The following is a 105,119-nucleotide window of genomic DNA, read 5'->3' on the forward strand; positions in this document are numbered from 1 at the left end:
GGCAGGTCGTCGCCATCGACCCGGCGGAACTGGACGCCATCCTCGAAGCGGATTCGCGCCCCGCCTGACGGCGCGTCCTCGCGGCTGCCGTCACGACCGGTCACCCCGTACGAAGTGATGCGCCCGCCGCATTCTCGCCGGACACACCGGAGCGTGTTACGATTGCGACGGATCCTCCGTTCGGAGTGGATCCCTCGGGGAGCGCGCGTCGCATGTCGAACGACCAGCCGGCTCCGCCCTCCGATCCCGCGACACCACCGACCGAGCCGCGCGACGACCTCACCGTGGTCGGCATCGGCGCCTCCGCGGGCGGGCTCGAGGCGTGTCGGCGGATGCTGGCCTGCCTGCCGGCGGATCACAGCATGGCGATGGTGCTGGTGCAGCACCTCGACCCCCACCACGAGAGCCTGATGGCGGATCTCCTCGCCGGTCACACCACGATGACCGTCGCCGCCGCGCGCGACGGCGAACCGCTCCGCCCCGACCACCTCCATCTCATTCCGCCCGGCACCGAGCTGACGATCGACGGCGGCGTGCTCCGCGTCTCCCGCCCGGCCGCCCGTCACGGCGCGCGGCTGCCCTTCGACGCCTTCCTCGCCTCGCTGGCGCGCTCCTGCGGGGAACGGGCGATCGCCGTCGTCCTGTCGGGGTCCGGCGCCGACGGCAGCGGCAGTCTGAAGGCGGTGAAGGACGCCGGCGGCTTCGTCGTCGTCCAGGACCCCGGCGAGGCCGGTTTCGACGGCATGCCGCGCAGCGCCATCGCCACCGGCACGGTCGACAGGGTCCTGCCGGTCGAGGAGATCGGACCGGCCCTGATCGCCCATTGTCGCGCGGCGGCGGAGCGCGGCGGCGTCGAGGCGGTCCCGTCGGGTTCGCCCGATCGCCTCGCCGACATCGTCGAACTCCTGCGGACGCGGACGCCGCACGACTTCCGCCTCTACAAGCCCGGCACACTGCGACGCCGGATCGAGCGGCGGGTGGCGGCGACCGGCTCGGCCGACGTCGACGCCTATCTCGCGACCCTGCGCGGCGATCCGCAGGAACTGAGCGTGCTCGCCGCCGACCTGCTGATCAACGTCACCGAGTTCTTCCGCGACGCCGAGGTGTTCGAGCGTCTGGCGACGACGATCGTGCCCGATCTGGTGCGCGACCGCTCGCCCGATCACCCGATCCGCGTCTGGGTGCCGGGATGCAGCACCGGCGAGGAGGCCTATTCCCTCGCCATGCTGTTCCTCGAGGCGATCGAGGCCTCCAAGCGTACCATCCGCCTCCAGATCTTCGCATCGGACGTCGATGCCGACGCGGTGGCGGCGGCGCGCGAAGGGCTCTATCCGACGACCGCCGCGGCCAACCTCTCCGCCGAGCGCCTCGCCCGGTTCTTCACCCGGGAGGAGCACGGCTTCCGCGTCTCGCCCGATCTGCGCGGCGTCGTGGTCTTCACCGTGCAGGACGTGCTCGCCGATCCGCCGTTCTCCCGGCTCGATCTGGTGTCCTGCCGCAACCTGCTGATCTATCTGGGAAGCGAGGCGCAGCAGAAGGTCCTGGCGCTGTTCCACTTCGCCCTGCGCGAGGGCGGCCTGCTGCTGCTCGGCAACGCCGAGACCGCCGGCGACGACGACCGCTTCGAGGCGCTGCCCAAGCCCGGGCGTCTCTTCCGCCGGATCGGCCCCGGCCGCTCGGCGGACTTCGGTCCGGTGCCGGGTGGCGCCGGCATCGCTCCGGCGCTCCGCCGCCATTCGGAGCGGACGCCGAAGCGCCAGTCGTCGCTCGCCGATCTCTGCCGTCGTCTGGTGATCGAAACCCACGCGCCCGCGGCGGTGTTGATCGACCGCGCCTACGAATGCCTCTTCACGCTCGGGCCGATCGACCGTCACCTGCGCCTGGCGCCGGGCTCACCGAGCCACGACCTCCTCGCGCTGGTGGCGGATCCCCTGCGCATCAAGCTGCGCTCGGCGATCCGGCGCGCCGCCGAGGAGGACGCCCGCGTCGTCGTCGACGGCGGAGTCTTCCAGCGCGACGGCGAGGACGTGGCCTTCACGATCGACGTCCGGCCGGTGCACGAGCCGGACGAGACGATGTTCCTCGTCTGCTTCGTCGACGTTCCGGGGCCGCCCCGGCACGACGACCGACCGGTCGATGCCGACGGCGACCCACGCGTCGCCGAGCGCGAGCTCGACGCCACGCGGCGGGAACTGCAGGGGGCGATCGCCAGCCTGGAGATCTCGCTCGAAGAGCAGAAGGTGGTCAACGAGGAGGCGCTCTCGGCCAACGAGGAGTTCCAGTCGACCAACGAGGAGCTGTTGACCTCGAAGGAGGAGCTCCAGTCGCTCAACGAGGAACTGACCGCCCTCAACGGCCAGCTCCAGGAGACGCTGGAGCGCCATCGCACCACCTCGAACGATCTGCAGAACGTCCTCAACTCGACCGACGTCGCGACCCTGTTCCTCGACACAAACCTCGACATCCGCTTCTTCACGCCGGCGATCCGGTTGCTCTTCAGCATCATCGCCAGCGACGTCGGACGGCCGCTCGCCGATCTGCGCTTCCTCGCCACGGACGAGGCCCTGCTCGCCGACGCCCGCGCCGTGATGCGCGACGCGACGCCGATCGAACGCGAGATCGCGGCGCCGAACGATCTCTGGTTCATCCGCCGGGTGCTGCCCTACCGGACGCTCGACGACCGCATCGCCGGTGTGGTCATCACCTTCGTCGACGTCACCGAACGGCGGCGTACGGCGGAGGCGCTCGACGCCGCCAAGCGCCGTGCCGAACAGGCCAGTCTGGCCAAGTCGCGTTTCCTCGCCGCCGCCAACCACGACCTGCGCCAACCGTTGCAGACGCTCTGCCTGTTGCAGGGCCTGCTCGCCGAGGCGGTCACCGGCGCGCGCGCCGAGCGGCTGGTCGGTCGGCTCGAGGATGCGCTCGGCGCCATGACCGGCATGATCGACACGCTGCTCGACATGAACCAGATCGAGGCGGGGACGGTCCACGTCAGGGTCGACGACGTGGCGCTCGGCGACGTCTTCGCCCGCATGAGCGGCGAATTCGCCTATGCGGCCGAGACCAGGGGCCTGACGTTTCGGGCCTTCCCGTCGACGCGGACGGTGCGCACGGACCGGCGGCTGCTCGAGCAGATGCTCCGCAATCTCCTGGCCAACGCGTTGAAGTACACGCAGCACGGCAAGGTGCTGCTCGGCTGCCGACGGCGCGGCACGACCGTGCGCATCGAGGTCTGGGACACCGGCATCGGCATTCCCGCCGACGAACTCCGGACGATCTTCGACGAGTATCATCAGATCGACAACGCCGGACGTGACCGCACCCGGGGCCTCGGCCTCGGCCTGTCGATCGTCCAGCGGCTCGGCGATCTGCTCGGCCATCGCATCCACGTCCGATCGCGCCCGGGGCGCGGATCGGTCTTCACGATCGACGTGCCGCCGACGACGAACGGGACCTCGCGTCGGCCGGACCTCGCCGCCGACACGGCCCCGCCGCGCGCGGCGGAGACCGAGGGCGGACGGCGGATCGGATCGATCCTGCTGGTCGAGGACGAGCCGGAGGTGCGTGATCTGCTGGAGCTGGTGCTCGAGCGCGAAGGTCATTTCGTCATCGCCGCGACCGACGGCGTCGCCGCCCTGGAGATGGTGGTCCAGGGGACATCGCGGCCCGATCTGGTGCTCGCCGACCTCAATCTGCCGGGCGGCATCGACGGGCTCGAGGTCGTGACGCGGTTGCGCGAGGCGGTCCGCCACGCCGTGCCGGCGATCATCCTGACCGGAGACATCTCGCCGGACACGCTGCGCGAGATCACCGACCGGGGCTGCGTGCACATCGACAAGCCGGTGACGACCGCGGCCCTGCTCGACGTCGTCGACCGTCTGCTGTCGCAGCCGTCGAGACCGGGCGAACGCGCGCCGAAGGTCGGCCCGGCGCCACCGCCCGTGCCGACGGTTCAGGTCTGGCTGGTCGACGACGACGCGGCTGTCCGTGAGACGATGGGGGCGACGCTGGAGTCGGAAGGGCTGTCGGTCGAGACCTGCGACAGCGGCGAGGCCTTTCTCGCGGCCTACCGGTCGAGCGGCGACGCCTGTCTGCTGATCGACGCCTCGCTGCCGGGCATGAGCGGTCTCGAGCTGCTGCGCCGGCTCGACGCCGAGGGGCTCTCGCTGCCGTCGATCATGATCACCGGCCATGGCGACGTCGCCAAGGCGGTCGAGGCGATGAAACTGGGCGTGGTCGACTTCCTGGAGAAGCCGGTCGGCCGTGCCGAACTGCTGGCCTGCGTCCGGCGGGCGCTGGACCATGCGCGCGACGACGAGATGCATGCGGCTCTACGCACGGCGGCAGGACGCCGCGTCGCCGACCTGACGCCGCGCCAGATCCAGATCATGGAGATGGTCCTCGCCGGGCATCCGAGCAAGAACATCGCCGTCGATCTCGGCATCAGCCAGCGGACGGTCGAGAACCATCGCGCCGCGATCATGCGGAAGACCGGAGCGACGTCGCTGCCCGCCCTCGTGCGCCTGATCGCCGAGATCGACGACTGACGATCTCGGTTCGGTCTCGAAGCGGGTCATTCCAGAATGTCGACGACGCGCCGTGTGGTCGGATCGACCAGGACGGGCTTGTGATCGACGATCGTGTAGCGGAAGGCGCGAACCCCGTATTCCGCCGGGACGTCGTGATAGGTCACGCCCCGGTCCGGCAGGATCGTCCCGATCCGCAGCTTTCGGCCGTAGGCGAAGGAGACCGGGTGGCGGCGGACGACGTATTCGCGAAACCGTGGCCGCTGGTCGGCGCCGAACAGCCCGTCGGCGAAGCTGCCGTCCCCGGCCGCCACGGCGATCGGAACGGCGAGCATCGTGACCAGTGAGGCGGCGAGGATCCACGTCTGCATGGCCTTCTCCCGTCGTCGCGTTCGAGACGCGATCCGGATCCACGGCCCCGCGTGGACGGAACGACGGACCGCAGCATGACCGACGCTCCGACCCGTCGGCAGCTTCGGAATCTACCCATTCACCGCAGCTCGTGGATCGCCCGGCCGGTCGTCTCGAAGGCGGTGATGTCGGCGAAGGTGGTCTCGGCGATCGCCCGCAGGGCCTCGACGGTGAAGAAGCCCTGGTGGCCGGTGATCAGGACGTTCGGCAGGGTCTGGAGCCGGGCGAAGACGTCGTCGCGGATGACCTGGTCGGAGAGATCCTCGAAGAACAGGTCGGCCTCCTCCTCGTAGACGTCGAGCCCGAGGTGGCCGATCGTGCCCTCCTTCAGTGCGTCGATCACCGCGCGGGTGTCGATCAGGCCGCCGCGGCTGGTGTTGATCAGCATCATCCCCCGCTTCAGGCTGCCGATCGCGGTCGCGTCGATCATGTGCCGCGTCTGCGGCGTCAGCGGACAGTGCAGGCTGACGACGTCGGCGATCGTCAGCAGATCCGGCAGGTCCATGTAGATGACGCCCGCGGCGACGCAGTCGGGATCGGGCGTCGGGTCGAAGGCGACGACGCGACAGCCGAAACTCGCCATGATCCGCGCCACCCCGCGTCCGATCCGCCCGGTCCCGACCACGCCGACGGTGCGGCCGTGCAGATTGAAGCCGAGCAGCCCCTCGAGCGCGAAGTTGCCCTCGCGGACACGGGCATAGGCACGGTGGATGTGGCGGTCGAGCGCCAGGATCAGCGCCACCGTGTGCTCGCTCACCGCCTCCGGCGAATAGGCCGGCACCCGGGTGACCGCCACGCCGTGGCGCGCGGCGGCGGCGAGATCGACGTTGTTGAAACCGGCAGACCGCAGGGCGACGAGGCGGACGTCGAGGCTCGCGAGGGTCGCCAGCACCGCCTCGTCGATCCGGTCGTTGACGAAGGCCGAGACGGCGCCGGCCCCGCGCGCCAGAACGGCGGTCTCGGGTGAGAGGTGCGCCTCGAGGAAGACGAGCCGGTGTGACCCCGCGGCGGCGGCGAGAAACTGCCGGTCGTAGGACTTGGTGCTGAAGATGGTGACGTTCACGGCGAGCCCTCCGGCGGTGCCGCCTCGCCGATCGACCACCGATCGCGGAGGACGAGCGGACGGATCGCGGGCGCCCGAGTCTGGGCCCGCGAGCCCGGCTCGGGAAGGTCGGAATATACTCGGACGCCGCGCGCCCTCCGGGCACACTCCGGAAGCGGTCGGACCCGACCGACGGTCGATCACCGGGATGTTCGCCGTCGCGGCGAAGGTGGCGGTGGCAACGGCGTCGCCGACGACGTCGTGGGACCGGGTCGACGCGGCCGTCGGCGTCTCGAGTACATTCCGAGGCTGACGCCGGCGTCCGATCGATGGTCTCTGATGGGTCGTGCCCTCGACGGGCGGCGCGAAGCTCTCCCCCGACTCTCGCCCCGTTCGACCGCCGAGGGTTCGACCCGGACCTCGAGGTCCCGCCGTCGGACCGCCCACCTCCCCCCTGGGCGATCGTCCGGCGGCCCCTCGTCCCGTCGGCCCCGGCCGCCCGACCTTCGAGGCGAAGGTGCCCGGCCCCGGCCCCGCGACGTTTCACCCGTTCGTTCGGCAAGTCATCGCATGCGTCGCCGACGAAGAACCGTTTCGGCCGACGACCGAAAGCAACGCTCGAGGAGGAGTGCCATGGACACCCGACTGCGTATCTCCGTGCTCGTCTACATGATGGTGCAGGCCGTCCTGTTCGGCGCCGCGGCCATCCTGATCCTGGCCACGCCGTTGACCAGCCACGCGATGAGCCTGTTCCCGTGGTTCATCGGCGTCAGCGCGGTGGTCTCCCTGCCGCTGTCGTGGATGATCGCGCCGCACCTGCGTGCGCGGTTCGAGAAGCGTGCGGCTCTCCTGCCCGAGGCCTGACCGCGCGTGCGGCGTCCCCGGCCCCCGCCGCCGCCCTCACGGCGTCGGGACCGGGGCGCCGCGATGGCGGGGCGGCAGTGAGTTCGAACGAAAGCGCCGTGCGGTCGGATCGGACCGCACGGCGTTCGTCTATCCGGTGGGCCGCCGAGGATCGGAGGAGGCATCCGACCCTCGGCGTTCGATCGACCGTCGCGGCGACGATCGACCGATGTCTCGTCCGTGTCAGTCGCGGTAGCGGCAGACGCGATGACCGACGGCGCGGCTGTAGTAGCAGTAGCGGCCGGCATGATGCGGCCGCGTCGCGTCGGCGATGACGGCGCCGGCGGCGGCACCGGCGACACCGCCGATCAGAGCGCCACCGACGCTGTTGGAGGCGGCACCGCCGATGATCGCTCCACCGACACCGCCGATGCCGGCACCCTCCGCCATGCGGGTGTCACGGGCGTTGGCGCAGGCGGCGAGACCGAAGGCGACGACGGTCAGGACGGCGAAGGTCTTCAGGGAGGTCTTCATGGGGAAATCCTCTTCGGGATCGGAGTGGCGCGACGACCGGAACGGTCGTCGCGACCGGGACGTCAATCGGGCTGGCCGGGCGTGCGGAGCAGTTCGGGCGCGCCGCCCGTCGCAGGGCGGGGCCGATCCTGCGGGCGTGCGGTGTCCTTCGAGGCCGGCCCGGGCATCGTGCCACCGTCCCGTGGCATCAGTGCGGCCGGTCCCCGGTTCGGGCGCGTGGCGTCGTCGGGACGCCGCGCGGCGGGCGGCTCGCGCATCGGCGAGGCCTGCTTCGGCGGACGCTCGACCGGCGCGGTCGCCGCCGGCGGCGGGCCGCCTCCGGTGATGTCCGGCGGCGGTCCCGGCTTGTGCGGCGGCTGTGCCGGGTTGACGATGGGACCGCGATCACCGCGGGGACCACCGCGCCAGCGGTGGTCGTTCACCCAGGGGCGCGAGCCGTAGTGTGCGCCCCAGTAGTCGCCGATCCCGAAGGTCAGGACCGAGAGACCGAACATGGCGCCGTCGCTCGACAGGCGCGCGCGCCGTCCGGACTGGACGAAGTCGATGCGGTTGCCGGGGAACCAGCCGCGTTCGCCGTCGGCCGACACGTCGCACCAGGTGGCGCGACGCAGACAGCCGAAGATCTCGAGGCTCTCGCCGGAGGCGACGCGGGCGACGCGCGGGTAGTCGGTGCCCGGCCCGGCGCGCAGGGACGACGACGAGCGGGCGAAGCCCTCGGCGGCCAGAGCGGCACCGGGGACGACGAGGAGGGTCAGGACCAGTCCGAGGGCGGACGTCGTGGAGCGGGTCGACATGGGATCTCTCTTTCCACGGGTCGAGCGACCCGTTCGGGTGTGGCGCCGTCGTTCATCCGGTGGTGGCGCCGCGATGCGGGACGTTGTGCGATTCCGCGAACCAGAGCTGGCGGTCTGCTTCGCGCGAGATCTCGGTGAAGATGTCGGCGGTGTCGGCGTCGCCGAAGCCTTCGGCCTGATCGATCGCCCGACGGGCCGACTGGCCGAAGGCGGCCAGACCGCTCGCCACGGCGAAGAGGTGTTTCGTGGTGTCGGCGAGGCCGAGGTCGTAGGGAACGAGGAAGGAGCCGACGGTCGCCACCTGGATGGTGCCGTGGGCGGTGCCGCCCAACCCTCCGGCGCGCTCGGCGAGGACGTCGGACCAGGCCGCGACGGTCTCGGCCATGCGGTCGAACAGCTCGTGAATGGCGATGAAGCCGGGACCGCGCACGTTCCAATGCGCCTGCTTCAGCTGTGCCTGGAGATCGATCGAGGCGGCCAGGTGCAGGTTGAGCAGTTCGATCGAGCGGGCGCGAATGTCGGCGTGGAGGGTGTTGTGGGTCGTCGACAGGGGAAATTCCGTCTGCTCGCGATCGGCACGGCCGGTGTCGGCCTTGGCGGGTGCCGGGGCGAGCGACGGGGCGACGGCAGCGATCGAACGCGGCTTGGGCGAGGTGGGCGACGAGGTCATGTTGGTCTCACTTCCTGGTTGAGCCGACGATCGCGCCGCCGACGACGGCGGCGATCAGCATCGGGATCTTGTGGGCGACGACGAGACGACTGACCTCGCCGAGCAGGGCGTCGTCGGTCGAGGGCGGCGACCGGGACGGGGACGGATCGCGAAGGAGACGGCGGATCAGCAGCGCCTGCATCAGTCCGACGATGGCGAGACCGGCGGTGACGACCAGCGGTGCGCCGACCGGACCGACCAGCGGGTGCAGCCAGATCCAAGCCGCCGCGGTCGCGCAGCCGAGCGCCGCGAGAGCGGAGGCCGCCGCGAGAAGCCCCAGCCCGGCGACCGCGACGAAGCGTGTCGGAGAGCGGGCTTCGGGGCAGACCGACCCCGCCGATCGGGTCGCCGAGAGGACCCGCACGGCGAGGCCGAGCCATGTCGGAAGTCCGGTCACCGCAGCAACAGCCGGCCGCCGATCAGGCCGACCCCGACGGCGACGGCGAGGGCGGCGAGCGGATGCTCCTCGATCGCCTTGCCGAGCGCATCGGCAGCCCGCGCGCTCTCGGTCCCGACTTCGTCGGCGATACGGCGCGCGCCGTCGTCGAGCGAGGCGGCGGCGCGGCCGACGCTGTCGCCGACGCGGTCCTTCGAGTGATCGAGGAGACCGGCGAAGTCGCGTTTCAGCGCGGCGAGGTCCTCGCGCAGGCTGGCGATGTCGGGATCGGTGGCAGTGTTCATGGAGGAATCCTCCGGCCGGCAGCGCGGCGGCGGCACTCCCGAACCTGTCGACGCCACCCCGTTCGGGGGGCACGTCGGCGCGGGAGGCTCCGAACGACGAAGGGGCCGAGAGCGATCCTAGACAGACCGCCCCCGCGTCGAGCAGGGACGGAATCTACTCGAGCGAGCGCCCGCCGACCGCGCACGCCGTCCCGACGGTTCGTCGCCGGCCGCTCACGCGACGCCGCGTCGGTGCGGTTTCGGGACGCTCGAGTAGTTTCCGAGGCTGCCCGCGCGCCTGCACCCCTCCTAGGCTCGATCTCGTCCCCCCGTGTCGCTGCCCGAACGATGGCTCCCGAAAGCGCGGCGCCCTCCCGGTCGCATCCGGGATCGTCGGTGGTGCCTCGACTTCACGGACGGCGATCGAACGGTCGCCCGGTGGGGGTGGAAGGAACATCGATGAAATCGCCCATCCGGCATCTGGCCGCCGAACACCACGATCAGGCCGCGTCGCACCATCACGCCGCCGCCCATCACCATCACCAGGCCTCGCACTTCTACGACCTCGGCGACCCGGCATCCGCCGATCGCCACGCGACGGCGGCCCTGGAACACAGCGACCTCGCGCGGCGCTTCGCCGTCACCGCCCACGGCCACATCCCCGGCCGACCCGACGAGGCGTCGGGAGCTTGACGGTCGTCGACCGCACGAGCCCGTCCGCCGGATCGTCCGCCTCCGGCGCGGCTTTCGATCGCGGACGGCACCCCCGCCGGTTCCGCGAAACCTCGAGACACAGGAGAGAGACCATGAACAAGGACCGTATCGTCGGTTCCGCCAAGCAGGTGAAGGGTGCCGTCGAAGAGACGGCCGGCAAGCTCCTCGGCGACGCCAAGCTCGTCGCCGACGGCAAGGCCGCCAAGGTCGAGGGCAAGGTCCAGAACCTCGTCGGCAGCACCCGCGACGCTCTGAAGAAGTGACCGCACCGTCGTCGTTCCCTCGGGGCGGAAGCGCTCCGAGGGAACGACGCGCCATTCCTCGAAGGGAGACCATCATGAGCCTCGGTACGATCCTCCTCGTCATCCTGATCCTGTTCCTGGTCGGCGCCCTGCCGACGTGGTCGCACAGCGCCAACTGGGGCTACGGCCCGAGCGGCGGCGTCGGACTGGTCCTGGTCATCGTCGTCGTGCTGCTGCTGCTCGGCCGGCTGTGACGCCATGGCTCGCGACCGCGTCAGGGGTCATCTGGGCACCGTCGTCGCCGTCGGTCTCGGCCTCGCCGGCTGTGCCGGCCATGCCGAAGGCGGGCTGGCGCCGACCGCGCTGCGAGCGGACGACACGTCGCGCGTCGACATGCTGGCCGTGACCACCCGCGCCCCGACCGGGCAGGTCGATGCGCCCTTCGACGGCGACCGCGGCACGTCGGTCCGGATCGACCGCCTCGTCGTGTCGATTCCGCCGGAGGCGAAACGGACCGTCGGTACGGTGCAGTGGCCCTCCGGCCGGCCGGCCGACCCGGCGCTCGGCTTCGCCGTGCTGCGCTCCGACCCGGTCGAGCCGCAGGCGGTGAAGTCCTGGTTCCACCGATCCGGCCGGCATCGCGTGCTGATCTTCGTCCACGGCTTCGACACGCGCCACGACGAAGCGGTGTTCCGCTTCGCCCAGCTCGTCCACGACAGCGGCACCGCGTTCCTGCCGGTCCTGTTCTCGTGGGCCTCGCGCGGCTCGGCCTGGGCCTACGACTACGACAAGGACAGCGCCACCGTGTCGCGCGATGCGCTCGAAGGGTTGCTGCGCACCGCCGTCGCCGATCCCGGCGTCACCGACGTCACGGTGCTCGCCCATTCCATGGGGAGCTGGCCGGCCGTCGAGGCGCTGCGGCAGATGGCGATCCGCGACGGCGGCGTCTCGGCGAAGATCGGCAACGTGATCCTCGCCTCGCCCGATCTCGACGTCGACGTCTTCCGCGCCCAGCTCGATCGGATCGGCGGCCATCCGCGCTTCACGCTCTTCGTCTCGCGCGACGACCACGCGCTCGAACTGGCGACGTTCGTCGCCGGCAGCGGCGCGCGCCTCGGGGCGATCGACCCGACCACCCCCGCCAACCGCGCGCTGCTGGAGAAGCGGGGCGTCGACGTCATCGATCTGACCGCCCTCGACGGCGGCGGTGCGCTCAACCACGGCAAGTTCGCCAAGAGCCCCGGCGTGGTGCGTCTGCTCGGCGAACGCTTTCTCGCCGGCCAACCGGTCTCGGATGCGCGGGTCGGTCTGGGCGACCGGCTCGGCGCGGTCCTGGTCGGCACGGTCGGTTCGGTGACCACGCTCGTCACGGCCCCCGTCGCCGCGGTCGCGGCGGGCCGTCCCTGAGACGACGCGAGGTCGGTGCCGCGCGTGCCCGACGATCGAGGAGAAGAACGAGATGTCCAGAGACAACGACGAAGCCGAATTCGAGGTGGTCGAGACCACGCTCGAACTGGCCAGGAAGGCGATCAGACGGACGCTGCGCGGCATGCGTTCGGGCGAGCACCGCAAGGCGTTCCGGGCCGTCAAGGCCGAGCGCCGGAAGGAGGCGGTCGACCGTGCGATTGCCATCGGCGTCCAGATCCGTACGCTGCGGGCGGAGCTCGACGTGATCTTCGAAGTCGATGCCGCGACGAAGAAGTCCTGACGGCGGGCCCGCCTTCCTTCACCCATCGAACGAGAGGACTGCCATCATGACCATCTCCATCGGACACCTCCAGCCGGTCGTCTCGCTGATCGCCGGCGTCCTGATCCTGGTGATGCCGCGACTGCTCAACTACATCGTCGCCGGCTTCCTGATCGTCTCGGGCCTTCTCGGCCTCGGCCTGTTCAAGTGACGCGACCTCGGCGCGGGAACGGTGGACCACGCCCGCGACGTCTTTCGCCACGACGCGTCGCCTTCCGGGCGATGGGCGAGGGCCTCGACGCCCGTCGGACGCCGCCGCGTAGAACCGCGCGGCGCCCGTCTCGGCTCGAGTACTTTCCGATCCTGCCGAGAGCGCGGACCGGTCTCTAGGGTCGGAGCGAAGGGCGGCGCGACGTGCCGGACGTCCTCATGGGCGGTCGCGGCGCGGCGCGCGGTCCGTCGCCGTCGGCGGGACAGCCTCGCGGCGGCGCGACGAGCGCGCACCGAGGAGAAGCACCATGAAGATCACCGACACCGTCATCGCCGTCTTCGCCGACCACAATGCCGCCGAGGCCGCGATCCACAGGCTGAGCCAGGGCGGCTTCGAAATGAAGAAGCTCAGCCTCATCGGCCGGGGCTTCCACACCGAGGAAAAGGTCGTCGGCTTCTACAACACCGGCGACCGCGTCCGCTTCTGGGGCACGCGCGGCGCCTTCTGGGGCGCGCTCTGGGGCCTGTTCTTCGGTGGACTGTTCCTGACCGTTCCGTTGGTCGGTCACGTGATCGTCCTCGGCTATCTCGCCGCCGTGTCGGTCTCGGTGCTCGAGAACGCCGTCGTGGTCGGCGGACTGAGCGCGCTGGGCGCGGCGCTCTACGGACTAGGCATCCCCAAGGACAGCGTGATCCGCTACGAGGGCGCGGTGAAGGCCGACGGCTTCCTGGTGTCGGCGCACGGGACGGCCGACGAGATCGCGCGCGCCCGCGCCATCCTCGACCAGACCAGCCCGGCGAGCATCGACGTCCACACGCACGCGAAACCGGTCGCGGCGGTACCGGACGGCGCGACGGGCCGTCCCGCCGTCGCCTGAGCGCCGGATCCGGGCCGGCTCGCCATGGGTGCCGTCGACCGTCCTGCCCCCGGCGGGGCGGTCGAACACCCGTCGAGAAAGGGGGCGACATGTTGATCCGATACGGCTGGGAGATGACCTTCGTCTGCGCCGCGCCGACCCCGATGGTCTGCCTGCTGGACCTCCACCGCAGCATCCTGCCCGCGATCCGAACCGAGATACCGTTCACCTCCGAACCGCCGATCCGATCGCGGCTCTATTTCGACCTCTTCGGCAATCGCTGCCGTCGTTTCGTGGCTCCCGCGGGGCGCCTGCGGATCTCCGCCGGCGGCGTGATCGAGGACGACGGGCAGGCGGACCCGGTCGCGCCCTTCGCCGAAGAGGTGCCGGTCGCCGACCTTCCCGACGCCTGTCTGATCCATCTGGTCGGCAGTCGCTACTGCGAGACCGACCTCCTGAGCCAGATCGCCTGGGATCTGTTCGGTGGCGTGAGTCCGGGCTGGGGCCGAGTGCAGGCGATCTGCGACTTCGTTCACGATCGCATCGCCTTCGACTACGCCAGCGCCCGGCCGACCCGCACCGCCTTCGAGGCGTTCCACGAGCGCGTCGGCGTCTGCCGCGACTACGCCCATCTGGCGATCACGCTGTGTCGCTGCATGAACATCCCGGCGCGCTACGTGAACGGCCATCTCGGTGACGTCGGCGTGCCGCCGAGCCCGGATCCGATGGACTTCAGCGCCTGGATCGAGGTCTGGCTGGGAGGCCGCTGGTACACGTTCGACCCCCCGCAACAACCGTCCCCGGATCGGGCGTCTGCCGATCGCCCGCGGTCGCGACGCCGCCGACATTCCCCTCGTCAACTCCTTCGGCCCGCACGTGCTGGAGGCGTTCCGGGTATGGTGCGACGAGGTCGACGCCGGCGGTGCGGTCGTTCCGTGGGAGGCGGCACGGTGGTGAGCGCCGGAGGAGACCCTCCGGCGCCGCGAGGCGTGCCCGGTGGCGTTCGGCCGAAGCCGCGACGCTCACTTGGCCTTGAGGACCTGGCCACGGATCTCGCCGCTCGAGTTGGCGGCGGTGTGGAGGTTCAGATAGAGCTGCCCCTTCATCAGGTCCGCCGCCTGCGCGTCGGTCAGTGTCGCCTTGCCCGAGAAGGGGCTCGCGGCGGCGTCGACCGTCACTTCGACGCCGGCGTTCTTGCCGGCTTCGGCGGGGCCGTGGAAGTGCGAGGAGGTCACCGCGCCGCTCAGATCGGCATAGGTGCCCTTCCAGGTCAGGACCTTGGTCTTGTCGTCGTAGGTGATGTCGGCGCTGCCGGTGCCCTTGGTCGTCACCTGGGGAACCTCTTCGGTTCCCGACAGGGTGGCCTTGAAGGTGGTCGTCTCGGCCAGCGCCGGCAGAGCGAAGACGGCGCCGGAGATCAGCAGCGTGGCGAGCAGGGTGCGGTCGAAGGTCTTCATGGGAGTTCCTTTCCGGAACTGGGGCCCGGGGCGGGGAGGCTTCACCGCCGGACGGGAGACGTGAAGCCCTCCCTCGTCGCCGAAGGCCGTCGAAGGAGGGGGAAAGTCGCGGCCCGATCGAGCGGATCGATGGCCGAGGCACGTCCGCCTGTCTCGTCGGTCGAAGCCGACCCGGCGGCGCGGACGCCGAGAGCGCCCTTCACGAGCGGCGCATCGACCGTCATGGGACACGGCGAGCCGGCTCGGCACCAGACTCGGAATGTACCCACGCCCACAGAGACCCCGAACCGGACCCGTGGACCGGTGCGACGACGGCGGCCGGGTTGCCGAAGGCCTGTAATCCTCGTGGCCTGCGCGAGGCGGCTCGGAGCGGGAACGGGAGTGTCCAACCGACGTCGACGTCCGACACCTGCTGGTCTCTGTTTAATTGACGAATGAACAGAAGGTCTCGCTCGAAGAGCTCCGGCGGACGATCTCGAGCTTCGAACCCCGCGACGGCCTGAGGACGGATCGCTCCGAGTACGGCGCTTCCGGCCCCGCCTCAGCGCAGGGCGCGGCGCAGGATCTTGCCGATGTTGGTCTTCGGCAGTTCGGTGCGGAACTCGACGACGCGCGGCACCTTGTAGGCCGCGAGGTTGCGGCGGCAGTGCTCGACCACGCTCTCGGCGTCGAGCGCCGGGTCCTTCTTGACCACGACCACCTTGACCTTCTCGCCGGAATGCTCGTCGGGAACGGAGATCGCCCCGGCCTCGAGGATGCCGGGATGTTCGGCCAGAACGTCTTCGATCTCGGTCGGGAAGACGTTGAAGCCCGAGACGTTGATCATGTCCTTCTTGCGGTCGACGATGTAGTAGTAGCCGGCCGCGTCGACCCGGGCGATGTCGCCGGTCTTGAGGAAGCCGTCGTGCGTCATCGCCGCGCGGGTCTCCTCCGGATTGTTCCAGTAGCCGCGCATCACCTGCGGCCCGCGCACGCAGAGCTCGCCCGGCTCGCCCATCGGCACGTCGCGGCCGTCCTCGTCGCGGATCACCACTTCGGTGTTGGGGAAGGGCAGGCCGATCGAGCCGTTGAACTCGCGCGCGTCGAGCGGGTTCATGGTGACGCAGGGCGACGCCTCGGTCATGCCGTAGGCCTCGATCAGCGGACGGCCGGTGACCGCCTTCCACTTCGCCGCCACCGCGCTCTGCACCGCCATGCCGCCGCCGAGCGAGATCCTCAGCGCCGAGAAGTCGATCTCCGAGAACTTCGGGTGGTGCAGCAGCGCGTTGAACAGCGTGTTGACGCCGGTCACCGTGGTGAAGCGATACTTGCGCAGGGTCTTCACCAGTCCCGAGATGTCGCGCGGATTGGTGACGAGAACATTGGTCGCGCCGATCTTGAGGAACGTCAGGCAATTCGCCGTCAGCGCGAAGATGTGATAGAGCGGCAGCGCGGTGAGGATGGTCTCCCTGGTGTCGCGCAACACCGGCTCCAGCCACGCATGACCCTGCAACATGTTGGCCATGACGTTGCCGTGGGTGAGCATCGCGCCCTTGGGGCTGCCCGTCGTGCCGCCGGTATATTGCAGGAAGGCGAGATCGTCGCGTTCGAGCGGCGGCATCTCGTGCGCACGGCGGGCGCCGTGGGCGAGGGCGCGGGCGAAGGGAACGTGGCCGGGGATGTCCCACGGCCGCACCATCTTCTTGACCCGCTTCACCATGAAGTTGGCGAGCGCCCCCTTGGCGGCGCCGAGGAGATCGCCGACCCGGGTGACGACGACGGTCTTCACCCCCGTCCGCCCGACCACTTCGGCGACGACATGGGCGAAGTTTTCCAGCACCACCACGACTTCGGCGCCGGAATCGGCCAGCTGATGCTCGAGCTCGCGCGCCGAATAGAGCGGATTGCAGTTGACCACGATGCAGCCGGCCCGGAGCGTGCCGAAGAGGGCGACGGGATACTGCAGCAGGTTCGGCATCATCAGCGCCACCCGCGTGCCCTTCGGCAGACCGAGATGGCCCTGGAGGAAGGCGGCGAAGTCGCGCGCCTTGGCGCCGAGGTCGTCGTAGGTCAGGCTGCGGCCCATGTTGACGTAGGCGACGCGCTCGCGGAAGGCGGCGACGGAACGCTCGAACATCTCCGGGATCGACGAAAAGACCTCGACGTCGATCAGCGTCGGGACGGCATGGCTGGAGGCGACGCTCTGGGCGCTCTGCATCGGTGCGGCTTCTCTCTGGCGATCTTCGGGTCGCGGTTCCGGTCGTCCGGTGGGCGAGCGATATAAAGGGATCGCACACCCCTCGGCAATTCGGCCCACTCCGGATGTCCCCACCCGGCGGGGTGCGGCCTTTCGCCTTGACAGGCCCGCGCTCCCGCGTGATGACGGGCAAACTTTCCCAGCCTCGAGAGATCCATGATGACCCGCGACGAAGTCCTCGACGTGTTCAAGTCCTGCGGCGCGCTGCTGACCGGCCACTTCATCCTGTCGTCGGGTCTGCGCTCGCCGGTCTTCATCCAGAAGGCCCGCGTCTTCCAGTATCCCGAGAAGACCGAGATCGTCTGCAAGGCGCTCGCCGAAAAGATCCGCGCCGCCGGCATCGACCGGCTCGACGCCGTCGTCGGCCCGGCGATGGGCGGCATCATTCCGGCCTACGAGACCGCCCGTCACCTCGGCGTGCCCGCCGTGTGGACCGAGCGCGAGGGCGGCGAGATGCGGCTGCGCCGCTTCGAACTGAAGCCCGGCGCCCGCGTCGTCATCATCGAGGACATCGTGACGACCGGCCTGTCGTCGCGCGAGACCGTTGCGGCGCTGACCGCCATCGGCGCCGAGGTGGTGGCGGTGGCCTGCCTGATCGACCGGTCCGCCGGCAAGGCCGACTGCGGCGTGCCGCTGGTGGCGCTGGCCGAATACGAGGTGCCGGCCTACCCCGCCGACGCCCTGCCGCCGGAGCTGGCCGCGCTCCCCGCCGTGAAGCCCGGCAGCCGCAACATCTGAGGCGGGCGGGCGCGGCTCCGCGCCTTGATTTCGGCCGGAAAGAATGGTCGAATCCGGCCATGACCCGGGACGAAGCGCTCGCCATCTTGGTGAAACATCGCGCCGAACTGATGCAGCGGGGCGTCCTCCACGCCGCGCTCTTCGGCTCGACCGCGCGTGGCGAGGCGACCGCCGACAGCGACGTCGACATCCTCGTCGATCTCGATCCCGCGGCGCCGATCGGTGTCTGGGAGTTCGTCGGCCTGCAGCACTTCGTCGGCGAGCTTTTTCCGACCCGTGTCGATGTGGTGCATCGGGAGGGGTTGCGCCCGCGCCCGCGCCTGTCGATCGAGCGGGATCTGGTCCATGCTTTCTGAGCGCAGCCTCGCCGCCCTCGAAGACATGCTCGACAATATCTGTCTGGCGCAGGAGTTCACGAGCAACGTGTCGTTGGACGCGCTCGCGGCGGACAGGCGGACTTTCTATGCCGTCGTCCGCTGCCTCGAGATCATCTCCGAAGCGGCACGAAGGCTCGATGTCGAGGTGGTGGAGCGCCACCCGGAGATTCCGTGGCGCGATCTGCGTGGTGCCGGCAACGTCTATCGCCATGACTATGGCAACGTGTCGCCGCGCACGGTTCTGCGAACCGCTCGGGAAGCTCTGCCGATTCTTCGGGCCGCGGTCGAAGCCGAGTTGGCCGCCTCATCGGGGCAGGCCTGAGCGACGCCGTCTTGTTCCCGACGTCGCGCGGTCCTATGTGTCGGTACCCGCGGGTTCCGATCGGCGGTGGTGAATCAGAGCCGGGAGCCGTCGATGTCGCAGTCCGCATCCTCCGCCACCCTCCGTCTCGGGGTGAACATCGATCACGTCGCCACCATCCGCAACGCGCGCGGCGGGCTCCTGCCCGATCCGGTGCGCGCCGCGCATCTGGCCGCCGCCGCCGGGGCCGACGGCATCACCGCGCACCTGCGCGAGGATCGTCGCCACATCCGTGACAGCGACATCGAGCGGCTGATGGCCGAGATCGCCCTGCCGCTCAATCTCGAGATGGCGGCGACCGACGAGATGGTCGAGATCGCCCTGCGCCACGGGCCGCACGCCGCCTGCATCGTTCCAGAACGCCGCGCCGAGCGCACCACCGAGGGCGGCCTCGACGCCGCCGGCGGTCGCGCGCATCTGGCGCCGATGATCGCTCGCCTGCGCGATCGCGGCGTCCGCGTCTCGCTCTTCGTCGAGCCCGATCCGCGCCAGCTCGAGGCGGCGGTCGAGATGGGCGCACCGGTGGTCGAACTCCACACCGGCAAGTACTGCGACCTGCTCGACGAGGGCCGCGCGGCCGAAGCCGAGACGGAACGGGCGCGCCTCGCCGCCGCCGCCGCCTTCGGCGCGAAGGCCGGCCTCGAGGTCCACGCCGGTCACGGCCTGACCTATGCCAATGTCGCCCCGGTCGCCGCCATGCCGGAGATCCGCGAACTCAACATCGGCCACTTCCTGATCGGCGAGGCGATCTTCGTCGGCCTCGAGACCTCGGTGCGCGAGATGCGCCGGCTGATGGACGCCGCAAGAGCCTGAGGAGGGCCGGATGATCCTCGGCATCGGTTCGGACCTGATCGACATCCGCCGCATCGAACATTCGCTCGAGCGCTTCGGCGAGCGCTTCACCAACCGCTGCTTCACCGAGGTCGAACGGCGCAAGTCGGACGGCCGCAAGAACCGCGCGGCGAGCTACGCCAAGCGCTTCGCCGCCAAGGAGGCCTGCGCCAAGGCGCTCGGCACCGGCATCGCGCAGGGCGTGTCCTGGACCGAGATGGGCGTGGTCAACGAACCCTCGGGCCGGCCCACCATGAACCTCTCGGGCCGCGCATCGGAACGGCTCGCGGCCATGACGCCGCCCGGATTCGTCGCGAGGATCGACCTCACCATCACCGACGACCACCCGTTGGCCCAGGCCTTCGTGGTGATCTCGGCCTCGCCGGGCGACTGGCCGACCGCCGGTGCGGGCGGTGGTCCGGGCGGACGAACGACCGGTTGATTCATTTGCGTGCCGGCCCCCGGCGCGCTATCACGCCTTCGGCGCGGAAAGACGAGAGAGATGAGCGTGACCGACAAGCCGGCGGCGGAGAATTCCTGGGGCGAAACCGTGAAGGTGGTGGTGCAGGCACTTCTGCTGGCGCTGGTCGTCCGCACGCTGCTGTTCCAGCCCTTCAACATCCCCTCGGGATCGATGAAGTCGACGCTGCTGGTCGGCGACTATCTCTTCGTCTCCAAGTACAGCTACGGCTATTCGCGCTTCTCGCTGCCCTGGCCGCTCGACGGACTGAACTTCTCCGGCCGCATCTGGGGCTCCGAGCCCAAGCGCGGCGACGTCGTCGTCTTCAAGCTGCCCAAGGACAACGCCACCGACTACATCAAGCGGGTGATCGGCCTGCCCGGCGACCGTATCCAGGTGAAGCAGGGCCTGCTCCACATCAACGGCGAGCCGGTGAAGGTCGAGGCGGCCGAGCCCTTCGTCGAGAACGACTTCTACGGCGTCAAGATCAAGACCCGCGCCTATCTGGAGACGCTGCCCGGCGGCGTCACCCACACCATCCTCAAGCGCGAGGACGGCGGTTTCCAGAACAACACGCCCGAATACGTCGTGCCCTCCGGCCACTATTTCATGATGGGCGACAACCGCGACAACTCCCAGGACAGCCGCTTCCTCGACGCGGTCGGCTACGTGCCCTACGAGAACCTGATCGGCAAGGCCCGCATCGTGTTCTTCTCGATCGACGAGGGCGCGCAGGCCTGGCAGGTCTGGACCTGGCCGTGGGAGGTCCGTTGGAAGCGCCTCTTCGGACTGCTGTGATGAAGACGCACGTCTCTCTGGAGGCGGTGGAGGAGAAGATCGGCCACCGCTTCGCCGATCGCGATCTCCTCGTCCGGGCCCTGACCCACACCAGCGCCGTGCAGATCGCCGGCGACAGCTATCAGCGTCTCGAGTTTCTCGGTGATCGCGTGCTGGCGCTGACGGTGGCCGGGATGGTCTATGCGAGCTTCCCCGACGCGGAGGAGGGCGAACTCGCCCGCCGCCTCAACGCGCTGGTCAAGCGCGAAACCTGCGCCGACGTCGCCCGCGACCTCGGTCTCGGCGCGGCGATCCGGCTCGGCTCGGGCGAGGCCCAGTCGGGCGGACGCACCAAGGCGGCGATCCTCGCCGACGTGATGGAGGCGGTGATCGCCGCGATCCATCTCGACGCGGGCTTCGACGTCTCCCGTGCCTTCGTCGAGAAGCACTGGAGCGAGCGGATGAAGGCGGCGCGCGGCCCCTTGCGCGACGCCAAGACGACGTTGCAGGAATGGCTGCAGGGCCGCGGCCTCTCGGCGCCGGTCTACCGACAGGTCTCCCGTACGGGACCCGACCACGATCCTCGCTTCGAGATCGCCGTCGACATCACCGGCCCGGTCGAGGGCCTGATCGGCACCGGCCGGTCCAAGCGAGAAGCCGAACAGAACGCCGCCGCCCGCGTGCTGGTGCGCGAGGGATTGTGGAAGGACGAAAGCGATGACCGAGCCTGATGCGACCGTACCGGTCGCCGCCACCCGCGCCGGCTTCGTCGCACTGATCGGCGCGCCCAACGCCGGCAAGTCGACGTTGTTGAACTCCCTCGTCGGCTCCAAGGTGTCGATCGTCACCCACAAGGTGCAGACGACGCGCGCGCTGGTGCGCGGCATCGCCATCGAGGGGCCGAGCCAGGTCATCTTCGTCGACACGCCCGGCATCTTCCGGCCGCGCCGCCGGCTCGACCGGGCGATGGTCACGACCGCCTGGGGCGGCGCCGCCGACGCCGATCTGGTGTGCTGTCTGATCGACGCCAAGAAGGGCCTCGACGAGGCCGCCGAGGCGGTGATCGAGCGCCTCGCCGGCATGAACCACCGCAAGGTGCTGATCCTCAACAAGGTCGATCTGGTCCGTCGCGAGGCGCTGCTGGCGCTGACCGCCGCGCTCAACGAACGCATCCCCTTCGAGCGCACCTTCATGGTCTCGGCGCTGACCGGCGACCACGTCGCCGACGTGCTCGCCTGGCTCGCCGGCGAGATGCCGGAGGGGCCGTGGCTCTATCCGGAGGATCAGATCTCCGATCTGCCGATGCGCCAACTCGCCTCCGAGATCACCCGCGAGAAGCTGTTCCTGCGCGTCCACGACGAACTGCCCTACGAGTCCACGGTCGAGACCGAACTCTGGAAGGAGCAGAAGGACGGTTCCGTCCGCGTCGAGCAGACGATCTTCGTCACTCGCGAGAGCCAGAAGCGCATCGTCATCGGCAACAAGGGCGAGACGATCAAGGCCGTCTCCATGGCGGCACGCAAGGACATCGAGGACGCGGCGGAACAGAAGATCCACCTCTTCCTCTTCGTCAAGGTGCGCGAGAACTGGTCCGACGACCCCGAGCGCTATCGCCAGATGGGCCTGGAACTGCCGAAGGAGTGACGGGCTCCCGGCCGGGGACGACGGCTGTTCCGGCTTCGCCCGGCAGCATCGAGAGGGCAGGGCGCCCATGGAGTGGAGCGACGTCGGACGGGTTCTGGGGACGCGGCGGCTGGGCGAGGCGGATGCGCTCGTCGAGCTGATGACCCGCGACCACGGCCGCCATCTCGGCGTCGTCAAGGGCGGCCGCTCGCGGCGCCACGCGCCCCACCTCCAGATCGGCAACCGTCTCGACGTCGTCTGGCGCGCCCGCCTCGACGAGCACCTCGGCCATTTCGCGGTGGAATCGACGGATGCCCGCGCCGCCGGGCTGATGGCCGATCCGCTGGCGCTCAACGCCGTCCAGACGCTCGCCGCCCACCTGCGCCTGCTGCCCGAGCGCGACCCCCATCCCGAGCTCTTCGAGCATTTCGAGGTGATCCTCGATCACTTCGACCGGCCGCGGCTCGCCGCCGAACTGGTGGTGCGTTTCGAACTGGCGATCGTCGAGGCGCTCGGCTTCGGCCTCGATCTCTCCGAATGCGCGCTGACCGGGGAGGGGGCCGACGTCGCCGATCTCGCCTGGGTCAGCCCCAGGACGGGGCGTGCCGCCGGGCGCATCGCCGGCGCCCGCTGGGCCGATCGGCTGCTGCCGCTGCCGGGCTTCCTCGCCGTCGCCGATGCCGACGATCCGGCGACCTGGGGGCAGGTGGCGACGCCCGAGCTGCGCGCCGCCTTCGAACTCGCCCGCCACTTCCTCGCCCGCCACGTCTGGGAGACGCGCGGTATCACCCCGCCCGCCACCCGCGACGGCTTCCTCGTGGCGCTGTGGCGTGCCCTCGGGGACTGATCACGGGTTCAGCGCTGTTCGCGTCGCACGAAGGCCTCGACGGCGCCGGCGATCGCCAGCCGGCGCACCTTGGGCGCCTCGCCCGGCACCTGCCATTCGAGATCGCCCTCCCGGCGCACCAGCGGCACCAGGTCCCACAGCGGCGAGCGGCCCTCGTCGGTCCGCGGTGCGGCGAGGAGCTCGTCCTGACGGCGCAGCAGATTGTCGAAGTCGTCGGCCGGGATCGCCGGGCTGAAGAGATAGCCCTGGTATTCGTGGCAGTTGCGCGCCTCGAGCCAGGCCAGCTGCTCCTCGGTCTCGACGCCCTCCGCGACGATCTGCATGTCGAGCAGGCGGCACATGCCGATGATCAGCTCGGCCAGCGCCGGCCGCGTCTCCAGCGTGGCGACGAAGGAGCGGTCGATCTTCAGCGTGTCGATCGGGTGGCGCTGCAGCGTCGCGAGGTTGGAATAGCCGGTGCCGAAGTCGTCGATGGCGATCGACAGGCCGAGTGCCGCGAGCGCGTCGAGATTGGCGGCCGAGGTGCGGCAGTCGCCGATCAGCAGCGACTCGGTGATCTCGAGCTGCAGCCGTTTGGCCGAACAGTCGGCCTCGCGCAGCACCTCCTCGACCATGCGCGGCAGGGCCGGATCGCGGAACTGGCGGACCGAGAGATTGACCGAGACGGTGAGATCGTGGCCGGCATCCGCCCAGGCCCGCTGCTGCAACGCCGCCTCGCGCAGCACGCAGGCGCCGATCTTGTCGATCAGCCCGGTCCGCTCGGCGACGGGAATGAAGGCGCCCGGCATCACCAGCCCCTGGGTCGGATGATGCCAGCGCAGCAGCGCCTCGGCGCCGGCGATGCGGCCGGTGGCGATCGACACCCGCGGCTGCCACCACACTTCGAACTCGCCGTGATCGAGCGCCCGCCGAAGCTGCGTCTCGTAGTGCAGCAGATGCTCGACGTCGACCATCATCGACGGATCGAAGACCGCCCAGCGCCCGGCGCCGTGTTCCTTGGCGGCATACATGGCGACGTCGGCATGGCGCACCAGCGTGTCGACGTCGGCGCCGTCGCGCGGATGGACGGCGATGCCGATCGAGGCCGAGACCGCGAGTTCCCGCGACCCGACCCGCATCGGACGTTCGAGGGCGACGAGGATGCGGTCGGCCGTCTCGCCCGCCACCGTCTCGTTGCCGCCGAGATCGAGACCGACGAGGAACTCGTCGCCGCCGAACCGCGCCACGAAGCCGCGGGTGCCGACGGCGTCGATCAGCCGTTCCGCCGCCAGGACCAGGATGCCGTCGCCGGTCGAATGGCCGAGCGAATCGTTGATCGTCTTGAAGCGGTCGAGATCGACGAAGAGCACGGCGAGCGAGTCGGGACGTCCCTCGGCGGTGACGATCCGACGGGAGAGTTCGTCGCGCAGGCCCGAGCGGTTGGGCAGGCCGGTCAGCGTGTCGTGTTCGGCGAGATAGCGGATGCGGATCTCGGCGGTCTTGTGGGCGGTGACGTCGGTCTCGGTGACGAGCAGGGCGGGCGCACCGTCGACCGCGTCGTGGCAGATCCGGGCCGAGATCTCGTGCCAGCGGGTGCCGGCTGCGGTCGCGACCCTGGCCACGATCACGCCGTGGCCGTGCGTGGCGACGTCGCTCGTCAGCGCGGCATGGTCGGCCGGGTCGACGAACCGTTCGGCGAAGCGGCTCTCGGTGCTCGCCCGCGCCTGTCGTGCGGCGGGATTGCGATAGAGCGGCAGGCCGCTCGGATCGTGCAGCGAGATCATCACCGGCGTGTGCAGCAGCGCTTCGGCCGAACGGATGCGCTCCGGCGTCTCGGAGAGTTCCGCCCGCCCCTCGCACAGCATCGCCATGCGGCCGTCGGCGAGGCGGATGCCGGAGAAGACGACGCGCAGCGTCGTCGGCCGTCCGCCGGGATAGAGCGTCCAGGTTTCCGACTGGCGTCCGGCGCCGCGCAGGAAGTCGTCGCGGAACTGCAGCAGGCGCGCCTCGATCGACGGCGTCATGTCGGCGCGCAGATCGCGTGCCGCCAGCGCCGCGCAACTCGCCGCCCGCCACAGCTGCAGACCGGCGGCGTTGGCCCAGATCACCCGCGCCCCGTCGAAGTCGTAGATCCACAGCGGCGTCCCGAGATCATCCATCGACGGGGCCGCGATCGGATCGGCGATCGGGACCGGGGCGGAAACGGGATCCATCATGCCTCGCGTGCGAATCTCTGTTTCGTCGAGCATGCCTACGAAGTCGCGTCGCGCCAATCGGCATCACGCCGTACGACGTCGGTCGAAGACGAAAAGGGCGCCCGAAGGCGCCCTCGATGTGCGAAATGGGGGTCGAAAGTACGAAAGTGGTGTCAGGGTACGCCCATGCCGACGAGGATCAGCGCCATGATCTGCGGCGACAGGATCCGGAGGCCCATCACCAGCGGATAGACCGTGGCATAGGCGAGCGACTGCGCCTCCGAATTCCGCGCCATGGCGTTGGCGAAGGCGAGCGCCGGCGGATCGGTCATCGAGCCGGAGAGCAGGCCGCACAGCGTCAGATAGTCGACCTTCAGGATCGCCTTGGCGACGAAGCCGACGATCAGCAGCGGCACCAGTGTGATCACCGCGCCCCAGCCGACCCAGGCGAAGCCGTCGCCGTGGATCAGCGTGTCGAGGAAGTTCGCCCCCGACTTGAAGCCGACGACGGCGAGGAACAGCACGATGCCGAGCTCGCGCAGCGCGTGGTTGGCGATCGGCGGCATGAACCACACGAGATGGCCGACGTGGCCGATGCGCGACAGGATGATCGCCGCGAGCAGCGGGCCGCCGGCCATGCCGAGCTTCACCGGCACGCTCGACAGCGTGCCGAAGGACAGGTCGATCGAGCCGAGCGCGATGCCCAGCGCGATGCCGATGAACATCGGGATCGGGTCGAATTCCTTCAGCCGCTGCTCGGAATTGCCGACGAAGCCGGCGACCTTCTCGAGGTCCTCGCGCCGGCCGATGACGTTGAGGATGTCGCCGAACTCGAGCCGGAGCGCCGGCGGGGCGACCAGCTCGACGCCGGTGCGCACGACGCGCGAGATGCGCACGTCGAAACGGCCTTCGAGGTTCAGTGCGGCAATCGAATGGCCGAGCACGTGGTCGGAGGTGACGACGATGCGCTCCCAGGTCAGTTCGGTGCCCTTGGTGGTGAGCGGCGTGTCGTGGACCTCGCCGATCGCTTGCGCCACCGCGCCGAGCTTCTCGCGCGGGCCGACGAGATGGAGCACGTCGCCGATCTCGACCCAGGTCGTGTCGTGCGGCACCCGGAGATGGCCGCCGCGCAGCAGCCGCGAGGCGACGACCGCACCGCTCTCGAGCCCGGGCAGCTGCACCAGCGTGTGGCCGGCGAGATCGGGCTTGGTGACGACGACGTCGAGCGTCTCGATCTCGGCGACCTCCTCCTTGCGCCGCGCGTCGAACTCGGCCGCGGCGCGGTCGGGGTCGATGCGGAAGACGGCGCGCACCGTCACCATGGTGATCAGGATGCCGACGATGCCGAAGGGATAGGCCACCGCATAGCCGAGCCCGAGCATGCCGACGTCCTTGGTCGACATGCCCATTTCCGCCAGCACCTGCTGGCCGGCGCCGAGCGACGGCGTGTTGGTGACGGCGCCCGACATGATGCCGAGGATCGCCGGCAGCGGCACGCCGCCGACGACGTGGATCACCGAGGCGGTGGCGGCACCGAGCACGACGATCGAGGCGGCGATCAGGTTGAGCTTGAGGCCCGACTTCTTCAGCGCGGTGAAGAAGCCCGGACCGACCTGGATGCCGATCGTGTAGACGAACAGGATCAGGCCGAATTCGCGGACGAAATCCAGCACTTCCGCCTCGAGATGGAGGCCGAAGCGCTTGAACACGTCGCCGACCACGAGGCCGGCGAAGAGCACGCCGCCGATGCCGAGACCGGCCCCGCGGAAGTTCAGTCGTCCGATGAAGAGACCGGCGGTGCCGATGATGGACAACGCCAGGACCGCCTTGGCGACGGCCGGCATCGCGGCGACGAACTCGAAGACCATTGCTCTGCCCCCCTCGACCGGCGGGCGGCGATTCGAGGCCCGCTCGATCGACATTCTACCCGCTGGTTATCGACGTTCGTCTCTCATCCTTCCAGTGGGGAGGCTGCCATCGGTGTTCGTGCGGAGCGCCCGGCCGTGCGAAATGGGGAAAATCGAGAACGAGGCTTGCCCCTTCACCTCCCTTCGGGCTAGCTCCTCCCATGGGAAAGCGCGTGATTCCGCCCTCGGGCGATGGCGACGATGACGGACCGGGACCGGGCGGCGAGGTGCTGCCGGTCAACCTGCGCGAGGCGCTCGAAGAGCGCTACCTCGCCTATGCGCTGTCGACCATCATGCACCGGGCGCTGCCCGACGTGCGCGACGGCCTGAAGCCGGTCCATCGCCGCCTGCTCTTCGCCATGCGCGAGCTGCGGCTCGACCCGTCCTCCGCCTTCAAGAAATGCGCCCGCGTCGTCGGCGACGTGATCGGCAAGTATCATCCGCACGGCGACCAGGCGGTCTACGACGCCATGGTGCGTCTGGCGCAGGACTTCGCCCAGCGCTATCCGCTGGTCGACGGCCAGGGCAACTTCGGCAACATCGACGGCGACAACCCGGCGGCCATGCGCTACACGGAAGCGCGCCTGACCGACGTCGCGGTGCTGATCCTCGAGGGCCTCGACGAGGACGCCGTCGACTTCCGCCCCAACTACGACGGATCGGAAGAAGAGCCCGCGGTCCTGCCCGGCGCCTTCCCCAATCTGCTGGCCAACGGCTCGAACGGCATCGCCGTCGGCATGGCGACCTCGATCCCGCCGCACAACGCCTTCGAGATCTGTCAGGCCGCGCTCAAGCTGATCGAGAACCCCGAGACCGGCGTGCGCGAACTGGTCGACGTGGTCCAGGGTCCCGACTTCCCGACCGGCGGCATCATCGTCGAATCGAAGTCCTCGATTCTCGAGAGCTATCGCACCGGCCGCGGCGGTTTCCGCGTCCGTGCCCGCTGGGAGGTCGAGGATCAGGGCCGCGGCACCTGGCAGGTGGTGGTCACCGAGATCCCCTATCAGGTCGCCAAGAGCCGCCTGATCGAGAAGCTCGCCGACCTCATCAACGAGAAGAAGGTGCCGCTGCTCGAGGACGTGCGCGACGAGAGCACCGAGGACGTCCGCATCGTCCTGGTGCCCAAGAGCCGCAACGTCGACCCCGAGCTGCTGATGGAGAGCCTCTTCAAGCTCACCGAGCTCGAGAGCCGCATCTCGCTCAACATGAACGTGCTGTCGCAGGGCACGATCCCCAACGTGCTCGGGCTGAAGGACGTGCTCGTCCAGTGGCTCGACCACCAGAAGGACGTGCTGGTCCGCCGCTCGTCGCATCGCCTCGCCCAGATCGAGAAGCGGCTGGAGATCCTCGGCGGTCTGCTCGTCGCCTACCTGAACCTCGACGAGGTCATCCACATCATCCGCACCGAGGACGAGCCCAAGCAGGTCATGATGGAGCGCTTCTCCATCAACGACGTGCAGGCCCAGGCGATCCTCGACATGCGCCTGAAGAACCTGCGCAAGCTCGAGGAATTCGAGATCCGCAAGGAGCACGAGGCGCTGACCAAGGAAGCCGAGCAGATCCGCGCGCTGCTCGCCTCCGACGACAAGCAGTGGAAGATCGTGGCGATGGGCATCCGCCGCATCGCCGCCAAATACGGCCCCGAGACCGCGCTCGGCAAGCGCCGCACCACCTTCGCCGACGCCCCCGAGCACGACACCGCGGCGGTAGAGATGGCGATGATCGAGCGCGAGCCGATCACCGTCGTCGTCTCCGAGAAGGGCTGGGTGCGCACCCTCAAGGGCCACATCGACGACCTCACGCGGCTCGAGTTCAAGCAGGGCGACAAGCTGCGCATCGCCTTCAAGGCCGAGACCACCGACAAGCTGATCGTCTTCTCGACCGGCGGCCGCTTCTTCACGCTCGACGCCTCGAAACTGCCCGGCGGCCGCGGCCACGGCGAGCCGATCCGCCTGCAGTGCGACATGGACCAGGATCAGGACGTGCTCGACGTCTTCGTCCACGTCCCCGGCCGCAAGCTGCTGATGGCCTCGAAGTCCGGCCGCGGCTTCGTCATCGCCGAGAGCGAGGTCATGGCCCAGACCCGCAAGGGCAAGCAGATCCTCAACGTCGCCGCCGGCGACGAGGCGCGTCTCTGCGTCGAGGTGGCCGAGGCCGCGACCCACGTCGCCGTCATCGGCGACAATCGCAAGCTGCTCGTCTTCCCGCTCCAGCAGGTGCCGGAGATGACGCGCGGCTCGGGCGTCCGCCTGCAGAAGTACAAGGACGGCGGCATCGCCAGCCTCAAGTGCTTCGCCGGCGGCGAGGGTCTCACCTGGACCGACAGCGCCGGCCGGCAGTACGTGCGGTCCTTGACCGAGCTCGCCGACTGGATCGGCAACCGCGGCGACGCCGGTCGCCTGCCGCCGCCCGGCTTCCCCAAGACCAACCGCTTCGACAACGCCTGATCGACCGGTCGAACGCGCGTTTCGTCTCGCCCGCGTCCAGAAGAGTTCTCGTTTCCGAAAAAGAACGAGGATGGTGACGCGACGTCTGGTGGTCACAAGACGTTGCGATAAGATGGCGCGTCGCCGGACGTCGGTCGGGTGGATCGCCGACGACGCGACGGAGTTTCGAAACGACGCCGTGAACGGCGCATCGAACAGGGGTATGAGCACATGTCTTATCTGCGCAAGGGCGTTTCCGGCGAGCCGGTGAAGATCCTCCAGGCCAAGCTCGGCGTCACCGCCGACGGCGAATTCGGTCCCGGTACCGAGAAGGCGCTGAAGGAGTTCCAGGCCGCCAAGGGCCTCGCCGCCGACGGCATCGCCGGTCCCGACACGTTCCTCGCCATCGGCTTGGCCGAACTCGTCCTGCTCGGACCGGGCGCCAAGGGCGAGGCGGTGAAGAAGCTGCAGACCGCCCTCGGCATCGGCGCCGACGGCAAGTTCGGCCCCGGCACCAAGGCGGCCGTCGTCGCCTTCCAGGAGAAGAACGGCCTCGACGCCGACGGCTTCGCCGGCCCGGCGACGCTCGCCAAGATCTCGGCCTTCGCCGGCGTGGTGACCACGGCCGCCGTCGCCGCCTCGGAGGCCCCGGCCGGCTCGACCCCGACCGGCGAGGCCGCCGGCCCGGACGGCGAACCGGCGCCGTCCAAGTCGGTCTGGTCGACGGTCAAGGGCTGGTTCTCCTGATCGGGAGACCGTCCGTTCCGACCTTTCGCATCGGGAGCCGCCTTCGGGCGGCTCCTTGCGTTTTCGCCGCGGATTCCCTGACATTTCTCGGCGCCCGTGGGGCTCGCGTCATGGAGGTGGAAAACACCCTTCGGTAGCGATGCACGTGTTCTGCGCGGGCTTGCGCCGCCTTCGACCTATGGCTAATCTTTCGACGGCTTCGGGGGCTCGCCCGATGCCGACGCTCGGGGTGGGGGCGTCGATTGCCGAGTACGGACGCGACCGGTGAATTCCGGGCGTGGGGGGCTGGTCCGATGGCGACGATCGAGATTCTTTCCGGCGACTTCGAACGCGAGACGACGCGGATCCGTTATTCGGATGCGGGTCGGGCCTTCCTGCGCCTGCGCTCCGCCGACGGCCAGGTCGAGGACCTGTTCCTCGAGAGCGAAGTGGTCGGTGCGGCCGAGGCCGGCGACGGCGGCCGCGACGCGGCTCGTGCCGGCGAGCGCGACAAGCGCCTCTTCGTGGTGCTGCTGCGCGGTGGCCGCAAGTTCGTCGCCCGCGGCGACGTCGATGCGATGATCCAGTTCGAATGCGCCGCGGTTCCCGCCGATCTCCGGCGCGAATACGCCGCCCGCCTCCAGCCCGTCCCGCCGCGTCGCCGCCCCGGAGTCGCCGACTGGTTCCGCGACGGTCTGATCGGCCGCTTCCTGCCCGGCGGCAGCCGCTGAAGGCGTTCGGCCGTTCCCGCGTCGGATGCCGTGCGCGATGCTTCGAGACGCGGACCTCTGGTCCGCTCCTCAGCATGAGGCGTTTTTCATTTTCGAGACAAGCACATACGCCTCATGCTGAGGAGCGGGTCGCAGACCCGCGTCTCGGCATTGCGCACCGAAGTCGCCACGCACCGGCTCGCCCGGCGCCTCACCGCTCCGGCGGCGCCTCGTGGCGTTCCCAGCCGTCGGGGCCGAGGTGTTCCTGCGGCAGGTAGCGGCGCTTGTAGTCCATCTTGCGCGAGCCATCGACCCAGTAGCCGAGATAGACCCACGGCAGACCGCGCTTCGCCGCCCGCTTGACGTGGTCGAGGATCATGAAGGTGCCGAGCCCGCGCGCCTCGAGCGCCGGGTCGTAGAACGAGTAGACCATCGACAGCCCGTCGGCGAGCACGTCGGTCAGCGCCACGGCGACGAGCGGTCCCTGACCGCGTCCGGTGATCGCCGTGTCCGGTCCGTGGCGGCGGTACTCGACCACCATCGTGTCGACGTGGGTGTCCTCGATCATCATCGAGAAGTCGATCACCGTCATGTCGACCATGCCGCCGTCGGCGTGGCGGGCGTCGAGATAGTCGCGGAAGAGGGCATACTGCTCGGACGAGGGCAGCGCCCCCTGTTCCGAGCCGATCAGGTCGGCATTGGTCTTGAGCGCCCGGCGGAAGCCGCGGGTCCACAGGAACTTCTCGACGTCGATGCGCACCGAGACGCAGGCCCGGCAGCCGTCGCAGGCCGGGCGATAGGCGATGTTCTGCGAGCGGCGGAAGCCACCCTGCGTCAGCACGTCGTTGAGCCCGGGAGCACGCAGGCCGACGAGGTGGGTGAAGACCTTGCGTTCCAACCGGTCGGGCAGATAGGGGCAGGGCGCCGGCGCCGTCAGATAGAACTGCGGTGCATCGAGCGGATGCTGCGTCATCTCGCCTCCCGGTTCGAACCGCGGGGAAGCCCCGCGATGCCCTGCCTGTCGGGGCGCGCCGACGATCGCCCGCGCGTCCCACGCCTCGAACCCGTCGAGGCCGTCCCCGTGAAACGATAGCGCGCCGACCCGCCGCCGAGAAGAGGGCGGATGCCCGTTCGCCGTGCAATCGGCGGCGGCGGGAGAGGTGGCCTCAGCGGCCGGTGAAGTAGAGCACGCGGGCGTCCATCACCAGCACGCCGATCACCAGATCCTGGATCAGCTGGCGGCGTTCGGTGAAGAGGCCGACGAGATGGACGAGCGGCGTCAGCGTGACCGAGAGCGCGTAGAAGATCACCACGTGCATCAGCGCCGTCAGCGTGTCGGGGCGGCGGCCGTCGGCGTGGCGCATGGCGAGACCCATGGCGCGCATGCCGGGCGTGGCGCTGGTCGGCCCGCCGAGCGAGGAGATCGTGTAGAGCACGCCGACCACCGGAAAGATCGCCGGGTAGAGCAGCCAGGCGAGCCCGAAGGTCGCGAGCCCGAGGAAGGCGACGACGATCCAGGCGAGGCCGGTGAGCAGGCAGATCGCGAAGAGATCGAACAGATAGGCGATCGCGCGACGACGCAGGACGTCCTGGAACAGATCGGGCTCGAGCGCCGGATCGAACAGGTGGCGGATGTTGACTTCGCGGATCGGCTGCATGGCTCGGGCCTCGTTCGGGCGACGTCGCCGAAGATGGGGGGTGTCGCGGCCCGCCACAAGGGGCGTGCGAAAATCCTCATGGCTACCCACCCGTCCTGCGATTGACCCGTGCGGATATGCTCACTAACGCTTGGGGGCGAGACAGACGCCGGCGTTCGAAGGCAGCCCCCGAGAGGCGCCACCGCCGGCGCGCGGGAGAAACGCCATGGACTTCGCCTTTTCCGAGGAAACCCGCGCCTTCCGCGACATGGCCGCGGCCTTCGCCCGTGCCGAGTTCGCGCCCCATGCGCGGGAGTGGGACGAAGGCTCGATCTTTCCGATCGAGACGCTGCGCGCCGCCGCGGCCCTCGGCCTCGGCGCCATCTACGTCGGCGACGACGTCGGCGGCTCCGGCCTCGGCCGGCTCGACGCCGCGGTGATCTTCGAGGAACTGTCGCGCGGCTGCACCTCCACCTCGGCCTTCCTGTCGATCCACAACATGGCCGCCTGGATGATCGACAAGTGGGGCAGCGCCGAGAACCGCGAGAAGTGGCTCCCCCGTCTCGCCACGATGGAGCTCGTCGCCAGCTACTGCCTGACCGAGCCCAACGCCGGATCGGATGCCGCCAGCCTGACGACCAGGGCGGTACGCGACGGCGACACCTACGTGCTCGACGGCTCCAAGGCCTTCATCTCCGGCGGCTCGGTCTCCGATCTCTACGTCGTCATGGCCCGCACCGGCGGTCCCGGGCCCAAGGGCATCTCGGCGATCGTCGTCGAGAAGGGCACGCCCGGCCTCTCCTTCGGCGCGCAGGAGAAGAAGATGGGCTGGAAGAGCCAGCCGACGTCGGCCGTGATCTTCGAGAACTGTCGCGTGCCGGTTTCGAACCGCATCGGCGCCGAGGGCGAGGGCTTCGCCATCGCCATGGCCGGGCTCGACGGCGGCCGCCTCAACATCGCCGCCTGCTCGCTCGGCGCCGCGGCCGAGTGCCTCGACCGGTCGGTCGCCTACGTCAAGGAGCGCCGCCAGTTCGGTAAGCCGCTCTCCGACTTCCAGGCCCTGCGCTTCCGCCTCGCCGACATGGCGACGGAGCTCGAGGCCGCCCGTCTGATGCTCCATCGCGCCGCCTGGATGCTCGACGGCAAGGACCCGAAGAAAGCCGATCCGGCGGTGACCAACGCCTGCGCCATGGCCAAGCGTTTCGCCACCGACACCGGCTGGAAGATCGTCGACGAAGCCTTGCAGCTCCACGGCGGCTACGGCTATCTCGCCGACTACGAGATCGAGCGCTTCGCGCGCGACACCCGCGTCCACCGCATCCTCGAGGGCACCAACGAGGTCATGCGCCTGATCGTCTCCCGCATGCTGATCGACGAGTGAGGAACGCCCCCGCGATGTCCGACCATTCCATCGACGACGTCCGTTTCGAGCTCCGCGGCCGCGCCGGCGTGATCCTGCTCGATCGTCCCAAGGCGCTCAACGCCCTCACCCTGCCGATGGTGACGGCGATCGCCGCCCAGCTCGACGACTGGGCGGGGGATGCGCGCGTCGCCCACGTCGTCCTCGCCTCGACCTCGGAGAAGGCCTTCTGCGCCGGCGGCGACATCCGCCGCATCCACGACATGGGCCGCGCCGGCGAGAAGGGGCTGACCGACTTCTTCCGCGACGAATATCGCCTGAACCGGCAGATCCATCGCTACCCCAAGCCCTTCACCTCGCTGATCGACGGCATCTGCATGGGCGGCGGCGTCGGGCTCTCGGCCCATGCGCCCTTCCGCGTCGGCTCGGAGAAGACGCTCTTCGCCATGCCGGAAGTGTCGATCGGCTTCTTTCCGGACGTCGGCGGCACGCACATGCTCTCCCGCTTTCCGGGTGGCACCGGCGCCTATCTCGCCATGTCGGGCGCGCGGATCAAATGGGCCGACTGCCGCCATGTCGGCTTCCTCTCCCACACCGTGCCGACCGCGCGCTTCGCCGAGCTGACCGAGGCGCTCTCGGCCGCCGATCATCCGCAGGCGGTGCTCGACGCCTTCGACACCGACCCCGGCGAGGCGCCGCTCGGCCCGCTGCGCGCCGACATCGACCGGCTCTTCGCCGGCGACGACGCGAAGGCGATTCTCGCGGGGCTTTCCGCCGAGACCGGCGCGAACGCCGCCTGGGCGCGGGAGACCGCGGCGCTGATTTCCGCGAAATCCCCGACCTCGGTGGCGATCGCCTTGCACCAGGTGCGGATCGGCGGTTCTCTCTCCTTCGAAGAGTGCATGCGCATCGAATATCGCATCGTCTCGCACATCCTCGAAGGCCACGACTTCTACGAGGGCGTGCGGTCGGTGCTGATCGATCGCGACAACGCGGCCGCGTGGGCTCCGGCGACCCTCGCCGATCTCGACGCGGCCACGATCGCGGCGCATTTCGAAACCGTACCGGCCGACGGCGATCTCGTCTTCGGTCCGTGAAGGCAATGCGGACGGCGATCTCGTCCGTCCGTGAAGGAGAGGCAGGCATGGCCCGGATCGAGACGACGGCGGCATCGGCATCGACCCGCGCCTGGGTGGAGGACCGCCCGGCGGTGCGCTGGCGCTTCGTGCTGACGGCCTATCTCCGCGTCGTCTCGGTCTGCCACCTCCTGTGGGCGTTGTGGGAATGGGCGGCGCTGATCGGCATCGTCCCGCCGATCGGCGGCACCACGACCCGCGCGATCCTGCCACGTCAGGGCGCCGCCTTCTTCTTCGCCGGGGTCGATCCGATCGCCGCGGTCGGCCTGTGGCTGGGCTCGACCTGGGGCACCGCGACCTGGCTGGTGGCGACCTTCGCGCGGATCATCATCCACACCGCCTATGCCGGCATCTTCGACTGGGATCTGCCGTGGACGATGCTGCAGCTCGGCACGATCGCCGTCTATCTCCTGCTCTTCTTCCTGTCGGAACGCGCCGACCGCGAGGAAGGGCTGCGCCGTCGCCGCCGCCCCGAGTGAGCCGGCCCGGCATCCGTATCGATCGGCGCCGCCTCGACGCGGCGCGAGACAAGACGCGCCCAAGGCGCCAAGGGAGGAAGTCATGGCGAAGATCGTCTTCATCGGCCTCGGCAACATGGGTCTGCCGATGGCCACCAATCTCGTCCGCGCCGGTCACGAGGTGACGGGTCTCGACCTCTCGGGCGACCAGCTCGCCCGGCTCGTCGAGGCCGGCGGCAAGGCGGGCGAGTCGCTCGCCGGTGCCGTCGCCGAGGCCGAGGTGGTGGTGTCGATGCTGCCGGAGGGCCGCCACGTCGAGGCCGTCTACGGCGAGGAGGAGGGCGTCTTCGCCCATGCCCGTGCCGGATGCCTCTTCATCGACAGCTCGACCATCCACGTCGAGAGCGCCCGCAAGGTCGCCGGCCTCGCCGTCGCCCGCGGTTTCGACATGGTCGATGCGCCGGTGTCGGGCGGCGTCGGCGGTGCCGCGGCCGGAACCCTGACCTTCATGGTCGGCGGTTCGGTGGGCGCCTTCGCCCGCGCCGAGCCGATCCTGAAGGCGATGGGCAAGACCATCGTCCATGCCGGCGACGCGGGTGCCGGTCAGGCCGCCAAGATCTGCAACAACATGGTGCTCGGCATCTCGATGGTGGCGGTCTGCGAAGCCTTCGCGCTCGCCGAGAAGCTCGGCCTCGAGGCGCAGAAACTGTTCGACATCGCCTCCACCTCGTCGGGTCAGTGCTGGTCGCTGACCAGCTACTGCCCGGTGCCCGGCCCGGTGCCGGCGAGCCCCGCCAACCGCGGCTATGCCCCCGGCTTCGCCGCGGCGATGATGCTCAAGGACCTGAAGCTCGCCCAGGACGTCGCCTCCGCCGCCGGTCAGGCGACGCCGCTCGGCGCCGAGGCGGCGCAGCTCTATCGGCTGTACGTCGACCAGGGCAACGCCGGCCGCGACTTCTCCGGCATCGTGGAATTTCTGCGCGGCACCCGGTGAATGGACCAATGGGCGGCGAATAAGCCGGATTGCCCGGGTTAACAGCGGGCTCCGATCGTGCTACCGGCCATGCGGCGGAAACAAAAACGGCGCGCCCGAATCTCGATTCGCGGCGCGCCTCTCCGCATCCGTTGTGCCGAAGAGGTTGTCGATGTCGTCCTCCAAGACCGAAATCACCGGGCGCGGTGTCGTCTCCTCCCTCGGTTCCTCGATCGAGGCCTTCGAGAAGGCCCTGCTTTCGGGCGGCTCGGGCATCGGCGACATCACCGACATGTTGCCCGGGCTGAAGTTCACCAAGGGCGCGCCGGTGCGCGACTTCGACCCTTCGGAGCACTTCGAGGACAAGGTCCAGGGCCACATCGACCGCTACACCCAGATGGCCGCGGTCGCGGCGCGTCAGGCGTGGAAGGAAGCCGGGCTCGACGTCGATCCGCCGCAGCCCCATCGCGTGGGCGTCGTGATCGGCACCGCCAACACCGGCATCGACGCGACCGCGCGCGCCTTCCGCAAGATCTTCATCGACGGCGGCAAGCCCTCGCCCTTCACCATCCCGCAGATCATGGGTTCGGCGCCCGCCTCGCGCATCGCCCGTGAGCTCTGCGCCAAGGGCCCGGTCTTCGGCGTCACCTCGGCCTGCGCCTCGGCCGGTCATGCGATGATCGTCGGCGAGGGCCTGATCCGCGCCGGCATCATCGACGTGGCGATCGTCGGCGGCACCGACAGCTGCTTCGAGATCGGCCTGCTGCGCGCCTGGGAGGCGCTGCGCGTCGTCTCCGCCGACACCTGCCGTCCCTTCTCGCTCGGCCGCAAGGGCCTGATCATGGGCGAGGGCGCCGGCGTCATCGTCATCGAGCGCGCCGGCCGCGCTTCCGCCCGCAAGAAGCCGGTGCTCGGCCGCTGGCTCGGCTCCGGCATGTCGTCGGATGCCGGCGATCTCGTCGCCCCCGATCCGGAAGGCATGAAGGCGGCGATCCGCGCCGGCCTCGCCGATGCCGGCGTCGACGCCGCCCAGGTCGGCTGGATCAACGCCCACGGCACCGGCACCCAGTTCAACGACAAGTGCGAGGCTGCCGCCTGCCTCGACGTCTTCGGCTCGGCCTGCCCGCCGATCTCGGCGACCAAGTCGCAGGTCGGCCACGCCATGGGCGCCGCCGGCGCGATCGAGACGATCGCCACCCTCGCCGCGCTGAACCACGGCATCCTGCCGCCGACGCTGAACTTCGTCGAGCCCGACCCGGAATGCCCGGTCGATGCCGTCACCGAGGGCCCGCGTGCCGCCAAGATCGACGTGGCGATCAAGAACTCCTTCGCCTTCGGCGGCCTCAACCTGTCGATCGTCCTCGGCAAGGGCGAGATCTGACGTCTCGCCACGCTCGCCTCGATCGGCTAGACCTTTCGGCTCTCCTCAGCCGAAGGCCGCGCCGATGAATCCCCCGGACACTTTCCGCCTGCCGACCCTCGACGACGTGCGCGATGCCGCGCGGCTGATCGCCGGGCAGGTCATGCGCACGCCCTTCCTGCCGGCGCCGCGCCTGTCGCGGCTGACCGGCGCCGAGGTCTGGGTCAAGTACGAGAACCTGCAGGTCACCAACGCCTTCAAGGAACGCGGCGCGCTGACCAAGCTGCTGTCGCTGACGCCCGAGGAGCGCGCCGCCGGCGTCATCGCCATGTCGGCCGGCAACCACGCCCAGGCGGTCGCCTATCACGCGACCCGGCTCGGCATCCCCTCGACCATCGTCATGCCCGAGACGACGCCGCACGTGAAGGTGACGGCGACGCGGGCCTTCGGCGCCCATGTCGTGCTCTCCGGCGAGACCGTCGCCGAGGCCGAGATCGAGGCGGCGAGGCTGGCGACACGCGACGGTCTGACCTTCGTCCACCCCTACGACGACTTCGACGTCATCCGCGGCCAGGGCACCATCGCGCTCGAGATGCTGGAGGATCTGCCGAGCCTCGACGCGATCGTCGTGCCGGTCGGGGGCGGCGGCATGCTCGGCGGCATCGCGGTCGCCGCCAAGGCGCTGTCGCCGCGCATCGAGTTGATCGGGGTGGAGACCCGCTCCTATCCCTCGATGTGGGCCGAGCTGCGCGACCTGCCGATCCATGCCGGCGGCACGACGCTCGCCGAAGGCATCGCCGTCAAGCGCGCCGGCCGCCTGACGCTGGAGATCGCGAGGCGGCTCCTCGACGACCTGCTGCTGGTCGACGAGATGGACGTCGAGCGCGCCGTGAACCTCTATCTGACCCAGCAGAAGACCATGGCCGAGGGCGCCGCCGGCGCCGGTCTCGCGGCCCTTCTGGTCTCGCCGGATCGCTTCCGCGGCCGCAGGGTCGGGCTGATCCTGTCGGGCGGCAACATCGACCCGCGCATCCTGTCCTCGATCATGGTGCGCGAGCTCGCCCGCGAGGAGAAGATCGTCGCGATCCGCATGATCATCCCCGATCGCCCGGGCGTCCTCGGCGAGATCACCACCGTGCTCGGCCGCATGGGCGGCAACGTGCTCGAGGTCGAGCATCACCGCACCATGCTCAAGGTCCCGGCCAAGGGCGCCACCCTCGACGTCGTCTTCGAGGTCCGCGACGGGGCGCACGCCCAGGAGATCATCGCCGCGCTGGAAGCCCTCGACTACGAGGTCGAACGGCTCGGCGCCGATCTGCGCGGCGGGTGAGGGGGCGGTTCGTTCGCTTGCCGTCCGAACGCACGCCATCCGCGCCCATCCGGATGACCCTCGCTGTCTCGCATGTTAGAAGGCCTCTCGAAAGACGAGCTGGGCCAGGTCCACGACGCCCCCTCGTCCGTGCGGGCAGGTGAGGCCCTCGGGGATTTCGACGATGAGCGAGAAGCATCTGGAAGCCGGCCGCGCCGCGGCGGACATGGGGTCCATCCTTTCCGGCCGGCGCATGCGCCGCAATCGGCGCACCGACTGGTCGCGCCGCCTCGTCCGCGAGAACGCGCTCTCCGTCGACGACCTGATCTGGCCGCTCTTCGTGCTGGAAGGCGAGGGGCTGCGCCGGCCGGTCGCCTCGATGCCGCGGGTCGAGCGCCTGTCGGTCGATCTCCTGGTGCGCGAGGCGGAACGCGCCGCCAAGCTCGGCATCCCGGCGCTCGCGCTCTTCCCCTATACCGACCCCGACCTGCGCGACGAGGACGGCACCGAGGCGCTGAACCCGGAAAACCTGATCTGCCGCGCCTGCCGCGCCATCAAGAAGGAAGTGCCGGAGATCGGCCTCGTCACCGACGTGGCGCTCGATCCCTACACCTCCCACGGCCACGACGGCCTGATGGAAGGCGACGAGATCGTCAACGACCGCACCGTCGCCCGGCTCGTCGCCCAGTCGCTGGTCCAGGCCGAGGCCGGCTCCGACGTCATCGCGCCCTCCGACATGATGGACGGCCGCATCGGCGCCATCCGCCGCGGCCTCGACGCCTCGGGCTTCGACAACGTGCAGATCATGGCCTATTCGGCCAAGTACGCCTCCGCCTTCTACGGCCCCTTCCGCGACGCGGTCGGCACCAACAAGACGCTGCGCGGCGACAAGCGCACCTATCAGATGGACCCGGCCAACACCGAGGAAGCCATCCGCGAGACCGCCCTCGACATCGAAGAGGGCGCCGACATGGTCATGGTCAAGCCCGGCATGCCCTATCTCGACATCGTCCGCCGCCTGAAGGACACCTTCGGCGTGCCGACCTTCGCCTATCAGGTGTCGGGCGAATACGCGATGATCGAGGCGGCGGCCGGCAACGGCTGGCTCGACCACGACCGGGCGATGCTCGAGAGCCTGCTCGCCTTCAAGCGCGCCGGCGCCGACGGCATCCTCACCTATTTCGCGCCCTTCGTGGCCGAGATCCTGAAGGCCGGCCGTTGAGCTTCGCGCCGCCCGCTCGGTTCGTCCGTGCCGTGCAGCGCTTCCTGCTTCCCATTGCGGTGCTCGTGTCGGCGTTCGTCCTCGCCGCCTGCGAGCGCATCGCGCCGCTCGAACGCGACGCCTGCATCGCGGTGGTGCCGGCGCTCGAGCCACCCGGCACCGCGATCCGCATCACCGCCGTCTCGCGCCCGCAAGGCGCGCCGGCGGCCGTCGCCGTCGACTACGTCCGACGCCGTTCCGTCGAAGGGCTGGCGTCGCCGCTGCCCGAGACCGGCCCCCACCGCATCGCCTGCCACTTCCGCACCGATCAGGCCTCCGCCGGCCTTTCGGTTCTCGACGGCGTGCGCAGCGAGGCGGGGGATCTCGCGCCCGCCCGCCTCGTCTTCCTGCGCCGCTTCTGGTTGGCCGAGGCCGATGCCCGCGCGAGCGGCATGGGGCAGGTGACGATCACGCCCGGTGCGCTCGGTCGTGGTCTCGTCACGCTCGACGCGGAAGGCGGTCTCCGCCTGCAACAGGTCCTCGACGCGCTCGCCCCGGCGGCGCTCTACGCCCTGATGGGCCTCGCCTTCGCTCTCGTCTGGGGTGTCGTCGGCCGCATCGTCTTCTTCCTCGGCGAACTCGCCATGCTCGGCGCCTTCGTCGTGCCGACCGTCGCCGTCGCGATCGGGGAGGGGGCGTGGAACACCGCGATCGTCGCCGTCGCCGCCGCCTGCGGCGCCGCGGCCCTCGCCGTCGCTCTGTGGGGCGGGGCGATCGGCCATGCCGTCTTTTCCCGCGTCGCCTTCCGCGCCTCGCGGCCGGTGGTGATCGTCGGCGTCGGTCTGGCGATCGCGCTGCAGGAATTCGTCGCCCGCACCCACGGCGTACGCGACCTCTGGGTGCCGCCGCCGGCCGGTGCGCCGCTGCTCGTCGCCGACGGACCCTTCGAGGTGCTGGCGACGCCGATGCGCCTCGTCCTCGTCGCCGCCGCCTTCGCCGCCATTGCCGCCGTGCTCGTCGTCTTCCCCCGCACCGCCTTCGGCCGCGCCTGGCGGGCGGTCGGCGACGATCCGGTGATGGCGCGCCTCCTCGGCGTCGATCCCGCCCGCGTGCTGGTGGCGACGATGGCGCTCGCGGGTGCGCTCTGTGGGCTGGCCGGTGCGGTCCACACGCTCGCCTGGGGCGGCATCTCCTTCCACATGGGCACGGCGCTCGGCGTCAAGGCGGCGATCGCCGCGCTGATCGGCGGCCTCGTCTCGCTGCCCGGTGCGGCGCTCGGCGGCGTCGCGCTCGGACTGGTCGAAGCCGGCTGGACCGCCTTCCGCGGCGCCGACTGGCGCGACGCCGTCGTCTTCGCCCTGCTGGTGGTCGGCCTCGTCGTCGGCGCCTCCGGCCGCGAGCGGCTGGGCTGACGTCCTTTCCGCTTCGTCGACGAAGATGCTTTCCGAAACCTTCGAGTCTTCGGTTGAGAGAATCTGAATCGAATACTGTCTTCGCGATTCAGAAGATATTCATCAAAGCAATCGGATCCAGGGTTTTACCAAAACTTCATGATGCAATTTAAGGCGATTTTAGATGGACCCCGCTACATTCGCTCCATGAAAGGGCCAATAGAGCCCCAAGTATAGGCGAGCTGAGTGAGGCGTAGTTCAATGAACACTGTGAAGAAGGCGGCGGTTGCCATTCCCCGCACCGAGGAACAGGAAGCGATCCGGCCCCTCTACCTCGAAGCCCTGACCCTGGTCGAGCGTCTGCATCGTCGTCTCCTCGACGTCATCAAGGACGAGTTCGACCGCGTCGGCCGCGACGACGTCAACGCCGTTCAGGCCCTGCTGCTGTTCAACATCGGCGGCGCCGAACTGACCGCCGGCGAGCTGCGCACCCGCGGCTACTACCTCGGCTCCAACGTCTCCTACAATCTCAAGAAGCTGGTCGAGGGCGGCTACGTTCGCCACGAGCGCTCCCGCGTCGACCGTCGTTCGGTGCGCGTGTCGCTGACCGACAAGGGCCGCGAGATCGCCGAGATCGTCGATCGCCTCTACGACCGTCAGCTGCGTTCGATCGAACAGGTCGGCGGCATCGGCCAGTCGGAATTCGTGTCGATCAACAAGTCTCTCCAGCGCCTGGAACGGTTCTGGACCGACCAGATCCTCTATCGCCTCTGAGGAAGCCGGCTTCTTCTACGCGAGACACCCGAAGAAACGAAGAGGCCCGGACATCCGTCCGGGCCTTTCGCGTTCGCCCGGCGATCATGTGTCGCGGGCGGCTGCTCTGCGCTTGCCTTCCGGCGCGGCTCGGGCTCTGGTTGCGGTACCCGTTCACCAGCCGAGCCTCCGTCTTGCAGCCCTCCGTCCGCGCCCCCCTCGTCCTGCCCCACGAAATCCTGACCGGCCTCCTGGTGACGCTGGTCGGCTACGCCTCCTCCGGCGCGATCGTCATTCGCGGCCTCGCCAACGTCGGGGCGAGCGAGGGCGAGATCGTCTCGGCCATGGTCGGCATCGCGCTGGCGCTCGCGGGCCTCGCGGTCGGCCTCTCGGTGTGGACGCGGATGCCGATCTCGATCGCGTGGTCGACCCCCGGCATGGTGCTGCTGGCGACGGTCGGTGTCGGCGCCGGCGGATTTCCCTCGGCCGTCGGCGCCTTCGTCACGACCGGGCTGCTGATCGCCGCCTCCGGCATGTTCGAGCCGCTCGGCCGTCTCGTCGCCGCCATCCCGAAGCCGGTCGCCAACGCCATGCTCGCCGGCGTGCTGCTCAAGTTCTGCGTCGCCCCCTTCGTCGGGCTCGCCAAGATGCCGCTCGAGATCGGCGCCATCGTCGTCACCTGGGTGGTGTTGATGCGCTTCGTCCGGCTGTGGGCGGCGGCGGCCGCGGCGGCGGTCGCATTGGCGCTGATGGCCTTCGGCGGCCAGGGCGCCTTCGACGGCCTCGCCTTCGCCTGGCCGCAGCCGGTGCTGATCGCTCCGGTCTTCGACCTCGAGACGACGATCTCGATCGCCCTGCCGCTGTTCCTGGTGACGATGGCGTCGCAGAACATCCCCGGCTACGCGGTGATCGGCGCCTTCGGCTACCACCCGCCCTTCCGCCCGCTCCTGATCGCGACCGGCTTCGTCTCGGCGCTGCTGGCGCCGCTCGGCATGCCGGTGGTCAATCTGGCGGCGCTGACCGCGGCGCTCGCCGCCGGCGAAGAGGCCGGTCCCGACCGTTCGCGCCGCTGGATCGTCGCCTCGATCGGCGGCATCGGCCACGGCCTCCTCGGCATCGTCGCGGTGGTCGCCGTGGCGTTGGTGATGCGCTCCTCGCCGCAGCTGATCGAGGCCGCCGCCGGCCTCGCGCTGGTCGGCGCCTTCGGCGGCGCCACCAAGGCGGCGCTCGACGTCGAGGAGGATCGAATCCCCGCGCTCGTCACCTTCCTGGTCGCGGCGTCGGGCCTGTCGTTCCACGGCGTCGGGTCGGCCTTCTGGGCGCTGGTCGCCGGCCTCGCGGTTCACATCCTCGCGAAGTGGAAACCGGCCGGAAAGGCGTGACCGGCCCTTGCCGCGCGGATTTGCTGCAACACTTCTCCGTCGTGCGATCCCGGCGGCGTGCCGGGGCTGGCCGGCGACATGTTTCGGCCATATTGGAATGGGTAACCAACACCTTGGAAACAGTGGTCCGCCGCATTCCCGGTCGTGTCCGTCGCTGGCGCGACGAGCCGGGCGAGCCGGGCGGACGCCGATGTCGACCTCTCCCTGCGAGAGGCATGCGTGACGATCCCGGCCGAGGCCTTCGATCGATGCGTTCGTCGTCGGGACAGCGATCATGGAGAACCAAGCGGTGCATCGCCCCAACGCCACTTCTGCCGGCCGTCTCTCGCGCCGTGCGCTGCTTGCCGGTCTCGCCGGCTGGACCGTCGCGCCGGTCGCCTTCGCCCAGGCCGGGGAAACGCCGCTCGAGGCGCTGACGCGCTCGCAGGCCGTGCGCGAATGGCAGCAGAAGTTCGATGCCGGCAACAATGCCGCGCAGGCCGAACGCATCAAGTCCGAGACGCCGCTGCTCTCGCCCGAGACGGTCGCCGCCATCGAGGCCGCCATCCCGCAGCTCCAGGCCCAGCAGGCCCGCGGCGGTTGGCCCAAGATCAAGTCGTCGATGCGCCTCAAGGTCGGTTCGCGCTCCGAAGCGGTGCCGCGTCTGCGTGAGCGTCTGGTCGCTTCCGGCGACATGTCGCCGGAGCAGGCCCGCATGGGCTATCACGACACGTTCGACAGTTACGTCGACAGCGCCGTACGCCACTTCCAGGTGCGCCACGGTCTGCGTCCCGACGGCGTCGTCGACGACACCGTGATCGAGGTGATGAACGTTCCGATCGAGACCCGCATCTCGCAGCTCGAGATGAACCTCGTCCGCATCCGTTCGATGTCGGGCTTCCTCGGCGAACGCTACATCTTCATGAACATCCCGGGCGCCGAGCTCGAGATGGTCGAGCAGGGCCGGGTGATCGAGCGTCACAACGCGGTGGTCGGCAAGATCGACCGCCAGACCCCGGTGCTGACCTCGCAGGTCCGCGAGATCAACTTCCACCCCTACTGGCACGTGCCGGTCTCGATCATCAAGAAGGACCTGATCCCGAAGATGCAGACCGAGCCGGACTATCTGGCGAAGAACCACATCCGGATCTTCGACGGTCGCGGCCAGGAGGTTCCCCCGCAGGCGGTCGACTGGAACTCGGCTCAGGCGCTGCAGTACCAGTTCCGTCAGGATCCGGGCGGCGACAACGCCATGTCGACGGTGAAGGTGACCTTCCCGAACAAGGACGACGTGTACATGCACGACACGCCGTTCAAGGATCTGTTCGGCGACAACAACCGCTTCTACTCGTCGGGCTGCATGCGCATCCAGAACATCCAGGGTCTGGTGACCTGGCTGCTGCGCGACACCGCCGGCTGGACGCCGGAGGCGGTCGCCGACGCGCTCGCCAACGGCCAGCGCCTCGACGCCAAGCTGAAGACGCCGGTGCCGGTCTACATCAACTACATCACCGCCTGGGCGACCACCGAGGGCGCCATCCACTTCCGCGACGACATCTACAACAAGGATGGCGTCGGCATGCTGGTGGCGCAGGAGTGAGCCCCCGTCCCGGCGCGGTCCGCGCCGGGACGTGTGACGCTCCCGTGGAGCGTCGCGAACGATGGAAGCCCCGCGCCCGACGAGCGCGCGGGGTGCGGTTCGGGCGCGAGAGCCCGGCGGCATCGGGCCGCCGCTCGTCGGTCGCCTGTGGGCGCCGTGCCGCCACGTGTCGCCCGTCCCGCCTCGCCTCCGTACGGGTCGATCCCGCCCCCCGACACCGCCGCGAGCGGCCTGCGTTCGACGCGGGGCGGCCGGCGCCGATCCGAGACCGAGCGGCACGCTTTGCCCGCGTATGAGCATCTCCCGCTCGTCCCGGAAATTTCACATGATCCCGCCACTTTCCGGAACGCGCGGTCGAGGGCAGGAATGCCGACGACAACGACGGCGAAAGGGGATCCCATGGCCGAAACTTCGACGGAGCTCGAAACGCTCCTCATGCAACGCAGTCTGACCGACGCGGCCCTCGCGGCGGCGGCCGACCAGGCAGCCGACTACCGCATTCTGCCCGACGCGATCGTCCTCAAGATCGGTGGCCAGAGCGTGATCGATCGCGGCGCCGCCGCGGTGCTGCCGCTGGTCGACGAGATCGCCGCCGCGCGCAAGACGCACAAGATGCTGATCGGCACCGGCGCCGGCACCCGCGCCCGTCACCTCTATTCGGTGGCGGCGGGTCTCAACCTGCCGGCCGGCCTGCTGGCGCAGCTCGCCTCCGCCGTCTCCGAGCAGAACGCCTCGATCCTCGGCCAGCTGCTGGCGCGGTACGGCATCTCGTCGATCGACGGTTCCGGCCTGTCGTCGGTGCCGCTCTACCTCGAGCGGGTCAACGCCGTGATCTTCCCCGGCATGCCGCCCTACAAGCTGTGGATCCGCCCGTCGACCGACGGCGTCATCCCGCCCTATCGCACCGACGCGGGCTGCTACCTCGTCGCCGAGCAGTTCGGCGCCAAGTCGATGATCTTCGTGAAGGACGAGGACGGTCTCTTCACCGCCAATCCGAAGACCGACAAGAAGGCCACCTTCATTCCGAAGATCTCGGTCGACGAGATGAAGGAGCGCGGCCTGCAGGATTCCATCCTCGAATTCCCGGTGCTCGATCTCCTGAAGTCGGCCCGCCACGTCCGCGAGGTCCAGGTGATCAACGGCCTCGTTCCCGGCAACCTGACGCGCGCGCTCGCCGGCGAGCACGTCGGCACCATCATCACCGCGAACTGAGGGCAACGCCATGACCGACAACGCCATCAAGCACGTCGCCTCCGCGCTCGCCCGCCAGACCCTTCAGGACCGTACACTGACCCGTCCGGTCGCCGGCGTCCGGCCGATCCGCCTCCTGCCCTGGCTGCAGGTGGTCAAGATCGGCGGCCGTTCGATCATGGACCGCGGCGCCGAGGCGATCCTGCCGATCGTCGCCGAGATCCGCGCCCTGCTGCCCGAACATCGCCTGCTGATCCTGACCGGCGCCGGCATCCGTGCCCGCCACGTCTTCGGCGTCGGCCTCGATCTCGGCCTGCCGGTCGGTTCGCTCGCCCCGCTGGCGGCCTCCGAAGCCGGGCAGAACGGCCACATCCTGGCCGCCATGCTGTCCTCCGAGGGCGTCTCCTACGTCGAGCATCCGACGATCGCCAACCAGCTCTCGCTCTACCTCCAGGCGGCGCGCGCGGTGGTCGGTTCGGCCTTCCCGCCCTACCACCACCATGAGTTCCCCGGTTCGCGCATCCCGCCGCACCGCGGTGACACCGGCGCCTTCCTGGTGGCCGATGCGCTCGGCGCCGCCGGCCTGACGATCGTCGAGGACGTCGACGGCGTCTACACCGCCGACCCGAACGGTCCCGACGCCGCCTCGGCGAAGCTGATCGGCGAGACCGGTGCCGCCGAACTGGCGAAGACCACCGGCACGCTGCCGGTCGATCGCGCCCTGCTCGACGTGATGGCCAATGCCCGCAACCTGACCAAGGTCCAGGTGGTCAACGGCCTGGTGCCGGGCCGCCTGACCGCGGCACTGCGCGGCGAGCACGTCGGCACGATCATCCGCGCCTGAGGCGGACCGACACGACGATCCGGGCGGCGCCGACGCGTCGCCCGGTCCTCCCCGCCGCCGGGCGGGTCTTCATCCGTTGAAACGGACGCGGCCGAGACAGGAGAGGTCGTAGCCGCCGAGCGCGCGGGCCTTGTCGGCGAATTCCGCCGTGCCGCAGAAGCGCCAGAAGGTCTGGAACGGCTCCTCGAACCACGACCGCCGCGCCACCACGATGTCGAACCGCTCCTCGATCAGCGGCACGAAGCGCAGTCCGTGGGCGCGCGCCGCCGCCTCGATGCCGAGGCCGACGTCGGCCCGGCCCTGCGCCAGCGCCTCGGCGAGGTCGCTCTCCGACCGCTCGCAGCCGTCGACGAAATGCAGGTCGGCCGGCACCATCTTCTCGCGCGCGAGAAGGCGGGTCAGCACCATCTGGCTGCCGGCTTCCGGCTGGCGCGCCTGGAAGCGCAGGCCGCGCGCCTCGGCGAGCGACCGCGGCTGGCGGATCGTGTCGGGTGCCAGCAACAGGCCGCGCCGCCGCTTGACCCATTCGATCAGAACCCAGGGCGCGCCGGCGAAGGTCTCGCGCGCCGCCTCGACGTTCCAGTCGCCGTCGGCCTGCGGCAGGTGCAGGCCCGCCGCCATACATTCGCCGCGCCGCGCCCGCGCCAGACCGTCGAGCGCGCCGTCGAGGAAGGCGGCGATGCCCGAGCGCGACCGCCGCAGCGCCCATTCCAGCAGCGGATCGTGCCCGCCCGCCATCACCGCCGGCAGCTCGGCGCGATCGCTCGGCGCCTTCGCGGGAACTTCGGGCCCCGCCTGCGTCGCGGCGATCCAGGCGGTGACCTCGGCTTCCGGGAACAGGAGTTTGCCCGTCACCTTGCGAAACGGAATGGCGCCGGTCGCGACCAGATCGTAGACCTTGCGCTCCTTGACGCGGAGCAGCGCGGCGACTTCGCGGGTGGTGAGATATTCGGGCATGGCGTCCGGAAATTTTGCAGGTCGGCGGAGAATGCGGGCCGGCCGATCCGCCCGCAAGGGGGATCCGCAATTTCCCCCCGTCGAGGACGGGCGCCGCCGCGCATCGCGCCCGCGACACGTCGCCCCGCCCGGTTGACCGGCGGGCCCCCGCGCCCCATCTGCCCTTCGATTGGTTCGATCGCGGGAGGGCACCATGTCCACGACGATCTTCCTCGGCCGGCTCATCGGCCTCTACATCGTGATCGTCTCGCTGGCGATGGTCCTGAACCGCCGGCAGATGCTCGCCGTCTTCGCCGAAATGACGGCGAGCCGCCCCTGGATGCTGTTTTCCGGCATGGTGGCGAGCGTCGCCGGCCTCGCCATCGTCCTCGGCCATCAGGTCTGGCACGGCGGGCCGCTCGCGATCCTCGTCACGCTCGCCGGCTGGACGGCGCTCGCCAAGGGGGTGACGCTGCTCGTCCTGCCCGCCGATCGCGTCGGATCGCTGATGACGACCATGGGCATCGAACGGCACTTCCATCTGTGGATGGGCGGAACGCTGCTCTTCGGCGTCGTTCTCACGGCGCTCGCCTTCGCCGCCTGACGGAGAGGGGCGAGCCCCGGAGCGATGCATTATTGTGATGGCTCCGTCGAATTTCGTCACTGCGACACGCGAGGGGGAGATTCGCCGCGCGTTTCGTGGTATCGCCCGCGCGACCGAGGCCGGTGACGCCGGCGAAGAAACGACGAGGTGCCCATGACCCAGTCCGCCAACACGCTCTTCCCCGGCTTCTTCTCCAAGGGCCTCGCCGAAAGCGACCCTGCGCTCTTCAAGTCGATCGAGGACGAGCTCGCCCGCCAGCAGGACGAGATCGAGCTGATCGCTTCGGAAAACATCGTCTCCCGCGCCGTTCTCGAGGCGCAGGGCTCGGTGATGACCAACAAGTACGCCGAAGGCTACCCGGGCAAGCGCTACTACGGCGGCTGCGAATGGGTCGACGTCGCCGAGACGCTGGCGATCGAGCGCGCCAAGCAGCTCTTCGGCGCCGAATACGCCAACGTCCAGCCCCACTCGGGCGCCCAGGCGAATCAGGCGGTGTTCTTCACCTTCCTCCAGCCCGGCGACGCCTTCATGGGCCTCGACCTCGCCTGCGGCGGCCATCTCACCCACGGCTCGCCGGTCAACCAGTCGGGCAAGTGGTTCCGTCCGGTGCCCTACAAGGTGCGCCCGGACACCCACCTGATCGACATGGACGAGGTCCGCACCCTCGCCCGCGCCGAGAAGCCGAAGCTGATCATCGCCGGCGGCTCGGGCTATCCGCGCCGCATCGACTTCAAGGCCTTCCGCGAGATCGCCGACGAAGTGGGCGCGATCTTCATGGTCGACATGGCGCATTTCGCCGGTCTCGTGGCGGGCGGCGCCCACCCGAACCCGCTCGACCATGCCCATGTGGTGACCACCACCACCCACAAGACGCTGCGCGGTCCGCGCGGCGGCATGATCCTCTCGCGCGATCTCGACATCGGCAAGAAGATCAACTCGGCCGTCTTCCCGGGCCTCCAGGGCGGCCCGCTGATGCACGTCATCGCCGCCAAGGCGGTCGCCTTCGGCGAGGCGCTGCGTCCCGAGTTCAAGACCTACGCCGCCCAGGTGGTGAAGAACGCCCAGGCCATGGCCGGCGCGCTGCTCGAGCAGGGTCTCGACCTCGTCTCCGGCGGCACCGACACGCACCTGATCCTGGTCGACCTGCGCCCGAAGAAGGCGACCGGCAACGTCACCGAGAAGGCGCTGAAGCGCGCCCACATCACCTGCAACAAGAACGGCATTCCCTTCGACCCGGAGAAGCCGATGGTGACCTCGGGCGTCCGCGTCGGCTCGCCGGCCGGCACGACCCGCGGCTTCGGCGAGGCCGAGTTCCGCGAGATCGGCCTGATGATCGGCGAAGTGGTCAACGGCATCATGCGCAACGGCCCCGACGGCGACGGCCAGATCGAAGCCCGCATCAAGGAACAGGCGACGGCGCTCTGCCGCCGCTTCCCGATCTACGGGTGAAGCCGGCGGGCGTCGGTCTCAGCGGCCGATGCGACGAGATGAGACGAGACGAGACAGAAGAGGCCGGGAGGGATCCCGGCCTTTTTATTTGTTCAGGTTGAACGGCACGGTGTCCTAATACGACCCTAAGCGGACGCTCATAAAACGCCGACATGGTTGCGAGATCGGACCTGCGGTGAACATCTTCTGTCGGAGGTCGAGGCGAACTCATTGCATGGTGTCAGCGTTTGCCGCTACAACTAAGCGATGCAGTTAATGACGCAGGTCAACGAGCATCGACTGGGCTCGTCGGGCGGTAGTTTACGGGCTTTACTCCTCTGGTTGATTCGAAGGGCTTTTCCATGCGCCTACTCAAAATACATATCACTCGGTTCCGTCGGTTTGCCAATTTGACCATTCAGAATATCCCAACAAGTGCCAAGGTAGTCGTGCTTGCAGGTCCGAATGGTTCCGGCAAATCAGCGCTCTTTGACGCTCTGCTTCTGAAATACCGCTTGGACAATGGATATGGTTGGCATAACGACCCCAGGTATTACGATCGTCAACAGGAGCCGATCGAGGGCCTCGGCGCTAGGATCTCCGTCACCACTGACGCCGGGAACGGCTTTACCCGGGGCAATCTGTACGTTCGGAGTGCGTACAGGCACGACCACGAATTCTCGATCGCTTCCCTTTCACGGCAAGGAGCCATCCTCGACAGCGTGAAATTGAATCGACTGATCGAGCCTGATGCCACGGTCAGCGCCAACTATCAGCGCCTTGCCTCTCAAGCGATGGAAGACGTATTCGTCAACGAGGCGGCCGGGACGACCATGGGCGACTACCGCGAGAAGCTGATCGGTGAGGTCCGATCGCCGTTGAAGCGGTTGTTTCCCGAGCTGACCCTCGTCGGTATTGGCAATCCTCTCGACCAGGGTACCTTCCAGTTCGACAAGGGTACCTCGAAGGGCTTTGACTATAAAAACCTTTCCGGCGGTGAGAAGGCAGCTTTCGACTTACTCCTGGATTTCGTGGTCAAGCGACGCAGTTATGCGGATGCGATCTACTGCATTGATGAACCGGAAACTCATATGAACACGAGGCTGCAGGCGGCGCTCCTTGGTGAACTTGTCGGTCTACTTCCCGAAAGATCGCAGCTTTGGATAGCATCGCACTCGATCGGCATGATGCGGAAGTCGCGCGAAATGTATGATGCTGACCCGACATCGGTGGCCTTCCTTGATTTCAGCGGCCACGATTTCGATCAAGCGATTACTCTCTCGCCAAGCAAGCCTACCCGTGTCTTCTGGGAGGGAGTGATGCATGTCGCCCTCGACGATCTCGCCGCACTGGTGGCACCAAAGCAAGTGGTCATCTGCGAAGGCAATCCGATGGGCGCAGTGCCAGGAAAGAACACCGAGCACGACGCTCGGATATACGAAGCGATCTTCGGCGATGAGATGCCTGACACGACCTTCATTTCGGCCGGTAATTCGAAGGAAGTACAGAACGATTTTATAGGACTGGCGACTGTGCTACCGAAACTTGCCTCGGGCATGAAAATCATCCGCCTAATCGACCTGGACGACAATTCTCAGACTGACGTTATCGCCTATAAAAGCAAGGGCATACACGTTCTGAGCCTCCGGCATCTGGAGGCCTACCTCTATGACGACGAGGTGTTAGTCGCCCTCTGCGAATCGGTGGGGAAGCCCGAGAAGGCGCCCGACCTGATCGCCGCCAAGGCTACTGCGATTGCCACTGTGGTGAGCCAGGGGCATCCCGCGGACGACATTAAGAAAGCGGCGGGCACCATCTATGTCGAGGCTAAGAAGATGCTATCGCTCACGCAGGTGGGCAACGATGCCCCGGCATTCGCGCGGAATACGCTGTCGAAGCTGATTAAACCCGGCATGGCTATCTATAACCGGCTGCGCATGGACGTGTTCGGGACCTGATCAGACCCAAGCCCTTCCTTCTGCTCGCCTTTTAAATTCAAGGCTGTTCGGAACCAAGTTCGTCAAGGAAAAAGCAGGAGGTCTCCGGTCTAGGCGATGCTTGGAGTTCACGTCGTTTCCTAGAACAGATGCGATGGTTGGCGGTGGGTAATGGATGTTGGGTAAGTGTACTTGGTCCATTTGGCCTCAGTGGTCGTGGCTTTACCCTCGGGATCTGCGGTCCGATCTAAATCAGCACCGAACGCCCACTTACGGCGCGGTTTAGACCTCCCCTCCCCCCTCACTCCCCCCGCACGATCCTCCCCCCCGCCGGCGCCGCGACCACCGTTGCCGCGCCGGCGATGTACTTCTCCAGCGCCTCGACGTCGAACATGCCCGTCACCGTGTCGCGGCCCTTGCGGAGCGTGGTGAAGCCGTCGCCGCCGTCGGCGAGGAAGGCGTTGACCGTCACGCGGTAGGTCTTCTTCGCCTCGATCGGCTTTCCCCCGAGCTTCATCGTCGCCGGGTCGACGCGGGCACCGATCGGCTTCGAGGCACTCCACGCATAGGTGAAGCCCTTCGACACCTGCAGCACCCGGGACTTCGGCTGGTCGCGCCACTGCTGTTCCAGCACGTCGTGCAGCTCGGCGCCGGAGAGCGTCATCGTCACCAGCTGGTTGCCGAAGGGCTGGACGGCGAAGACGTCGCCGTAGGTGACGGTGCCGTCCTCGGTCTTCTTGACGAGATCGGTGCGGATGCCGCCGGCGTTGGTCAGCGCGATCTCGGCGCGCGCGCCCTCCGCCTCGCGGGTGGCGGCGAGCTGGGCGTCGGCGATCAGGCTGCCGAGCGCGAATTCGCCCGAGGGCGTGTCCTCCTTGCGCAGGGTCTCGGCGATGCGGCCGACGGGGCGGGCGATCAGGGGGCCCGCCACCTTCTCGTAGGCCGAGACCAGCGCCGTCTGTTCGGCGTCGGGGGCGATCGCGTCGGTGCGCACCACGAGGTTGGCGGCGCGCGTCTCGACGATCTTCCTGGTCGTGCGGTCGATCGTCACGCCGATTTCGGTCACCATCGAGCCGAACTTGTCGCCGGAGGTGACGAGCCGCCCGTCGATGTCGCAGACATAGGCCTTGTGGGTGTGGCCCGAGACCACCAGCCGCACCGCCGGATCGAGCTTCTCGACGATGTCGACGATCGGCCCGGAAATGCCGGGGCAGTCGTTGCGCCCGCCGGTCGGGAAGCCGCCCTCGTGGATCAGCACGACGATCGCCTCGACGCCCTGCTCGCGCAGCTTCGGCACCAGCGCGTTGACCGTCTCGGCCTCGTCGCGGAACTCGACCCCGGCGATGCCCGAGGGCGAGACCAGCTGCGGCACGCCCTTCAAGGCGAGGCCGATGAAGCCGACCGGCACGCCCTCGAAGGTCTTGATCGCGTAAGGAGGAAGAATCGGCTCGCCGGTCTTCCTGTCGATCGTCGAGGCGGCGAGATAGCGGTATTTCGCGCCCATGAAGGGATGGAGCGCCAGGCACGCCTTGTCGGAGGAGCAGCCGCCGTTCTGCTTGCGTAAGAGCTCGACGACGCCCTTGTCGAACTCGTGATTGCCGACGGCGGAGAGCTCGAGCCCCATCAGCGACAGCGATTCGATCGTCGGCTCGTCGGCGAAGAGGGCGGAGAGCAGCGGCGAGGCGCCGACCAGATCGCCGGCGGCGACGAAGATCGTGTTCTTCGACTTCGCCCGTTTCTCCTTGACCAGCGTCGCCATCGCCTCGACGCCGCCGACCGGCACCTCGATGATCTTCGTCGGGTCCGCCGGGTCCTCGATCTTCAGCCTGCCGGGCGACTTGAGATTGCCGTGCAGATCGTTGATGGCGAGGATCGTCAGCGCGATCGGCCCGGTCTCCTCGGCGCGGACGGGGAGGGCGGCGACCATCAGGCCGCAGAGGCCGGCGAGGAGAGACATACGGCGAGACGTCATGGTTTCTTCCGGCTTGGGGACGGCGAGGTCGGGGGCGGCGGGCCTCCGGCGGCGAGGATCGTCTCCCGATCGTGTCCGGTCAATCCACCGCGGGGAGGTGCGCGCGCCGCCCCCCTCGCCACCGCCCCCGAAGGTCGTGTAGAAACGTCGGCGACGAACGGAGTGCTTCGGCACGGGGAGTGGACGATGCGGTGCCCCTATTGCGGCAATGAAGACACCCAGGTGAAGGACAGCCGCCCGACGGAAGACGGCGCGGCGATCCGTCGCCGGCGCATCTGCTCGGCCTGCGGCGGGCGGTTCACCACCTTCGAACGGGTGCAGCTGCGCGAACTGACGGTGCTCAAGCGCTCCGGCCGCCGCGTGCCCTTCGATCGCGACAAGCTGATGCGCTCGGTCCAGGTCGCCTGCCGCAAGCGCCCGGTCGATCCCGACCGCATCGAGCGCATGGTCAGCGGCATCGTCCGTCAGCTCGAGAGCCTCGGCGAACCCGAGGTCAATTCCGAGCAGATCGGCGAGCTGATCATGGAGGGCCTGAAGGGGCTCGACGACGTCGCCTACGTCCGCTTCGCCTCGGTCTATCGCAACTTCCGCGAGGCCAAGGACTTCGAGGATCTGCTCGGCGAACTCTCCGGCGTCGAGAGCCCGATCCGGTGAGCCGTCCCGCCGGTCCCTCCGCCGCGACGGACCTCGATCGGCGCATGATGGGGGCGGCCATCCGGCTCGCCCGCCGCAATCTCGGCCTGACCGGGCCCAATCCGTCGGTCGGTGCGATCTGCGTCGTCGAGACGGCCGAAGGCGTTCGGGTCGTCGGCCGCGGCGTCACCGCGCCCGGCGGCCGGCCCCATGCCGAGCCGCAAGCGCTGGCAGAGGCCGGCGATCGCGCGCGCGGGGCGACGCTCTACGTCACGCTCGAGCCCTGTTCCCACCACGGCAAGACGCCCCCTTGCGCCGACGCCATCGTCGCCGCCGGCATCGCCCGCGTGGTGGTCGCCCGCGACGACCCCGATCCGCGCGTCGCCGGCCGTGGTTACGAGAAGCTGCGCGAGGCCGGCATCACCGTGGTGCGCGGCGTCGAGGCGGCCGCCGCCTACGACGGATTGTCCGGCTTCCTCTCGCGGGTGACGCGGGCGCGGCCGGAGGTGCTGTTGAAGCTCGCGGTCTCCGCCGACGGCATGATCGGCAGGCCGGGCGTGCCGAATTTTCCGATCACCGGACCGGCTGCGCGGGCGCGAGCCCAGCTGATGCGGGCGGAGGCCGACGCCATCGCCGTCGGCATCGGCACCGCGGCGCTCGACGATCCGGAACTGACGGTGCGGCTCGAGGGCATGGAGCATCGCTCGCCGATGCGCGTCGTCTTCGATCGCGACGCACGGCTCTCTTCCGAGAGCCGGCTGGTGCGTTCGGCCGGGACCGTGCCGGTGCGCGTGGTGGCCGACGTCGCCCGCGCGGGCGTCCCCGATCGTCTCGGGGCTCTCGGCGCGACGGGCGTCGAGGTTTCCTCGCGTCCCGACGGTCGCCTCGATCTCGCGGCATCGTTGGAATCGCTCGCCGCGAGCGGCATCAACACGCTGATGGTCGAGGGCGGCGCGGCGCTCGCCGAGAGCTTCCTCGCCGGCGGCTTCGTCGACCGCATCGCGCTCTTCCGCTCGTCGGTGATCGTCGGTGCCGACGGCGTTCCCGCCCCGCCGTCGCTGGCGGGCGCACTCGCGCCGGACGGCGGTTTCCGCCGCGTCGGCCGCGAGGCCTGGGGCGACGACATGCTCGAAATTTGGGACGGCCGCGGCGAAGCGTAGCCTTGACCTCGCCGGTCTCCGCCCTTTCAGTGCGCTCGACCCATTCGAGGAGATCTCCATGTTCACTGGTATCGTCACCGCCGTCGGCGAGATCGTCGCGCTCGAGGAGCGCGCGGAAGTCGGCGTCCGCCTGACCGTCGCATCCCCCTACGATCCCGCGACCATCGACATGGGCGCCTCGATCGCCCACATGGGCTGCTGCCTGACCGTGGTCGACATGGGCCGCCTGCCCGACGGCCGCGCCTTCCACGTCGTCGAGGCGAGCCCGGAGACGCTGCGCTGCACGACGATGGGCGAATGGAAGGTCGGCTCGAAGGTCAACCTCGAGCGCTCGCTCAAGCTCGGCGACGAGATGGGCGGCCATCTGGTCACCGGCCACGTCGACGCGATCGCCACGATCGAAGCCCGTGTGGAAGAGGGCGACATGGCGGTCTTCACCTTCCGCGTGCCCCATGCCTTCGCCCGCTTCGTCGCGCCCAAGGGCTCGGTGGCGCTCGACGGCACGTCGCTGACCGTCAACGACGTCACCGGCGACACGTTCACGGTGCAGATCATCCCGCACACGCTTGCCGTCACCACCTGGGGCGAGAAGAAGGCCGGCGACCGGATCGACTTCGAGATCGACCTGATGGCCCGCTACGTCGCCCGCCTGCGCGAGGCCGAACAGGCCGGGTGATCGCGACGTCGGACTTCCATCGTTCGACTTCACCCCGAGGTGCCCGGCAAAGCCGGGCCTCGAAGGGCGAAGCCGGTGGCAGGGCTTTTGCGGCACGGCGTCCATACCCCCGCTCATGGTGAGGTGGCCGACCGATGGTCGGCCACCTCACCATGAAGCCGAGAGGAGGCCCGGAAGCCGAGAGGAGGCTCGGGAGTCCCTCCTTCCGACCTTCTCATGCCTGCGTCCCGCGCCGAAACGCTGGACATTCGGCCCGCCATCGATCATTGATCCCGGCTCGAGACAGGAAATCCGAATGGATTTCCTGTTCCGTCCGCCGAAAACCCCGGCCTTCGGCCACGGGGTTTTCGCGGGTTCGTTTCCGGCATCGCGCAGCGATCGGCCGGAAACCGTTCGAGACCAGCCGGGATTTCCCATGTCCACCCAACGCCATCATGCCCCCTTCGATGCCGCCGCGGTCGCCGGATCGACCGTGTTGATCGTCGAAGGCGGTTTCGACGCCGAACTCGCCGCGGCGCTGCGCGCCGGCGCCGTCGCCGTCCTCGACGCGGCGAAGGTCGCCCACGACGTCGTCACCGTTCCGGGCGCGCTCGAGATCCCGACCGCCATCGCCTTCGCGCTCGCCTCCGAGGAGAAGCGCGGCCGCCGTTACGACGGCTACGTCGCGCTCGGCTGCGTCGTGCGCGGCGCCACCGGCCACTACGACGTGGTGGCGGGCGAATCCAACCGCGCGCTGATGGACCTCGCCGTCGAGAAGAAGCTGGCGCTGGGCAACGGCATCCTCACCGTCGAGAACGACGAGCAGGCGTGGGAACGCGCCGATGCCACCCGTCTCGACAAGGGCGGCTCGGCCGCAGCCGCCGCCCTCGCGATGATCGCGCTCTCGCGCAAGTTCGGACTGTGACCCGCATGACCACCGACCGCACCCCTCGCGAGGTCCGTCCCGCCAACAAGCGCGGCGCCGCCCGCCTTGCCGCCGTCCAGGCGCTCTATCAGATGGAGATCGGCGGCGGCGAGATCGCCGACGTCATCGCCGAGTTCGAGACCTTCCGCCTCGGTCAGGAGATCGACGGCGAGGAGTATCGCGAGGCCGACGCGGTCTTCTTCCGCGACATCGTCACCGGCGTCGTCGCCGACCAGAAGGTGATCGACCCCAAGGTCCACCAGACGCTCGTCGAGGACTGGCCGCTGAAGCGCATCGACGTCACGCTGCGCGAGATCCTGCGCGCCGGCCTGTGGGAGCTGATGCGCCGCCGCGACGTGCCGGCCAAGGTGGCGATCTCGGAATATGTCGACGTCGCCCGCGCCTTCTTCGACGGCGACGAGCCCAAGATCGCCAACGCGGTCCTCGACAAGCTCGCCCGCACCTACCGCCCGGACGACTTCGCCGCCTGAGGCCTCAACCGCCCCAGGTCAGCGTCAGCCCCGCGTCGCCCGGATAGCCGCCGGGGAACTCGAGGATGCGCGCCGTCAGGCCGAATCCGGCCGGCTTCAGCTCGTCGCGCCAGCGCTCGAAGACGTCGGCCGCCGGCCCGCGCAGCGACTGCGGCCAGTTCGGGTCGGGCGCGTTGATCATCCGCCCGCCGTCGGAACACAGCGCCGCCGGGAAGCGGATCAGCAGGAAGTCCTTCTCGCCGCGTTCGGCCGCGCCCAGCGCCCGGTCCTTGAGATCCTTCCACGCCCGCTCGTCGAGCCGCTCGCCGGCGAGCCTTTCCACCATCGCCTGCCGCGCCTGTTCCATCGCGTGCTTCTCGCGTTCGCGCGCCTCCCGCTTGGCGTCCTCGTGCGCCTCGACGAGGCGGCGGAAGGCCGACGCGGTGAAGCCCGGGTCGACCGGCTCCGCCGGCGCGGCGGGCGCCTCGGGGACGGTGGCGGAAGCGGCTTGCGGCTCCATCGGCGCGCGGGCGGGGCGGGGGTCCGGCCGGATCATCAGCGCGCGGGCGAGATCGGCGCGGCTGACGACGCCGACCAGCCGTTCGCCTTCGACCACGAAGACGCGACGCACCTTGCGCACCGCCAGCACGCCGGCGACCGTGGCGAGGTCGGCATCGGCCGCGACCGTGACGATCGGCGCCGTCATCACCTCGTCGGCGGTCCGCGCCGAGGGCTCGACGGCCTCGAGATATTCCGCCGAGAGCGACTGCCCCTGGGCGAGCTGCGCCAGCCAGCGCTCGCGGCGGCGGACGCGCTCGGGCGCGTGCTGGCCGATCAGGTCCCATTCGGAGACGACGCCGAGCGGCCGTCCCGCCTCGTCGACCACCGGCACGGCGCTGACCCGGGCGGTGAGCAGTGCCTTGGCGACGGCGGCGAGCGGGTCCTTCGGCTTCACGGTGACGAGCGTCCTGGTCATGATGTCGCGGGCGGTCATGGCATCCCTCGGCGCTGCGAGCCGGTCGGCGACCGGCGGGAAGACCCACAATGTAGTGCGTGCGGGGCGCCGCGGCATCGAAACGAATGCGTAGGCCGCACGCCGCCGTCGGCCGCTCCGGGCTCGACCCTGCCGCGCCGCTGGGCTATGCGGGAGAACCTCGCTCATCAGGAGCCGTCCGTGACCCGTCCCGGCGAAGACGACATCGTCGCGCGCTACTTCCGACCGCTCGCCACCGATCCCGGTGCGCTCGGTCTCGTCGACGACTGCGCCGCGCTCACCCCGCCGCCGGGCTGCGATCTGGTGCTGAAGTCCGACGCGGTGGCGAGCGGCGTCCACTTCTTCCCCGACGATCCGTGGGATCTGGTGGCGAAGAAGGCGCTGCGGGTGAACGTCTCCGACCTCGCCGCCAAGGGCGCCCGGCCGATCGGTTGGATGCTGACGCTGGCGCTGCCGACCGACTGGCGCGAGGAGGATCTCGCGGCGCTGTCGCGCGGCTTCGCCGAGGATCAGGCGACCTTCGGCCTGTCGCTCTTCGGCGGCGACACGATTCGCTCGCCCGACGGGCTCGTGCTGTCGATCACCGTCTTCGGCGCCGTGCCGACCGGCCGCATGGTGCGCCGCGCCGCGGCCCGCGTCGGCGACGTCGTCTGCGTCTCCGGCACGCTCGGCGATTCGGCCCTCGGCCTCCTCGCCCGGCTCGATCCGGCCCGCGCCGAGAGCTGGGGCCTCGACGCCGACGAACGCGCCCACATCGCCCGCCGCTACCTGCTGCCCGAACCGCGCCTGGCGCTGGCGCCGCTGCTGCGCGATCACGATGCCGCGGCGATGGACGTCTCCGACGGGCTCGGCCTCGATCTGGGCCGCATGATTCGCGGCTCCGGCGTCGCCGCCCGGCTCGATCTCGACCGCCTGCCGCTGTCGGCGGCCGCCCGCAGGGCCGTCGCCGCGGATGCGAGCCTGCGCGGCCGGATCGCCACCGGCGGCGACGACTACGAGATCCTCGCTGCGGTACCCGAGGACCGCTTCGCGGGTTTCGCGGCGGCGGCCGAGACGGTCGGCGTGGCGGTGGCGGCGATAGGCCGCATCGAGGAGGGGCCGCGGGGCCGCCTCGCGGTCTTCGACGGCGGCCTTCCCGTGACGCTCGCGGGCGACGGATACCGCCATTTCTGATCGTTTTCGAAAGCACTTGCGCTTCGCCCCGTCGCATCTTGCGAAATGGCCGAAACCGCGCGGCCGACACGCGTTTTTCCCTATGTGGGAAGGGCTCGCGACGCCTTGACGCCCCCTCGCTTGCCGTTAGGCTGTGACGCCCGATGAAGGGGGGCTGCGTGGGGGCGGGCCACCTTCTTCATTTCAACCATCGTCCCTGAGCGGTGCCCGGATCGGAAGCGGCGTGAGACCGCGAACCGGCCCCGCGACATGCACGGGAGGCGTCATGTCAATTCTTCTGGTCATTCTCTGCGGCTTCGTCTCACTCGCCTACGGCGTATGGGCGATCCGGTCCGTCATGGCGTCCGATGCCGGATCGGCGCGTATGCAGGAGATCGCGGGTGCGGTCGCCGAAGGCGCGCAGGCCTATCTGAAGCGCCAGTACACGGCCATCGGTGTCGTCGGCGTCGTCATCTTCATCCTGCTCGGCTTCCTGCTCGGCAAGGCTGTGGCGATCGGCTTCGTGATCGGTGCCGTGCTGTCCGGCCTCGCCGGCTTCATCGGCATGAACGTCTCGGTCCGTGCCAACGTCCGCACTGCGCAGGCGTCCACCGTGTCGCTCGCCGCCGGCCTCGACATCGCCTTCAAGGCGGGCGCGGTCACCGGCATGCTGGTGGCCGGCCTCGCGCTGCTCGGCGTCGCGGTCTACTACGGCATCCTCACCAAGATCGCCGGCTATGCCCCGAACGATCGCGTGGTGATCGACGCGCTCGTCGCCCTCGGCTTCGGCGCTTCGCTGATCTCGATCTTCGCCCGTCTCGGCGGCGGCATCTTCACCAAGGGCGCCGACGTCGGCGCCGACCTCGTCGGCAAGGTCGAGGCCGGTATCCCCGAGGACGATCCGCGCAACCCGGCCACCATCGCCGACAACGTCGGCGACAACGTCGGCGACTGCGCCGGCATGGCCGCCGACCTGTTCGAGACCTATGCGGTGACCGTGGTCGCCACCATGGTTCTCGCGGCGATCTTCTTCGCCTCGGCCCCGACGCTCGCGGCCACGATGCTCTACCCGCTGATGATCTGCGCGGTCTGCATCGTCACCTCGATCATCGGCACCTTCTTCGTCAAGCTCGGCGCCAACAACTCGATCATGGGCGCCCTCTACAAGGGCCTCATCGTCACCGGCGTCCTGTCGATCGGCGGTCTGGCGATCGCCAACACCCTGACCGTCGGTTGGGGCGAGATCGGCGTCGTCGACGGCCAGAAGATCATCGGCACCAACCTCTTCGCGTCGGGCATCGTCGGCCTCGTCGTCACCGGCCTGATCGTCTGGATCACCGAGTACTACACCGGCACCGGCAAGCGTCCGGTCGTCTCGATCGCCCAGGCGTCGGTCACCGGTCACGGCACCAACGTCATCCAGGGCCTCGCCGTCTCGCTCGAATCGACCGCCCTTCCGGCGCTCGTCATCGTCGGCGGCATCGTCTCGACCTACCAGCTCGCCGGCCTCTACGGCACCGCGATCGCGGTCACGACCATGCTCGGCCTCGCCGGCATGATCGTCGCCCTCGACGCTTTCGGCCCGGTGACCGACAACGCCGGCGGCATCGCCGAGATGGCGGGTCTGCCCAAGGAGGTCCGCCAGACCACCGACGCGCTCGACGCCGTCGGCAACACGACGAAGGCCGTCACCAAGGGCTACGCGATCGGTTCGGCCGGTCTCGGCGCGCTGGTGCTCTTCGCCGCCTACACCAACGACATCCAGCACTTCATCGCGACGGGCGCCCCCTACTTCAAGGGCGTGGAAAAGGTCACCTTCGACCTCTCCAACCCCTACGTGGTGGCCGGCCTGATCTTCGGTGGCCTGATCCCGTATCTCTTCGGCGGCATCGCCATGACCGCCGTCGGCCGCGCCGCCGGCTCGGTCGTCGAGGAGGTTCGTCGTCAGTTCCGCGAGAAGCCCGGCATCATGCAGGGCACCGATCGTCCGGACTACGGCCGCGCGGTCGACATGCTGACCAAGGCCGCCATCCGCGAGATGATCATCCCCTCGCTGCTGCCGGTCCTCGCCCCGATCGTCGCCTACTTCGGCGTGCTCGCCGTGTCCGGCTCCAAGGCCTCGGCCTTCGCCGCGCTCGGCGCCTCGCTCCTCGGCGTCATCGTCAACGGCATCTTCGTCGCGGTCTCCATGACCTCCGGCGGCGGCGCCTGGGACAACGCCAAGAAGTCCTTCGAAGACGGCTTCGTCGACAAGGACGGCGTGAAGCACCTGAAGGGTTCGGACGCCCACAAGGCCTCCGTCACCGGCGACACCGTCGGCGACCCCTACAAGGACACCGCCGGCCCGGCCGTGAACCCGGCCATCAAGATCACCAACATCGTGGCTCTGCTGCTGCTGGCGATCCTGGCCCATTGAGGCGGCGTTCCGGACGGGGTCTCCCCGTCCGGCGCATCTTCCGACTTCGAGAGACCCGCGCGGCACCCCCGCGCGGGTCTCTCCGCGTTCGGGGCGGCACGAACGAAGACCGCCGCCCCGAGGGGCGGCGGCGAAAGACTTCGGAAGCGCGGAATGCCGATCGATCAGTTGCCGCCGGCCAGCGGGTTCGACGGCGTCGCCTTGAGCATCTGCGACAGGAGGCCGTAGTCGGAGCCCGTCGTCTTGGTCTTGCGGCCGATGAAGTCGAACACCTTGCCGTCCTGCAGACCGTAGTTGCCGATCTCGCGGACGCGGCCCTTGTCGTCGAAATAGACGACCAGCACCTTCTGCTCGACCACCGACTGGTTGAGGAAGGCCACCTGGCGCTGCGTCTTCTGCGAGATGTAGTAGAAGGCCTCGCCGCCGACGGTGGCGGTGGTGGAGGGCGAACCCAGCACCAGGAGCACCTGCTCGCGGCTCTGGCCGACCTGCACCTGCTCCAGCGCGTTGTCGGGCGCGACGTAGCCGTGCTGGTAGGACTCGGCACAGCCCGCCAGCGGCAGGGCGACGGGTCCGGCGACGGCGAACGAGAGGGCGGCGGCGCGGAGGACGGCGGACGGACGCGACGGACGACGATGCATTTCCAACCTCCCGATGGGGTGCGGCGGCGGGGATGCCGGGCGGGGCGTCGATGCCGTATCCCCGCGATCGCTTGGCATCTTCCCTAACCTGCGCTAGGTCGAATGACAACGCCCGCGGGGGCCGGCCCGGCCCCTTCGCGACGAGACGCGAGATCGCGACCCATGTTCTTCGGCCTGTTCGGCCCGACCTTCGCCGAAACCACGCACGCCCTCTACGGGTCGATCGTGGCCGAAGCGCGGCGTCCGGCCTTCTACATCGACCACGCGGTGCCCGACACCACGACCGGTCGCTTCGACATGATGGTGCTGGTCACCGCGCTGGTGCTGCGCCGCCTGCGCGACGAGCCCAAGCCCGCCCCCGGCACACGCGTGCGCCGCGGCGCGAAGGCGACCGACCCGCACGAGCTCGGCCACCAGTTGCTCGACCTGTTCTTCACCGAGATGGATCGCGCGCTGCGCGAGACCGGCGTCGGCGACGTCTCGGTGGGCAAGCGCATCAAGAAGCTCGCCGCCGCCTACAACGGCCGCGCGATCGCCTATGATGCGGCGCTCGATGCCGGCGACGACGAGGCGCTCGCCGCCGCACTCGCCCGCAATCTGCTCGCCGGCCTCGACGACCGCTCAGCCGCTCCGGCGCTCGCCGTTTGGGTGCGCGCGGCGGCGGACGTGCTTTCGACCCTTCCCGTCGGCGACGTGCTCGCCGGCCGCATTCCCTGGCCCGCTGCGGCCGCCGCTTCTCCGAGGATCACGCCATGACCGCTCCCGCGCCGACGTCGCCGATCGTCCGCACCCTCGCCGCCCTCGACGTGCCGCCGGCCGGCACCCACGTCGCGATCACCGCCAACGCCGACCTGCGCGCCGCGCTCGCCGCCGCCGCCGAGATCCCGTCGGTCGAGAGCTTCTCGGTCGAGTTCGAGATCAAGCCCTGGGGCCGCGACGGTTTCGCGCTCACCGGCCGGGTGAAGGCCGAAGTGACGCAGGCCTGCGTGGTGACGCTCGAGCCGGTCCCCGGCCGTGTCGACGAGTCCATCTCCATCAAGCTCGTGCCGCCGGAGGGCTTCGCCCGCTGGGAGGAGAAGCAGGACGCGGAAGGGGCGATCGACATCGATCTCTCGGCGGAAGTCCCCGAGATCTTCGAGAACGGCACGATCGACCTCGGCGCCCTGGCGCTCGAACATTTCCTCGTCGGCCTCGATCCCTATCCGCGTAAGGAAGGCGCGGTTTTCGATGCCGATGCGGCGGGCGTCGGCGACGGCAGGGCGGAACTCTCGCCCTTCGCCGCACTGGCGCGCCGGGATAAGGAGTGATAGGGGAACGCTCCGAAGTTCTCCACGCGTCCGACCGTCGCTTGCCGCGTCGGTGAAAACGGATATTGTGCCGCCTCCGTCGGGTCGGTCCGACGCCTGTGATTTTCGAGATGTCGAAACAGATCACGATCTCCCTCGATGCGATGGGCGGCGACGCCGGCCCTGACATGGTGATTCCGGGGGCGGCGATCGCGCTCAGGCGGCGTCCCGAACTGCGCTTCCTGCTGCACGGCGACGAAGCCCGCCTGAAGGCTCTGCTCGAGGCTCATCCCCAACTCGCCGCCGCCGCCCGCATCGTCCACTCCGACGTCGTGGTGCGCATGGACGACAAGCCGAGCCAGGCGCTGCGCGCCGGCCGCTGGAAGTCGTCGATGTGGAAGGCGATCGAGTCGGTGAAGACCGGCGAGGCCACCGTCTGCGTCTCGGCCGGCAACACCGGCGCCCTGATGGCGATGGCCAAGTTCTGCCTGCGCACGATGGCCGGGATCGAACGCCCGGCCATCGCCGCGATCTGGCCGACGCTGACCGGCGAGACCATCGTTCTCGACGTCGGTGCCACCATCGGCGCCGATGCCCAGCAGCTCGTCGACTTCTCGGTGATGGGCGCCGCCATGGCGCGTGCCGTCCTCCACGTCGAGCGCCCGACCGTCGGACTCCTCAACGTCGGCGTCGAGGAGGTCAAGGGCAACGAAGAGGTCAAGATGGCCGGCCGCCTGCTCAAGGAAGCCGACATTCCCGAACTCTCCTACGCCGGTTTCGTCGAGGGCGACGACATCGGCCGCGGCAAGGTCCACGTCGTGGTGACGGAGGGCTTCGCCGGCAACATCGCGCTGAAGACCGCCGAGGGCACCGCCCGCCAGTTCGCGCAGTATCTGCGCGAGGGCATGAACCGCTCGTGGCTGAACAAGATCGGTTTCGCCATCGCGCGCTCCGCCTTCGACCGGCTGAAGGAGAAGATGGATCCGCGCAAGGTCAACGGCGGCGTCTTCCTCGGCCTCAACGGCGTGATCATCAAGAGCCACGGCGGTGCCGACCCGGAGGGTTTCGCCTCCGCCGTCGCGCTCGCCTACGACATGGCGGCAGCCGATCTGACCAACCGGATCGTCGAGGGCCTCGCCCATTACCACCGTGTCGGCGTGGTCTCCGCCGTCACGGGCGACACGCGAGGTGACCAGTGAGCATTCTGCGATCCGTCGTCCGCGGCATCGGCTCGTATCTGCCCTCGGAAGTCGTCACCAATGCCGATCTGGCCAAGATCGTCGACACCTCCGACGAGTGGATCGTCGATCGCTCCGGCATCCGCGAGCGCCGTCGTGCCGCCGAGGGCGAGTTCACCTCGCATCTGGCGACCCACGCCGCCCGCGCCGCGCTCGAAGACGCCGGCCTGGGGCCCGATGACATCGACCTCGTCGTCGTCGCCACCGCGACGCCCGACCACACCTTCCCGGCGACCGCCACCCAGGTCCAGGCGGCGCTGGGCATCACCCACGGCTTCGCCTACGACCTCCAGGCGGTCTGCTCCGGCTTCGTCTACGCGCTGTCCACCGCCGACGCCCAGATCAAGGCCGGCCTCGCCCGCCGCGCGCTGGTGATCGGCGCCGAGACCTTCTCGCGCATCCTCGACTGGACCGACCGCACCACCTGCGTGCTGTTCGGCGACGGCGCCGGCGCGGTGGTGCTCGAGGGCCAGTGGTCGGCCGGCACCAACGACGACCACGGCCTGCTCGCCGCACATCTGCGCGCCGACGGCCGCCACTGCGAGAAGCTCTACGTCGACGGTGGCCCGTCGACCACCGGCACCGCCGGCCACCTCCGCATGGAGGGCAAGGAGGTCTTCAAGCACGCCGTCGTCAATCTGGCGGAAGTGACCGAGGAACTCTTCGATCGCACCGGCCTGACCTCGGCCGACGTCGCCTGGTTCGTGCCGCATCAGGCCAACCGTCGCATCATCGACGCCACCGGCAAGAAGCTCGGCATCGACCCCGCCAAGGTCGTCGTCACCGTCGACCGCCACGGCAACACCTCGGCCGCCTCGATCCCGCTGGCGCTCGACGTCGCGGTCAAGGACGGACGCGTCAAGCGCGGCGATCTGATCGTGCTCGAGGCGATGGGCGGCGGCTTCACCTGGGGCGCGGCGCTGCTGCGCTGGTGAGATGTCGGAGTGCTCGCCGAACGTGCCGATTGCGGCGCGTTGGCCTGTTGACCCACCGGCGGTGAGGTCATAACGTATTGGCGTCACCGCGCATTTCGACCAGGGGCGGTCGGCGAGGGGCGCCGGCGAACGCGGCGCGTCCAGGAGGGAACCGGGCCATGACGGGCAAGACGATCACGCGTGCCGATCTCTGCGAGGCTGTCTACCAGAAGGTCGGTCTCTCGCGCACCGAGTCCGCCGATCTCGTCGAAATGGTCCTGGGCGAGATTTCCGATTGCCTCGTCGAGGGCGAGTCGGTGAAACTCTCCTCGTTCGGCACTTTCCTGGTCCGCTCCAAGGGCGAGCGTATCGGTCGCAATCCCAAGACCGGCGAGGAAGTGCCGATTTCGCCCCGGCGCGTGATGGTCTTCAAGCCGTCCAACGTGCTGAAGCAGAAGATCAACGAACACCTGGGCGGCGAGGCCGATTGAGGCCCGTCCGCTCTCGGTCCCGTGAGTTTCGCCCGTGGACAAGAGTCCGGACGCGTTCCGCACCATCAGTGAAGTCGCCGGCGACCTCGATCTGCCGCAGCACGTGCTGCGCTTCTGGGAAACCCGCTTCAACCAGATCCGCCCGCTGAAGCGCGGCGGCGGGCGGCGCTATTATCGTCCCGACGACGTCGACCTGCTCAAGGGCATCCGCCACCTGCTCTACGGCGAGGGCTACACCATCCGCGGCGTCCAGCGCATCCTCAAGGAAGAGGGCGTGCGCTTCGTCATGGACGTGTGGCGCGAGGGCGCCCCGCAGCCGCCGCGCGCCGGTCGCGGCAGCGACACCGACGAGGGCGGCTTCGCCCCCGAGGGCCATGCGGCTCCCGCCTACGCCCCGCCGGTCTACGCGCCCCCGGTCTACGCCCCCGGTCCCGAACCCGTGCTCGACGACGTCGATGCCGCCGACCCGCTCGACGACGACCGTCTCGACGTGGTGCCCGATCGCGGCGACGCGCCCGATCCCGGCCCCGCCGCCGGCCTGCCGGAAGGCCGCGTCGAGCCCTCGCTCGGCACCGATGCCGCCGGCCTCGCCCAGCGCTTTGCGCCGCGGACCCCGCCGACGACGTCGCTGGTCCAGCCCGCGGGCCCGGCGAGCGTCGTCCCCTTCGACCGCCGCGTCGCGCCGAGCTTCGGCGGATCGGAGGCCCCGGGCTTCTTCGACCGTACCCGCCCGGCGACGCCGGCGACCGCCGCGCCGTCTTCGGAAGCGTCGGGTTCGGGCCTGTCGCGCGACGACGTCCGCCGCCTGCAGGCGACGCTGTTCGAGCTGCTCGAGTGCAAGCGCCTGCTCGATCAGGTGCGCTGACGGCGGTTTTCCGCGACGCTTCGCGGCGGCCTTCGTCGCACGTGTGGAGCGTCGCCGGAGGCGGGCCGAAAGGTGTTGCGCCGTCCGGCGAAACAGTCTAGTCAACCACCGTCCGACGACGACGGCCCGGAGCGGCGACGCTTCCCCCTAGGGTCGATCATCGTCTCGGATCCGGACGGGCAGTAGCGCAGCCTGGTTAGCGCACTTGACTGGGGGTCAAGGGGTCGGAGGTTCGAATCCTCTCTGCCCGACCATTCATCCTCGCCATCGACGAAGAAACCGCCCCCTCGGGGCGCGCCCGCACGCGCATCGTGTCGCGGCTCCTGTCGAACCGATGGTGTTTCGATCGGCTCGATCTTCGTTCGGCTTCACCCTGAGGTGCGAGCGAAGCGAGCCTCGAAGGGCGAAGCCACGACGGGCCGTGCCACTCGGCCCATCGCATTTCGAGGCCCGGCTGCGCCGGGCACCTCGATGTGAAGGGCCTCCACGACGGGCCTCGAGGGTCGGAACGCAACGCTCTCGCTCGTCACTCCGCCGCGAGGCTCTTCGGCTCGCCGTTGGCGACGAGCTCGGCGATGCGGGCGTCGAGGGCGGCGATCACCGTCTTCGAGAACGGCCGCAGGTGGAGATACATCACCATCTGGAAGCAGACGAACTCGAAGGCGCGTGGGTTCCTGCGCAGCGTCGTCAGCGACGTCTTCCAGAACGGCCGCCGCATCTCCGGCTGCTTCACCGTCATGGTCCAGATCAGCCGCCCGAGCAGCCTCAGGTCGCGCAGCAGCAGGCGGGGATAGATCCTGATCCAGTAGGTCGGCCGGTCGAGCGCCAGACCGACGTGGAGGGCGCGGGCGAAGAACTCTTCCGGCGAGAAGATCGTGCGGATGATCTCGCGATAGTCGCGCAGGATGTCGACCGCCGGTCGCCTGGGCACGAAGTTGAGGCCGCCGAAACAGTGATCCGGCGGGATTTCCTCCGGGTCGGGCAGCATGCGGCCCTCGGCCTCGAGCCGGCGGCGCATCTGGGTCGCCGGCAGGGCCGTCAAGAGCCCGACCATGGCGACCGGGATCGAGGTCTCGCGCACGCAGGCGATCATCTCCTCGGCGACGCTTCCCGCCTCGGTGTCGAAGCCGACGATGAAGCCGGCGACGACGAACATGCCGGCCCCGTAGATGCGATGGACCGAGGCGGCGATGTCGCGCCGGGTGTTCTGCTTCTTCTGCGCCGAGACGAGCGTCTCGATGTCGGGGCTCTCGATGCCGACGAAGACGACGAAGAAGTTGCAGGCCTTCATCAGGGCGAGCAGCTCGGGGTCGTCGGAGAGGTTGAGCGAGGCCTCGGTCGAGAAGGCGAAGGGCCACTCGCGCTCCTTCTGCCAGGCCGCCAGCACCGGCAGGAAGCGCTTCAGCGCCTTCTTGTTGCCGATCAGGTTGTCGTCGACGAAGTCGACGTGGCCGCGATAGCCCATGTCGTAGAGCCGTTGCAGCTCGGCGATCATCTGCTCGTTGGTCTTGGGCCGTGGTACCCGGCCGTAGATCTCGATGATGTCGCAGAACTCGCAGGTGAAGGGGCAGCCGCGCGAGAACTGCACGCCGACATAGAGGTAGTGCGAGAAGTCGATCAGATCGAAGCGCGGGATCGGCGCCCTGGTGATGTCGGCCGAGCCCGACGGCGCCTCGAAGGTGCCGGAGCGCGCGCCCGACACCCAGGCGGCGACGAAGGCGTCCATCAGCCCCTCGGCCTCGCCGAGCACGCGGAAGTCGGCCGCTTCGTAGACCTCGGGGCAGGCCATCGGATCGGGGCCGCCGACAACCACCGGCCTGCCGGCGGCGCGGACCCGCTGCATCAGCCGCAGCGTGTCGTCGCGCTGGGGCAGCATGCCGCCGGTCATCACCATGTCGGCCCAGGCGAGGTCGGCGTCGGTGAGTTCTTCGGCGTTGCGGTCGACGAGGCGGAAGTTCCACGTCTGCGGCAGGAGTGCCGCGACGGTGAGGAGGCCGAGCGGCGGGCAGCTCGCCTTGGCGCCCCACAGCTCGCAGGCCTCCGTCATGCTCCAGAAGGAGTTGGCGACGAAGCGCGGGAAGACCAGGAGGACGTTGGGCTCGTTCATCGGGGCTCCACGGTCGGGGTGGCTGCGGCCGCCCATGCGTGAATACCCTAACATCGTTCCGTGACGCCCCGGCAAGAGGCGATTTCGGGCAATCTGCTCGCCATGCGCGTGCGGGCGCCTCGAGAGCGGGCCTCAGCCGGCGCTGACGGAGGGGGCCGCCTCGCGCGACGGCCACAGTTGGACGAGCAGCACCGCGGCGAAGATCGCCATGGAGCCGGCCCATTGCCCCGCCGAGAAACGGTCGCCGAGCATCGCCCAGCCGAAGACGGCGGCCATCGGTGCCTCGGTCGAGAAGATGATCGCCGCGTCGGAGGCGGTGGCGTGGCGCTGGGCGATCGCCTGGAGCGAATAGCCGATCACGCCGGAGACGAGGCCGGTGTAGGCGAGCTCCCAGCCGGCGGTGCGGATCGCCTCCCACGAGATCGGCTCGAAGGCGACGGCCCAGCCGCCGCAGGCGACGACCATCACCAGCCCCTCGACCGCGACCAGCAGCATCGGCCGGTCGACCCGGCGCACGACGATGCCGATCAACACGATCTGCAACGCCCAGCCGGCGGCGCTGATGGTCACGAGCAGGTCGCCGAGGACGAAGCTGCCGGTGAGCCCGCCCGACAGCAGCCAGGCACCGATCAGCCCGAGGAGGGCCGCCGGCCACACCGCGAGGCCCGGACGCTCGTGGGTGATCGCCACCGCCACGAAGGGGGTGAAGAGGATGTAGAGCGAGGTCAGGAAGCCGGCGTTGGCGACCGATGTCGAGAGCAGCGCCGTCTGCTGCAGCGCGTTGCCGCCGAAGAAGACGAGGCCGACCAGGATGATCAGCCCGAGCGAGCGCCGGTCGATCGGGCGGGGCGCCCGCCGTCCCTCGCGCAGCGCCAGCGGCACGATGATCGCGCTCGAGACGATGAAACGCAGCGTCAGGAACCACATCGGCGTCAGCACCGCCATCGCCGTCTGCTGGGGCACGAAGGCGAGACCCCAGATGGCGGCGGCGGCGAGCAACAGGAGATTGGCCGTGGAGCGGTTCATGGGTCTCGGCAGGGTGGGCGGTGAAACTCCCACTTCTCTGCCGTACCCGGCCTGTCCTGTCGATAGGCCGGGGTCACTTTTGTGTGACGATCGCTCGAGAGCGGTCGTCGCCCGGCCGCCGTTTGGGCGGCCGAAGCCTTGTCGCTGGGCCTTCGGGTCAGGCGGCCGTGGCGTCGTCGGTGCGGCGCCAGTCGTAGACGAGCGTCTCGCGGAAGGCGAAGCGCGCGAGATGGCGGGCGACGACGTCCTCGAGCTCGCCGATGCGGGCGGCGTCGTCGGTCTCGAGGACGATGGTCAGCGCGTGGTCGGTGGCCGCGAGCCGCGCCGTCCCGAAGGGGAAGGCGATCGAGCCGCGCTCGGCCGTCGCCTCCGCCGGGATCTTGTGGGCGAAGTGCTTGCAGAGCTGCTGCATGTACTTCGAGGCCGCCTCGGTGAGGACGGCGCATTCCGATCGCGTCATGGGCACCTTTCAGAGCTGCTCGATGCGGGCGGCGGTCTCGTCGAGCAGGGCGACGAGGGCGGCGGTCTCGCCGTCGCCGAGGCGACCGGAGGCGAGCTTGAGGCGCAGCGCCAGCTTGAAGTTCTCGACGGCGCGCACGATGCGCGGGTCGCGTTCCGACGAGCGGGCGGTGCCGGCCTCGTTCATCCGGGCGAGCATGGCGTCGACCTGCGCCTGATTGGCGGCGAGCGTCGCCTTGCCGGCGTCGGTGACGGCATAGAGCTTCTTGGCGCCGTCCTGGGAGGCGACGGCGATCTGGCCGGTCTCCTCGAGCAGCGTCAGCGTCGGGTAGACCACGCCGGCGGAGGGCACATAGGCACCGCCCATGCGATCCTCGATCGCCTTGATGATCTCGTAGCCGTGGCGCGGCTCCTCGGCGATCATCGCCAGAAGAACGAGACGCAGGCCGCCGTGGCCGAAGAAGCGTCCGCCGCCGCGCCCGCCGCGTCCACCGCCGCCGCGTCCGAAGAGGCCGCCGAACGGGCCGCCGGGACCGCCGCGTCCGCGACCCTCGTCGCCGTCCCAGGCCATGCGTTCACGATGGCCGCATTCCGCGCCGCCGTCGGGCGCGTCGTGGTGACGGTCCCAGAAACCGCGGCCCATGCGCCGCATGTGATGTCCGAACATGTGTTCGATCCTTTCGATGTGTTCCATCGATCGTCCATGTGACGTTCGATAGGTTTAGATATATCGAAATGGTATCGAAATGCAAGTTTCGAAACTCACGTGCCGCGATCACGGTTGCGTGAACGCATCTCCCACTGCCGCTTGCCGACCGCCGCGAGGCCGAGGGCGAGCGCGATCAGCCCGGCGGTCGCCGAAGCCGGCAGCCGGTCGGCCCAGTCGAGATTGCCGGCGGCGATGAAGGCGAGCGGCCGCTGCGTCTTCACCGCGAACCAGAAGAGCTCGACGCCCGCCGCCCCCGCCGCCGCGAAGACGGTGGCCGCCGCGACCGCGCCGAGCCCCGGTTCGCCGCGATCCGCCGCGACGCGGACGGCGAGGCCGCCGATCGCCAGCCCGGCGATCATCGCCGCCGGTGCCGGATCGAGGCGGATCTGCAGGAAGTAGTGGGCGAGGCCGAGGATGGCGATCGGGTGGACGAGGCGATGCAGACGCCCCCAGCGCGCCCCGCCGAGGCGGCGGATCGATCCGTCGGTCGAGGTGACGGTGAGTGCGGCGAGGCCGACGAAGGCGATGAATCCCATCGTCAGATAGGGCCGGATCGCGATCTCCATCGCCACCTTGCCCATGTCGAAGGCCTGATCGGCGGCGTAGAGCACGAGGTGCAGCGCCGTCCACAGGAAGGCCGTCACGCCGATCATCCGCCGGAGCCCGACCAGCTTCGACCAGCCCGAGAGCCGGCGTAGCGGCGTCACGGCGATCGAGGCGATCAGCGTCTCGATCGCCCGCGCGCCGCAGAAGCGCAGCGTTTCCGTCAGCGGCCGCGGTCCGAGGTCGCCGGTCGCGGTGCGGTAGGCGAGCCAGAGGAGGGGGGCGACGAGGACGACGAGCGTCGCGACGCGCAGGGCCGAGAGGCGGCCGTTGCGGTCGCGCCACGGGGCGAGGGAGGCGAGGGTGGAGGGCATCGGGTCTCGCGGGAATTGGGACGACGTCGCTTCTACGCCGCGACGCCGTCCTCCGTTTCATCACGTCCGCGCGATTCCGACCATCCCGTCCCGCTCACGCGGCGATCACGAATGTCGGTTCGTGGCGGACGGGGAAGGCGACGGAGCGGGCGATGAAGCAGACCTCGCCGATCCGGTGGTGCAGCGCTTCGGCGAGCGAGAGGTCCGCCCCCGCCTTCACCGTGATCTTCGGCCGCAGCACCGCCTCGACGAAACGCCCGGCGCCGCCGGCCGTGACTTCGCCGATGCCCACCGGCTCGTCGACATAGTCGGTGACGACGATGCCGGCATCGGCGGCGTAGTGCAGGTACCACAGCATGTGGCAGGCCGAGAGGGCGGAGATCAGCAGATCCTCCGGGTTCGGCTTCATCGGATCGCCGCCCAGCAGCGGATCGTTCGAACAGTGGACGACCGGCCGACCGGGAACGGCGATGTCCCAGGTGCGGTCATAGGCGCGGTAGTGCGCCGTGCCGTCGCCGCGATTGCCGGTCCACACGATGCGGGAGGAAAAGCGATGGTCCATGGCGCGCTCCTTGTCGTCGAGTCTATATACATGTATCAATGTATACATTGATGGGAGATGCAAGCATGGATCCGTTCGAGACGCTGCGCGGCGAGATCCTCTCCGGCCGCCTGCCGCCGGGGACGCTGTTGTTGCAGGGCGATCTCGCCCGCCGCTTCGGCGTCAGCCGCATTCCGGTGCGCGATCTGCTCCAGCGCCTCGCCGCCGCCCGCCTCGTCACGGTCGAGCCCAACCGCGGCGCCCGCGTCGTCTCGCTGTCGCGGGCGGAGTTGGAAGAGATCTGGGACATGCGGGTGCTGCTCGAGGCCGATCTCGCGGCGCGTGCCACGCGTCTCGCCACGCCCGCCGATCACGACGCGCTCGCCCATGCCCTGCGCCGCTCCGATCTCGAGGCCGGTCGCCCCGGCTGGCGCGAGGGCGACCTCTTCTTCCACGAGACGCTCCATGCGGTCGCCCGTCGGCCGCGGCAGGCGGCGCTGGTGCGCGAGTTGCGCGAAACCTGCGCCCTCCACGCCGCCGGCTACGACGACCTCGTCGCCGAGACGCCGCGCTGGCTCGCCGATCATGCCGCCATCGTCGCGGCCTTCCGCGCCGGCGATGCGGACGCGGCGGCCGCCGCCGTCGCCGCCCATGTCGCCGCCGCCGGCGCCTGCCTCCTCGCCCGCATGGGAGGCCGTGACGAGACGGCCTCCTGACGTGGCCGCACTGCCCGCCGAACGGGCTGGACCGTTTTTGCGGCACCTCCTAAGCTCCGAGGACACGGCCTGCGCGTCGCGGGCGGAACGGAGGGTCGTCGCGTGGATTTTCTGCTGCTCTTCCTCAAGTCCGCCGGCATCGGCGTGGCGGTCGCCGCGCCCGTCGGCCCGATGAGCCTGCTCTGCATGCGCCGGACCCTGACGCAGGGCTGGCGCTGGGGCCTCGCCACCGGCGGCGGCATCGCCTTCGGCGACGCGATCTATGCCGCGGTCGCCGCCCTCGGCCTCGCCGGCGTCTCCGCCTTCGTGCTCGCCTGGGAGAAGCAGCTCCACCTCGCCGCCGGCCTGTTCCTGATCTGGCTGGGGCTGAAGACCTTCTTCACGAAAGACGACGGCCGCGTCGCCGAGGCCGGCATCGCCGGCACGCCCGCCGCCGCCTTCCTCGGCTCGATCGCCCTGACGCTGACCAACCCGCCGACCATCGTCATGTTCGCCGCGGTCTTCACCGCGCTCGCTCCGACGACCGGCTTCGACCCCGTCACGGCGCTCGCCACCGTCTCGGGCGTGCTCACCGGCTCGTTCCTGTGGTGGGTCGGCGTCGTCGCCGCCGTCTCCGGCCTGCGCGCCGCGCTCGGCCGTCGCGTGCGCCTGTGGATCGACCGCGTCGCCGGCGTCGTCCTCGCCGTCCTCGGCGCTGACCAGATCCGCCGCGCCTGATCGATCTGACCCGGACCAAACGAGAAGAGCCCCCGCCGGGCGATCCGGTCGGGGGCTCTCGTCGTCTCGGGGCTTCGGCTCAGTAGGCGTTCCTGGTGTCGAACAGCCGGAAGGGCGTCAGCGCCAGGATCTTGATGTCGAACAGGATCGACCAGTTCTCGATGTAGTAGATGTCGTGCTCGATGCGCTTGCGGATCTTCTCCGGCGTGTCGATCTCGCCGCGCCAGCCGTTGATCTGCGCCCAGCCGGTGATGCCGGGCTTGACCTTGTGGCGGGCGAAGTAGCCGTCGACCACGTTGTCCCACATGCGGTTCTCGGTCTGCGCCATGATCGCGTGCGGCCGCGGGCCGACCAGCGAGAGTTCGCCGGAGAGCACGTTGAAGAGCTGCGGCAACTCGTCGATCGAGGTCTTGCGGATGAAGCGGCCGACCGGCGTGACGCGCGGGTCGCCCTTGGTCACCGCCTGCTTGACGTCGGCGTCGCAGAGATCGACGAACATCGAGCGGAACTTCCACACCGAGATGACCTCGTTGTTGAAGCCGAAGCGCTTCTGGCGGAAGAAGATCGGCCCCTTCGACGTCGCCTTGACGGCGATCGCCGCACCGACCATCAGCGGCGCCAGCGCCACGAGGGCCAGCGTGCCGACGACGAGATCGAAGATCCGCTTCGACACCGCGTCCCAGTCGGCGAGCGGCTTGTCGACGACGTCGATGAAGGGCAGCGAGCCTTCGTAGGTGTAGTTGCGCGGCCGGAACTTCAGCTTGTCGGAATGGGCCGAGAGGCGGATGTCGACCGGCAGCACCCAGAGCTTGCGCAGCATCTGCTGGACGCGCAGCGCCGCGGTGATCGGCAGCGCCACGATCAGCATGTCGAGCTTGACGATGCGGCCGAACTCGACGAGCTCCGGCACGGTGCCGAGCTTCGGATAGCCCTCGACCATCGCCGGCGAGCGTTCGTCGTCGCGGTCGTCGAAGATGCCGCAGATGCGGATGTCGTTGTCGCGCTGCGCCTCGAGGCCGCGGATGACCTCCTCGGCGAGCTTGCCGCCGCCGACGATGACGGCGCGCCGCTCGAGCCGGCCGTCGCGGGTCCAGCCGACCACCAGCCGGGTCAGGATCGCCCGCGAGGCGAAGAACCACGCCACGCCGCCGACGAACCAGCGCGCGACGAGGAGGCCTTCGCCGCCCTCCATCCGGCCGGTGAAGAAGGCGAGTGCGGCCGCACCGGCGAAGAGCATGCCCCAGGCCGCCAGAACGCGGCCGAGCTGCGAGGCGAAGTTGCGGAAGGCGGCGATCTGGTAGCCTTCGAGCGCCTGCACGAAGAGCACGGCGAGCGCCGCGCCGATGCCGACCGCCGCGGTGCGGATGCCGTCGTCGAAACCGCCGGCGATGGCGAGCGTCGTCAGTCCGAGCGCCGCCAGCGCGACGAAGTCGAGCGCACGCACCGAGCCGGCGAGCAGCCGGCGCGAGATCGGCCGATCGGAGAAGAGCGCCGCCACCTCGCGCGCCTGATCCGACAGCGTCGCCGCCGTGCGCGGTGCCTCGGGCACCGCGTCGAAGGCGGCCGGACCGTCGCCGCCGAGCGCGGCGAGGTCGACGCTCTGTCGATAGAGGGTCTTCGGATCGATCTGCTTCATGCCCGTCTCCGGTCGTCCTGCCCCGTCGAGCGCCCCCACACCCGACGCTTCCGCTGCCGTCGGCCTGAGCCGGGCGCGGAACCACCTCTCGTACGGCCCGGATCATGAGCGCGGAACGGTGAAAGGCGCGTTGATGGACGCGCCGGAAAAGCCCGGAGTTTCGAACGGTTTCGAATATGGTTGAGAAAGTTCTCAACAACTCTGACGTTGCGGCAGAGTCGCTCGTGCGGCGCGCAGTCAGAACAGCCGTTCGCGGACGTAGATCGTGTCGCCCGGACGGATCGGGTCGGTGACCGGCACCCGGCCGACCAGCACCTCGCCGTTGATCTGGCGGGTGACGTCGAGCGTGCGCTGGTCGGCGCGCGCCGAGTAGCCGCCGGCGATGGCGACGGCGGTCTGGGCGGTCATGCCGGCGACGTAGGGGTACTGACCGGCGTTCTTGACCTCGCCCATGATGAAGAAGGGGCGATACTGGTCGATGTCGACCGAGACGTCGGGGGTGCGCAGGTAGCCGCCGTTGCGCAGCCGGGCGGCGATGTCGCGCTCGAGCTCGGGCGCCTTGCGGCCGCGCGCCGGCACGCCGCCGATCAGCGGCATCGAGATGTTGCCCGAGGCGTCGACCGTATAGACGTTGGTGAGGTTGGCCTGATCGAACACGGTGATGCGCAGGCGGTCGCCGGCATCGAACGTGTAGGGCTGGTTCAGCACCTCGTGGAAGGCCGGCGCCGGGCGCACGTAGCCGGAGCACCCCGCCAGGAGGCTCGCCACGAGCAGAACTTGCGCCAAACGAACCAACATCACGCGATCCTTCGATTCCGTCACGTCGAGAGATTGGGCGGATATGGTTAATGAACGTTGAACCCATGCCTCGCGTCGTTCTGCCGATGTCCCCGATCATGGTTAACGCGATGCTAACCAGCAGCTCGCAAGTTGGGGGAAGAGGAGACGGCGGACGATGTCGCTGAGCGAACCCCATGCCACCACCATCGATCTCGGCACCGCCCGCGACGCGGTCGCCGCCGCGCGCGGCCGTATTCTCGTCGTGGCCCTCGCCGCCGGTCTCGCCGGCGCCGGTTGGGCGGCGAACCGGCCGGAGCCGTCGCTGGTGGAGGCGCGCGTCCAGCTCTCCGCTCCCGCCCGTCCCGCACCCGCCGCCGCGACCGAGGCCGAAGGGGAGGGGGCGACCGCGACGGCCCTCGACGATCGCCTGATCGCCGCCCAGCTCGAACTCTTCGGTTCGCCCGACTTCCTCGATCGCGTCGCCGCCGGCGACGACGAGGCCGATCCCCGCGCCGCCGGCCGCGCTACCCACGAACGCGAACACCGCGTCGGTCTGCTGCGCGACCATCTCGCCGTCCGCCGCGCCGCCGTGCCCGGCCAGCTCGTGCTCGAGATCCGCACCACCGAGACCGACACCGCCCGGCGTCTGCTGGAAGGCCTGCATCGCCGCCACGCCGCCGTCCTCGCCGAGACCGCCGAGCGCGTCCGCGCCGAAGTCGAACGCGGCTTCGCCCTCGAACTCGGCACCGCCCGTGCCGCCGCCGTCGAGGCGCGCTCGCTCGCCGCCGCCACCACCGGCTCGACGGCGATGCCGCTCGAACGCGCCGATCGCCTCGCGCTCGCCGCCGAACGCCACGAGGCGGAACAGATGGTCGAGCGCCTGCGCAAGCTCGCAGCCTCCGGCGACGTCGAACGCGCCATGGACAGCGCCGCGACGCCGATGCTCGCGCGCCTGCGCGACCGCCGCTCCGCGCTGCGCGCCCGCATCGCCGAACTGTCGGTGACCTATCTCGAGAAGCACCCGCTGTTGAAGGACGCCAACGAGCAGATGGCGGCCCTGCGCGCCGAGGCGAAGGCCGAGCTGCCGCGCGCGCTCGCCGCCCGCAGGGCCGCGCTCGCCGAGATCGATCGCCGCATCGCCGACCTCGCCGCCGAGACCACCGCCAGCGTCCCCGCCGCGACGCCGGCCGCGGCCGACCCCGCCGCCGCCGCCGATGCCGCCGTGGCGGCGGTCGTCGCCCGGCGCGAGACGGCCGTCGCCGAGGCGCTCGCCCGCGAGACGGTCGAGGCGCGTCTGGTCGAGCCGCCGCTGGTGGTGGAAGGCCCGTCGCCGCTGCGTCCGCTGATCTGGGGTGCCGTCGCCGCCGCCTTCGGTCTCTTCGTCGGCTTCCTCGTCACCGCGCTGCGCGGCGCTCGCCGGCCGATCGCCGAGCGGGGTTACGTCGAGCCGACCTTCGACGTTTCCGCCGACTACGCCGACGTCCCCGACACCGCGGAAGTCACCTGCGACGACGCCGATCCGGTCGCCGTCGAGCCCGTGCCCGAGGCGATCGTCGCGCCGCCCCCGCCGGTCTCGGCCCCCGCCGTCTTCGCCCCGCCGCGCCGCGGCCCGGTCTCCGACGTGCTCGATCTCGAACCCCGCGCGGTCGCCTACGAGCGCCTCGCGAGTGGTTTGATCGGCGGTCTGCGTCGTCGCATCGCCGCCGAGATCGGCCGCCGCGGCCGCATCGTCGTCGCCTCGACGTCGGATGCCGCCAGGGCGCTCGGCGCGGCCCGTGCGCTTTCCGCCGACATCGCCCGGTCCGGCGCGACCGTCGGTCTGGTCGAGGAACTGGCGCTCGCCGACATCGTCGACGGCCGCGTCGGCTGCTCCGCGGCGATCCGGCCGGATGCCGCGACCGGCGTCTGGGTGCTCGCCGGGGCGACGCGCCGCCTGCGCGACGCCGAACTGGAAACCGTGCGGACGGCGGCGCTGCTCGATGCCCTCGCCGAGACCTGGGACGTTCTGGTGATCGACGCCGGCAGTCTCGCCGCCGGTCCGGGCATGGCGGCACTGATCGCCGGCGCCGACGCGGTGATCCTCGCCGAGGACGCCTCCGACGATCCGCGTGCGCTCGCCGCCTTCGACGGGCTCGATGCTGCCGGCCGCTCGGTCTGGCTGCTCGATCCGCCGGTCACGACCGCGCCCGCCCGCCGTCCGCTCGCCGCCTGAGGCGGCGGGACGGCGCCGCGCCTCACGCCTTGGGGGCGATCGGGCGATACATCCAGCGCACGATCATCGCCGCCGGCGGCACCCAGGCCAGTCCTGCGACGACGAAATACGCGAACTGTACCCAGCCCGACTTGCTCGCCACCACCACGTCACCTACCGCAGTTGCGAAGAAGACATAGATCAGCAGGAAGATCACCAGCACGGCGGACCCGACGAAACGTCGCGTTGCGGAGGTCATGGACTGCCTTTCCTCTCGGCTCGTGGCCGGACGGCGACGACGTGTCGCTGCTTGGAGAGGTCGTGACCAGCGGGGGCGTGACGCCCCGTCGCTGGTGACGACCTTCGTCCCGGTCTATATCTCGGATCGAGACGTGGAGTGAAGATGGCGATGGTGCCGATGACCCTCGAGCGAATCCCGGCGACGAGACGTGCGGGTCTGGATGCGGATCGCCCGATCCGCGTCTGGCTCTATGTCGTCGCCGCGATGATCTTCGCCATGGTGGTGGTCGGCGGCATCACCCGGCTGACCGAGTCCGGCCTGTCGATCACCGAATGGCAGCCGCTGCTCGGCGTGATCCCGCCGCTGAACGACGCCGACTGGCACGCCGCCTTCGAGCGCTATCGCCAGATCCCCCAGTACCACGTGATGAACGCCGGCATGACGCTGGACGAGTTCCGCTTCATCTATTTCTGGGAATGGTCGCATCGGCTGCTCGGCCGGATGATCGGCGTCGCCTTCGCCCTGCCGCTCCTGTGGTTCTGGGCGACCGGCCGGATCGGCCGCGATCGCCTGCCGCGCCTCTTCGGCCTCTTCGCGCTCGGCGGGCTGCAGGGCGCCGTCGGCTGGTGGATGGTCGCCTCCGGCCTCGTCGACCGCACCGAGGTGGCGCCGCTGCGTCTGGCGATCCACATGACCTTCGCCGCCGTCATCTTCTCCGCCGTCCTGTGGACCGCGCTGACGCTCGGGCCCGAAGGGCGCACGCCACGGCCCTCGCCGATCCGCCGCATCGGCGCCGGCGTGGTGCTCGGCTGGGTGTTGCTGCAGATCTTCCTCGGCGCCCTGGTGGCGGGCAACCGCGCCGGACTCGTCTACGACACCTGGCCGCTGATGGCCGGCCGTCTGATGCCGGGCGAGACCTTCTCGATGGTGCCGCTGTGGCGCGATCTGGTGGAGAACCAGGCGACGGTGCAGTTCCTCCACCGCATGGGCGCCTATGTGCTCTTCGCGCTGGTGATCATCCAGTTCGTGACGATCGTCGTCACCGCCCGCACCGCCACCGCCCGCGTCTCGGCCTTCGCGCTGGGCTTCGCGGTGTTGTTCCAGATCCTCGTCGGCATCGCCGTGCTCTTGATGCACGTGCCCTTCGCGCTGGCGCTGATCCATCAGGCGACCGCCATGGCGGTGCTGACCTGCGCCGTGATCCACGCCGTCTCGGTCTTCGCCCCCGGGCGGATGGAGACGACGCTGCTCGCCCACGACGGCCGCTGAGGGCGACAGGTCGCTTCTCGGATCCCGCTCCGCTTCTCGCGGAGGTCCTTCATCCTGAGGTGCCCGGCGCAGCCGGGCCTCGAAGGGCGAAGGACCGAGTGGCACGGCCCCGGCTGTTTCGTCACGGCAACGCCCGTCGCGGCTTCGCCCTTCGAGGCCCGACCTCGCGGTCGGGCACCTCAGGGTGAAGCCGGTCAGGGATACGTGGGCGCTGAAGGGCGACGTGCCGCCTCAGCCGACCAGCGCCTGCTCGATGTCGGCGATGATGTCGGCGACGTCCTCGATGCCGATCGACAGACGCACCACGTCCGGTCCGGCGCCGGCGGCGATCTTCTGCGCGTCGGCGAGCTGGCGGTGGGTGGTCGAGGCCGGGTGGATGATCAGCGAGCGGGTGTCGCCGATGTTGGCGAGATGCGAGAAGAGCTTGACGCCCGACACCAGCTTGACGCCCGCCTCGTAGCCGCCCTTCAGGCCGAAGGTGAAGACGGCGCCGGCGCCGTTCGGCACGTACTTCTTCGCCAGCGCGTGATAGCGGTCGTCCTCGAGGCCGGCGTAGGAGACCCAGGCCACTTCCGGCCGCGCCTTCAGCCACTTCGCGACCGCCAGCGCGTTCGACGAGTGACGCTCCATGCGCAGCGCCAGCGTCTCGATGCCGGTGATGATCTGGAACGAGTTGAACGGCGAGATCGCCGGGCCGATGTCGCGCAGGCCGAGCACCCTGACCGCGATCGCGAAGGCGATCTGCCCGAACACCTGGCCGATCACCATGTTCTGGTACTCGGGACGCGGCTCCGACAGCATCGGGTACTTGCCCGACTTCAGCCAGTCGAAGGTGCCGGCGTCTACGATGACGCCGCCCATCGAGTTGCCGTGGCCGCCGAGGAACTTGGTGGCGGAATGGACGACCACGTCGGCGCCGTGCTCGATCGGCCGGCACAGCGCGGGCGAGGCCAGCGTGTTGTCGACGATCAGCGGCAGGCCGTGCTTCCTGGCGATCGCCGCGACGCCGGCGATGTCGGTGACGACGCCGCCCGGATTGGCGAGGCTCTCGATGAAGATCGCCTTGGTCTTCGGCCCGATCGCCGCCTCGAAGGAGGAGAGATCGTCCGGATCGGCCCACTTCACCGTCCAGCCGTAGTTCTTGAAGGCGTGGTTGAACTGGTTGATCGAGCCGCCGTAGAGCTTCTTGGAGGCGACGAACTCGTCGCCCGGCGCCATGATCGTGTGGAAGATCAGGTGCTGCGCCGCATGGCCAGAGGCCACCGCCACCGCCGCCGTGCCGCCCTCGAGCGCGGCGACGCGCTCTTCGAGCACGGCCGTCGTCGGGTTGGTGATGCGGGTGTAGATGTTGCCGAAGGCCTGCAGCCCGAACAGCGAGGCGGCATGGTCGACGTCGTCGAAGACGAAGGCGGTCGTCTGGTAGATCGGCGTCACCCGCGCGCCCGTCGTCGGGTCGGGCTTGGCGCCGGCATGGACGGCGAGCGTGGCGAAACCGGGCTTCTTCTCGGACATGACGTTTTCCTCGGATGACTGCCGATCGGCAGTGTGGGCGTGAAATGGTGTTCCTTTTTCGAGCAACATCGACGCTGCGTCAAAGCATGAAATTCTGTTGCATCACCTCTCACCGGAACGGGATTTCGTTCGATCCGGTCGATCGCGGGGCCTCGTCGTCCACCGCGCGGCCGCCCGCGGTGCTGGCGGGGCGCGCGCGGAGGGGCTAGACTTCGTCGTGTCGCCGGAAGCTCGTCGGGAGGATTCGATGCCGACACGTCGTACCGTGCTGTTCTCGATCGCAGCGCTTTCGCTGGCATCCGCCGCCCGTGCCGCCGGCTCCGCCGAGGCCCATCTCGAGGCGATCTACCGAAAGCTCGTGAGCGGCGGCGGCACCTCCGGCGGTCAGTCGATGTGGGTCGAGCCCAAGGATCGCGTCAAATGGTTCTCTGCCGCGCTGGTCAAGCGCTGGGCCGAGGCCGAGACGCGCGCCAAGTCGCGCGGCGAGGAGATCGGCCCGGTCGACTTCGACCCCTTCACGAACTCGCAGGACCCGCAGCTCAAGGGTTTCTCCCTCGAGAAGCTCGACGCCCTGCCGCCGGTCACCAAGGTCCGCGTCCGCCTGAAGGGCCCCGGCTACGAGGGCGAGGGCGGCGAACTGGTGTTCGATCTGGTCGACGAGAAGGGCTGGAAGATCGACGACATCCTGGGCTCCACCGGCGGCGACCGCTGGAGCCTGAAGGACATCCTGGCGATGCCGTGAGGCGATAGGCCGACCGACGACACTCCGCGTCTTCGGGAGCGTTGCGGAGGCCCTTCATCCTGAGGTGCGAGCGAAGCGAGCCTCGAAGGGCGAAGGGCCGAATGGCACGGCTCGTCGAGGCTTCGCCCTTCGAGGTCCGGCGTTGCCGGGCACCTCGGGGTGAAGCCGAACAGTGAACGGAGATCTCCGACGTCCAGGTGGTTCACATCCCCAGCCGCGGGATCTCGATCGCCGGGCAGCGGTTCATGATCACGGTGAGGCCCGCCTTCTCCGCACGCGCCGCCGCCTCGTCGTTGCGCACGCCGAGCTGCATCCAGACGATCTTGGCGCCGACCGCGATCGCCTCGTCGACCACGGCACCGGCCGCTTCCGAGTTGCGGAAGACGTCGACCATGTCGATCGGCACCGGCACGTCGGCGAGGCTCGCCACCACGGTGCGGCCGAGAACTTCCTTCCCCGCCAGCCCCGGATTGACCGGCCATACCTCGTAGCCCCTGCGGATCAGGAACTCGGTGACGTGGTGCGACGCGCGGTCGGGGTTGTTGGAGAAGCCGACGACCGCGATCGTCTTGGCCGAGGTCAGGACCGAACGGACGTGATCGTCGGAATAGGCGTCGTGGTTCATTTCTTCTCCTCCCGGCCGAGGCCCGACTCGATCTTTTCCTCGAGCACCGCCAGCCCCTCGCGGCTCTTGGTGGTGAAATAGGTCAGCAGCGACGCCGTGCCCAGCAGGCCGAAGCCGAGGCCGATCAGGAACAGCCAGGCCGGCCGCCCCGTCGTGTCGAAGAGGCCGAGCGCCAGGGCGAGCGCGATGATCACCAGTGCCGTCGGCAGCGCCCAGCGCCAGATACGCTGGAAGCGGGAGGGCGGCGGCGGGGGCGTGAAGAGCGGCGCGGGGGAGGTCGGCTTGGTCAAGGGCGGCGTCCGTCTGCGGCGGTTCGCCCCGGTGGCGAACCCCGCCCGTTGTACACCGGATTCGTCCGTGACACAGTCGCCCCGACATCCGCGAGAGGAGCCTGTGCCGTGCCCGGTCCGACCGATTGCCTGATCGTCGTCGACGTCCAGAACGACTTCCTGCCCGGCGGCGCGCTCGCCGTGCCCAAGGGTGACGAGATCGTCGCCGGCATCGGTCCGCTCGCCCGCCGCTTCGCCCAGGTCGTGCTGACGCAGGATTGGCATCCGGCCGATCACGCCTCCTTCGCCGCCGAGCATCCCGGCCGCGCGCCCTACGAGACCATCGATCTCGCCTACGGGCCGCAGGTGCTGTGGCCGGTCCACTGCGTCGCGGGAAGCGCGGGCGCCGCCTTTGCCGACGGGCTCGACGGCGTCGCCGCCTTCGCGGTGATCCGCAAGGGCATGAACCGCGGCGTCGACAGCTACTCGGCCTTCCGCGAGGCCGACCGCACGACGACGACGGGTCTCGGCGCGCTGTTCGCGGCACGCGGGGTGAAGCGGGTCTTCGTCTGCGGGCTCGCCACCGACTTCTGCGTCGCCTGGACGGCGATGGACGCCCGCGCCGAGGGCTTCGAGACGGTGGTGCTCGAGGATCTCTCCCGCGCCATCGACCTCGGCGGCTCGCTCGAGGCGGCGCGCGCGGCGATGCGGGCGGCCGGCGTCGTGCTGACGACGTCCGACACGGTCGCCTGAGCCGTCAGTTCTTCGGCTTGTCGTCGGCGACGATCTCGATCTCGCGGTCGAAGCCCGACTGGACGGTGAAGTTGCGGGTGAAGATGCGGTCCTGGTTCTTGGCGACCAGCGAATAGTCGCCCTCGGCCAGAACGATCGTCGGGAAGGCGCCGACGCTCTCGGTGATGGCGTCGCCCGACGGCGTCAGCACCAGCCACGAGGTGTTGGCGAGCGCCTCGCCGCCCGGCTCGTTGACCAGTTTCAGCGTCACCTGCGCGGCGCGGTGATAGACCGTCGCCTCGGTCAGCTTGCCCGGATTGACGTGGATCTCGGCCCGCACCACGGCGTTGAGGTCGCCGTAGTGACCGACCACCCGGTAGGTGTCGGCGTTGAGACGGACGATCTTGCCCGGCCCGATGCCCATCACCAGCGCCTGACGATCGCCGCGCTGGTCGGCCTCGAGCGAATAGACGTCGAAGGAGAGCTTGTCGGCCGGCAGCGGCGCGTCGCCGGCGCCCAGCGCCGCGAGCTTCAAACCGCCGGCGTTGAGGATCAGCGTCTCCTTGCGGGTCTGTTCCTTGGTGACGGTGACGCGCGTCGTCGCGCCCGCCCGGCCGTAGGCGGCATGGACGAGATAGGAACCGGGTTCGAGATGGAACTCGCCGTCGCCGCCGGACGAGGTGACGACCAGCTCCAGCTTGTCCTGCCCGTTGGCCGGCTTCTCCTTCTCGCGGAAGATGCGCCAGACGAGACCGGTGCGGATCGCCGGCGCCCCATCGGTGACCAGCGCCGAGAGCTTCAGCGTGGCCTTCAGCGACTTCGCCACGTCGGCGCTGGTGGCGGCCGGCGCGGTCGGCGCATGCGATGCGGCGGCCGGCGGCGGATTGGGGGCATAGCCGAGCGAATCGCCGAGCGGCAGCGGCTGGCCGGACCCTTGCGCGACGGCGACCGCCGGCGCGAGTGCCAGTGTCGCCGCGAGGAGAATGCCGCCGGCGATGTGTCGATTGGCCGATGTCGTGCCCATGATGTCCCGTTCTCGCGCAGCCGCTTCGCCCGCGGGCCGGCGCGACTCGTATTCCCGAACGAGGAGAACCCCATCAGCATGGCGAGATCAAGTCGCCGGCCCGTCGCGGCGGCGCGGCAGGGCTTCCGTGCCGATCGTTGACAAGGGTCGGTCGACGGGCTTCCCTCGCCCGTCCACAGGACCGGCAGCAAGCGAGGGATTCCATGTCGACCGTCAACCAGGGCGCTCTCGAGCTGCTCGAGACCCGCCGCACCGTCGCCAACGTCTCGCTCGGCGAGCCCGGTCCGAACGAAGCCGAGATCCGCCGCCTGATCGCCATCGCCGCCCGCGTGCCCGACCACGGCAAGCTGACGCCCTGGCGCTTCATCGTCGTGCACGGTGCCGCGCGCGCCGCCCTCGATGCCCGGCTCGGCCCGATCTACCGCGCCCGCTTCCCCGAGGCGACGGCGGAGAAGACCCGGCTCGAGGAGACCCGTTTCCAGCGCGTGCCGCTGACCGTCGCGGTGGTCTCGACCGCCGCCGAACACGTCAAGATCCCGATGTTCGAGCAGGAGATGTCGGCGGGAGCCGCGACGCAGAACCTGCTCCTCGGCGCCCATGCGCTCGGCTATTCCGGCCAGTGGCTGACCGGCTGGCTGTGCTACCAGCCCGAGGCCCGCGCCGTGCTCGGCTTGAAGGACGGCGAACGCATCGCCGGCTTCGTGGCGATCGGCACGCCGACGGTTCCGATCGTCGACCGGCCGCGTCCGGCCTACGAGGACGTCGCCACCGAATGGAGCGCGTGAGGCGATGTTCTACGCCGTCGCCGAGGGCCATCCCGAACTCGCCCACGACCCGTTCAAGGCGATCGTCGCACCGCGGCCGATCGGCTGGATCTCGACGGTCGATCGCTCGGGCATGCACAATCTCGCGCCCTACAGCTACTTCAACGCGATCTCGGCCGAGCCGCCGATGGTGATGTTCTCCTCCGACGGCTGGAAGGACACCGCCACCGCCTGCGCCGAGACCGGCGAATTCGTCGTCAATCTCGCCAATTGGGAACTGCGCGAGGAGATGAACGCCTCCTCGGCGCCGCTGCCGCGCGACCGCTCGGAGTTTCCCCACGTCGGGCTGACGCCGACCCCCTGCCGGCTGGTCAGGGCGCCGCGCGTGCTGGAGGCTCCGGCGGCGCTCGAGTGCAAGGTGGTCGAGATCTTCTCGCCGCGCGGCCTCGACGGCCGCGAGATCGCCAACGTGATCGTCATCGGCGAGGTGGTCGGCATCCATGTCGCCGAACGCTGCATCGTCGACGGCGTCTTCGACATCACCCGCGCCCGGCCGATCGCCCGCTGCGGCGGCAACGACTTCCTCGGGCTCGACGGCCTGTTCCGGATGACCCGCCCGAAATGAACCGCGAGGCCGAGCCGATGAACGACAACGACGCGCCGTCCCGCCTCGGTCCCGTCACGGCGACGCTCCTCGCCGCCCTGCCGGTCGTCGTCGCCGCGGCAATCGGCAACGGCGCGACGCTGCCGGCCATCCCCGACTGGTACGCCGGCCTCGCCAAGCCGGCGATCACGCCGCCGAACTGGGTCTTCGGTCCGGTGTGGACGACGCTCTACGTGCTGATGATCGTCGCCTTTCGCCGCATCCTCGTGGGGCGCGGCGGCGAGGGCAGGGCGATCGCGATCGCGCTCTTCCTCGGCCAGATGGCGCTCAACGCCTTCTGGTCGGTCGCCTTCTTCGGCCTGCGCTCGCCCGGTGCCGGCGTCGTCGTCATTCTGGCGCTCGACCTCGCGGTGGCGGCGACGATCGTCGCCTTCCTGCGCCGCGATCGGCTCGCGGGGCTGATGCTCGTGCCCTATCTCGCCTGGATCGGCTGGGCGACGGCACTCAACGTCGGCGTCTGGTGGCTGAACCGTTGAGGGCTCACCCGCGGCGCCCGCGGAACGTCGATCGCAGAGACGCCGCAGTGGCGCCATGCCCGCGACACAACGGCTGGCGACAACGAGTCCGAACACTCTCGGAGCTTCGCCCATGCGTATCGCCGTCGCCACCCTGCTCACGCTTCTCGCGATCGTCCCCGCCCACGCCGTCGACCCTGCCACGAAGGCCGAGGCCGATCGGATGAAGGAACTCTGCAAGGGCGACTGGATCCGCCACTGCGCGCTCGTCGCCCCCGGCGGCGGTCGCGGTCTCGCCTGTCTCGAGGCCCATGCGGCCGAGCTGTCGCAGCCCTGCCGCGACGCCCTGCCGGCGGCGCGAGCCCTGCGCGAGAAGGCGGCGAAGGAGCGCGCCGGCGGCTGATCAGCGCGCCACGCGGGAGAGCGTCCGCTTCGCCCGCACGAGATGCGGCCGGTCGAGCATCACCCCGTCGAGCGCCAGCACGCCGGGATCGCCCGCCGCCGCGAAGGCCGCGACGATGCGTTCCGCCTCGGCGACCTCGTCGGCCGAGGGCGTGAAGGCGGCATTGATCACCGCGACCTGCGCCGGATGGATCGCCATCTTGGCGGTGAAGCCGTCGCGCGCCGCCGCCCGACATTCCGCCGCGAGCCCCTCGAGATCGCGGAAGTCGGTGAAGACGCCGTCGATCGGCGCCGTCTCGGCCGCCACGGCGCCGAGCAGCGTCAGCGTGCGGGCGAGGCGGAAGGCGTCGTGATAGGCGCCCGTCTCGTCGCGCGCCGTCGCAGCGCCGAGATCGGCGGAGAGATCCTCCGCCCCCCAGGCCATGCCGGCGAGACGGCGCGAGGCACCGCGATAGGTGCCGGTCTGGAACACCGCATGCGCCGTCTCGGTGACGATGGCGACGATCCGGGTGCGCCCCTCCGGCACGCCGTGGACGGCCTCGGCCACCGCGATCTTGGCATCGAGCCGCGTCACGTCCGCCCCGCCGCCGGCCTTGGGCAGCATGATGCCGTCGGCCCCGGCGGCCACCGCGGCGTCGATGTCGGCATCGGCGAAGCCGCTCGAAAAGCCGTTGACGCGGACGTGGATCGCCGGGCGGTCGGTCCTCGCCGCGTGGGCCGTGACGAAGGCCACCATGCCGGCGCGCCCGGCGCCCTTGGCGTCGGCGGCGACCGAGTCCTCGAGATCGACGATCACCACGTCGGCGCCGCTGGCGAGCGCCTTGTCGAGCTTGGCGGGCTGGGTGGCGGGAACGAAGAGCAGCGAACGCATGGCGACCGTCTTTGGCTCGATGGGATCGGGGAGGGGAGGCGGAGGGCTCAGAGAATTCGTCACGCCTTACGCAAAGTAAACGAGGCGAAATCCGCCGTCAGGCGGGTGTCGGATCATTGGGCCTGCGCTTCATGAAGGCCTGACGACGGCACTCGGCGACGAGGGTTCCGTCCTGTTTGTAGGCCCGATGATGGAACTCCACTATGCCCGCATCCGGTCGCGACTTCGAGGATCTTGTGGAAATCACCTCCGTTTCGGCGCGAATCGTGTCACCGTGGAAGACCGGAGCCGGAAACTTCACGTCGGTCATTCCGAGATTTCCGATCAGGGTGCCGAGGGTCGTGTCGTGGACCGACAGACCGATCAGCAGCCCGAGCGTGAACAGGGAGTTGACCAAGGGCTGCCCCCACTCGGACTTCGAGGCGAAATCGAAGTCGACGTGCAGGGGTTGCGGATTGAAGGTCAGGCTCGAGAAGAGGACGTTGTCCATCTCCGTCACCGAGCGCGTCAGGGCGTGCTTGATGACGGTGCCGGGAACGAGCTCTTCGAGATAGAGACCGGGCATCGGGTGTTCCTCCGGGACGCCGGATCGCTCGGAGGAATCGTATCCGGCGTCCGGGTGGTTCTTTGCCGCTCCGCGGCGGGTGCGTGGACATTGGAGCCGACATGCAGGTCGACGGCAAGAGTTCGGTCGAGCGACGGATCGCGGGGGCCTTCAAGGCCGCGTCCGACGCCACCGGCACGTCGTTCGACTTCCTGTTGAAGACGTCCGAGCGCGAGAGCGACCATCGCCCCGAACTCGGCTCCGACACCTCGACCGCCAAGGGCCTGTTCCAGTTCCTGGAGCAGACCTGGTTCGAGACGCTGCGCAAGGAGGGGCCGTCGATCGGCCTCGAGCGCATCTCCGAGAAGATCGTGCCGGACGGCAAGGGCGGCTTCACGGTCAATGATCCGAAGGATCGCGCCAAGATCCTGGCGCTGCGCTCCGATCCGCTGGTCTCCGCCGTCATGGCCGGCAAGATCACCCAGGAGAACGCCCGCCGCCTGACCGAGGCGCTCGGCCGGCCGCCCTCCGACGGCGAGCTCTACGCCGCGCATGTTCTCGGTCCGGCGGGGGCGACCAAGCTCTTCCGCCTCGTCTCGACCGAGCCGCAGACGGCCGCCTCCGTCGCCTTCCCGCGCGCGGCGTCCGCCAACTTCGGCCTGTTCTACGACAAGACCGGCCGCGCCAAGACGGTGTCGGAACTGTTCGACCGGCTGACCCGCATGCCCGACGGCTCCGACCCGACGACGGCGCGCATCGCCGCGGTCCATTCCGCGCTGCAGACCGGAAGCCAGCGCACCGACCCGGCGACGGTGGCGCTGTTGCTGCGCGCCCAGGCCGCCGCCACGGTCGGTCAGGAGAAGCCGGGCGGTGCCGCGACCGGCCTGCCCGACGCCGCCGATCGCGCGCTGCTCAAGACCTCGCTCGCCGAGATGCCGATCCCCGGCGCCTCCGACCGTCAGGCCGGTCGCCTCGACGGCTGGCGCAGCCGTGTCGCCCGCGACGCCTTCGCAGGCCTGGTGCGCGACGACGGCACCGGCGCCCAGGCGCAGGCGGTGCTGGGGGCGACCGGCTCACTGCCCGGCGTCGCCGGCTCCACCGCCGCCCATGCGGCCCTCGCCGCCGCCCGTACCGGCAATGCGCCGGCCGGTTTCGGCGGCATCCCCCGCGTCGACCCGGCCGAGCCGATGAGCCTCGCGCCCGCGCCGCCCACACCGACGGCTCCCGCCGCCGCCTCGCTCGCCGCCATCGATCGCGCCGCTCCGGAGGTCCGGCCGAGCCGCATCCTGACCGGTGTCCAGGCCGAGGCGCTCGCCGCGCCGCTGCCGATGGTCGATGCCGCGACCGGCGCGACGCGGCCGAGCCGGCTGCTGTTCGGTACCTTCACCGCGCCCTCCGACGAGGCCCTCGCCGCCGGCGTCGTGCGCGTCCGCACCACGTCGGTGGTGCCGACGGGCACTCCCTCGGTCGCCTCGCCGCCCGCCGCTTCGGCCGCCGGTCAGACCGCCGCTGCCGGCCAGACCGCCGCCACCGACGCCGACCCGACGCGCATCACCGTCCGTCGCGCCGGCCCGCGCGGCAACCGTCTGCCGCTCGACCTGTTCCAGGTCGCCCGCACACCGTCGCGCGGGCGCACCGAGACCGAGTGAGATCCTGCGCGCAGCCCTCCGCCGCGCCCGTTTCATGGTGAAGAAAGCCCCAAAAAGCGTGGTGAACCGCTCGTTAATGACTGCCGTGCCATGCTCGGTGCCATGAAACGACCTGTCCTCTGGTGTTCGAGGACGAGATCGCGTGGTGCCGAGTATGATCGTCGACCGTTTCTTCGTCTGGGTGAGGAAGGCCACCGCCGAGCAGAGGCTGCGCATCGTCGCGCCGATGGTCCGAGCACACGCCGAGGCGGCGTCGAGCGAGGACGAGCGCGAGACCCTCGACGCGGCCCTGACCGTGCTCGCCGCCGACCCCGAACCGGCGGTGCGCGCCGCGCTGGCCGCGGCGCTCTGCGCGAGCCCCGCCGCTCCGCGCCATCTGCTGCTCGATCTCGTCTGGGACATGCCGGAGATCGCCGCCGTCCTCGCCGCCCGCTGCGACGACCTGATCGAGGCCGAGCTGATCGATCTGGCGGCGGGTGCCCACGACACCGTCCGCCGGGCGCTCGCGTCGCGCCGCCGCGTCGGCCCGGGCCTCTCGGCCGCGCTCGCCGAGACCGTCGATCGCGAAGGCGCGGTGGTTCTCGCCGCCAATCCCGGCGCCGATCTCTCGGCCGCCACCCTGCTGCGCCTCGTCGACCGTTTCGGCGAATATGCCGACCTGCGCGATGCGGTGGCCTCGCGTGACCGCGTGCCGATCACCGTGCGCCATCGCATGCTGGAGAAGCTCGCCGAGGCGATCGGCAATCTCGTCGTGCTCGACCGCTCCGGTGGTACCGGCCGCGCCGAGACGCTGACCCGCGACGCCCGCGACCGCGCCACGGTCCAGCTCTCGGCCACCGCCAACGACGCCGAACTGACGGTCCTGATCGACCATCTGCGCCGGTCCGGCCAGCTCACCACCCGTCTCGTGTTGCGCGCCGTCTGCGTCGGCGACCTGCGCTTCGTCGAGGAGGCGATCGCGGTGCTCGCCGACGTGCCGCTGCGCCGCGTCGCCGCCCTCGTCGCCGACGGCCGCGACAGTGCCTTCCGCGCGCTCTATCGCAAGGCCCGCATGCCCGAGCGCGCCTATCCGGCCTTCGCCGCCGCGCTGGAGATCCATCGCGAGCTCGTTGCCGAGACCGGCGGCCTCGACGGTCGCGCCGGCGATCGTGCCCGCTTCTCGCGCCGGCTGGTCGAGCGCGTCCTGAGCCGCCTCGCCGTGCCGGGCGAGCGCGACGCCGACGATCTGATGGTGCTGCTGCGCCGCTTCTCGGCCGACGCCGCCCGCGAGCAGGCTCGCGCCCTCGTCGCCGAACGCACCCGCACCGTGACCCTGGCGCTTGCGGCGCCGGTGGCCGAGGCGGCCGAAGCGTCCGCTGCCGATCCGGCCTTCGACGAGATTCGCATCGATCCCATCCGCGACCGCATCGCCACGGAGGCGATCCCGCAGGGAGCCGTCGTCGACGTCGTCGCGCCGACGGTCGAAGTGGCCGACGCCGCGCCGGCCTTCGTGCTCGATGCCGAGGAGGTGGCGGTTCGCGCCGCCCCCGACGACCTCGACGAGCCGATCGGTCTCTTCTCTCATGTCGACCTCGCCGACGTGCCGGAGGAATGGCTCCACGAGGAGGCCTCGCCCATTCCCGAGGACATCGCCTTCGACTTCACCGACCATCTGCGCGGTTCGATCGCCGCCTGAGGCACTCGACGGGCAAAGAAGAACGCCGCCGTGGGGCTTCCCACGGCGGCGTTCTTCGTGTCTCGATGGGGGCGGCGCCTCAGGCGGCCGTGCCGATCTGCTCCAGCCAGTCGCCGGTCACTTCGTCGAGCTTGTCGGCGAGGCGGCGGGCGGTGGGCGAGCCGTCGTCGCGGGCCTGTTCGCGGATGATCGCGCGCACCGACTGGACGTGCTGCAGGGCGAGTTCGCCGGAGAAGCGGCCGGTCGCCGACTTCGCCTCGATCAGCTTGCACAGGCCGGCGGCGATGCGGCCGGCGAGCGGGAAGCCGAGGGTGGCGGCCTGACCCTTGATGTCGTGGGCGGCGCGGTGGAAGGCCTCGAGCGCGTCGCCGTCGAAACCGGTCTCCTCGGCCTCGGCGAAGAGCTCGACCAGACGCGTGGTTTCCTCCGCCATCCAGCCGTCGAAGCTCTCGGCCATGCGGGCCATCGCGGCTTCCGCCGCCTCGACCGGATCGCCGGCGCTCGCCTTGCCGGGCTTCGGCTTGGTCTTGGACCTGAGGTCGCTCTTGGGCTCGATGAATTCGGCGTCGGGGCCGATGTCCATGCCGTCCATGCCGTCGAGGTCGACGACCTCGGTCTCGGCCGGTTCGGCGGACTTCGACGTGTTCGAGCGCTTGGCCATGGTGGTCTCCGGACTGGTCGCGCGGCGGGAAGAACCCGCAGGGCGTCGGAGCCGAGCATGGAGGGGTACTCTTAACGTTTGGTTGGTGACGTCGAGACGATCCCGCGAATTCCGTCAATACTGGAACTGCTCGGCGAGGATGCGTTCCTCCCAGCCGTGGTCGGCATCGAACATCAGCAGGCTTTCCGACGCCGTGTCCTGCGTCACCACGACACGGGTGACGTCGCGGATCTCGGTGTGGTCGGCGGCGGCGCCGACCGGCCGCTTCATCGTGTCGAGCGCCTCGACGACGATCTCCGCTCGTTCGCGCACCAGCGCCCCGCGCCAACGCCGCGGCCGGAACGGGCTGATCGGCGTCAGCGCCACCAGCGGCGCGCCGAGCGGGATGATCGGACCGTGGGCGGAGAGATTGTAGGCGGTCGAGCCGGCCGGGGTCGCGACGATCAGACCGTCGCAGATCAGCTCTTCCATCCGCTGCCGTCCGTCGATGGCGATGCCGAGCTTGGCCGCCTGATAGGTCTGGCGCCACAGCGACACTTCGTTGAAGGCACGTGCCTCGCTCACCGTCCCGTCGCGGGTCGTCGCCTTCATCAGGAGCGGTCGGATCGACGTGACCTGGGCACGGGCCAGCCGTTCCATCAGCCCGTCCTCGTCGAACTCGTTCATCAGGAAGCCGACGGTGCCGCGATGCATGCCGTAGATCGGCTTGCCGGTGTTCATGAAGCGGTGCAGCGCCGTCAGCATGAAGCCGTCGCCGCCGAGCGCGACGATGACGTCCGCCATGTCGGGCGGCGAGGAACCGTAGCGATGCGACAGCCGCCGCTTGGCGGTCTCCGCCTCCTCGGTCGCCGAGGCGACGAAGGCCACGTTCTCGATGCGGTTGAGGGCCACGGGCTGCGAACCGGTCATGGCGGCGTCTTCTCCGAGGGAATCGATCTTGTTGCGGACGTGTCCGGCCGTTGACGTTCGCGATATGCTCCTTCCCCGTGATCACACGATCGGGGCCGGCGGGTCAACGCGGGAGGGACGAGACGATGGACGCAGACGATCGACGGGCCGAGCCCCCGGAGGCGACGGCTCTCGTCGCCCTGTGGTCGACCTTTCCCGACGAAATCGCCGCGGAAAAGGCCGGCCGGGCGTTGGTCGAGGCACGGCTCGCCGCCTGCGTCGTGGTCCTCCCCGGCCTCGCTTCGATCTATCGCTGGCAGGGCAGGGTCGAGACCGAACGCGAGGTCGTGATGATCGCCAAGACCCGCGCCGACCTGCGCGACGCCGCGATGGACGCGATCGCCCGGTCTCACCCCTACGAGGTGCCGGCGGTGCTCGCCCTCTCGGTCGAGGCGGTCGCCGCCTCCTATGCCGCCTGGGTGGCGGCGGAGACGGCGGGCGCCGCGGTCTAGTTCTTCTCCAGACGATAGCCGTCGTGGCAGGCCTTGCAGGTCCGCCCGATCGCCGGGAGCGCGACCTTCAGCCCGTCGACGCCCTTGCCGACGTTCTCGGCCTGGGCGGGCAGCGCGGCGCGGAAGTCGGCCATCGCCTGTTTGAAGCCGGCCATGTCCTTCCAGATCTTCGGCGAGGCGGCGGTGTCGCCGCCCTTGTCGGTCCCCGCAGGGAAGGCGGCGTCGACGTCGATCGAGGCGGCCGCGGCGGTGATCTTGGCATGGGCCTCCGTCGCCTGCGCGGCGTCGTAGGGGATCTCGCCCTTCAGCATCTTGAGCAGCACCCCGCCGAAGGCGCCGCCGATCGCCTTCATCGTCGCCTTGCGGGTCTCGATCGGGTCGGCGGCTTGGACCGTCGTGGTGCCCAGGATGGATGCGAGTGCGAGGGCGGCGAGGCCCGTCCGAAGTCCTGTCATGGCGTCCTCCTCGAATGCGATGCGGCATGGTGCCGGCACGGCGGGAGGGACGACCTCGTCCCGGCCGTGCCGGCCGCGAAGCGTCGCATGCCGCGCGGCCGGTGGGCGGTCACGGATGTGTGAGGAGGCGCGTCCCGGCCCTCGGCACGCGGTGCGTCGTCGCGCCGTCCTTGCGGAAGGGGGCGGGCCCGGGCTACGGGGGAAGGAGAGAGCGAACAGGAGACGTGCCGTGACCGAACCCACCCAGCCCCCGCTCGCCGCCGCCGTGTCGCCGGCCGCACGCCTCGTGCCGCCGGCGGTGCTCGCCGTCTTCGCCGCCGTTCTCATGCTGCAGATGCTCGGGGAATGGCCGGCCGCACTCGGTGCTCTGCTCGGCGCGGGTCTCGTCGCCGCGGCCGGCTGGACGCCGCTGGTGCTGCAACGGCCGTCGCGGCGGATCGGCGGGGCGGCGCTGTGCGGCGGTCTGGCGCTGATCGCGGCCTTCGTCGGTGCCGCGATCGTCGGCGGTGCCTATTCGAAGACGGTCGAGGGCACCCAGGCCGGTGTCGCGCTGCTCTTCTCGCTGTCGATCGCCGCACCGGTCTATCTGGCGGCGGCGGTCGGTCTGGCGGCGTTGCAGGCACGACTCGCCGGCAGCAGGGCCTGATCGCTCACGCCGCCGCGCTGCCCGAGGCGTCGACCAGTTCGAGATCGATCGGCTCGACCAGATCCGACGTCAGCCGGCCCAGGTCGAAGCCGATGTAGTCGGGAACCGACGCCGCGCCGATGGCGGCGGAGATGACGTAGCCCTGCACCTCGTCGCAGCCGAGCGCCCTGAGTTCGAAGAGCTGCGACAGTGTCTCGACGCCTTCCGCGACGGTGGTCATGCCGAGCGCGGTGGTCAGCTCCATGATCGCCCTGACGATCGCCCGGCTCTGCGGGTTGGCGTCGATGTCGTCGACGAAGCTCTTGTCGATCTTGACCTTGTCGAAGGGGAACTTGCGCAGGTAGTTGAGCGACGAATAGCCGGTGCCGAAGTCGTCGAGGGCGACGCGGACGCCGAGGGTGCGCAGGTCGCGCAGCATCGACAGCGTCTGTTCGCCGGCGTCGAGCAGCGTCGTCTCGGTGATCTCGACCTGCAGCCGGTTGGGCGTCAGTCCGCTCTCGGCGAGCGCGTCGACGATCACGGCGAGCAGGCGGCGATTGCGGAACTGCACCGGCGACAGGTTGATCGAGACGCGCACGTCCGGCGGCCAGGTCGCCGCCTCGCGCATCGCCGAGCGCAGGATCCACTCGCCGATCGGCACGATCAGCTTGCACTCCTCGGCGATCGGGATGAACTCGCCCGGCGACACCACGCCGTAGTCCGGCGAGGTCCAGCGGATGAGCGTCTCGAAGCCGCAGACCCGGTTGGTCGCGAGATCGACGATCGGTTGGTAGACGAGCCGCAACTGGTCGGTATCGAGCGCCCCGCGCAGGCCCTGTTCGAGCCGGCGCCGACGGTCGGCGCGCGCGTCCATGCCGGCTTCGAAGAAGCGGTAGGTGTCGCGGCCCTCTTCCTTGGCGCGATAGAGTGCGAGGTCGGCGCTCTTCATCAGGTCGGCCGGTGTCTCGCCGTCGTCGGGGGCCACCGCGATGCCGATCGAGGCCCCGATCGAGAAGTCGGCGCCGTCGAGGGTGAAGGGGCGGTCGAACTGGGCGAGAATGGCGAGCGCGATGTCGGAGGCGAAGTCGGGCCGGTCGCATGCGGGATGCAGCAGCGCGAATTCGTCGCCGCCGATGCGGGCCACCACCCAGCCCTCGCCGACCGTGTCGACCAGCCGACGGCCGACCTCGGCGAGCAGTGCGTCGCCGACCGGATGGCCCATCGTGTCGTTGACCGCCTTGAAGCGGTCGAGGTCGATGCAGATCAGCGTCGCGCCGTTGCGATGGTCGCCACCCGACCGGGCGAGCGCATGGTCGAGCTGCTGGGCGAACTTCGAGCGGTTGACGAGGCCCGTCACCGGATCGGTCTCGGCGAGATAGGCGACGCGCGCCTCCGCCGCCCGCCGCTCGGTGACGTCGGAGGCGACACCGTGATAACCGCAGAACTGACCGTTGGAGCGGAAGATCGGACGGCCCGTGACGCTCCAGCTGCGCATCTCGCCGCCGACCACCAGATCGACGACATGGTCGCGGAAGTTCTCGAACCACTCCATCGCCTCGATCATGTCGGTGACGCTCTCGGCCGTCGAAGACGACAGCAGGGCTCGGAACGGCATGCCCGACAGCTCTTCGCGGCTGCGGCCGGCGACCTCGCAGAACCGTCGCGACGGCTCGACGATCTTGCCCTGGGCGTCGACCTCCCACAGCCAGTCCGAGCCGTGTTCGTGGAAGTCGTTGAGGAGCAGGCTGATGACCTCGTTCTTGTCGGTCAGCTCGGCGCGGTTGCGGGCATTCTCGAAGAAGCGGGCGGCATGGATGAGGACGTTGCGCGACAGATAGGTGCCGTAGATCAGCCAGAGCACGATCACCATCGTCGTGTTGACGGTGTTGACCGTGTCGGTCGACACCATCATCGCGAAGAGACCCGAGGCGATCATGATCCAGGAATAGCTGAGCGCGGCCGTTGGAACCGTGGCCAGCCCGAAGGCGCCGCCGGCGATCATGCCGGTCAGCAGGATCTGCATCATCAGTTGGTGGAACGTGTCGGACCCCGGCAGCAGCGCGATCGGCGCAATGCCCCAGGTCACGGCGAGCAATACGGCATTGAACGCCGTCCGCCGCAGCGCGCGCGGCGAGGCCGAGGCGATGGTCCGCCCACGCGACCGCCACCAGCCGCGCATCGCGACCAGCGTGAAGGCCACGACGGCGGCGAACCACAGTCCGAGAAACCATGGCGAGGTACGATCGTGGAAGGCGGCGACGACGACCGCGGAGGCGACGACGTTGACGGTCGCCGACATCGGCGTCAGTTCGACGATGGCGGCGACCTGTTCGCCGCGGATCCGACGAGCGGTTTCCTCGTCGATCGGCGACGCGGCAGTGCGTTCGCCCGACAGCGTCCTGGCTATGCGATCGTATTTCGATGCGGGTTCCTGATCGCTGTCCGCCACGCCCGAGATCTCTCCCACTGTGCCTTCCGGAAAAGCTAAGCGACAAACCCCAATGGGGAATTAACGCCCTGCTGAAACCGGCAATGAAATCCGAGACTTCGGGCGGTGCATCATGACGCAGCGGAACCTCGCGTCCGCGGCGTCGCGACCGGGAGCGGACCCGGGTCGCCGAACTTTCCGCGACGACAGTTCGAATTGTCGGCATCGCGTAGGGGAAACGTAAGGAACTCGATCGTTATCGTTTTCGCCAAGATTTCGAAAAAAGTCCGGGATGTTCGGGAAAACCATGTCCGATCTTCGTGCCTCCTCCCCGATCTCGCCCTTTCGTGCCGTCTGCGGTCGCACGGTCGCCCGCCTGCGGGCGCTGTTGTGTGATCGGCGCGGCAATGTCGCGGTCGCCGCCACGCTCGCCTTCGTGCCGCTGGTGGCCACCGTCGGCCTGGCGATCGACTACGATCGCCTGTCGCGCGGTCGCGACGGCGTCCAGCGCGCGCTCGACGCGGCGACGCTGGCGAGCGCCGCCAAGGCGCAGCTCGACACGGCGTTGTCGACCAACGTCTTCAACGCCAACATCGCCGGGCTCGGGGCGACGGTTTCGGACCTCGCCTTCGCCGCGGTCGGCGACAACATCAACGGCACGGTGACGGTGTCGATCCCGACGACCTTCGCCGGCATCGTCGCCACCAAGACCTTCGACGCGACGCTGACGTCGACCGCCGCCATGCCGGCGAAGACGATCACCTCGGCGACCTTCAAGTCGGTGTCGGCCAAGGGCGCCTATTCGAAGGACATCTTCCTGTTCACGCGCGACGCGTCCGGCAAGATCATCAGCCAGACGACGGTCCTGACCTACCGCTACACCTACAAGTACGGCACCGGCAGCTCGACCCTGACGCCGGCGGCGGGCGTCACCAAGACGATGACGGTCGGCGCCTATCAGACCTACGGCGTCGGTCTGGTGATCTACACGGACAATTCCTACACCGGCAAGCTGGTCAACCCGGTGACCAAATACTCCGACGCGTCCGACGCCTCGCAGTGGATCAAGTCGAGCGGCACCTGCGAATCGAGCTCCGGCGCGACCTTCAACGTCGAGGACGGCGGCGATTCGGACTTCGCCGACTTCGTCTACAAGTTCAACTGCACGCTCGCCGCCTCGTCGTCGGACAAGGCTCGCCTGACCAACTGACGTCGCCGGCGCCGCGGGCGCCGGTCTCGGTCGGTCGACGTCGTCGGGAAATGGTGCCGGCAGAGGGGATCGAACCCCCGACCTTCGGTTTACAAAACCGCTGCACTACCGCTGTGCTATGCCGGCGCCGGGGCGGAGATAGCATGACCGCCGCCGGGAAAAAAGCGCCGAGACGGGCGCTCCGCGCGCGGCCGATTCGCGGCCGCCGCCGCGATCACGCGCCGGCGTGGCGCCGCCCCACCACGTAGAGCGCCAGCACCGCCGCGTTCGACACGTTGAGCGACTTGATCGGGCCGGGCACGTCGACGCGGGCGAGATGATCGCAGGCCTCGCGCGTCACCGGGCGCAGGCCCTTGCCCTCGGCGCCCAGCACCAGAACCGTCCGCGGACCCACCTCGGTCGCCTCGAGCGCGGCGGGCCCATCGCTGTCGAGACCGACGACGGTGAAGCCCTCCTTGCGCAGGGTCTCGAGCGAACGCGCCAGATTGACCACCTCGATGTGGGTCAGCATGTCGACGGCGCCGGAAGCCGCCTTGGCGAGAACGCCGGTCTCGTTGGCCGAATGGCGGGTGGTGGTGAGCAGCGCGTCGGCGCCGAGCGCCACCGCCGAACGCATGATCGCGCCGACGTTGTGCGGATCGGTCACCTGATCGAGCGCCAGGACGAGCCGGGCGCGGCCGAGATCGGTGAGTTCGACCGGCTCCAGCGGCCGCGTCTCGACCAGCACCCCCTGATGCACCGCGTCCTCGCCGACCCGCGCGTCGATCCACTTCACGTCGACCTGCTGCGGCGGCACGGGGAAGACGACGCCGCGTTCCTCGAGCCGGGCCTGGGCGTTGCGGGTGGCGTAGATCGCGTGGATCACCCGGCGCGGATTGGCCAGCGCCACCTCCACCGTGTGCAGGCCGTAGAGGAAGAGCCGACCGTCCGGCGCCCCCGTGCCTTCGCGGCCGCGACGGCGCTGCACGATCGGCGGGCGGGTCGGATGACGTCCGGCCTTGGCGACGTGGCGCGGCGAGGGGGTGTCTTTCATGGGAAGGCTCCGAGGGGCGGCAGAGGCGCTCCTTTTGCCGCTTTCCCGCGCCCGGCGCAACGTCCGCGACGGACCCGTCCCGGCGCCTCGACGACGAAGCGGTCGAAAAGACCGTCATCGCCCGTTGACAGGGCCTCGATCGATCGCCATAACGGCGCCCGCAACGGCGCTGCGGCCCCCTCGGGGGTGGCGATGCCGGTTCGTCCGAGCCTTCGGGATCGGATCGAAGCGTGGGGGAATGTCCCGAGCGGCAAAGGGGGCGGACTGTAAATCCGCTGGCTAAGCCTTCGTAGGTTCGAGTCCTACTTCCCCCACCATCTTCGATTCCGTCGTCGCGCCGAACGATCCGGCCCTCGTGCCCGAGCTCGCGGGTATAGCTCAATGGTAGAGCAGCAGCCTTCCAAGCTGAATACGCGGGTTCGATTCCCGCTACCCGCTCCAATCTCCGAAACCGACCGACATGAACCGAGCGATTCACCGGATCGATCGGCTCGACGCGTTCAACGTATGGTTTCGTTTCATGTTTATTGTTACTAATAATAAAATTTGCGAACAATTCTTGAATTTGGGTCGATGTTGCATGAAATACGGAGCGAAATTTCAGTTATTTGGCGGATTTAGACTTGGAATTCCGTGATTGTTAAGTTTTGTAACGCATGTTTCTCCCACAGTCGTCACACAGGGAGACCCGGTTGGGGTGTGACGGCAACGGGAGGAAAACCGATGTCATTTGCCAATTTGCGCATCAAGGTGAAGCTGCTTCTGCTCGTCGCCTTCATGAGCGTGGTCACCGTCGTCGTCGCGTCGGTCGGCGTCAATCGACTGCAGGTTCTGGCCGAAAATCTGTTCGTCATCGACAAGCTCGGCGACGTCACGGTGCTGGGCGCGCGCATGAACCAGAACCTGATCGTGCTCAACCGGGCCGAATATCGCGTCGCCAGCGATCCGACGCCCGAGACGATCAAGTCGGCCGAGGCGGTCGTCGCCGAAAACGGCAAGATGCTCGAGGAGCGGCTGGTCAAGTCGCGCGACGGCGCCGATCCGGCCGATCTCGAGAAGCTCGATCGGATCCGTGACGGCTATCGCGAGTATCACGCCAAGCTCGAGGCGACCTTCGCCGCGGCTCACAAACTCGCCGAATCGATCCAGCTCTCCGACGCGCAGAAGCAGCTCGCCCACATGACCGTGGAGAGCCGCGCCGTCGCCGACAGGCTCCAGGCCACGATCAAGGGCTATGTCGACGGCCTCGACGTGAAGGGACAGCAGATCAGCGACGAGTCGAAGGCCTCCGCCGGTCTCGCGGTCAAGGTGATGATCTCCGTCGCCCTCGTCGGCGTGCTGGTCGGCGGCGTGATCGGCTGGCTGGTCGCCACGCTCGGCGTCGCCCGTCCGCTCAATCGGTCGGTCGACGAACTCAACGGCCTCGCCCGGGGCGACCTCACGGTCGACGTCACCGGCACCGATCGCGGCGACGAATGCGGCGACGTGGCCAAGGGTCTGCTGATCTTCAAGGAGAACGCACTGCGCGCCCGCCGTCTCGAGGTCGCGGCCACCGAGGCTGCCGAGAGGTCCGCCGCCGAACGGCGCGCCGCCATGCTCGAACTCGCCGACAACCTTGAATCGTCGATCGGCACGATCGTCGAAGGCCTCGCCGGTTCGTCCGAGGTGCTGCAGGGCGCGGCCCAGACGACGAGTGCCGCCGCCGAGGAGGTGTCGCGCCAGTCGACCGCCGTCGCCGCCGCCTCCGAACAGGCTTCCGGCAACGTCCAGACCGTCGCCGCGGCGTCGGAGGAACTGTCGGTGTCGATCCGCGAGATCGCCCGCCAGGTCGGCCGCTCGAGCGAGATCGCCGTCTCGGCCAATCGCGATGCCGAGACCTCGGCCCAGACCATGGGGCGCCTCGCCGCGGCCGCCGAGAAGATCGGCTCGATCGTCGGCCTGATCAACGCCATCGCCTCGCAGACCAACCTCCTGGCGCTCAACGCCACGATCGAGGCGGCCCGTGCCGGCGAGGCCGGCAAGGGCTTCGCGGTCGTCGCGGCGGAAGTGAAGCAACTCGCCGACCAGACCTCGAAGGCGACCAGCGAGATCGCCGCCCAGATCACCGAGATCCAGACGTCGACCGCCGATTCGACCCGCGCGATCGACGCCATCGGTGCGACGATCCAGCAGATCACCGGCCTCGCCGCCGCCATCGCCTCGGCGGTGGAGCAGCAGGGGGCGGCGACCACGGAAATCGCCCGCAACGTCCAGGAGGCGTCGCACGGCACCTCCGAGGTGTCGCAGAACATCTCCGGCGTGACCCAGGCGGCACACGAATCGAGCTCGGCGTCGATCTCGATCCTCACCCAGGCCGCCGACGTCGCCGGCAAGGCCGACAGCCTGCGCGCCGAGATGGCCGGCTTCCTGCGCCACATCCGTGCCGCCTGAGGCGACGTGGATCCCCTCCGGCCCCGCGGACATCTGCCGGCGGGCCGGGTTTCTCCCCGAAGAACAGGGACCGGGCGATTGCGGCATGCCGTCGCCCGGCCCCCCTGATTTTTCAGGGGTTTGACGCGTCGATGCAATCTCCGATGGTGCGCCGCCCGCGGACAGCGGGCGAACGACGGGGGATGGCATGACGACGCGACGCGCGATGATTCTCGGACTACCGGCACTGGTGCTCGCCGGTTGCGGCCAGACCGATACCGGTGCGGGGCCGGAAGCGGCGAATTACACCATCGTCGGCGTCGACGTCGCGGTGGCGCCCGACGCCGTCTTCGCCTTCGTGTCGCTCGACGGCCTCACCGATGCCCAGCAGGGCGAAATGATGAAGGCCGAGCTGCGCCGCGTCGTCCTCGCCCGTGTCGGCAGTCACGTCGGCAGGCCGAAGCAGGGCCGGCTGGAACTGATTCTGCGCGCCGTCCACGTGGCGTCCGGTGCCGGCCGTGTGCTCCTTTCCTCCGACAGCATGATCATCGCCGACGTCCGCCTGACCGACGCCGTCGACAAGCACGTCGTCGCCTTCCGGGCGAACCTTCGGGCCGATGAGCAGGGCATGAAGGCCTCGGGGTCGATCGGCATGATTCCGGTCGGCGCCATCGCCTCGCTGGCAGTGAATGCCTCCAATGCCGACAAGACCTACACGCTGATCGCCGAGGCCTTCGCCAAGCAGGTCGAGGTCTGGCTGGCGGCGTGAGAAGAGCAGTCTCGACGGGACTGTTGAAAAAACCCTCTTGAACCGCGACGCGAAAACCCCTAGTGGATCGCCCAACTCGGACGAGAGAGGCGCGGGAACGCGTCGGCTCGTCCAACACGAACCTCTGAGACGAATGCCAGCCGCCGGAAGGCAAGGGACAGGGATATGGCCAAAGAAAAGTTCGAACGTAACAAGCCGCACTGCAACATCGGCACGATCGGGCACGTCGACCATGGCAAGACGTCCCTGACCGCCGCGATCACCAAGGTGCTCGCGGAGACCGGTGGCGCGACCTTCAAGGCGTACGACCAGATCGACGCCGCTCCGGAAGAGAAGGCGCGCGGCATCACCATCAACACGGCGCACGTCGAGTACGAGACGCTGAAGCGTCACTACGCGCACGTCGACTGCCCCGGCCACGCCGACTACGTCAAGAACATGATCACCGGTGCCGCCCAGATGGACGGCGCGATCCTGGTCGTGTCGGCCGCCGACGGCCCGATGCCGCAGACCCGCGAGCACATCCTGCTCGCCCGTCAGGTCGGCGTTCCGGCTCTGGTGGTGTTCCTGAACAAGGTCGACCTGGTCGACGATCCGGAGCTGCTCGAGCTCGTCGAGCTCGAGGTTCGCGAGCTGCTGTCGTCGTACGGCTTCCCGGGCGACGACATTCCGATCATCTCGGGCTCGGCCACCGAAGCTCTGAAGGACGGCAACCCGGCCTT

105 protein-coding genes, 4 tRNA genes and 1 pseudogene are annotated in these 105,119 nt (G+C 69.5%); 72 read left to right on the forward strand and 38 right to left on the reverse strand.

The window, feature by feature from the left end:
- The first annotated feature begins 212 nt into the window (after positions 1 to 212).
- Entirely contained in the window at positions 213 to 4,547 is a 4,335-nt protein-coding gene (locus ACT541_RS18080; protein WP_476138502.1) for a chemotaxis protein CheB, read from the forward strand.
- A 26-nt stretch (positions 4,548 to 4,573) separates the two neighbouring features.
- Here ACT541_RS18080 and ACT541_RS18085 read toward each other — a convergent pair whose 3' ends face one another.
- Entirely contained in the window at positions 4,574 to 4,897 is a 324-nt protein-coding gene (locus ACT541_RS18085) for a DUF1236 domain-containing protein (protein ID WP_476138503.1), read from the reverse strand.
- A gap of 119 nt (positions 4,898 to 5,016) precedes the next feature.
- Positions 5,017 to 6,000 carry a 2-hydroxyacid dehydrogenase gene (locus ACT541_RS18090; protein ID WP_476138504.1) on the reverse strand — a complete coding sequence of 328 codons (984 nt, stop codon included), beginning with the start codon at positions 5,998 to 6,000 and terminating at the stop codon, positions 5,017 to 5,019.
- A gap of 612 nt (positions 6,001 to 6,612) precedes the next feature.
- Between ACT541_RS18090 and ACT541_RS18095 the strand changes: the two genes are divergently transcribed.
- Positions 6,613 to 6,843: a hypothetical protein gene (locus ACT541_RS18095; protein ID WP_476138505.1), complete on the forward strand. Its 231-nt coding sequence runs from the start codon at positions 6,613 to 6,615 to the stop codon at positions 6,841 to 6,843.
- Between the two features lie 222 nt (positions 6,844 to 7,065).
- On the opposite strand, the gene ACT541_RS18100 is transcribed toward ACT541_RS18095, so the two are convergent.
- The 5 genes from ACT541_RS18100 to ACT541_RS18120 all read right to left on the reverse strand — a co-directional run bounded on the left by ACT541_RS18100 (position 7,066) and on the right by ACT541_RS18120 (position 9,540).
- Positions 7,066 to 7,356, reverse strand: coding sequence for a hypothetical protein (locus ACT541_RS18100; protein ID WP_476138506.1), 291 nt, complete (start codon positions 7,354 to 7,356; stop codon positions 7,066 to 7,068).
- Between the two features lie 62 nt (positions 7,357 to 7,418).
- Positions 7,419 to 8,150, reverse strand: coding sequence for an SH3 domain-containing protein (locus tag ACT541_RS18105; protein ID WP_476138507.1), 732 nt, complete (start codon positions 8,148 to 8,150; stop codon positions 7,419 to 7,421).
- Between the two features lie 52 nt (positions 8,151 to 8,202).
- Positions 8,203 to 8,820 carry a DNA starvation/stationary phase protection protein Dps gene (gene dps / locus ACT541_RS18110; RefSeq protein WP_476138508.1) on the reverse strand — a complete coding sequence of 206 codons (618 nt, stop codon included), beginning with the start codon at positions 8,818 to 8,820 and terminating at the stop codon, positions 8,203 to 8,205.
- A gap of 7 nt (positions 8,821 to 8,827) precedes the next feature.
- Positions 8,828 to 9,256 carry a hypothetical protein gene (locus tag ACT541_RS18115; RefSeq protein WP_476138509.1) on the reverse strand — a complete coding sequence of 143 codons (429 nt, stop codon included), beginning with the start codon at positions 9,254 to 9,256 and terminating at the stop codon, positions 8,828 to 8,830.
- Positions 9,253 to 9,540 (reverse strand): hypothetical protein, encoded by a 288-nt coding sequence (locus ACT541_RS18120; protein ID WP_476138510.1) that lies wholly within the window; start codon positions 9,538 to 9,540, stop codon positions 9,253 to 9,255. Before ACT541_RS18120 ends, ACT541_RS18115 begins: the two co-directional genes overlap by 4 nt.
- Positions 9,541 to 9,978: 438 nt before the next feature.
- On the opposite strand from ACT541_RS18120, the gene ACT541_RS18125 reads away from it, so the two are divergent.
- The 8 genes and pseudogenes from ACT541_RS18125 (at position 9,979) to ACT541_RS18160 (ending at position 14,186) form a co-directional block, all read left to right on the forward strand.
- On the forward strand, positions 9,979 to 10,212 hold the full coding sequence (locus tag ACT541_RS18125) for a hypothetical protein (RefSeq protein ID WP_476138511.1): 234 nt from the start codon (positions 9,979 to 9,981) through the stop codon (positions 10,210 to 10,212).
- A 113-nt stretch (positions 10,213 to 10,325) separates the two neighbouring features.
- Positions 10,326 to 10,496: a CsbD family protein gene (locus ACT541_RS18130; RefSeq protein ID WP_476138512.1), complete on the forward strand. Its 171-nt coding sequence runs from the start codon at positions 10,326 to 10,328 to the stop codon at positions 10,494 to 10,496.
- A 74-nt stretch (positions 10,497 to 10,570) separates the two neighbouring features.
- Positions 10,571 to 10,729: a DUF3309 family protein gene (locus ACT541_RS18135; protein WP_476138513.1), complete on the forward strand. Its 159-nt coding sequence runs from the start codon at positions 10,571 to 10,573 to the stop codon at positions 10,727 to 10,729.
- A gap of 4 nt (positions 10,730 to 10,733) precedes the next feature.
- Positions 10,734 to 11,882 (forward strand): alpha/beta hydrolase, encoded by a 1,149-nt coding sequence (locus tag ACT541_RS18140; RefSeq protein WP_476138514.1) that lies wholly within the window; start codon positions 10,734 to 10,736, stop codon positions 11,880 to 11,882.
- Between the two features lie 52 nt (positions 11,883 to 11,934).
- On the forward strand, positions 11,935 to 12,183 hold the full coding sequence (locus ACT541_RS18145; RefSeq protein WP_476138515.1) for a hypothetical protein: 249 nt from the start codon (positions 11,935 to 11,937) through the stop codon (positions 12,181 to 12,183).
- A 46-nt stretch (positions 12,184 to 12,229) separates the two neighbouring features.
- Positions 12,230 to 12,373, forward strand: a complete 144-nt coding sequence (locus ACT541_RS18150; RefSeq protein WP_476138516.1) for a DUF3096 domain-containing protein — start codon at positions 12,230 to 12,232, stop codon at positions 12,371 to 12,373.
- Positions 12,374 to 12,680: 307 nt separating this feature from the next.
- Entirely contained in the window at positions 12,681 to 13,250 is a 570-nt protein-coding gene (locus tag ACT541_RS18155) for a hypothetical protein (protein ID WP_476138517.1), read from the forward strand.
- An 89-nt stretch (positions 13,251 to 13,339) separates the two neighbouring features.
- Positions 13,340 to 14,186, forward strand: a pseudogene (locus tag ACT541_RS18160) (transglutaminase-like domain-containing protein).
- 65 nt (positions 14,187 to 14,251) lie between these two features.
- Here the strand turns inward: ACT541_RS18160 and ACT541_RS18165 are convergent.
- Both ACT541_RS18165 and ACT541_RS18170 read right to left on the reverse strand, forming a co-directional pair.
- Positions 14,252 to 14,686 (reverse strand): CHRD domain-containing protein, encoded by a 435-nt coding sequence (locus tag ACT541_RS18165; RefSeq protein WP_476138518.1) that lies wholly within the window; start codon positions 14,684 to 14,686, stop codon positions 14,252 to 14,254.
- 541 nt (positions 14,687 to 15,227) lie between these two features.
- On the reverse strand, positions 15,228 to 16,883 hold the full coding sequence (locus tag ACT541_RS18170; protein WP_476138519.1) for an AMP-binding protein: 1,656 nt from the start codon (positions 16,881 to 16,883) through the stop codon (positions 15,228 to 15,230).
- 198 nt (positions 16,884 to 17,081) lie between these two features.
- On the opposite strand from ACT541_RS18170, the gene pyrE reads away from it, so the two are divergent.
- The 9 genes from pyrE (at position 17,082) to recO (ending at position 22,936) form a co-directional block, all read left to right on the forward strand.
- Complete coding sequence (gene pyrE / locus ACT541_RS18175; protein ID WP_476138604.1) at positions 17,082 to 17,660, forward strand: orotate phosphoribosyltransferase; 579 nt, start codon at positions 17,082 to 17,084, stop codon at positions 17,658 to 17,660.
- A 59-nt stretch (positions 17,661 to 17,719) separates the two neighbouring features.
- Positions 17,720 to 18,016 (forward strand): nucleotidyltransferase family protein, encoded by a 297-nt coding sequence (locus ACT541_RS18180; RefSeq protein WP_476138520.1) that lies wholly within the window; start codon positions 17,720 to 17,722, stop codon positions 18,014 to 18,016.
- Positions 18,006 to 18,359: a HepT-like ribonuclease domain-containing protein gene (locus ACT541_RS18185; RefSeq protein ID WP_476138521.1), complete on the forward strand. Its 354-nt coding sequence runs from the start codon at positions 18,006 to 18,008 to the stop codon at positions 18,357 to 18,359. The genes ACT541_RS18180 and ACT541_RS18185 overlap by 11 nt, the downstream gene beginning before the upstream one ends.
- Positions 18,360 to 18,452: 93 nt before the next feature.
- The gene (locus tag ACT541_RS18190) at positions 18,453 to 19,211 is read left to right on the forward strand and encodes a pyridoxine 5'-phosphate synthase (protein ID WP_476138522.1); all 759 of its coding nucleotides are present in this window, start codon (positions 18,453 to 18,455) and stop codon (positions 19,209 to 19,211) included.
- Between the two features lie 10 nt (positions 19,212 to 19,221).
- Positions 19,222 to 19,671 carry a holo-ACP synthase gene (acpS, locus tag ACT541_RS18195; protein WP_476138523.1) on the forward strand — a complete coding sequence of 150 codons (450 nt, stop codon included), beginning with the start codon at positions 19,222 to 19,224 and terminating at the stop codon, positions 19,669 to 19,671.
- A gap of 60 nt (positions 19,672 to 19,731) precedes the next feature.
- Positions 19,732 to 20,487, forward strand: a complete 756-nt coding sequence (gene lepB, locus ACT541_RS18200) for a signal peptidase I (RefSeq protein WP_476138524.1) — start codon at positions 19,732 to 19,734, stop codon at positions 20,485 to 20,487.
- Positions 20,487 to 21,197, forward strand: a complete 711-nt coding sequence (gene rnc, locus ACT541_RS18205; protein ID WP_476138525.1) for a ribonuclease III — start codon at positions 20,487 to 20,489, stop codon at positions 21,195 to 21,197. The genes lepB and rnc overlap by 1 nt, the downstream gene beginning before the upstream one ends.
- Positions 21,184 to 22,110: a GTPase Era gene (gene era, locus ACT541_RS18210; RefSeq protein WP_476138526.1), complete on the forward strand. Its 927-nt coding sequence runs from the start codon at positions 21,184 to 21,186 to the stop codon at positions 22,108 to 22,110. The genes rnc and era overlap by 14 nt, the downstream gene beginning before the upstream one ends.
- A 67-nt stretch (positions 22,111 to 22,177) precedes the next feature.
- The gene (gene recO, locus ACT541_RS18215) at positions 22,178 to 22,936 is read left to right on the forward strand and encodes a DNA repair protein RecO (protein ID WP_476138527.1); all 759 of its coding nucleotides are present in this window, start codon (positions 22,178 to 22,180) and stop codon (positions 22,934 to 22,936) included.
- Positions 22,937 to 22,944: 8 nt separating this feature from the next.
- Here the strand turns inward: recO and ACT541_RS18220 are convergent, their stop codons facing one another.
- Positions 22,945 to 25,131: a putative bifunctional diguanylate cyclase/phosphodiesterase gene (locus tag ACT541_RS18220; RefSeq protein ID WP_476138528.1), complete on the reverse strand. Its 2,187-nt coding sequence runs from the start codon at positions 25,129 to 25,131 to the stop codon at positions 22,945 to 22,947.
- A gap of 152 nt (positions 25,132 to 25,283) precedes the next feature.
- Positions 25,284 to 26,978: a putative transporter gene (locus ACT541_RS18225; RefSeq protein WP_476138529.1), complete on the reverse strand. Its 1,695-nt coding sequence runs from the start codon at positions 26,976 to 26,978 to the stop codon at positions 25,284 to 25,286.
- A gap of 200 nt (positions 26,979 to 27,178) precedes the next feature.
- Between ACT541_RS18225 and parC the strand changes: the two genes are divergently transcribed.
- The 3 genes from parC (at position 27,179) to ACT541_RS18240 (ending at position 30,900) form a co-directional block, all read left to right on the forward strand.
- Complete coding sequence (parC, locus tag ACT541_RS18230) at positions 27,179 to 29,464, forward strand: DNA topoisomerase IV subunit A (protein ID WP_476138530.1); 2,286 nt, start codon at positions 27,179 to 27,181, stop codon at positions 29,462 to 29,464.
- A gap of 210 nt (positions 29,465 to 29,674) precedes the next feature.
- Positions 29,675 to 30,190 (forward strand): peptidoglycan-binding domain-containing protein, encoded by a 516-nt coding sequence (locus ACT541_RS18235; RefSeq protein WP_476138531.1) that lies wholly within the window; start codon positions 29,675 to 29,677, stop codon positions 30,188 to 30,190.
- 293 nt (positions 30,191 to 30,483) lie between these two features.
- Positions 30,484 to 30,900, forward strand: coding sequence for a hypothetical protein (locus tag ACT541_RS18240; protein WP_476138532.1), 417 nt, complete (start codon positions 30,484 to 30,486; stop codon positions 30,898 to 30,900).
- 190 nt (positions 30,901 to 31,090) lie between these two features.
- Here ACT541_RS18240 and ACT541_RS18245 read toward each other — a convergent pair whose 3' ends face one another.
- Positions 31,091 to 31,852, reverse strand: coding sequence for an arginyltransferase (locus ACT541_RS18245; RefSeq protein ID WP_476138533.1), 762 nt, complete (start codon positions 31,850 to 31,852; stop codon positions 31,091 to 31,093).
- A gap of 193 nt (positions 31,853 to 32,045) precedes the next feature.
- Entirely contained in the window at positions 32,046 to 32,537 is a 492-nt protein-coding gene (locus ACT541_RS18250; protein ID WP_476138534.1) for an RDD family protein, read from the reverse strand.
- A 205-nt stretch (positions 32,538 to 32,742) separates the two neighbouring features.
- Between ACT541_RS18250 and ACT541_RS18255 the strand changes: the two genes are divergently transcribed.
- The 13 genes from ACT541_RS18255 to ACT541_RS18315 all read left to right on the forward strand — a co-directional run bounded on the left by ACT541_RS18255 (position 32,743) and on the right by ACT541_RS18315 (position 47,453).
- Entirely contained in the window at positions 32,743 to 33,897 is a 1,155-nt protein-coding gene (locus ACT541_RS18255) for an acyl-CoA dehydrogenase family protein (RefSeq protein WP_476138535.1), read from the forward strand.
- 14 nt (positions 33,898 to 33,911) lie between these two features.
- Positions 33,912 to 34,973 (forward strand): enoyl-CoA hydratase/isomerase family protein, encoded by a 1,062-nt coding sequence (locus tag ACT541_RS18260; RefSeq protein WP_476138536.1) that lies wholly within the window; start codon positions 33,912 to 33,914, stop codon positions 34,971 to 34,973.
- A gap of 47 nt (positions 34,974 to 35,020) precedes the next feature.
- Entirely contained in the window at positions 35,021 to 35,491 is a 471-nt protein-coding gene (locus ACT541_RS18265; protein WP_476138537.1) for a DUF6163 family protein, read from the forward strand.
- Positions 35,492 to 35,573: 82 nt separating this feature from the next.
- Positions 35,574 to 36,464 (forward strand): 3-hydroxyisobutyrate dehydrogenase, encoded by an 891-nt coding sequence (mmsB, locus tag ACT541_RS18270; RefSeq protein WP_476138538.1) that lies wholly within the window; start codon positions 35,574 to 35,576, stop codon positions 36,462 to 36,464.
- Between the two features lie 151 nt (positions 36,465 to 36,615).
- Positions 36,616 to 37,824, forward strand: a complete 1,209-nt coding sequence (locus ACT541_RS18275) for a beta-ketoacyl-[acyl-carrier-protein] synthase family protein (RefSeq protein ID WP_476138539.1) — start codon at positions 36,616 to 36,618, stop codon at positions 37,822 to 37,824.
- A gap of 64 nt (positions 37,825 to 37,888) precedes the next feature.
- Entirely contained in the window at positions 37,889 to 39,133 is a 1,245-nt protein-coding gene (locus tag ACT541_RS18280; protein ID WP_476138540.1) for a threonine ammonia-lyase, read from the forward strand.
- Positions 39,134 to 39,296: 163 nt separating this feature from the next.
- The gene (gene hemB / locus ACT541_RS18285) at positions 39,297 to 40,334 is read left to right on the forward strand and encodes a porphobilinogen synthase (protein ID WP_476138541.1); all 1,038 of its coding nucleotides are present in this window, start codon (positions 39,297 to 39,299) and stop codon (positions 40,332 to 40,334) included.
- A complete protein-coding gene (locus ACT541_RS18290; RefSeq protein WP_476138542.1) occupies positions 40,331 to 41,725 on the forward strand; it encodes a branched-chain amino acid ABC transporter permease in 1,395 nt (464 codons plus the stop codon). The genes hemB and ACT541_RS18290 overlap by 4 nt, the downstream gene beginning before the upstream one ends.
- Before the next feature lie 240 nt (positions 41,726 to 41,965).
- Positions 41,966 to 42,478 (forward strand): transcriptional regulator LdtR, encoded by a 513-nt coding sequence (gene ldtR / locus ACT541_RS18295; RefSeq protein WP_476138543.1) that lies wholly within the window; start codon positions 41,966 to 41,968, stop codon positions 42,476 to 42,478.
- Between the two features lie 173 nt (positions 42,479 to 42,651).
- Positions 42,652 to 43,839, forward strand: coding sequence for a benzoate/H(+) symporter BenE family transporter (locus ACT541_RS18300; RefSeq protein ID WP_476138544.1), 1,188 nt, complete (start codon positions 42,652 to 42,654; stop codon positions 43,837 to 43,839).
- Positions 43,840 to 44,113: 274 nt separating this feature from the next.
- Positions 44,114 to 45,418 (forward strand): L,D-transpeptidase family protein, encoded by a 1,305-nt coding sequence (locus tag ACT541_RS18305; protein ID WP_476138545.1) that lies wholly within the window; start codon positions 44,114 to 44,116, stop codon positions 45,416 to 45,418.
- Positions 45,419 to 45,817: 399 nt separating this feature from the next.
- Positions 45,818 to 46,630 (forward strand): amino acid kinase family protein, encoded by an 813-nt coding sequence (locus tag ACT541_RS18310; RefSeq protein ID WP_476138546.1) that lies wholly within the window; start codon positions 45,818 to 45,820, stop codon positions 46,628 to 46,630.
- Between the two features lie 10 nt (positions 46,631 to 46,640).
- Entirely contained in the window at positions 46,641 to 47,453 is an 813-nt protein-coding gene (locus ACT541_RS18315) for an amino acid kinase family protein (RefSeq protein ID WP_476138547.1), read from the forward strand.
- Between the two features lie 69 nt (positions 47,454 to 47,522).
- Here ACT541_RS18315 and ACT541_RS18320 read toward each other — a convergent pair whose 3' ends face one another.
- Entirely contained in the window at positions 47,523 to 48,410 is an 888-nt protein-coding gene (locus tag ACT541_RS18320; protein WP_476138548.1) for a substrate-binding domain-containing protein, read from the reverse strand.
- 193 nt (positions 48,411 to 48,603) lie between these two features.
- On the opposite strand from ACT541_RS18320, the gene ACT541_RS18325 reads away from it, so the two are divergent.
- The 3 genes from ACT541_RS18325 to ACT541_RS18335 all read left to right on the forward strand — a co-directional run bounded on the left by ACT541_RS18325 (position 48,604) and on the right by ACT541_RS18335 (position 52,379).
- On the forward strand, positions 48,604 to 48,993 hold the full coding sequence (locus tag ACT541_RS18325) for a hypothetical protein (protein WP_476138549.1): 390 nt from the start codon (positions 48,604 to 48,606) through the stop codon (positions 48,991 to 48,993).
- Positions 48,994 to 49,146: 153 nt separating this feature from the next.
- Positions 49,147 to 50,442, forward strand: a complete 1,296-nt coding sequence (gene glyA, locus ACT541_RS18330; RefSeq protein ID WP_476138550.1) for a serine hydroxymethyltransferase — start codon at positions 49,147 to 49,149, stop codon at positions 50,440 to 50,442.
- A gap of 341 nt (positions 50,443 to 50,783) precedes the next feature.
- On the forward strand, positions 50,784 to 52,379 hold the full coding sequence (locus ACT541_RS18335; RefSeq protein WP_476138551.1) for an AAA family ATPase: 1,596 nt from the start codon (positions 50,784 to 50,786) through the stop codon (positions 52,377 to 52,379).
- 280 nt (positions 52,380 to 52,659) lie between these two features.
- Here the strand turns inward: ACT541_RS18335 and ACT541_RS18340 are convergent, their stop codons facing one another.
- Positions 52,660 to 54,330 (reverse strand): bifunctional metallophosphatase/5'-nucleotidase, encoded by a 1,671-nt coding sequence (locus tag ACT541_RS18340; RefSeq protein ID WP_476138552.1) that lies wholly within the window; start codon positions 54,328 to 54,330, stop codon positions 52,660 to 52,662.
- A gap of 186 nt (positions 54,331 to 54,516) precedes the next feature.
- Here ACT541_RS18340 and nrdR point away from each other — a divergent pair, with 186 nt between their 5' ends.
- The 5 genes from nrdR to nusB all read left to right on the forward strand — a co-directional run bounded on the left by nrdR (position 54,517) and on the right by nusB (position 58,194).
- On the forward strand, positions 54,517 to 54,984 hold the full coding sequence (gene nrdR / locus ACT541_RS18345) for a transcriptional regulator NrdR (RefSeq protein WP_476138553.1): 468 nt from the start codon (positions 54,517 to 54,519) through the stop codon (positions 54,982 to 54,984).
- Positions 54,981 to 56,123, forward strand: coding sequence for a bifunctional diaminohydroxyphosphoribosylaminopyrimidine deaminase/5-amino-6-(5-phosphoribosylamino)uracil reductase RibD (ribD, locus tag ACT541_RS18350; RefSeq protein ID WP_476138554.1), 1,143 nt, complete (start codon positions 54,981 to 54,983; stop codon positions 56,121 to 56,123). The genes nrdR and ribD overlap by 4 nt, the downstream gene beginning before the upstream one ends.
- A gap of 58 nt (positions 56,124 to 56,181) precedes the next feature.
- Positions 56,182 to 56,799, forward strand: a complete 618-nt coding sequence (locus ACT541_RS18355) for a riboflavin synthase (protein WP_476138555.1) — start codon at positions 56,182 to 56,184, stop codon at positions 56,797 to 56,799.
- Between the two features lie 415 nt (positions 56,800 to 57,214).
- The gene (locus ACT541_RS18360; protein ID WP_476138556.1) at positions 57,215 to 57,703 is read left to right on the forward strand and encodes a 6,7-dimethyl-8-ribityllumazine synthase; all 489 of its coding nucleotides are present in this window, start codon (positions 57,215 to 57,217) and stop codon (positions 57,701 to 57,703) included.
- A gap of 5 nt (positions 57,704 to 57,708) precedes the next feature.
- Positions 57,709 to 58,194 carry a transcription antitermination factor NusB gene (nusB, locus tag ACT541_RS18365; RefSeq protein WP_476138557.1) on the forward strand — a complete coding sequence of 162 codons (486 nt, stop codon included), beginning with the start codon at positions 57,709 to 57,711 and terminating at the stop codon, positions 58,192 to 58,194.
- A 4-nt stretch (positions 58,195 to 58,198) separates the two neighbouring features.
- Here the strand turns inward: nusB and ACT541_RS18370 are convergent, their stop codons facing one another.
- Positions 58,199 to 59,167, reverse strand: coding sequence for a CBS domain-containing protein (locus tag ACT541_RS18370; RefSeq protein ID WP_476138558.1), 969 nt, complete (start codon positions 59,165 to 59,167; stop codon positions 58,199 to 58,201).
- A 147-nt stretch (positions 59,168 to 59,314) separates the two neighbouring features.
- On the opposite strand from ACT541_RS18370, the gene thiL reads away from it, so the two are divergent.
- Together thiL and ACT541_RS18380 are read left to right on the forward strand one after the other, a co-directional pair.
- On the forward strand, positions 59,315 to 60,340 hold the full coding sequence (gene thiL / locus ACT541_RS18375; RefSeq protein WP_476138559.1) for a thiamine-phosphate kinase: 1,026 nt from the start codon (positions 59,315 to 59,317) through the stop codon (positions 60,338 to 60,340).
- 265 nt (positions 60,341 to 60,605) lie between these two features.
- Positions 60,606 to 62,735 carry a sodium-translocating pyrophosphatase gene (locus ACT541_RS18380; protein ID WP_476138560.1) on the forward strand — a complete coding sequence of 710 codons (2,130 nt, stop codon included), beginning with the start codon at positions 60,606 to 60,608 and terminating at the stop codon, positions 62,733 to 62,735.
- Positions 62,736 to 62,899: 164 nt separating this feature from the next.
- On the opposite strand, the gene ACT541_RS18385 is transcribed toward ACT541_RS18380, so the two are convergent.
- On the reverse strand, positions 62,900 to 63,376 hold the full coding sequence (locus ACT541_RS18385; protein ID WP_476138561.1) for an outer membrane protein assembly factor BamE: 477 nt from the start codon (positions 63,374 to 63,376) through the stop codon (positions 62,900 to 62,902).
- A gap of 162 nt (positions 63,377 to 63,538) precedes the next feature.
- On the opposite strand from ACT541_RS18385, the gene ACT541_RS18390 reads away from it, so the two are divergent.
- The 7 genes from ACT541_RS18390 to ACT541_RS18420 all read left to right on the forward strand — a co-directional run bounded on the left by ACT541_RS18390 (position 63,539) and on the right by ACT541_RS18420 (position 68,424).
- Positions 63,539 to 64,132 (forward strand): ubiquinol-cytochrome C chaperone family protein, encoded by a 594-nt coding sequence (locus tag ACT541_RS18390; protein WP_476138562.1) that lies wholly within the window; start codon positions 63,539 to 63,541, stop codon positions 64,130 to 64,132.
- A complete protein-coding gene (locus ACT541_RS18395) occupies positions 64,129 to 64,683 on the forward strand; it encodes a YceD family protein (protein ID WP_476138563.1) in 555 nt (184 codons plus the stop codon). The genes ACT541_RS18390 and ACT541_RS18395 overlap by 4 nt, the downstream gene beginning before the upstream one ends.
- Positions 64,684 to 64,793: 110 nt before the next feature.
- A complete protein-coding gene (plsX, locus tag ACT541_RS18400) occupies positions 64,794 to 65,861 on the forward strand; it encodes a phosphate acyltransferase PlsX (protein WP_476138564.1) in 1,068 nt (355 codons plus the stop codon).
- 2 nt (positions 65,862 to 65,863) lie between these two features.
- Complete coding sequence (locus ACT541_RS18405) at positions 65,864 to 66,835, forward strand: beta-ketoacyl-ACP synthase III (protein WP_476138605.1); 972 nt, start codon at positions 65,864 to 65,866, stop codon at positions 66,833 to 66,835.
- 158 nt (positions 66,836 to 66,993) lie between these two features.
- Positions 66,994 to 67,305, forward strand: coding sequence for an integration host factor subunit alpha (locus ACT541_RS18410; RefSeq protein WP_476138565.1), 312 nt, complete (start codon positions 66,994 to 66,996; stop codon positions 67,303 to 67,305).
- A 34-nt stretch (positions 67,306 to 67,339) separates the two neighbouring features.
- Positions 67,340 to 68,170, forward strand: a complete 831-nt coding sequence (locus ACT541_RS18415; protein WP_476138566.1) for a MerR family transcriptional regulator — start codon at positions 67,340 to 67,342, stop codon at positions 68,168 to 68,170.
- A gap of 176 nt (positions 68,171 to 68,346) precedes the next feature.
- Positions 68,347 to 68,424, forward strand: a tRNA-Pro gene (locus ACT541_RS18420).
- Between the two features lie 272 nt (positions 68,425 to 68,696).
- Here the strand turns inward: ACT541_RS18420 and ACT541_RS18425 are convergent.
- From ACT541_RS18425 to ACT541_RS18450, 6 genes are all read right to left on the reverse strand, one after another.
- Positions 68,697 to 70,277, reverse strand: coding sequence for a B12-binding domain-containing radical SAM protein (locus ACT541_RS18425; RefSeq protein ID WP_476138567.1), 1,581 nt, complete (start codon positions 70,275 to 70,277; stop codon positions 68,697 to 68,699).
- 132 nt (positions 70,278 to 70,409) lie between these two features.
- On the reverse strand, positions 70,410 to 71,303 hold the full coding sequence (locus ACT541_RS18430; protein ID WP_476138568.1) for a DMT family transporter: 894 nt from the start codon (positions 71,301 to 71,303) through the stop codon (positions 70,410 to 70,412).
- A 157-nt stretch (positions 71,304 to 71,460) separates the two neighbouring features.
- Entirely contained in the window at positions 71,461 to 71,763 is a 303-nt protein-coding gene (locus ACT541_RS18435; protein WP_476138569.1) for a DUF2218 domain-containing protein, read from the reverse strand.
- A gap of 9 nt (positions 71,764 to 71,772) precedes the next feature.
- Positions 71,773 to 72,429, reverse strand: coding sequence for a PadR family transcriptional regulator (locus ACT541_RS18440; RefSeq protein ID WP_476138570.1), 657 nt, complete (start codon positions 72,427 to 72,429; stop codon positions 71,773 to 71,775).
- Positions 72,430 to 72,524: 95 nt separating this feature from the next.
- Positions 72,525 to 73,388, reverse strand: a complete 864-nt coding sequence (locus ACT541_RS18445) for a protein-methionine-sulfoxide reductase heme-binding subunit MsrQ (RefSeq protein ID WP_476138571.1) — start codon at positions 73,386 to 73,388, stop codon at positions 72,525 to 72,527.
- 94 nt (positions 73,389 to 73,482) lie between these two features.
- Complete coding sequence (locus tag ACT541_RS18450) at positions 73,483 to 73,950, reverse strand: OsmC family protein (RefSeq protein WP_476138572.1); 468 nt, start codon at positions 73,948 to 73,950, stop codon at positions 73,483 to 73,485.
- Between the two features lie 65 nt (positions 73,951 to 74,015).
- Between ACT541_RS18450 and ACT541_RS18455 the strand changes: the two genes are divergently transcribed.
- Positions 74,016 to 74,645, forward strand: a complete 630-nt coding sequence (locus ACT541_RS18455; RefSeq protein ID WP_476138573.1) for a GntR family transcriptional regulator — start codon at positions 74,016 to 74,018, stop codon at positions 74,643 to 74,645.
- Between the two features lie 102 nt (positions 74,646 to 74,747).
- Entirely contained in the window at positions 74,748 to 75,362 is a 615-nt protein-coding gene (locus ACT541_RS18460; protein WP_476138574.1) for a LysE family translocator, read from the forward strand.
- Between the two features lie 79 nt (positions 75,363 to 75,441).
- Here ACT541_RS18460 and ACT541_RS18465 read toward each other — a convergent pair whose 3' ends face one another.
- Both ACT541_RS18465 and ACT541_RS18470 read right to left on the reverse strand, forming a co-directional pair.
- A complete protein-coding gene (locus ACT541_RS18465; RefSeq protein ID WP_476138575.1) occupies positions 75,442 to 76,998 on the reverse strand; it encodes an undecaprenyl-phosphate glucose phosphotransferase in 1,557 nt (518 codons plus the stop codon).
- Positions 76,999 to 77,235: 237 nt separating this feature from the next.
- A complete protein-coding gene (locus ACT541_RS18470; protein WP_476138576.1) occupies positions 77,236 to 77,796 on the reverse strand; it encodes a polysaccharide biosynthesis/export family protein in 561 nt (186 codons plus the stop codon).
- A gap of 157 nt (positions 77,797 to 77,953) precedes the next feature.
- On the opposite strand from ACT541_RS18470, the gene ACT541_RS18475 reads away from it, so the two are divergent.
- A complete protein-coding gene (locus ACT541_RS18475; RefSeq protein WP_476138577.1) occupies positions 77,954 to 79,990 on the forward strand; it encodes a GumC domain-containing protein in 2,037 nt (678 codons plus the stop codon).
- A 22-nt stretch (positions 79,991 to 80,012) separates the two neighbouring features.
- Here the strand turns inward: ACT541_RS18475 and ACT541_RS18480 are convergent, their stop codons facing one another.
- Positions 80,013 to 80,228 (reverse strand): DUF2842 domain-containing protein, encoded by a 216-nt coding sequence (locus ACT541_RS18480; protein ID WP_476138578.1) that lies wholly within the window; start codon positions 80,226 to 80,228, stop codon positions 80,013 to 80,015.
- Positions 80,229 to 80,387: 159 nt separating this feature from the next.
- On the opposite strand from ACT541_RS18480, the gene ACT541_RS18485 reads away from it, so the two are divergent.
- The gene (locus ACT541_RS18485; protein WP_476138579.1) at positions 80,388 to 81,479 is read left to right on the forward strand and encodes a COX15/CtaA family protein; all 1,092 of its coding nucleotides are present in this window, start codon (positions 80,388 to 80,390) and stop codon (positions 81,477 to 81,479) included.
- A 231-nt stretch (positions 81,480 to 81,710) separates the two neighbouring features.
- On the opposite strand, the gene ACT541_RS18490 is transcribed toward ACT541_RS18485, so the two are convergent.
- Positions 81,711 to 82,991, reverse strand: a complete 1,281-nt coding sequence (locus ACT541_RS18490) for an O-acetylhomoserine aminocarboxypropyltransferase (protein WP_476138580.1) — start codon at positions 82,989 to 82,991, stop codon at positions 81,711 to 81,713.
- Positions 82,992 to 83,238: 247 nt separating this feature from the next.
- On the opposite strand from ACT541_RS18490, the gene ACT541_RS18495 reads away from it, so the two are divergent.
- The gene (locus tag ACT541_RS18495; protein ID WP_476138581.1) at positions 83,239 to 83,733 is read left to right on the forward strand and encodes a hypothetical protein; all 495 of its coding nucleotides are present in this window, start codon (positions 83,239 to 83,241) and stop codon (positions 83,731 to 83,733) included.
- A 202-nt stretch (positions 83,734 to 83,935) separates the two neighbouring features.
- Here the strand turns inward: ACT541_RS18495 and ACT541_RS18500 are convergent, their stop codons facing one another.
- The gene (locus tag ACT541_RS18500) at positions 83,936 to 84,358 is read right to left on the reverse strand and encodes a CoA-binding protein (RefSeq protein ID WP_476138582.1); all 423 of its coding nucleotides are present in this window, start codon (positions 84,356 to 84,358) and stop codon (positions 83,936 to 83,938) included.
- Positions 84,355 to 84,648, reverse strand: coding sequence for a hypothetical protein (locus ACT541_RS18505; protein WP_476138583.1), 294 nt, complete (start codon positions 84,646 to 84,648; stop codon positions 84,355 to 84,357). Before ACT541_RS18505 ends, ACT541_RS18500 begins: the two co-directional genes overlap by 4 nt.
- Positions 84,649 to 84,756: 108 nt before the next feature.
- On the opposite strand from ACT541_RS18505, the gene ACT541_RS18510 reads away from it, so the two are divergent.
- The gene (locus ACT541_RS18510; protein WP_476138584.1) at positions 84,757 to 85,380 is read left to right on the forward strand and encodes a nicotinamidase; all 624 of its coding nucleotides are present in this window, start codon (positions 84,757 to 84,759) and stop codon (positions 85,378 to 85,380) included.
- A gap of 4 nt (positions 85,381 to 85,384) precedes the next feature.
- On the opposite strand, the gene ACT541_RS18515 is transcribed toward ACT541_RS18510, so the two are convergent.
- Entirely contained in the window at positions 85,385 to 86,383 is a 999-nt protein-coding gene (locus ACT541_RS18515) for a hypothetical protein (RefSeq protein ID WP_476138585.1), read from the reverse strand.
- Between the two features lie 203 nt (positions 86,384 to 86,586).
- On the opposite strand from ACT541_RS18515, the gene ACT541_RS18520 reads away from it, so the two are divergent.
- The 4 genes from ACT541_RS18520 (at position 86,587) to ACT541_RS18535 (ending at position 88,669) form a co-directional block, all read left to right on the forward strand.
- Positions 86,587 to 87,168 carry a nitroreductase family protein gene (locus ACT541_RS18520; protein WP_476138586.1) on the forward strand — a complete coding sequence of 194 codons (582 nt, stop codon included), beginning with the start codon at positions 86,587 to 86,589 and terminating at the stop codon, positions 87,166 to 87,168.
- A gap of 4 nt (positions 87,169 to 87,172) precedes the next feature.
- Positions 87,173 to 87,772 carry a flavin reductase family protein gene (locus ACT541_RS18525; protein ID WP_476138587.1) on the forward strand — a complete coding sequence of 200 codons (600 nt, stop codon included), beginning with the start codon at positions 87,173 to 87,175 and terminating at the stop codon, positions 87,770 to 87,772.
- Positions 87,773 to 87,789: 17 nt separating this feature from the next.
- A complete protein-coding gene (locus ACT541_RS18530; protein WP_476138588.1) occupies positions 87,790 to 88,287 on the forward strand; it encodes a TspO/MBR family protein in 498 nt (165 codons plus the stop codon).
- 112 nt (positions 88,288 to 88,399) lie between these two features.
- Positions 88,400 to 88,669: a cysteine rich repeat-containing protein gene (locus ACT541_RS18535; RefSeq protein WP_476138589.1), complete on the forward strand. Its 270-nt coding sequence runs from the start codon at positions 88,400 to 88,402 to the stop codon at positions 88,667 to 88,669.
- Here ACT541_RS18535 and ACT541_RS18540 read toward each other — a convergent pair whose 3' ends face one another.
- Both ACT541_RS18540 and ACT541_RS18545 read right to left on the reverse strand, forming a co-directional pair.
- On the reverse strand, positions 88,670 to 89,539 hold the full coding sequence (locus tag ACT541_RS18540) for an HpcH/HpaI aldolase/citrate lyase family protein (protein ID WP_476138590.1): 870 nt from the start codon (positions 89,537 to 89,539) through the stop codon (positions 88,670 to 88,672).
- A gap of 97 nt (positions 89,540 to 89,636) precedes the next feature.
- Positions 89,637 to 90,104 (reverse strand): MaoC family dehydratase, encoded by a 468-nt coding sequence (locus ACT541_RS18545; RefSeq protein ID WP_476138591.1) that lies wholly within the window; start codon positions 90,102 to 90,104, stop codon positions 89,637 to 89,639.
- A 101-nt stretch (positions 90,105 to 90,205) separates the two neighbouring features.
- On the opposite strand from ACT541_RS18545, the gene ACT541_RS18550 reads away from it, so the two are divergent.
- Together ACT541_RS18550 and ACT541_RS18555 are read left to right on the forward strand one after the other, a co-directional pair.
- Positions 90,206 to 91,732, forward strand: coding sequence for a hypothetical protein (locus tag ACT541_RS18550; protein ID WP_476138592.1), 1,527 nt, complete (start codon positions 90,206 to 90,208; stop codon positions 91,730 to 91,732).
- A 154-nt stretch (positions 91,733 to 91,886) separates the two neighbouring features.
- Positions 91,887 to 93,407, forward strand: coding sequence for a DUF2336 domain-containing protein (locus ACT541_RS18555; protein WP_476138606.1), 1,521 nt, complete (start codon positions 91,887 to 91,889; stop codon positions 93,405 to 93,407).
- A 79-nt stretch (positions 93,408 to 93,486) separates the two neighbouring features.
- Here the strand turns inward: ACT541_RS18555 and ACT541_RS18560 are convergent, their stop codons facing one another.
- Both ACT541_RS18560 and ACT541_RS18565 read right to left on the reverse strand, forming a co-directional pair.
- Entirely contained in the window at positions 93,487 to 94,068 is a 582-nt protein-coding gene (locus ACT541_RS18560) for an Hpt domain-containing protein (protein ID WP_476138593.1), read from the reverse strand.
- Between the two features lie 114 nt (positions 94,069 to 94,182).
- Positions 94,183 to 94,977 (reverse strand): NAD kinase, encoded by a 795-nt coding sequence (locus tag ACT541_RS18565; RefSeq protein ID WP_476138594.1) that lies wholly within the window; start codon positions 94,975 to 94,977, stop codon positions 94,183 to 94,185.
- Between the two features lie 125 nt (positions 94,978 to 95,102).
- Here ACT541_RS18565 and cutA point away from each other — a divergent pair, with 125 nt between their 5' ends.
- A complete protein-coding gene (cutA, locus tag ACT541_RS18570; protein WP_476138595.1) occupies positions 95,103 to 95,468 on the forward strand; it encodes a divalent-cation tolerance protein CutA in 366 nt (121 codons plus the stop codon).
- Here cutA and ACT541_RS18575 read toward each other — a convergent pair.
- Positions 95,465 to 95,923 carry a c-type cytochrome gene (locus ACT541_RS18575; RefSeq protein ID WP_476138596.1) on the reverse strand — a complete coding sequence of 153 codons (459 nt, stop codon included), beginning with the start codon at positions 95,921 to 95,923 and terminating at the stop codon, positions 95,465 to 95,467. The genes cutA and ACT541_RS18575 overlap by 4 nt on opposite strands.
- A gap of 229 nt (positions 95,924 to 96,152) precedes the next feature.
- Between ACT541_RS18575 and ACT541_RS18580 the strand changes: the two genes are divergently transcribed.
- Positions 96,153 to 96,569 carry a hypothetical protein gene (locus tag ACT541_RS18580; RefSeq protein WP_476138597.1) on the forward strand — a complete coding sequence of 139 codons (417 nt, stop codon included), beginning with the start codon at positions 96,153 to 96,155 and terminating at the stop codon, positions 96,567 to 96,569.
- Positions 96,570 to 96,573: 4 nt separating this feature from the next.
- Here ACT541_RS18580 and ACT541_RS18585 read toward each other — a convergent pair whose 3' ends face one another.
- Positions 96,574 to 98,997, reverse strand: a complete 2,424-nt coding sequence (locus tag ACT541_RS18585) for a putative bifunctional diguanylate cyclase/phosphodiesterase (protein WP_476138598.1) — start codon at positions 98,995 to 98,997, stop codon at positions 96,574 to 96,576.
- 286 nt (positions 98,998 to 99,283) lie between these two features.
- On the opposite strand from ACT541_RS18585, the gene ACT541_RS18590 reads away from it, so the two are divergent.
- On the forward strand, positions 99,284 to 100,186 hold the full coding sequence (locus tag ACT541_RS18590) for a TadE/TadG family type IV pilus assembly protein (RefSeq protein ID WP_476138599.1): 903 nt from the start codon (positions 99,284 to 99,286) through the stop codon (positions 100,184 to 100,186).
- Positions 100,187 to 100,237: 51 nt separating this feature from the next.
- On the opposite strand, the gene ACT541_RS18595 is transcribed toward ACT541_RS18590, so the two are convergent.
- Both ACT541_RS18595 and ACT541_RS18600 read right to left on the reverse strand, forming a co-directional pair.
- Positions 100,238 to 100,312 (reverse strand) — tRNA-Thr (locus ACT541_RS18595).
- A gap of 88 nt (positions 100,313 to 100,400) precedes the next feature.
- The gene (locus ACT541_RS18600; protein ID WP_476138600.1) at positions 100,401 to 101,219 is read right to left on the reverse strand and encodes a TrmH family RNA methyltransferase; all 819 of its coding nucleotides are present in this window, start codon (positions 101,217 to 101,219) and stop codon (positions 100,401 to 100,403) included.
- A 232-nt stretch (positions 101,220 to 101,451) separates the two neighbouring features.
- On the opposite strand from ACT541_RS18600, the gene ACT541_RS18605 reads away from it, so the two are divergent.
- From ACT541_RS18605 to ACT541_RS18625, 5 genes are all read left to right on the forward strand, one after another.
- Positions 101,452 to 101,536, forward strand: a tRNA-Tyr gene (locus ACT541_RS18605).
- Positions 101,537 to 101,586: 50 nt separating this feature from the next.
- Positions 101,587 to 101,660: transfer RNA gene (locus ACT541_RS18610), tRNA-Gly, on the forward strand.
- Between the two features lie 282 nt (positions 101,661 to 101,942).
- Positions 101,943 to 103,649 carry a methyl-accepting chemotaxis protein gene (locus ACT541_RS18615; protein WP_476138601.1) on the forward strand — a complete coding sequence of 569 codons (1,707 nt, stop codon included), beginning with the start codon at positions 101,943 to 101,945 and terminating at the stop codon, positions 103,647 to 103,649.
- Positions 103,650 to 103,836: 187 nt separating this feature from the next.
- On the forward strand, positions 103,837 to 104,397 hold the full coding sequence (locus tag ACT541_RS18620) for a hypothetical protein (protein ID WP_476138602.1): 561 nt from the start codon (positions 103,837 to 103,839) through the stop codon (positions 104,395 to 104,397).
- A gap of 165 nt (positions 104,398 to 104,562) precedes the next feature.
- Positions 104,563 to 105,119, forward strand: a 557-nt coding sequence (locus tag ACT541_RS18625; protein WP_476138603.1) for a GTP-binding protein, incomplete at its 3' end; no start/stop codon positions are given.

Source organism: Pinisolibacter sp. DMC100, assembly GCF_056313705.1.

Coding starts and splice junctions, on each gene's coding strand:
- ACT541_RS18615 (WP_476138601.1), top strand. CDS start 101,943: ATGTCATTTGCCAATTTGCGCATCAAGGTGAAGCTGCTTCTGCTCGTC.
- ACT541_RS18170 (WP_476138519.1), bottom strand. CDS start 16,883: ATGCAGAGCGCCCAGAGCGTCGCCTCCAGCCATGCCGTCCCGACGCTG.
- ACT541_RS18455 (WP_476138573.1), top strand. CDS start 74,016: ATGGATCCGTTCGAGACGCTGCGCGGCGAGATCCTCTCCGGCCGCCTG.
- rnc (WP_476138525.1), top strand. CDS start 20,487: ATGAAGACGCACGTCTCTCTGGAGGCGGTGGAGGAGAAGATCGGCCAC.
- glyA (WP_476138550.1), top strand. CDS start 49,147: ATGACCCAGTCCGCCAACACGCTCTTCCCCGGCTTCTTCTCCAAGGGC.
- ACT541_RS18085 (WP_476138503.1), bottom strand. CDS start 4,897: ATGCAGACGTGGATCCTCGCCGCCTCACTGGTCACGATGCTCGCCGTT.
- ACT541_RS18135 (WP_476138513.1), top strand. CDS start 10,571: ATGAGCCTCGGTACGATCCTCCTCGTCATCCTGATCCTGTTCCTGGTC.
- ACT541_RS18620 (WP_476138602.1), top strand. CDS start 103,837: ATGACGACGCGACGCGCGATGATTCTCGGACTACCGGCACTGGTGCTC.
- ACT541_RS18355 (WP_476138555.1), top strand. CDS start 56,182: ATGTTCACTGGTATCGTCACCGCCGTCGGCGAGATCGTCGCGCTCGAG.
- ACT541_RS18465 (WP_476138575.1), bottom strand. CDS start 76,998: ATGAAGCAGATCGATCCGAAGACCCTCTATCGACAGAGCGTCGACCTC.
- ACT541_RS18320 (WP_476138548.1), bottom strand. CDS start 48,410: ATGCCCGAATATCTCACCACCCGCGAAGTCGCCGCGCTGCTCCGCGTC.
- ACT541_RS18490 (WP_476138580.1), bottom strand. CDS start 82,991: ATGTCCGAGAAGAAGCCCGGTTTCGCCACGCTCGCCGTCCATGCCGGC.
- ACT541_RS18260 (WP_476138536.1), top strand. CDS start 33,912: ATGTCCGACCATTCCATCGACGACGTCCGTTTCGAGCTCCGCGGCCGC.
- ACT541_RS18525 (WP_476138587.1), top strand. CDS start 87,173: ATGTTCTACGCCGTCGCCGAGGGCCATCCCGAACTCGCCCACGACCCG.
- ldtR (WP_476138543.1), top strand. CDS start 41,966: ATGAACACTGTGAAGAAGGCGGCGGTTGCCATTCCCCGCACCGAGGAA.
- ACT541_RS18560 (WP_476138593.1), bottom strand. CDS start 94,068: ATGGCCAAGCGCTCGAACACGTCGAAGTCCGCCGAACCGGCCGAGACC.
- ACT541_RS18125 (WP_476138511.1), top strand. CDS start 9,979: ATGAAATCGCCCATCCGGCATCTGGCCGCCGAACACCACGATCAGGCC.
- ACT541_RS18395 (WP_476138563.1), top strand. CDS start 64,129: ATGACCGCTCCCGCGCCGACGTCGCCGATCGTCCGCACCCTCGCCGCC.
- ACT541_RS18390 (WP_476138562.1), top strand. CDS start 63,539: ATGTTCTTCGGCCTGTTCGGCCCGACCTTCGCCGAAACCACGCACGCC.
- ACT541_RS18445 (WP_476138571.1), bottom strand. CDS start 73,388: ATGCCCTCCACCCTCGCCTCCCTCGCCCCGTGGCGCGACCGCAACGGC.
- ACT541_RS18130 (WP_476138512.1), top strand. CDS start 10,326: ATGAACAAGGACCGTATCGTCGGTTCCGCCAAGCAGGTGAAGGGTGCC.
- ACT541_RS18225 (WP_476138529.1), bottom strand. CDS start 26,978: ATGGTCTTCGAGTTCGTCGCCGCGATGCCGGCCGTCGCCAAGGCGGTC.
- pyrE (WP_476138604.1), top strand. CDS start 17,082: ATGACCCGCGACGAAGTCCTCGACGTGTTCAAGTCCTGCGGCGCGCTG.
- ACT541_RS18190 (WP_476138522.1), top strand. CDS start 18,453: ATGTCGCAGTCCGCATCCTCCGCCACCCTCCGTCTCGGGGTGAACATC.
- ACT541_RS18150 (WP_476138516.1), top strand. CDS start 12,230: ATGACCATCTCCATCGGACACCTCCAGCCGGTCGTCTCGCTGATCGCC.
- ACT541_RS18105 (WP_476138507.1), bottom strand. CDS start 8,150: ATGTCGACCCGCTCCACGACGTCCGCCCTCGGACTGGTCCTGACCCTC.
- ACT541_RS18450 (WP_476138572.1), bottom strand. CDS start 73,950: ATGGACCATCGCTTTTCCTCCCGCATCGTGTGGACCGGCAATCGCGGC.
- ACT541_RS18600 (WP_476138600.1), bottom strand. CDS start 101,219: ATGAAAGACACCCCCTCGCCGCGCCACGTCGCCAAGGCCGGACGTCAT.
- ACT541_RS18145 (WP_476138515.1), top strand. CDS start 11,935: ATGTCCAGAGACAACGACGAAGCCGAATTCGAGGTGGTCGAGACCACG.
- ACT541_RS18515 (WP_476138585.1), bottom strand. CDS start 86,383: ATGGGCACGACATCGGCCAATCGACACATCGCCGGCGGCATTCTCCTC.
- ACT541_RS18255 (WP_476138535.1), top strand. CDS start 32,743: ATGGACTTCGCCTTTTCCGAGGAAACCCGCGCCTTCCGCGACATGGCC.
- ACT541_RS18475 (WP_476138577.1), top strand. CDS start 77,954: ATGTCGCTGAGCGAACCCCATGCCACCACCATCGATCTCGGCACCGCC.
- ACT541_RS18120 (WP_476138510.1), bottom strand. CDS start 9,540: ATGAACACTGCCACCGATCCCGACATCGCCAGCCTGCGCGAGGACCTC.
- ACT541_RS18220 (WP_476138528.1), bottom strand. CDS start 25,131: ATGATGGATCCCGTTTCCGCCCCGGTCCCGATCGCCGATCCGATCGCG.
- thiL (WP_476138559.1), top strand. CDS start 59,315: ATGCGGGAGAACCTCGCTCATCAGGAGCCGTCCGTGACCCGTCCCGGC.
- ACT541_RS18315 (WP_476138547.1), top strand. CDS start 46,641: ATGACCGACAACGCCATCAAGCACGTCGCCTCCGCGCTCGCCCGCCAG.
- ACT541_RS18590 (WP_476138599.1), top strand. CDS start 99,284: ATGTCCGATCTTCGTGCCTCCTCCCCGATCTCGCCCTTTCGTGCCGTC.
- era (WP_476138526.1), top strand. CDS start 21,184: ATGACCGAGCCTGATGCGACCGTACCGGTCGCCGCCACCCGCGCCGGC.
- ACT541_RS18340 (WP_476138552.1), bottom strand. CDS start 54,330: ATGACGTCTCGCCGTATGTCTCTCCTCGCCGGCCTCTGCGGCCTGATG.
- ACT541_RS18520 (WP_476138586.1), top strand. CDS start 86,587: ATGTCGACCGTCAACCAGGGCGCTCTCGAGCTGCTCGAGACCCGCCGC.
- ACT541_RS18545 (WP_476138591.1), bottom strand. CDS start 90,104: ATGCCCGGTCTCTATCTCGAAGAGCTCGTTCCCGGCACCGTCATCAAG.
- ACT541_RS18080 (WP_476138502.1), top strand. CDS start 213: ATGTCGAACGACCAGCCGGCTCCGCCCTCCGATCCCGCGACACCACCG.
- parC (WP_476138530.1), top strand. CDS start 27,179: ATGGGAAAGCGCGTGATTCCGCCCTCGGGCGATGGCGACGATGACGGA.
- recO (WP_476138527.1), top strand. CDS start 22,178: ATGGAGTGGAGCGACGTCGGACGGGTTCTGGGGACGCGGCGGCTGGGC.
- ACT541_RS18250 (WP_476138534.1), bottom strand. CDS start 32,537: ATGCAGCCGATCCGCGAAGTCAACATCCGCCACCTGTTCGATCCGGCG.
- ACT541_RS18540 (WP_476138590.1), bottom strand. CDS start 89,539: ATGCGTTCGCTGCTCTTCGTTCCCGCCACCCAGCCCGCCAAGCTCGAC.
- plsX (WP_476138564.1), top strand. CDS start 64,794: ATGTCGAAACAGATCACGATCTCCCTCGATGCGATGGGCGGCGACGCC.
- ACT541_RS18240 (WP_476138532.1), top strand. CDS start 30,484: ATGGCGACGATCGAGATTCTTTCCGGCGACTTCGAACGCGAGACGACG.
- ACT541_RS18280 (WP_476138540.1), top strand. CDS start 37,889: ATGAATCCCCCGGACACTTTCCGCCTGCCGACCCTCGACGACGTGCGC.
- mmsB (WP_476138538.1), top strand. CDS start 35,574: ATGGCGAAGATCGTCTTCATCGGCCTCGGCAACATGGGTCTGCCGATG.
- dps (WP_476138508.1), bottom strand. CDS start 8,820: ATGACCTCGTCGCCCACCTCGCCCAAGCCGCGTTCGATCGCTGCCGTC.
- ACT541_RS18185 (WP_476138521.1), top strand. CDS start 18,006: ATGCTTTCTGAGCGCAGCCTCGCCGCCCTCGAAGACATGCTCGACAAT.
- ACT541_RS18165 (WP_476138518.1), bottom strand. CDS start 14,686: ATGAAGACCTTCGACCGCACCCTGCTCGCCACGCTGCTGATCTCCGGC.
- ACT541_RS18100 (WP_476138506.1), bottom strand. CDS start 7,356: ATGAAGACCTCCCTGAAGACCTTCGCCGTCCTGACCGTCGTCGCCTTC.
- ACT541_RS18535 (WP_476138589.1), top strand. CDS start 88,400: ATGCGTATCGCCGTCGCCACCCTGCTCACGCTTCTCGCGATCGTCCCC.
- ACT541_RS18155 (WP_476138517.1), top strand. CDS start 12,681: ATGAAGATCACCGACACCGTCATCGCCGTCTTCGCCGACCACAATGCC.
- ACT541_RS18550 (WP_476138592.1), top strand. CDS start 90,206: ATGCAGGTCGACGGCAAGAGTTCGGTCGAGCGACGGATCGCGGGGGCC.
- acpS (WP_476138523.1), top strand. CDS start 19,222: ATGATCCTCGGCATCGGTTCGGACCTGATCGACATCCGCCGCATCGAA.
- ACT541_RS18565 (WP_476138594.1), bottom strand. CDS start 94,977: ATGACCGGTTCGCAGCCCGTGGCCCTCAACCGCATCGAGAACGTGGCC.
- nusB (WP_476138557.1), top strand. CDS start 57,709: ATGACCACCGACCGCACCCCTCGCGAGGTCCGTCCCGCCAACAAGCGC.
- ACT541_RS18370 (WP_476138558.1), bottom strand. CDS start 59,167: ATGACCGCCCGCGACATCATGACCAGGACGCTCGTCACCGTGAAGCCG.
- ACT541_RS18435 (WP_476138569.1), bottom strand. CDS start 71,763: ATGACGCGATCGGAATGCGCCGTCCTCACCGAGGCGGCCTCGAAGTAC.
- ACT541_RS18410 (WP_476138565.1), top strand. CDS start 66,994: ATGACGGGCAAGACGATCACGCGTGCCGATCTCTGCGAGGCTGTCTAC.
- ACT541_RS18265 (WP_476138537.1), top strand. CDS start 35,021: ATGGCCCGGATCGAGACGACGGCGGCATCGGCATCGACCCGCGCCTGG.
- ACT541_RS18425 (WP_476138567.1), bottom strand. CDS start 70,277: ATGAACGAGCCCAACGTCCTCCTGGTCTTCCCGCGCTTCGTCGCCAAC.
- ACT541_RS18245 (WP_476138533.1), bottom strand. CDS start 31,852: ATGACGCAGCATCCGCTCGATGCACCGCAGTTCTATCTGACGGCGCCG.
- ACT541_RS18470 (WP_476138576.1), bottom strand. CDS start 77,796: ATGTTGGTTCGTTTGGCGCAAGTTCTGCTCGTGGCGAGCCTCCTGGCG.
- ACT541_RS18385 (WP_476138561.1), bottom strand. CDS start 63,376: ATGCATCGTCGTCCGTCGCGTCCGTCCGCCGTCCTCCGCGCCGCCGCC.
- ACT541_RS18530 (WP_476138588.1), top strand. CDS start 87,790: ATGAACGACAACGACGCGCCGTCCCGCCTCGGTCCCGTCACGGCGACG.
- ACT541_RS18430 (WP_476138568.1), bottom strand. CDS start 71,303: ATGAACCGCTCCACGGCCAATCTCCTGTTGCTCGCCGCCGCCGCCATC.
- ACT541_RS18480 (WP_476138578.1), bottom strand. CDS start 80,228: ATGACCTCCGCAACGCGACGTTTCGTCGGGTCCGCCGTGCTGGTGATC.
- ACT541_RS18180 (WP_476138520.1), top strand. CDS start 17,720: ATGACCCGGGACGAAGCGCTCGCCATCTTGGTGAAACATCGCGCCGAA.
- ACT541_RS18500 (WP_476138582.1), bottom strand. CDS start 84,358: ATGAACCACGACGCCTATTCCGACGATCACGTCCGTTCGGTCCTGACC.
- ACT541_RS18440 (WP_476138570.1), bottom strand. CDS start 72,429: ATGTTCGGACATCACATGCGGCGCATGGGCCGCGGTTTCTGGGACCGT.
- ACT541_RS18275 (WP_476138539.1), top strand. CDS start 36,616: ATGTCGTCCTCCAAGACCGAAATCACCGGGCGCGGTGTCGTCTCCTCC.
- cutA (WP_476138595.1), top strand. CDS start 95,103: ATGGACGCAGACGATCGACGGGCCGAGCCCCCGGAGGCGACGGCTCTC.
- ACT541_RS18335 (WP_476138551.1), top strand. CDS start 50,784: ATGCGCCTACTCAAAATACATATCACTCGGTTCCGTCGGTTTGCCAAT.
- ACT541_RS18495 (WP_476138581.1), top strand. CDS start 83,239: ATGCCGACACGTCGTACCGTGCTGTTCTCGATCGCAGCGCTTTCGCTG.
- ACT541_RS18575 (WP_476138596.1), bottom strand. CDS start 95,923: ATGACAGGACTTCGGACGGGCCTCGCCGCCCTCGCACTCGCATCCATC.
- ACT541_RS18555 (WP_476138606.1), top strand. CDS start 91,887: ATGATCGTCGACCGTTTCTTCGTCTGGGTGAGGAAGGCCACCGCCGAG.
- ACT541_RS18360 (WP_476138556.1), top strand. CDS start 57,215: ATGTCCACCCAACGCCATCATGCCCCCTTCGATGCCGCCGCGGTCGCC.
- ACT541_RS18140 (WP_476138514.1), top strand. CDS start 10,734: ATGGCTCGCGACCGCGTCAGGGGTCATCTGGGCACCGTCGTCGCCGTC.
- lepB (WP_476138524.1), top strand. CDS start 19,732: ATGAGCGTGACCGACAAGCCGGCGGCGGAGAATTCCTGGGGCGAAACC.
- ACT541_RS18380 (WP_476138560.1), top strand. CDS start 60,606: ATGTCAATTCTTCTGGTCATTCTCTGCGGCTTCGTCTCACTCGCCTAC.
- ACT541_RS18305 (WP_476138545.1), top strand. CDS start 44,114: ATGGAGAACCAAGCGGTGCATCGCCCCAACGCCACTTCTGCCGGCCGT.
- ACT541_RS18485 (WP_476138579.1), top strand. CDS start 80,388: ATGACCCTCGAGCGAATCCCGGCGACGAGACGTGCGGGTCTGGATGCG.
- ACT541_RS18325 (WP_476138549.1), top strand. CDS start 48,604: ATGTCCACGACGATCTTCCTCGGCCGGCTCATCGGCCTCTACATCGTG.
- ACT541_RS18310 (WP_476138546.1), top strand. CDS start 45,818: ATGGCCGAAACTTCGACGGAGCTCGAAACGCTCCTCATGCAACGCAGT.
- ACT541_RS18235 (WP_476138531.1), top strand. CDS start 29,675: ATGTCTTATCTGCGCAAGGGCGTTTCCGGCGAGCCGGTGAAGATCCTC.
- nrdR (WP_476138553.1), top strand. CDS start 54,517: ATGCGGTGCCCCTATTGCGGCAATGAAGACACCCAGGTGAAGGACAGC.
- hemB (WP_476138541.1), top strand. CDS start 39,297: ATGAGCGAGAAGCATCTGGAAGCCGGCCGCGCCGCGGCGGACATGGGG.
- ACT541_RS18095 (WP_476138505.1), top strand. CDS start 6,613: ATGGACACCCGACTGCGTATCTCCGTGCTCGTCTACATGATGGTGCAG.